At 60.7% G+C, this 115,343-nt stretch carries 94 protein-coding genes and 10 pseudogenes (2 of these 104 running past the window's edge); 73 read left to right on the top strand and 31 right to left on the bottom strand.

The features are described 5' to 3' along the window. A protein-coding gene (gene gspD, locus V1289_RS05130) for a type II secretion system secretin GspD (RefSeq protein WP_442896168.1) crosses the window boundary here: on the bottom strand, positions 1–1,581 show its 5' portion. Its footprint begins 783 nt before the window's first position; 1,581 of the gene's 2,364 nt are visible here — the first part of the coding sequence; the start codon lies at positions 1,579–1,581; the stop codon falls past the left edge of the window. A gap of 187 nt (positions 1,582–1,768) precedes the next feature. On the opposite strand from gspD, the gene V1289_RS05125 reads away from it, so the two are divergent. The 9 genes from V1289_RS05125 to gspM are packed head-to-tail and all read left to right on the top strand — an operon-like array spanning position 1,769 to position 9,259. Continuing rightward, positions 1,769–3,457 carry a GspE/PulE family protein gene (locus V1289_RS05125; protein ID WP_334395921.1) on the top strand — a complete coding sequence of 563 codons (1,689 nt, stop codon included), beginning with the start codon at positions 1,769–1,771 and terminating at the stop codon, positions 3,455–3,457. 4 nt (positions 3,458–3,461) lie between these two features. After that, complete coding sequence (locus tag V1289_RS05120) at positions 3,462–4,676, top strand: type II secretion system F family protein (RefSeq protein WP_334395920.1); 1,215 nt, start codon at positions 3,462–3,464, stop codon at positions 4,674–4,676. Between the two features lie 19 nt (positions 4,677–4,695). Then, positions 4,696–5,148, top strand: coding sequence for a type II secretion system major pseudopilin GspG (gene gspG / locus V1289_RS05115; protein WP_334395919.1), 453 nt, complete (start codon positions 4,696–4,698; stop codon positions 5,146–5,148). Then, on the top strand, positions 5,111–5,605 hold the full coding sequence (locus V1289_RS05110) for a prepilin-type N-terminal cleavage/methylation domain-containing protein (protein WP_334395918.1): 495 nt from the start codon (positions 5,111–5,113) through the stop codon (positions 5,603–5,605). The genes gspG and V1289_RS05110 overlap by 38 nt, the downstream gene beginning before the upstream one ends. Further along, positions 5,583–5,984: a prepilin-type N-terminal cleavage/methylation domain-containing protein gene (locus V1289_RS05105; protein ID WP_334395917.1), complete on the top strand. Its 402-nt coding sequence runs from the start codon at positions 5,583–5,585 to the stop codon at positions 5,982–5,984. Before V1289_RS05110 ends, V1289_RS05105 begins: the two co-directional genes overlap by 23 nt. Further along, complete coding sequence (locus tag V1289_RS05100) at positions 5,981–6,685, top strand: PulJ/GspJ family protein (protein ID WP_334395916.1); 705 nt, start codon at positions 5,981–5,983, stop codon at positions 6,683–6,685. The genes V1289_RS05105 and V1289_RS05100 overlap by 4 nt, the downstream gene beginning before the upstream one ends. Before the next feature lie 29 nt (positions 6,686–6,714). Continuing rightward, positions 6,715–7,620, top strand: coding sequence for a general secretion pathway protein GspK (locus tag V1289_RS05095; protein WP_334395915.1), 906 nt, complete (start codon positions 6,715–6,717; stop codon positions 7,618–7,620). Beyond that, positions 7,617–8,672: a PilN domain-containing protein gene (locus V1289_RS05090; protein WP_334395914.1), complete on the top strand. Its 1,056-nt coding sequence runs from the start codon at positions 7,617–7,619 to the stop codon at positions 8,670–8,672. Before V1289_RS05095 ends, V1289_RS05090 begins: the two co-directional genes overlap by 4 nt. A gap of 11 nt (positions 8,673–8,683) precedes the next feature. Continuing rightward, a complete protein-coding gene (gene gspM / locus V1289_RS05085) occupies positions 8,684–9,259 on the top strand; it encodes a type II secretion system protein GspM (RefSeq protein WP_334395913.1) in 576 nt (191 codons plus the stop codon). A gap of 68 nt (positions 9,260–9,327) precedes the next feature. Here the strand turns inward: gspM and V1289_RS05080 are convergent, their stop codons facing one another. After that, positions 9,328–12,945: an autotransporter domain-containing protein gene (locus V1289_RS05080; RefSeq protein WP_334395912.1), complete on the bottom strand. Its 3,618-nt coding sequence runs from the start codon at positions 12,943–12,945 to the stop codon at positions 9,328–9,330. Between the two features lie 356 nt (positions 12,946–13,301). Here V1289_RS05080 and V1289_RS05075 point away from each other — a divergent pair, with 356 nt between their 5' ends. Then, positions 13,302–13,991 (top strand): hypothetical protein, encoded by a 690-nt coding sequence (locus V1289_RS05075; protein WP_334395910.1) that lies wholly within the window; start codon positions 13,302–13,304, stop codon positions 13,989–13,991. A 32-nt stretch (positions 13,992–14,023) separates the two neighbouring features. Here the strand turns inward: V1289_RS05075 and rffA are convergent, their stop codons facing one another. Continuing rightward, positions 14,024–15,166 (bottom strand): dTDP-4-amino-4,6-dideoxygalactose transaminase, encoded by a 1,143-nt coding sequence (gene rffA, locus V1289_RS05070; RefSeq protein ID WP_334395909.1) that lies wholly within the window; start codon positions 15,164–15,166, stop codon positions 14,024–14,026. A gap of 307 nt (positions 15,167–15,473) precedes the next feature. Between rffA and V1289_RS05065 the strand changes: the two genes are divergently transcribed. Beyond that, the gene (locus V1289_RS05065; protein ID WP_334395908.1) at positions 15,474–16,919 is read left to right on the top strand and encodes a hypothetical protein; all 1,446 of its coding nucleotides are present in this window, start codon (positions 15,474–15,476) and stop codon (positions 16,917–16,919) included. A 13-nt stretch (positions 16,920–16,932) separates the two neighbouring features. On the opposite strand, the gene rfbA is transcribed toward V1289_RS05065, so the two are convergent. Then, positions 16,933–17,808: a glucose-1-phosphate thymidylyltransferase RfbA gene (rfbA, locus tag V1289_RS05060; protein ID WP_334395907.1), complete on the bottom strand. Its 876-nt coding sequence runs from the start codon at positions 17,806–17,808 to the stop codon at positions 16,933–16,935. A gap of 222 nt (positions 17,809–18,030) precedes the next feature. Between rfbA and V1289_RS05055 the strand changes: the two genes are divergently transcribed. The 3 genes from V1289_RS05055 to V1289_RS05045 are packed head-to-tail and all read left to right on the top strand — an operon-like array spanning position 18,031 to position 20,952. Further along, positions 18,031–19,107, top strand: a complete 1,077-nt coding sequence (locus tag V1289_RS05055) for a hypothetical protein (protein WP_334395906.1) — start codon at positions 18,031–18,033, stop codon at positions 19,105–19,107. Positions 19,108–19,150: 43 nt separating this feature from the next. Beyond that, complete coding sequence (locus V1289_RS05050; protein ID WP_334395905.1) at positions 19,151–20,251, top strand: DegT/DnrJ/EryC1/StrS family aminotransferase; 1,101 nt, start codon at positions 19,151–19,153, stop codon at positions 20,249–20,251. Then, the gene (locus tag V1289_RS05045) at positions 20,251–20,952 is read left to right on the top strand and encodes an NDP-hexose 2,3-dehydratase family protein (RefSeq protein WP_334395904.1); all 702 of its coding nucleotides are present in this window, start codon (positions 20,251–20,253) and stop codon (positions 20,950–20,952) included. Before V1289_RS05050 ends, V1289_RS05045 begins: the two co-directional genes overlap by 1 nt. Positions 20,953–20,966: 14 nt before the next feature. Here V1289_RS05045 and V1289_RS05040 read toward each other — a convergent pair whose 3' ends face one another. The 3 genes from V1289_RS05040 to rfbB are packed head-to-tail and all read right to left on the bottom strand — an operon-like array spanning position 20,967 to position 24,058. Next, on the bottom strand, positions 20,967–21,749 hold the full coding sequence (locus V1289_RS05040; RefSeq protein WP_334395902.1) for a class I SAM-dependent methyltransferase: 783 nt from the start codon (positions 21,747–21,749) through the stop codon (positions 20,967–20,969). Further along, positions 21,746–22,939, bottom strand: a complete 1,194-nt coding sequence (locus V1289_RS05035) for a CgeB family protein (protein ID WP_334395901.1) — start codon at positions 22,937–22,939, stop codon at positions 21,746–21,748. The genes V1289_RS05040 and V1289_RS05035 overlap by 4 nt, the downstream gene beginning before the upstream one ends. 6 nt (positions 22,940–22,945) lie before the next feature. Next, positions 22,946–24,058 (bottom strand): dTDP-glucose 4,6-dehydratase, encoded by a 1,113-nt coding sequence (gene rfbB, locus V1289_RS05030; RefSeq protein WP_334395900.1) that lies wholly within the window; start codon positions 24,056–24,058, stop codon positions 22,946–22,948. 362 nt (positions 24,059–24,420) lie between these two features. On the opposite strand from rfbB, the gene V1289_RS49500 reads away from it, so the two are divergent. Further along, positions 24,421–24,615, top strand: a complete 195-nt coding sequence (locus tag V1289_RS49500) for a sugar phosphate nucleotidyltransferase (protein ID WP_442896167.1) — start codon at positions 24,421–24,423, stop codon at positions 24,613–24,615. Between the two features lie 206 nt (positions 24,616–24,821). Here the strand turns inward: V1289_RS49500 and V1289_RS05025 are convergent, their stop codons facing one another. Both V1289_RS05025 and V1289_RS05020 read right to left on the bottom strand, forming a co-directional pair. Continuing rightward, positions 24,822–26,711: a hypothetical protein gene (locus tag V1289_RS05025; RefSeq protein ID WP_334395899.1), complete on the bottom strand. Its 1,890-nt coding sequence runs from the start codon at positions 26,709–26,711 to the stop codon at positions 24,822–24,824. Positions 26,712–27,028: 317 nt separating this feature from the next. After that, positions 27,029–28,090, bottom strand: a complete 1,062-nt coding sequence (locus tag V1289_RS05020; RefSeq protein ID WP_334395898.1) for a hypothetical protein — start codon at positions 28,088–28,090, stop codon at positions 27,029–27,031. A gap of 427 nt (positions 28,091–28,517) precedes the next feature. Here V1289_RS05020 and V1289_RS05015 point away from each other — a divergent pair, with 427 nt between their 5' ends. The 18 genes and pseudogenes from V1289_RS05015 to V1289_RS04930 all read left to right on the top strand — a co-directional run. Continuing rightward, positions 28,518–29,156 carry a winged helix-turn-helix transcriptional regulator gene (locus V1289_RS05015; protein ID WP_334395897.1) on the top strand — a complete coding sequence of 213 codons (639 nt, stop codon included), beginning with the start codon at positions 28,518–28,520 and terminating at the stop codon, positions 29,154–29,156. Further along, entirely contained in the window at positions 29,153–29,662 is a 510-nt protein-coding gene (nusG, locus tag V1289_RS05010; RefSeq protein ID WP_334395896.1) for a transcription termination/antitermination protein NusG, read from the top strand. The genes V1289_RS05015 and nusG overlap by 4 nt, the downstream gene beginning before the upstream one ends. A 210-nt stretch (positions 29,663–29,872) precedes the next feature. Next, positions 29,873–31,150 (top strand): glycosyltransferase family 4 protein, encoded by a 1,278-nt coding sequence (locus V1289_RS05005; protein WP_334395895.1) that lies wholly within the window; start codon positions 29,873–29,875, stop codon positions 31,148–31,150. Positions 31,151–31,268: 118 nt separating this feature from the next. Next, positions 31,269–32,141, top strand: a complete 873-nt coding sequence (locus V1289_RS05000; protein WP_334395894.1) for a dTDP-4-dehydrorhamnose reductase family protein — start codon at positions 31,269–31,271, stop codon at positions 32,139–32,141. Positions 32,142–32,175: 34 nt separating this feature from the next. After that, positions 32,176–33,186, top strand: a complete 1,011-nt coding sequence (locus V1289_RS04995; RefSeq protein WP_334395893.1) for a polysaccharide biosynthesis protein — start codon at positions 32,176–32,178, stop codon at positions 33,184–33,186. Positions 33,187–33,190: 4 nt separating this feature from the next. Beyond that, complete coding sequence (wecB, locus tag V1289_RS04990) at positions 33,191–34,306, top strand: non-hydrolyzing UDP-N-acetylglucosamine 2-epimerase (protein ID WP_334395892.1); 1,116 nt, start codon at positions 33,191–33,193, stop codon at positions 34,304–34,306. 15 nt (positions 34,307–34,321) lie between these two features. Continuing rightward, complete coding sequence (locus V1289_RS04985) at positions 34,322–34,708, top strand: hypothetical protein (protein ID WP_334395891.1); 387 nt, start codon at positions 34,322–34,324, stop codon at positions 34,706–34,708. 131 nt (positions 34,709–34,839) lie between these two features. Continuing rightward, positions 34,840–36,090 carry a lipopolysaccharide biosynthesis protein gene (locus V1289_RS04980; RefSeq protein ID WP_334395889.1) on the top strand — a complete coding sequence of 417 codons (1,251 nt, stop codon included), beginning with the start codon at positions 34,840–34,842 and terminating at the stop codon, positions 36,088–36,090. Between the two features lies 1 nt (position 36,091). Further along, positions 36,092–38,113, top strand: coding sequence for an asparagine synthase (glutamine-hydrolyzing) (gene asnB / locus V1289_RS04975; protein ID WP_334395888.1), 2,022 nt, complete (start codon positions 36,092–36,094; stop codon positions 38,111–38,113). A gap of 9 nt (positions 38,114–38,122) precedes the next feature. Beyond that, positions 38,123–39,217, top strand: coding sequence for a non-hydrolyzing UDP-N-acetylglucosamine 2-epimerase (gene wecB, locus V1289_RS04970; RefSeq protein ID WP_334395887.1), 1,095 nt, complete (start codon positions 38,123–38,125; stop codon positions 39,215–39,217). Positions 39,218–39,219: 2 nt separating this feature from the next. Then, positions 39,220–40,527 carry a glycosyltransferase gene (locus V1289_RS04965; protein WP_334395886.1) on the top strand — a complete coding sequence of 436 codons (1,308 nt, stop codon included), beginning with the start codon at positions 39,220–39,222 and terminating at the stop codon, positions 40,525–40,527. 4 nt (positions 40,528–40,531) lie between these two features. Beyond that, complete coding sequence (locus tag V1289_RS04960; RefSeq protein ID WP_334395885.1) at positions 40,532–41,707, top strand: hypothetical protein; 1,176 nt, start codon at positions 40,532–40,534, stop codon at positions 41,705–41,707. Between the two features lie 59 nt (positions 41,708–41,766). Beyond that, positions 41,767–41,979: pseudogene (locus tag V1289_RS49495) on the top strand (integrase core domain-containing protein); the annotation flags it as partial. Positions 41,980–43,052: 1,073 nt separating this feature from the next. Next, the gene (locus V1289_RS04950) at positions 43,053–44,357 is read left to right on the top strand and encodes a nucleotide sugar dehydrogenase (RefSeq protein ID WP_334395884.1); all 1,305 of its coding nucleotides are present in this window, start codon (positions 43,053–43,055) and stop codon (positions 44,355–44,357) included. Between the two features lie 206 nt (positions 44,358–44,563). Further along, the gene (locus V1289_RS04945; RefSeq protein WP_334395883.1) at positions 44,564–45,502 is read left to right on the top strand and encodes a Gfo/Idh/MocA family oxidoreductase; all 939 of its coding nucleotides are present in this window, start codon (positions 44,564–44,566) and stop codon (positions 45,500–45,502) included. 71 nt (positions 45,503–45,573) lie between these two features. Then, positions 45,574–46,086: an acyltransferase gene (locus V1289_RS04940; RefSeq protein WP_334395882.1), complete on the top strand. Its 513-nt coding sequence runs from the start codon at positions 45,574–45,576 to the stop codon at positions 46,084–46,086. A gap of 299 nt (positions 46,087–46,385) precedes the next feature. Next, positions 46,386–47,534, top strand: coding sequence for a DegT/DnrJ/EryC1/StrS family aminotransferase (locus V1289_RS04935; RefSeq protein WP_334395881.1), 1,149 nt, complete (start codon positions 46,386–46,388; stop codon positions 47,532–47,534). Between the two features lie 48 nt (positions 47,535–47,582). Then, positions 47,583–47,890 (top strand): annotated as a pseudogene (locus V1289_RS04930) (transposase); the annotation flags it as partial. 239 nt (positions 47,891–48,129) lie between these two features. On the opposite strand, the pseudogene V1289_RS04925 reads toward V1289_RS04930, so the two are convergent. Further along, a pseudogene (locus V1289_RS04925) lies at positions 48,130–48,470 on the bottom strand (hypothetical protein). A gap of 162 nt (positions 48,471–48,632) precedes the next feature. On the opposite strand from V1289_RS04925, the gene V1289_RS04920 reads away from it, so the two are divergent. Further along, positions 48,633–49,691: a D-glucuronyl C5-epimerase family protein gene (locus V1289_RS04920; protein ID WP_334395880.1), complete on the top strand. Its 1,059-nt coding sequence runs from the start codon at positions 48,633–48,635 to the stop codon at positions 49,689–49,691. A gap of 417 nt (positions 49,692–50,108) precedes the next feature. Here V1289_RS04920 and V1289_RS04915 read toward each other — a convergent pair whose 3' ends face one another. Continuing rightward, positions 50,109–51,548: a hypothetical protein gene (locus tag V1289_RS04915; RefSeq protein ID WP_334395879.1), complete on the bottom strand. Its 1,440-nt coding sequence runs from the start codon at positions 51,546–51,548 to the stop codon at positions 50,109–50,111. Between the two features lie 22 nt (positions 51,549–51,570). Next, positions 51,571–52,452 (bottom strand): NAD-dependent epimerase/dehydratase family protein, encoded by an 882-nt coding sequence (locus V1289_RS04910; protein ID WP_334395878.1) that lies wholly within the window; start codon positions 52,450–52,452, stop codon positions 51,571–51,573. Between the two features lie 233 nt (positions 52,453–52,685). Here V1289_RS04910 and V1289_RS04905 point away from each other — a divergent pair, with 233 nt between their 5' ends. The 4 genes from V1289_RS04905 (at position 52,686) to V1289_RS04890 (ending at position 56,194) form a co-directional block, all read left to right on the top strand. Next, positions 52,686–53,747 (top strand): Gfo/Idh/MocA family protein, encoded by a 1,062-nt coding sequence (locus V1289_RS04905; RefSeq protein WP_334395877.1) that lies wholly within the window; start codon positions 52,686–52,688, stop codon positions 53,745–53,747. Continuing rightward, positions 53,744–54,211 (top strand): acyltransferase, encoded by a 468-nt coding sequence (locus V1289_RS04900; RefSeq protein ID WP_334395876.1) that lies wholly within the window; start codon positions 53,744–53,746, stop codon positions 54,209–54,211. Before V1289_RS04905 ends, V1289_RS04900 begins: the two co-directional genes overlap by 4 nt. Before the next feature lie 13 nt (positions 54,212–54,224). Continuing rightward, on the top strand, positions 54,225–55,322 hold the full coding sequence (locus tag V1289_RS04895; protein ID WP_334395874.1) for a DegT/DnrJ/EryC1/StrS family aminotransferase: 1,098 nt from the start codon (positions 54,225–54,227) through the stop codon (positions 55,320–55,322). 590 nt (positions 55,323–55,912) lie between these two features. Beyond that, positions 55,913–56,194 carry a hypothetical protein gene (locus V1289_RS04890; protein ID WP_334395872.1) on the top strand — a complete coding sequence of 94 codons (282 nt, stop codon included), beginning with the start codon at positions 55,913–55,915 and terminating at the stop codon, positions 56,192–56,194. A 911-nt stretch (positions 56,195–57,105) separates the two neighbouring features. Here V1289_RS04890 and V1289_RS04885 read toward each other — a convergent pair. Together V1289_RS04885 and V1289_RS04880 are read right to left on the bottom strand one after the other, a co-directional pair. Then, a pseudogene (locus V1289_RS04885) lies at positions 57,106–58,579 on the bottom strand (IS1380 family transposase). A gap of 94 nt (positions 58,580–58,673) precedes the next feature. Next, complete coding sequence (locus V1289_RS04880; protein WP_334395871.1) at positions 58,674–59,900, bottom strand: phenylacetate--CoA ligase family protein; 1,227 nt, start codon at positions 59,898–59,900, stop codon at positions 58,674–58,676. Positions 59,901–59,992: 92 nt separating this feature from the next. Here V1289_RS04880 and V1289_RS04875 point away from each other — a divergent pair, with 92 nt between their 5' ends. Next, complete coding sequence (locus tag V1289_RS04875; RefSeq protein WP_334395870.1) at positions 59,993–61,144, top strand: AGE family epimerase/isomerase; 1,152 nt, start codon at positions 59,993–59,995, stop codon at positions 61,142–61,144. Between the two features lie 14 nt (positions 61,145–61,158). Here the strand turns inward: V1289_RS04875 and V1289_RS04870 are convergent, their stop codons facing one another. The 6 genes from V1289_RS04870 to V1289_RS04845 form a co-directional block, all read right to left on the bottom strand. Beyond that, positions 61,159–61,998 (bottom strand): ABC transporter ATP-binding protein, encoded by an 840-nt coding sequence (locus V1289_RS04870; RefSeq protein ID WP_334395869.1) that lies wholly within the window; start codon positions 61,996–61,998, stop codon positions 61,159–61,161. Positions 61,999–62,176: 178 nt separating this feature from the next. After that, a complete protein-coding gene (locus tag V1289_RS04865; protein WP_334395868.1) occupies positions 62,177–63,460 on the bottom strand; it encodes an ABC transporter substrate-binding protein in 1,284 nt (427 codons plus the stop codon). Positions 63,461–63,515: 55 nt separating this feature from the next. Next, on the bottom strand, positions 63,516–64,589 hold the full coding sequence (locus V1289_RS04860) for a branched-chain amino acid ABC transporter permease (RefSeq protein WP_334395867.1): 1,074 nt from the start codon (positions 64,587–64,589) through the stop codon (positions 63,516–63,518). A gap of 3 nt (positions 64,590–64,592) precedes the next feature. Then, positions 64,593–65,486 carry a branched-chain amino acid ABC transporter permease gene (locus V1289_RS04855; RefSeq protein WP_334395866.1) on the bottom strand — a complete coding sequence of 298 codons (894 nt, stop codon included), beginning with the start codon at positions 65,484–65,486 and terminating at the stop codon, positions 64,593–64,595. A gap of 214 nt (positions 65,487–65,700) precedes the next feature. Beyond that, a complete protein-coding gene (locus V1289_RS04850) occupies positions 65,701–67,632 on the bottom strand; it encodes a long-chain fatty acid--CoA ligase (RefSeq protein ID WP_334395865.1) in 1,932 nt (643 codons plus the stop codon). Beyond that, a complete protein-coding gene (locus V1289_RS04845; protein WP_334395864.1) occupies positions 67,629–68,450 on the bottom strand; it encodes an ABC transporter ATP-binding protein in 822 nt (273 codons plus the stop codon). The genes V1289_RS04850 and V1289_RS04845 overlap by 4 nt, the downstream gene beginning before the upstream one ends. Positions 68,451–68,833: 383 nt before the next feature. On the opposite strand from V1289_RS04845, the gene V1289_RS04840 reads away from it, so the two are divergent. From V1289_RS04840 to fcl, 3 genes are all read left to right on the top strand, one after another. Next, positions 68,834–69,508: a Crp/Fnr family transcriptional regulator gene (locus V1289_RS04840; protein WP_334395863.1), complete on the top strand. Its 675-nt coding sequence runs from the start codon at positions 68,834–68,836 to the stop codon at positions 69,506–69,508. Positions 69,509–69,756: 248 nt separating this feature from the next. After that, entirely contained in the window at positions 69,757–70,842 is a 1,086-nt protein-coding gene (gmd, locus tag V1289_RS04835) for a GDP-mannose 4,6-dehydratase (protein ID WP_309178278.1), read from the top strand. Beyond that, positions 70,823–71,779 (top strand): GDP-L-fucose synthase, encoded by a 957-nt coding sequence (fcl, locus tag V1289_RS04830; protein ID WP_334395862.1) that lies wholly within the window; start codon positions 70,823–70,825, stop codon positions 71,777–71,779. The genes gmd and fcl overlap by 20 nt, the downstream gene beginning before the upstream one ends. Here fcl and V1289_RS04825 read toward each other — a convergent pair whose 3' ends face one another. Then, positions 71,780–72,622: a uroporphyrinogen-III synthase gene (locus V1289_RS04825; RefSeq protein ID WP_334395861.1), complete on the bottom strand. Its 843-nt coding sequence runs from the start codon at positions 72,620–72,622 to the stop codon at positions 71,780–71,782. 139 nt (positions 72,623–72,761) lie between these two features. Between V1289_RS04825 and purU the strand changes: the two genes are divergently transcribed. Then, the gene (gene purU / locus V1289_RS04820) at positions 72,762–73,625 is read left to right on the top strand and encodes a formyltetrahydrofolate deformylase (protein WP_334395860.1); all 864 of its coding nucleotides are present in this window, start codon (positions 72,762–72,764) and stop codon (positions 73,623–73,625) included. Between the two features lie 59 nt (positions 73,626–73,684). Here purU and V1289_RS04815 read toward each other — a convergent pair whose 3' ends face one another. Further along, on the bottom strand, positions 73,685–73,963 hold the full coding sequence (locus tag V1289_RS04815) for a hypothetical protein (protein ID WP_334395859.1): 279 nt from the start codon (positions 73,961–73,963) through the stop codon (positions 73,685–73,687). 423 nt (positions 73,964–74,386) lie between these two features. Here V1289_RS04815 and V1289_RS04810 point away from each other — a divergent pair. The 6 genes and pseudogenes from V1289_RS04810 (at position 74,387) to V1289_RS04785 (ending at position 80,294) form a co-directional block, all read left to right on the top strand. Beyond that, a pseudogene (locus V1289_RS04810) lies at positions 74,387–75,561 on the top strand (ABC transporter substrate-binding protein). A 124-nt stretch (positions 75,562–75,685) separates the two neighbouring features. After that, positions 75,686–76,555, top strand: a complete 870-nt coding sequence (locus tag V1289_RS04805) for a branched-chain amino acid ABC transporter permease (protein ID WP_334395858.1) — start codon at positions 75,686–75,688, stop codon at positions 76,553–76,555. Positions 76,556–76,562: 7 nt separating this feature from the next. Then, entirely contained in the window at positions 76,563–77,594 is a 1,032-nt protein-coding gene (locus V1289_RS04800; protein WP_334395857.1) for a branched-chain amino acid ABC transporter permease, read from the top strand. Continuing rightward, the gene (locus V1289_RS04795; protein WP_309178269.1) at positions 77,591–78,343 is read left to right on the top strand and encodes an ABC transporter ATP-binding protein; all 753 of its coding nucleotides are present in this window, start codon (positions 77,591–77,593) and stop codon (positions 78,341–78,343) included. Before V1289_RS04800 ends, V1289_RS04795 begins: the two co-directional genes overlap by 4 nt. After that, positions 78,336–79,052 (top strand): ABC transporter ATP-binding protein, encoded by a 717-nt coding sequence (locus V1289_RS04790; RefSeq protein ID WP_334395855.1) that lies wholly within the window; start codon positions 78,336–78,338, stop codon positions 79,050–79,052. The genes V1289_RS04795 and V1289_RS04790 overlap by 8 nt, the downstream gene beginning before the upstream one ends. 123 nt (positions 79,053–79,175) lie before the next feature. After that, on the top strand, positions 79,176–80,294 hold the full coding sequence (locus tag V1289_RS04785; RefSeq protein WP_334395854.1) for a cobalamin-independent methionine synthase II family protein: 1,119 nt from the start codon (positions 79,176–79,178) through the stop codon (positions 80,292–80,294). A gap of 181 nt (positions 80,295–80,475) precedes the next feature. Here V1289_RS04785 and V1289_RS04780 read toward each other — a convergent pair whose 3' ends face one another. Next, positions 80,476–81,771 carry a serine hydrolase domain-containing protein gene (locus V1289_RS04780; RefSeq protein ID WP_334395853.1) on the bottom strand — a complete coding sequence of 432 codons (1,296 nt, stop codon included), beginning with the start codon at positions 81,769–81,771 and terminating at the stop codon, positions 80,476–80,478. A 4-nt stretch (positions 81,772–81,775) separates the two neighbouring features. Further along, positions 81,776–81,913 (bottom strand): annotated as a pseudogene (locus V1289_RS04775) (serine hydrolase); the annotation flags it as partial. 324 nt (positions 81,914–82,237) lie between these two features. Between V1289_RS04775 and V1289_RS04770 the strand changes: the two are divergent. Then, positions 82,238–82,689, top strand: a pseudogene (locus V1289_RS04770) (SOS response-associated peptidase family protein); the annotation flags it as partial. Here V1289_RS04770 and V1289_RS04765 read toward each other — a convergent pair. Beyond that, positions 82,654–83,664: a hypothetical protein gene (locus tag V1289_RS04765; RefSeq protein ID WP_334395852.1), complete on the bottom strand. Its 1,011-nt coding sequence runs from the start codon at positions 83,662–83,664 to the stop codon at positions 82,654–82,656. The pseudogene V1289_RS04770 and the gene V1289_RS04765 sit on opposite strands and share 36 nt — an antisense overlap. Before the next feature lie 729 nt (positions 83,665–84,393). Here V1289_RS04765 and V1289_RS04760 point away from each other — a divergent pair. Beyond that, entirely contained in the window at positions 84,394–84,735 is a 342-nt protein-coding gene (locus V1289_RS04760; RefSeq protein ID WP_334407279.1) for an ABC transporter substrate binding protein, read from the top strand. A gap of 303 nt (positions 84,736–85,038) precedes the next feature. Then, on the top strand, positions 85,039–86,163 hold the full coding sequence (locus V1289_RS04755) for an amidinotransferase (RefSeq protein WP_334395851.1): 1,125 nt from the start codon (positions 85,039–85,041) through the stop codon (positions 86,161–86,163). Positions 86,164–86,202: 39 nt separating this feature from the next. Here the strand turns inward: V1289_RS04755 and sugE are convergent, their stop codons facing one another. After that, complete coding sequence (gene sugE / locus V1289_RS04750) at positions 86,203–86,517, bottom strand: quaternary ammonium compound efflux SMR transporter SugE (protein ID WP_334395850.1); 315 nt, start codon at positions 86,515–86,517, stop codon at positions 86,203–86,205. A 193-nt stretch (positions 86,518–86,710) separates the two neighbouring features. On the opposite strand from sugE, the gene V1289_RS04745 reads away from it, so the two are divergent. Then, positions 86,711–86,995, top strand: a complete 285-nt coding sequence (locus V1289_RS04745) for a hypothetical protein (protein WP_334395849.1) — start codon at positions 86,711–86,713, stop codon at positions 86,993–86,995. A 7-nt stretch (positions 86,996–87,002) separates the two neighbouring features. Here V1289_RS04745 and V1289_RS04740 read toward each other — a convergent pair. Continuing rightward, positions 87,003–88,688: pseudogene (locus V1289_RS04740) on the bottom strand (caspase family protein). Positions 88,689–88,963: 275 nt separating this feature from the next. Here V1289_RS04740 and V1289_RS04735 point away from each other — a divergent pair. The 4 genes and pseudogenes from V1289_RS04735 to V1289_RS04720 all read left to right on the top strand — a co-directional run bounded on the left by V1289_RS04735 (position 88,964) and on the right by V1289_RS04720 (position 94,771). Further along, positions 88,964–90,319 (top strand): hypothetical protein, encoded by a 1,356-nt coding sequence (locus V1289_RS04735; protein WP_334395848.1) that lies wholly within the window; start codon positions 88,964–88,966, stop codon positions 90,317–90,319. A gap of 61 nt (positions 90,320–90,380) precedes the next feature. Continuing rightward, positions 90,381–91,577 carry a methionine adenosyltransferase gene (gene metK / locus V1289_RS04730; protein ID WP_334395847.1) on the top strand — a complete coding sequence of 399 codons (1,197 nt, stop codon included), beginning with the start codon at positions 90,381–90,383 and terminating at the stop codon, positions 91,575–91,577. 77 nt (positions 91,578–91,654) lie between these two features. Next, positions 91,655–93,085 (top strand): adenosylhomocysteinase, encoded by a 1,431-nt coding sequence (ahcY, locus tag V1289_RS04725; protein ID WP_334395846.1) that lies wholly within the window; start codon positions 91,655–91,657, stop codon positions 93,083–93,085. 224 nt (positions 93,086–93,309) lie between these two features. Next, a pseudogene (locus V1289_RS04720) lies at positions 93,310–94,771 on the top strand (flavin-containing monooxygenase). 410 nt (positions 94,772–95,181) lie between these two features. Here the strand turns inward: V1289_RS04720 and V1289_RS04715 are convergent. Next, positions 95,182–95,475, bottom strand: coding sequence for a hypothetical protein (locus V1289_RS04715; protein WP_334395845.1), 294 nt, complete (start codon positions 95,473–95,475; stop codon positions 95,182–95,184). Here V1289_RS04715 and V1289_RS04710 point away from each other — a divergent pair. The 4 genes from V1289_RS04710 to V1289_RS04695 all read left to right on the top strand — a co-directional run bounded on the left by V1289_RS04710 (position 95,401) and on the right by V1289_RS04695 (position 98,310). Next, a complete protein-coding gene (locus tag V1289_RS04710) occupies positions 95,401–95,877 on the top strand; it encodes an alpha/beta fold hydrolase (RefSeq protein ID WP_334407278.1) in 477 nt (158 codons plus the stop codon). The genes V1289_RS04715 and V1289_RS04710 overlap by 75 nt on opposite strands. A gap of 151 nt (positions 95,878–96,028) precedes the next feature. Then, positions 96,029–96,211 (top strand): alpha/beta hydrolase, encoded by a 183-nt coding sequence (locus V1289_RS04705; RefSeq protein WP_334395844.1) that lies wholly within the window; start codon positions 96,029–96,031, stop codon positions 96,209–96,211. Between the two features lie 205 nt (positions 96,212–96,416). Next, positions 96,417–96,572 (top strand): hypothetical protein, encoded by a 156-nt coding sequence (locus tag V1289_RS04700; RefSeq protein ID WP_171985732.1) that lies wholly within the window; start codon positions 96,417–96,419, stop codon positions 96,570–96,572. Between the two features lie 427 nt (positions 96,573–96,999). Then, positions 97,000–98,310, top strand: a complete 1,311-nt coding sequence (locus tag V1289_RS04695; RefSeq protein ID WP_334395843.1) for a PQQ-dependent sugar dehydrogenase — start codon at positions 97,000–97,002, stop codon at positions 98,308–98,310. 60 nt (positions 98,311–98,370) lie between these two features. Here the strand turns inward: V1289_RS04695 and V1289_RS04690 are convergent, their stop codons facing one another. Then, the gene (locus V1289_RS04690; protein WP_334395842.1) at positions 98,371–99,303 is read right to left on the bottom strand and encodes an MBL fold metallo-hydrolase; all 933 of its coding nucleotides are present in this window, start codon (positions 99,301–99,303) and stop codon (positions 98,371–98,373) included. A gap of 293 nt (positions 99,304–99,596) precedes the next feature. Here V1289_RS04690 and V1289_RS04685 point away from each other — a divergent pair, with 293 nt between their 5' ends. Further along, a complete protein-coding gene (locus tag V1289_RS04685; protein ID WP_334395841.1) occupies positions 99,597–100,562 on the top strand; it encodes an ABC transporter substrate-binding protein in 966 nt (321 codons plus the stop codon). A 263-nt stretch (positions 100,563–100,825) separates the two neighbouring features. Further along, a complete protein-coding gene (locus tag V1289_RS04680) occupies positions 100,826–101,365 on the top strand; it encodes a hypothetical protein (RefSeq protein ID WP_334395840.1) in 540 nt (179 codons plus the stop codon). Positions 101,366–101,539: 174 nt separating this feature from the next. Here the strand turns inward: V1289_RS04680 and V1289_RS04675 are convergent, their stop codons facing one another. After that, positions 101,540–102,739 carry an adenylate/guanylate cyclase domain-containing protein gene (locus tag V1289_RS04675; protein WP_334395839.1) on the bottom strand — a complete coding sequence of 400 codons (1,200 nt, stop codon included), beginning with the start codon at positions 102,737–102,739 and terminating at the stop codon, positions 101,540–101,542. A gap of 380 nt (positions 102,740–103,119) precedes the next feature. Between V1289_RS04675 and V1289_RS04670 the strand changes: the two genes are divergently transcribed. The 3 genes from V1289_RS04670 (at position 103,120) to V1289_RS04660 (ending at position 109,979) form a co-directional block, all read left to right on the top strand. Further along, on the top strand, positions 103,120–107,604 hold the full coding sequence (locus V1289_RS04670; protein WP_334395838.1) for an Ig-like domain repeat protein: 4,485 nt from the start codon (positions 103,120–103,122) through the stop codon (positions 107,602–107,604). Between the two features lie 362 nt (positions 107,605–107,966). Further along, complete coding sequence (locus tag V1289_RS04665; RefSeq protein ID WP_334407276.1) at positions 107,967–109,070, top strand: alkene reductase; 1,104 nt, start codon at positions 107,967–107,969, stop codon at positions 109,068–109,070. Positions 109,071–109,088: 18 nt separating this feature from the next. After that, complete coding sequence (locus V1289_RS04660) at positions 109,089–109,979, top strand: SDR family NAD(P)-dependent oxidoreductase (protein ID WP_334395837.1); 891 nt, start codon at positions 109,089–109,091, stop codon at positions 109,977–109,979. On the opposite strand, the gene V1289_RS04655 is transcribed toward V1289_RS04660, so the two are convergent. Next, the gene (locus V1289_RS04655) at positions 109,939–110,853 is read right to left on the bottom strand and encodes a LysR family transcriptional regulator (protein ID WP_334395836.1); all 915 of its coding nucleotides are present in this window, start codon (positions 110,851–110,853) and stop codon (positions 109,939–109,941) included. The two genes, V1289_RS04660 and V1289_RS04655, sit on opposite strands and share 41 nt — an antisense overlap. A gap of 107 nt (positions 110,854–110,960) precedes the next feature. On the opposite strand from V1289_RS04655, the gene V1289_RS04650 reads away from it, so the two are divergent. The 7 genes and pseudogenes from V1289_RS04650 to V1289_RS04620 all read left to right on the top strand — a co-directional run. Further along, positions 110,961–111,452: a polysaccharide deacetylase family protein gene (locus V1289_RS04650; RefSeq protein ID WP_334395835.1), complete on the top strand. Its 492-nt coding sequence runs from the start codon at positions 110,961–110,963 to the stop codon at positions 111,450–111,452. Next, positions 111,394–111,996, top strand: coding sequence for a hypothetical protein (locus V1289_RS04645; RefSeq protein WP_334395834.1), 603 nt, complete (start codon positions 111,394–111,396; stop codon positions 111,994–111,996). Before V1289_RS04650 ends, V1289_RS04645 begins: the two co-directional genes overlap by 59 nt. 13 nt (positions 111,997–112,009) lie before the next feature. Further along, a pseudogene (locus V1289_RS04640) lies at positions 112,010–112,727 on the top strand (SDR family oxidoreductase). After that, positions 112,705–113,139 carry a VOC family protein gene (locus V1289_RS04635; protein WP_334407274.1) on the top strand — a complete coding sequence of 145 codons (435 nt, stop codon included), beginning with the start codon at positions 112,705–112,707 and terminating at the stop codon, positions 113,137–113,139. Before V1289_RS04640 ends, V1289_RS04635 begins: the two are co-directional and overlap by 23 nt. Beyond that, a complete protein-coding gene (locus tag V1289_RS04630) occupies positions 113,129–113,659 on the top strand; it encodes an ester cyclase (RefSeq protein WP_334395832.1) in 531 nt (176 codons plus the stop codon). Before V1289_RS04635 ends, V1289_RS04630 begins: the two co-directional genes overlap by 11 nt. A gap of 387 nt (positions 113,660–114,046) precedes the next feature. Further along, positions 114,047–114,664 (top strand): hypothetical protein, encoded by a 618-nt coding sequence (locus tag V1289_RS04625; protein ID WP_442895946.1) that lies wholly within the window; start codon positions 114,047–114,049, stop codon positions 114,662–114,664. 152 nt (positions 114,665–114,816) lie between these two features. After that, on the top strand, positions 114,817–115,343 hold the 5' portion of the coding sequence (locus V1289_RS04620; protein ID WP_334395831.1) for an alpha/beta fold hydrolase. Its footprint extends 427 nt past the window's final position; only the first 527 of its 954 coding nucleotides appear in the window; it begins with the start codon at positions 114,817–114,819; its stop codon lies beyond the right edge, outside the window.

Genomic DNA, 115,343 nt, shown 5'->3' with positions numbered 1-115,343 from the left:
CGTATAGGAGATCGAACCTTTCTGGCTCGCCAGGAAATACTGCACGCCGTAGTTCAGTTGATCGTTCAACGTGATCTCGGCGATCGTGGCCTCGATCGCGATCTGGCGCTGCGGCCGGTCGATCTGCTGGATCGTCTGTTCCACGATGCGTTGCGATTCACTGTTGGCGTAGACGAGAATCGCATTGTTGGTGACGTCAGCCGTGATCCGGACGTTCTGGAGATAGCCGCCGCTGCCGACCGACTTCGCGCCAGAACCCGACCCGTTGCCGGACTGCGAATCCAGACCCGAAGTTTGAGCTTGAGCGGGAGCCGGACGCGCGCCCAGCGACAACCCCTGACCTCCGGTGATGGGCACGGGAGCGCCGGCACCCGCGGTCGGCAATGCGCTTAAGGAGGCGACTGGATTGTTGCCGGAGGAGGACAACGAAAGGCCGGCGCCGGGCGAAATCTGGCTCGCGGCACTGTCGAGGCTCCCGCCGCCGCCACCGCGGCCGATCAGCATTTCGTTGAGCAGCGCCACCACAGTTTTCGAATTCCCGTAGCGCAGCGGGTAGGACTTCATGTTGGCGGCTTCGGTATCGGATTTGTCGAGCCGCGCGATCCAGGTGCCGGCGCGCTTGAGATATTCGGGCTTCTGGCTCACCACCATGATGGAATTGAGCCGGCCGATCGGCTGGAACTTGACCATGTTCTGGGTGAGGCCGCCGTCGCCCGAATCCATGATCTTCTCGAGTTCGGAAATCAGCGGCTCCGGGGTTGAGTTGCGCACCGGGAAAATGCCGACCGATTGTCCCTTCATCCAGTCGGCGTCGAAGCTCATGATAGTGTCAATCGCCGCCGCCCGGTCGGAGCCGCTACCGCTGATCATCAGGGTATTGCGTCCGCTGTCCGGGCGAACGGTGGAAGCTTTGACACCGAAGGCGTCGAGCAGCTTGAACACCGTCTGCGCCGAAACATAGCGCAGCGGAACCACGCTGATGCCCTGGCCGGCTTCGGCGGAGGCGGTGCGGTCGATGCCGCCGGGTCCGGCTTCCGCCGACGGCAGCAGCCGGTATCCGTTGCGATCGCGCGCCAGCGCCACGCCGGACATCTTGAGTGCGTTTTCCAGCACGTACAGCGCGTCAGCTTTCGCCACCGGGCGAACCGAGGCCAGCGTCACGGTTCCCTGCACGCGCGGGTCGATGCTGTAGCCGACGTTCAACACGTCGCCAAGGATGACCTTCGCCACCGTGGCGACCGGCGCGTTTTCGAAATTGAGATCGTAGCCGTTGCCACTTCCGCCGGCGCCATCGCGCTCCGTCAGGGCCGCGCCTTGCGGTGTCGAGCCGTCGCTAAGGTAGATCGCCGGGCGCGATGCGCTCGGCTGCCGGAGGCCGGTGGCTTCGCTATCCGCGGCCTGGCGCGGCAGCAGATCGATGGACTGGATCCTTTCGCCGACGTCCTGGGCGCGGGGGTCTTTGGGATTACTCTCGATCGACTGATCGGCGGTCACGATGCACGCGGTCAGCGCGAAAGCGGACAAAAATAGAACGAGCGTTCCAGCCAGTCCTGAACGCAGGCGCGAAAGCGGATGGACCACTTTGATCAAGATACGCCTACCAACGCTGTGCTGTACTGAAAAAACACGCCCGATCCCCCATGGTCCGGGCGTTCAATTGTTTGCGCCACGATTATGTTTTTGCTACTAAATAAGTCAAGGGCAAAGGCCGTCCTGCTGCACGCAAGAGCTGTTGTATTCCAGTAACAAGGTTAGCGGTGGGAATTCGATGCGAGACCTGTCCGCAGAGACCTTCCGGCAGCACATCCTGGAAAAATATTCGTTGCCGGCGCGGGCGCGGGCGCGCGTCGAAAATCCTGTGAATTCAACCCTGACGCGCCCGCTGCGCGAGCTGTGGGAAGCGACCGACCTTTCGGCGGCCGAATTTGCCGACGAGGTTTCGGATTATTGGGGCGTGGTGCGGTTGAGCCTGCCGCAACTGCTGGCATCGACGCCCTGCCTCGACGGATTTTCCCGTCGCTTCCTGCGCGAGTCCACGATCTTCCCGGTGCGGGCGCCGAACGGAAGCTATCGTCTGGCGGTCGCCGATCCTTCCGACACCGCGGCGATCCGCGCCGCCGAAATCGTATTCGGCGAGCCGGTCGAGGTCGCGGTGGGCTCGTTCGAGGACATCACCACCGTGCTCGACCAGCGCATCGAGGCCGATGGTGCGGCGGCGGAAGAGGGGGCGAGGGGATCGAGCCAGCAATCCGACGACGACATCGAGAGTCTGCGCGATCTGGCCAGCGGCGCGCCCGTGGTGCGCGCGCTCAACGATCTCCTGGAGCGCGCGGTCGAGCTGCGCGCCAGCGACATCCACATCGAGCCGTTCCGCACCGGGCTCGTGGTGCGGATGCGCGTCGACGGGCTGCTGCGCGCGATGCCGTCACCGTCGGGCATCCCGCCGCAGGCGCTGATCTCGCGCGTCAAGATTCTGGCCGGCCTCAACATTGCCGAGCGCCGCTTGCCGCAGGACGGCGCCGCGCGGGTGCGCGTCAGCCGCGCCGAGCTCGACGTGCGCGTCGCCACCATGCCGACGCAAGCCGGCGAGAGCGCCGTCATTCGTCTCCTGCCGCGCGACCGCGGCCTGCTCGAAATGGGCAAGCTCGGCCTGTTCCCGCGCGACGAGCAGATCATGACACGTCTCCTGGCGCTGCCGCATGGCATGATCGTGGTGACCGGGCCAACCGGCAGCGGCAAGACCACGACGCTGGCGACCATGCTGTCGATCCTGAACGAGCCGACCCGCAAGATCCTCACCATCGAGGACCCCGTCGAATACGAGATCCCCGGCATCAATCAGTCGCAGGTCAAGCCCTCCATTGGCCTCACCTTTGCGTCCGCGATGCGCTCGTTCGTGCGCCAGGACCCGGACGTCATCATGGTTGGCGAAATCCGCGACGCCGAGACCGCCCATATCGCCATCCATGCCGCGCTCACCGGCCATCTCGTGCTGACCACGCTGCATACCGAGACCGCGGCCGCCGCCGTGCCGCGGCTGATCGATCTCGGCATCGAAGGCTTTCTCCTGAAATCGACGCTGCGGGCCGTGGTCGCGCAGCGGCTGGTGCGGGTGCTGTGCGACCGCTGCAAGGTGCCGCACACATTGACCGCCCACGATATCGACAACGACCCGCGCTTCGCCGTGATCGGCTTCGGCGCAGGCGAGGTGGTTCATGAAGCGGGCGGCTGCGAGCGCTGCGGCGGTACCGGTTTCCGCGGCCGCAACGGCGTTTTCGAGATCCTCGAAATGTCGGAAGACGTGCGCAAGCTGGTCGGGCCACAGACCGACTCGCACACCATCGATGCGGCGGCGATGGCGGGCGGCATGACCACGATGCTGGCGGACGCGGTCGCCAAATGCCGCGCCGGGGTGACCACCGTCCCCGAGGTTTTCCGCGTCACGACAGTGCGGTGATCCGATGCCCAATTACCGATACCGCGCGCTCAACGGCAATGGCGAACTGGTCTCCGGTGCGATCGCCGCACCCGCGCCCGGCGACGTCGCGCAGCGGATCGAGCGTCTCGGTCTGGTGCTGGTCGACAACGTCACGCTGGAGGAGGGCGGCTCGGCACGCAACGCCTTCAGCAGCCTGTTCAACAAGCCCAAGGCCGAGGACATCACGATTTTCACGCGCGACATGGCGCTGTTGCTGCGCGCCGGGGCGCGGATCAATGACGGCCTTGAACTGCTCGCCGCCGATCGCGATTTCGGCCGGTTGCGGCCGGTGGTGGCCGATATCAGGTCGCGCGTCGTTGCCGGCGAGAGTTTTGCGGAAGCGCTGTCGCGGCACGAGGGTCTGTTCCCGCCAATGTATGTGGCGCTGATCCGCGTCGGCGAGGCCTCGGGATCGCTGGACCAGGTGCTGGAAGTGCTGGCCGATGAACGGACCCGCACCGAGGCGCTGAAGCGGCGGCTGGTCGAGGCGGTGCGCTACCCGCTGTTCGTGCTGGGCGCCGCCGGATGCGTGCTGTTGTTCTTCCTCACTTTCGTGCTGCCGCAATTTGCCAGCGTGCTGCAGGATTTCGGCGCCAAGGTGGACCCGTTTATTCTCGGTTTCCTGAACCTTTCGACCTTCCTGCGGGCCAATTCCGACGCCGTGCTGGCGATACTTGCCGCAACCGTCGCGACGAGCTGGTTGACGCTGCGTCAGGAGGGCGTTCGCCGCGGTTTCGTGAACACGCTGACCCGGCTGCCCGCCATTCGCGAGGTCATGAAGTATTACCGGAGTTCGCTGTTCTGCCGGAATCTCGGCCTTTTGCTCGGAAGCGGCGTCAATTTGACGACGACGCTGCGCATCCTCGTCGATATGATGTCGACCGCGGGTCCATCCGAGGTCTGGACCGACGCCGCCGATCGGGTCCGTCACGGCGCAAAACTGTCGGATGCGCTGGCCGAGACCCAGGCGCTGCCGTCGATGGCGGTGCGGATGCTGCGGCTCGGCGATGAAACCGGACAATTGCCCGCCCTGGCGGGCCGGGTGGCCGAATTCTACGAGGCCAAGCTGCAACGCACGCTCGATCGCGTGGTCGGGATCGCAGGCCCCGCGGCAATCATCGTCATCAGCATTGTCGTCGGTGGATTGATCGTGTCTGTCATGACGGCGTTAATGTCCGTCAGTCAGATCGTAGGTTAGAGGTTTTGAGGAGATGCCGGTGCGTCGAAATTTGACAGTCAGTGCGGCAAGACGCCGGCGCAGGTCGCAGGCCGGCTTTACGCTGGTCGAAATCCTCGTGGTGATCACCATCATCGGCCTGATCATGGCGCTGGTCGGACCGCGGGTGCTGAATTATCTCAGCGAGTCCAAGGCGAAGGCCGCCAAAATCCAGATCGAAAGCTTCTCCAGCGCGCTCGACCTCTATTATCTGGACCTTGGGCGCTATCCCAACAGCAACGAAGGCCTCGCCGCGTTGACGCGCAGCAACAATGCGCCGGGATGGAACGGACCGTATTTGCGCGGCGGGGTGGTGCCCAACGATCCCTGGGGTCGCAGCTATCTGTACCGTGCGCCGGGTGAGCACGCGCCCTACGAGATTATTTCCCTTGGCTCCGACGGTCAGGAAGGCGGCAGTGGAACGGCAGCCGATATTGCCAGCGGCACGCGCTAGAAGCGGCGGAGGCGACAGAGGGTTCGCATTGATCGAAATCCTTTGCGTACTCGCCATCATCGGCATGCTTGCCGCGATCATCCTGCCCGCAATTCCGCGCGCCACCTCGCGTGCGAAGCTGGAGAGCTATGCGGTCCAAACCGCCGCACTATTGAAGACGGATCGCAATGCCGCGTTGCGCCGGCAAATCCAGGTCGCGACCCTGGTCGATGCGGAGACGCGGTCGATCCGCTCCGGCGTCACCGGCCGCGTCATCCGTCTGCCCAATGACGTGTCGGTGAACGCGCTACTGGCATCGCGCTGCGCGGATCGCGTTGCCGGCAGATCGATCGATTTCTTCCCCTCCGGGATGTCGTGCGGCGGCGTGATCGCGCTGGTACGGCCGGGGATGGGATTTGAAGTGCGCGTCAACTGGCTGACCGGAGGCGTCGATATTGTCCCGCAGAAGCTGCTCTGACGGCGAAAAGGGTTTTACGCTGATCGAGGCGCTGGTGGCGCTGGCGATCATCGCGGCCGTGCTGTCGTCGATCGGGGCGGTCATCGGCACCACCGTGAAGGGCACGCGCTCGATCGACCAGCGGCTGGCCCTGACCGGAGCCGCCGAGACGCTGCTGGCCGCGTTGCCGGCGCGCAATCTCCTTAAACCGGGCCGCCAGTCCGGCGAACTGGCGGGCCATCGCTGGCGGATCGATGTCGCGCCGCTGAACATGGCGGTGCCGGACGGTGCGCAAACCAGCCCGTTCGTGCCGCTGGCCGTCAACATGCGGATGCAGGCGCCAGGCGGCCCAGCCATCCAGGTGGTGACGGTGCGGATCGTGCCAAAGCTCGCCGAATGAGCGCGATCCCGCGACGCGCGCCGGCCGGTGAGGCTGGCTTCACGCTGGTCGAAGTGTTGCTGGCGACGCTGCTGATGACTGTGATCCTGGCCGCGCTGGCGACGGTGACGGCGCAGTGGCTGCCGAACTGGAACCGGGGCATGGCGCGCGTGCAGCGCGCCGAACGGCTGGCGATGGGTCTCGATCGCATCGTGGCCGACCTCTCGGTCGCGGAGACGATCCCGGCCAACGGCGATGCCAAGACGCCGCTGTTCGAGGGTTCCGAACTGGCGGTTACCTTCCTGCGAACCGCGGTCGGTCCCAATGCGCGTCCCGGGCTCGAAATCATCAGGCTGATCGAGAAGGCCGACAGTCAGGGCCTTGCCATGGTGCGCGAGCGCGCACCGTTCGCGCCGATGCCGTCGGATGCACAAATCCGCTTTGCCGATCAGGTCGTTCTGATCCGTTCGCCGCTTCGCGTATCATTTTCCTATGCCGGGCCGGATCAGGTCTGGCAGCCGGACTGGCTCGGCAAGAGGCAGCTTCCGGATATGGTCCGTGTCACCGTCCGCGACAGCGCGACCGGGCAGGTGCTTGCAGTCTCCCGCGCCGCTACCGTCCACGTCAATGCACCAGCCGAATGCGTGCGGGCAAAGAATCCAGCGACCTGTCTGACGGCGAAGCAGAAGCCGGATGCGGACAAAAAAGAGGAGCAGCTCTGAGAGCTGAACCGGCCGGGATGCAATTGGGCTTGACGTCGAAAGCGGGCGCGCGCGGCTTCATCGTCGTCGCCGTGCTGTGGATTCTTGCAGCGCTGTCGGCTCTGGTGCTGATTTATCTGGTCTATGTCACCAACACCGCGGTGGTAGTGGCCGGGAGCACCGACCGGATCCAGGCCGAGGCGTTGGTGACTGCCGGGGTCGAGCTTGCCGCTTATCAGCTGATGACCGTCAAGGAAGGCCTCCGTCCGACCAGCGGCACGTTTAACGCCCGGGTCGGTCAAGGCCGCGTGTTTGTGACCTTCCGTTCCGAGGCCGCGCGCGTCGACCTGAACGCCGCGCCGAAGGGCCTGCTCTCCGGACTGATGATCGGGCTTGGCGCCAGTCCGTCGGATGCGCCCGGCTATGCCGATCGTATCCTCGCCTGGCGCGCCCCGACCGAACTCGGCGACGACGACCCCGAAAACTCGTTCTATCGGACCTCGGGAGCGCCCTATATCCCGCGCCACGCGCCGTTCCCGTCGTCCGAGGAACTGTGGCTCGTGCGCGGCATTCCACCCGCCATCATCGAGCGCATGCTTCCGTTCGTGACCGTGTTCAGCAATCTGGCGACGATCAATGTCCTCGATGCCGCGCCGCAGGTGCTGGCGGCGCTCCCGAACATGACGCCGGAGAATCTGCAATCGGTGCTGACGCAGCGCAGCGATCCCACGCTCGACCCGCAATCCCTGATCGGGATGGTCGGCGGCGAGGGCGCGACACTTTCGGGCTCCCGGGCCTATCGGATCGCGGTCGACGTCGAACTGCCGGACGGACGGCGCAGCGGGGCCGAAATCGTGATCCTGCTTCTCGAAGGCGGCGACGAGCCTTATCGTGTATTGTCGTGGCGCAATGCCTCCGACGGCAGCACGACAGCACAAAGGGCCTCATCGAGATGAAACTGTTCCAGCCGATCGGCGCGGCCTTGGGCGCATGGACTGGCAGCGTGGCGGCCGCGCTTATCGCCGGGCTCGACCGCATCGTCTCGCCGCGCGTGGTCCGGCTGGTCGAGGGCGACGACGGCGGATTTGCCGTGGAGGCGGCGGGCAAGGCCGAAAACATTCCCGCGCGGATCGGGTTCAGCGACGGAACCCTGTCCGCCCCCAATCTGGCGCCCCTGTTCAGGGGAAGCCGGGTCGAGATCGTGCTGCAGCCCAAACGATTCCTGTTGCGTCCGCTCGAATTGCCGGCGCGCGCCGCGGATTTCCTCGAAGGCATCGTGCGCGCGCAGATCGACCGCCTGACGCCGTGGAGCGCCAGCGAGGCGGTGTTCGGCTGCAGCGCGCCTGCGGCAAGCGGCGCCGAGAGCATCACCACCATGATCGCCGCCACCACGCGCAAGGTCGCGATGTCCTATGTGCAGGCGGTGTCGGGTTTTCATCCCGCTTCCATCGCGGTCTGCACCGATGTCAGCGAACGCGATGCGGGGCGCGTCAAGGTGTTCGAGCAAAAGGCCCGCGGCCATCTCGACGCGGCGCATCTTAGCCGTGCGCTGCTGATCGGGCTCGGCGCGGTCGCGGCGGCGGCGCTGGTTTCGGTCTCGGTGGCGGCCTATGTGGCCGATAATCTCGGGGCCCAGGAGGATGAGCTGGCGCGGCAGATTTCGGCGCGGCGCGCGGCGATTCGCGCCGGCGCCGACGGCGGCGATCGGTCGCCGGTCGCGGCCCTGGAGCGGCGCAAATACGAGACGCCGGCGAGCGTCATCGTGCTCGAGGCGCTGAGTCAGGTTCTGCCCGATCATACCTACGTCACCGAATTGCACCTGGCCGCCAACAAGCTGCAGATATCCGGCATCACCCGCGACGCGCCGTCGCTGATCCCGCTGATCGAGCAATCGCCGCATTTCGCCCGCGCCACCTTCTATGCGCCGACGACGCGCGCGCCGTCCGATCCCGGCGAGCGCTTCCATATCGAGACGCGGGTCGAACCGAAGAATACGGTGGCGCCATGAGTCCAGGCAACATGAGCGCCGCCAACGTGAGTTCGGGTAACATCGTCACGCGCACGCTGACGCATTCGCCGCTGATCGCGGTCGTACTCTATCTGGCGGTCACCTGCGGCCTGCTGGTGACCGCTGGGCTTGCGATTGCGAACATCCTCGATCACCAGCGGGCGCTGGCGCAGACCGCCGATCTGCTCGACCAGCTGCGCGGCCGCAAGGCGCGCGGTGCGTTATCGCCCTCGGCCGAGCATCCCGGCACGCCATTCCTGGAGGGACCGACGGTGACGGTCGCGGGCGCGGCGCTGCTGCAGCGGGTCGCCACCGCCGTCAGCAATGTCGGCGGCACCATCCAGTCCTCGCAGGTCGATGTGCTGGGCACGCAGGCCAAGGACGGTTTCGTCGGCCTCGTCGTCAGTTGCGAGATGGAGCAGCCGGCGCTGCAAAAGCTGCTCTACGACCTCGAGGTCGGCATGCCCTTCCTGTTCGTGGATCAACTCGATGTGCAGGTGCCGCAAACGACGGCGGCCAATGAAGGCGGCGCGGGGCGGATCAGGGTCGTGCTCGGCGTTTCCGGGCAATGGCAGGCAGGCAAATAAGCAACGGTCGAGCTGCCGCAGCGGCTTTCCGAAGCTGCCGGCGATCAGCGCTACCGGCGGGATCAGGCCTACCAGCTATATTTGGCGACGCCCTTGCCGGCATAGCTGGTGACATTGCCGGAGAACTCGCCCTCGAAGGTGGCCGCCAGCGAGAAGCCGTTCAGCCACTTCATTTCGGCGCCGGCGCTGACCAGCGCCGCATCCGGATTGCCGCGCGCGCCGTTGACGACGAAGGTCGCACCCGGCAACGACTGGAACAGTGCCGTGACCGCGCGGTCGGGGTTGTAATCGTGCGCCCAGGCGGCGCGGCCGCGCAGCGTCAGCATCGCATCCTGCATCGCAAACGATTTGTCGGTGCGCAGGCCGAGTTCGGTGCGGGTCGCGGTCGTGGTCTGGGCGGCGTAGTTCAGCGCGAACAGCGGGCTGCCGATCACCGCCTGTTCGGCATAGGCCGGAAGATTGAAGCTGATCACCTGGGCGGCGGCGTAAGGCGTGAGGCCGACCACGGGGGTGGCAAACCGGTAGCCGCCTTCGAACCGACCCGAGAACGTCTCGGCCCGGAAACGGCCCTGCAGCTGGTCGAGGCCGGCCAGCGTCACGGTGCGGTTGGTGGTGACGTCGTGCCAGCCATAGGCCAGCGCCGCCGACAGATAGGCCGGGCCGAAATTCTGCCGGCCGAAGACGCCGGCCTGGAACAGGTCGGCCGAGCCGCTGCCGAGGCTGTTGGCGAGCGAGAAGCCAGTGCCGCCGCCTGCCACCGCAAAGCCGATCAGGCTGTCCGGCGTGACCTTGTAGTCGGCGCCGGCGGCGATGCCCCAGACGCGGGCCGTGGTGTCCTGCGACCCGACGACGGCGTTGCCATTGATGGTCGCGGAGCCGCCATAGCCGGCGCCCCAGACGCTCCAGCGGTTGGCCGCCTGGGGAGCTAGCAGCGGCGCCTTGGTCACCATGGCGTAGGCCGCGCGCTCGCTCGGCGTCGCCAGACGTTTCTCGGCAAAGGCGGAGGCCTCGTCGTCGCCGGCGGCATATTGCGAGGCGCTGCCGGGGGCGCTGAAGCCCGCGCCGCGGCCTGCAATGGTGGGATCGAGCAGCAAATTGAGGAAGAGGTCGTCGGCCTTGATCGAGGACTGGATCACGCCGGTGCCGAGTTCGCCGGAGGCGACCGTCAGCCCTGCGGCGTTGAGCGTCGCAAAGGCCGCGGGAATGCTGCCCGTGGTGTTGAAGAAATTGGTCAGCGCGTTGGCGACGTTCTGCTGATTGATATTGAGCCCGCTCGGCGAAACGAATGAAAGCTTGATGTTCAGGAACGCATCGTGGGCGTCGTAGCTGAGCGTTGCCTGCAGGTTCGGGTTGTTGGAAACGACCGCCGGATTGAAGGTGGTGCCAGCGAGTCCGCCGGTCGCGGTGAGGATGGTGTACTTCTTGTCGACATAGCTGCCCGGCTGGAACACCGCGTTCACCGTGGCGCTGCCGAGGTTTGCGGTGCCCGTCACATTGGTGAGGCCGGCATTGGTCGGCGAAACCTGGATCATGTAGGTCGAGGCCGCCGTGAAGGAGAGGCTGCCCTGTACGGTGAGCGGACCGAACACGCTGCCGCCGGCGCTGCCGGGGGCGAGCGTGCCGCCGGCAATCGCGGTGTTGCCGACCGTGCCGGAGCCGGCAAGCGTGGCGCCGGCATTCACGGTGGTCAGCACCGAGGTCGCGATCGAGCCGTCGACGACCAACGTGCCGCCATTGACATTGGTCGCCCCGCTATAGGTGTTGATGCCCGACAGGGTCAGCGCGCCGCTGCCGACCTTGGTGAGCGAGCCGCCGACGCCCGAAATTACGCCACTGACGGTGGTTGAAAGGTTGTTGCTGCCGACAGCAAGGTTCTCGGCGCCGAGGATGTAGCTGCCGGCGCCGGCGATCGAGCCCGCGGTCATGCCGGCCGCCGTCAGCCCGGACATGTCGAAGGTGCCGCCGGCATTGGTGATGAACTGCGCGCTGCCGCCGGTCGAGGTATCGAAGAAGAAGACGCTGCCGCCGCTGTTGGTGGTGACGATCGCATTGCCCGCGGTGGTTTGGGCATTGAACGAGGTGGTGCCGCTGTTGTTGATCGTCGAATTGGCGGCAGTGGCGGTCGAACTTCCGATTCCGGAATCGCCAAACTGCAGGAAGCTCCCGGCCTTGTTCAGGATCGTCGCATTTCCAGCCGTTGTCGCCGCGGTGAATTCCGTGGTGCCGCCGGCGTTATTGGTGATGTTCGCATTTCCGGCGGTCGCGGTGTCGGTGCCGACGATGGGAACGCCGAATTGGGTCGCGCCGCCGCTGTTGTTGACGATGGTGGCGTTCGCAGCCGTGCTCTGGTCCTGGAAATTGGTGCCGCCGCCGGAGTTGTTGGTAATCGTCGCGCCCGACGCCGAGGTGTGGGCGAGGAAGCTTGTCGTGCCCAGATTGTTGTTGGTGATGTGCGCGGTTCCGGCATTTGCGGTGTCGGTCCCGCCGAGCGTTCCGAAAAACAGCTGCCCGCCGCTGGCGACGCCCGGATTATTGACGATGGTCGCGTTGGCGGCGGTGCTGGCGCCGAGAAATTGCACGGTATTGTTGACGCCGAGACTGCTGACATTGGTGATGTTGGCGGTGCCGGCCGAACTCGTGTCGTTGAACACGATGTTGCCGCCATGCGTCGCATTCGACATCGTGATGGTCGAACTGCCGGCGTTGCTGGAATTGTTGAAGGTCAGGTTGGTGTCGACGAGATCGATATGTGCCGCGCTCGCCGAACTGGTGTCGTTGAAGGTAATCGTCCCGAAGGTGGTCGCGGTGGCGGTGAAGGTCGCGCTGCCGGCGTTGCTGGAATTGTTGAACGTGATGGCGACACCGGTGCCCGTCGTGTTGATATGGGCGCTGCTCGCCGTGCTCGTATCACCGAAAGTGAGTGACGAATTGGTGCCGTTGGTGATGTTGGCGCTTCCGGCGTTGCTGGAGTTCTGGAACGCGACCACTCCATTGTTGACGATGGTCGCGGTGCTGGCGGTCGACGTGCTGTTGAAGGTCAGGGTGCCACTAGCGGCGTTGGTGATATTCGCGCTGCCGGCCGAGGTGGCGTCCTGGAAGTTCGTCACCGCATTGTTGGTGATGACGGCGCTGCCACCCGTGCTGTTGTTATTGAACTCCAGATCGCCGTTGTTGGCGATGATGGCCGTTCCAGCCGTGCTGCTGTTCGTGAAGGCTATTGCACTGTTGTTGTTGTAGGTGACGGCGTGGCTTCCGGCGCTGGCGCTGCTGGAATTCTGGAACACCATGCTGGAATTGACGTTGAAGGTCTGCGTATTGGTCGAATTGTTGAAGACGCCGGTGCCGTTCACCAGGAAGATGTCGTTGGTGTCGATCGTGTAGGCTTGGGCGTTGGGGTTGGGCGCGCCGGTGAACAGGACGGTGCCGATATTGACCAGCCCGTTGCTCTGGACGGCGGCCGGGCCGGTGTTGGTGAACGTCGCCGTGCCATCGGGCACGCTCGGGGTCGAGCTCCAGTTTGTGCCGTCGGTCCATTCGCTGTTCGATGCGCCGGTCCAGGTGCCGTCGACGGCGTGCGCCGACACCACGCCAAGCGCTGATGTCGCGAGCAGGACCGCCAGCGAATGCCGTGTGACCGATTGCAGTGTGCGTCTGGTGTCCGGCAGAGACAATTTCAGATCGACCATGGCGTGTTTCTCAAATTTTTTACGTCAATGCGTCTGAACCGCGTTGGAAATCAAAACGTTTCGACCCCGATTTTCGCCATAGTCTCACGGCGTTGCGCCCGCGGGCAACGCGCCTCGGGCCGGTTTTGCGCCGACGTGGGCCAAGCCCGTTCGTATTTCCGGCGGCGTGGCTGTTTGGCAACATTCAGGGCGCGTGGCACCAGCAAAGTTTCCGGAAAACGCGCCGTCCCGCCGCACCCCGGGGGGAGCCGAGGCGCTAAGACTCAGCTTCGATTCGCATTGCGTTGATGGGCGCCGTGGTTGCGGGTAAGGTCACCGCGGATCTGGCGGCGGCGAGGCTAGCGGCGGGTTAAGAGATGGTCGGGCGGCTCAAAATTCTGGCGCTGGTGCTGCTATCGGGCGGCATGGTTGCGATCGGCCTTTCGCCGGAACTGCGTGCGGCGACCTCTTCCACCGATATTCTGTCCGACGATCGGCCAGGGGGCGGCCCTGACAGCGTCGACGTCGGCGCCGTGAAACCGCTTGCGAAGCCGAGCCGGGAGCCCGCGAGGACGCCGACCGGAAATCCGCTGTGGTCGGTGCCGCTTTCGGCGCTGCCGGCCACCCAGGAGCGTCCGATCTTCTCCGCCTCAAGGCGGCCGCCGCAGCGTGCCGTGGTCGCTCCCGCGGAACAGGCCGTCGCGCCACCACCCCCGCCGCCGGCCGCACCGGACCGTCCGGCGCTGGCGCTGATTGGAGCCGTCGTCGGCGACGGCGACGCGATTGCGGTTTTCCTTGACCGGAGCAATCAGAAAATCGTCCGCTTGCGGCAGGGTGACAGCCATGCCGGGTGGCAGCTCAGCTCGGTCCAGGGCCGCGAGGTCACGCTCAAGAAGGCTGGCCGGAGCGAAGTTCTCGTCCTGCAGCGTCCGGAAGGCCCCGTTGGCGCTCCGGCCGGTATACCCGGCATGCCGGTGCCGCAACCGGTTGCTGGCGCCACAGATGGGTCTTTTGCGCCGTTTACACCACGCTCAACGCCGAAGAATGGTGAGTCCGACGGCCTTTGAACCTGATCTGGGCGGGCTGACGCGGTGGTCCGCTATTTTCCGAGAATCGCGCCCAATACGTCGCAGACCCGCTGCTGCTGGGCTTCCGCCAGGCCCAGCCACATCGGCAGCCTGATCAGGCGTTCCGACAGCGACGTCGTCAGCGACAGCTCGCCATGCGCCCGCCCGAAGCGCTGGCCCGCGGGCGACGAATGCAGCGGGACGTAATGAAATACCGATTGGATCGCATGGCTCTTGAGTTCGCGCAGTACGGCCTGACGATCGATATCGGGCGGCAGAATGACGTAGTAGATGTGGCCATTGTGCTGGCAGTCCGCCGGCACGACCGGACGGCGAAGCCGCCCCCGGTGTTCGAGCGATTCGAGCATGATGTGGTAGCGCTGCCAGATCGCGACCCGTTCCCGCGTGATGCGCTCGGCCTCTTCGAATTGCGCCCACAGGAATGCGGCATTGATGTCGCTTGGCAGAAATGAAGAACCGACATCCTGCCAGGTGTATTTGTCCACCTCGCCGCGGAAAAACCGGTCGCGATCGGTTCCCTTCTCGCGGATGATCTCAGCGCGCGATACCAGCGCGGGATCGTTCACAAGAAGCGCGCCGCCTTCGCCCGAAATGATGTTTTTGGTCTCGTGAAAACTGAAGCTGCCGAGATCGCCGATTGCGCCGAGCGCGCGGCCCTTGTAGCCCGCCATGACGCCCTGCGCCGCATCCTCGATCACCGCAAGGTGGTGGCGTTTTGCGATCGCGACAATGGCGTCCATGTCGCAGGATACGCCGGCGTAATGCACGGGTGCGATGGCGCGGGTGCGGGGCGTGATGGCGGCCTCGATCAATCGCTCATCCAGATTAAGCGTGTCCTCGCGGATGTCGACGAAAACCGGAACCGCGCCCCGCAGCACGAATGCGTTCGCCGTCGACACGAAGGTGTAGGACGGCATGATGATTTCGTCGCCGCTCGTGATGTCAAGCAGCAGCGCCGCCATATCGAGCGCAGAGGTGCATGAATGCGTCAGCAGCGCCTTGGCGCAACCCGTTCGCTGTTCGATCCACTGATGGCAGCGTTTTGAGAACCGGCCGTCGCCAGACAGATGCAAATGACCGTGTGCCTCGGCAATGTAGCCGAGCTCCTTGCCGGTCGCGTAGGGCCGATTGAACGGTATGAACTCGGTGGCCACGTTGTTGTCTTCAGGTTCTGCAACGGCGCCGGCGATCGCAAGCGGCTGACGCCAGATAGGCGGTTTCCGGTGGAGGAATCAACGGCCAATTGCGGCCTCGTGCGCCGCCCCGAGGTCACCATTCACCGACTATCGACATTCACGGCGTTGACTGCTAGCCCGGTTTCGATGCTGAAGGGGTTCGGCCTTGATCGACGAGGCAGATGATGCGCGGAAGGGCGAGGCTCCGACAAATGCTTCGGGCCGGAGCCGGGCGCGCAGGCTGATTGCGGGTTGGTCCGCAAGTTTTTTCCAGATGGCGCTGGGCTTGACCCAGCAGGTCGCGCTGGTTCCGGTTTTTCTGCATTTCTGGACCAGCGAGGTTCTCGCAGCCTGGCTCGTGATCTACGCCGTCGGCAATCTGATGCTGATTGCCGATAGCGGTCTGCAGTTTCGCGTGATCAACCGGTTTCTCGCATTCAAATCCAGCATCGATTGCGACGGGCGAACGGCGCGCTTCTATGCCGCGTTGCTGCGGATCTATCTGGGCCTGGGCGGCTTTCTTGCCATCGTCGTGCTGGCCGCCGCACAGCTGGTCTCGCCCTCCGCCGTTTTCAGATTTCAGTCGATCGCGGATTTCGACGCGGCCTTCGTGGTGATGGCGGCAGGCACCATGCTGACGCTGCCGTCCAGCCTGGTCGGGGGGCTGTATCGTGCGCGAGGTCTCTATGGTCGCGCAGTGTGGCTGCAGGGCTGGGCCACGGCGGCGGGACAGGTGGGGCAACTGGTCGCGATCGTTCTGACCGGAAGCCTGCTTGGCGTTACCGTCGCGTGTGTGGCGGCTCAGGTGCTGGTCACGATCTATCTGCTGGCGATCGATGCGCCGCGGCTGTTTCCGTTTTTGCGCGGGGTAAGGAGCAGAAATTCCCCGCGCTGGATCATCGGTCAGTTCCGCAAGGCGGCGCCATTCGGGCTGGCGGGCGCAACGGAACTGGTGCTGCTCAATCTTCCGGTGATGCTGGTCAGCGCGCTGGTGTCCGACCGCATCGCGGTAGCGCAATGGGGGCTGACCCGCGTGGTGGCGGGGTTGCTGCGGGCGCTCTGCCTGCAGACCACGCTTCCGCTAGCCGCCGAACTCGGCCACGACCACGCGGTCGGCGACACCGACCGGCTGCGCAGCCTCTACGCCCGCGGCTCGGTGTTCGTCGCGGCGCTGGCGAGCTTCGCGGTCTCGGGGCTGTTGCCGTTCTGGCAAGATTTTTTCGCGCTCTGGACGCATGGCGCCATTCCCTACGACCCGTTGCTCACGGTCACGTTGCTGATAGGCACCGCCGCGATCGCCCCGTCGATCCTGGCGCTGGGTTTTGCCAATTACAGCAATCGCGGCGGGCTTCTGGTGCGGACCAAGGGACTTCAGCTTGCTGTATTCCTGATCCTGTCATTGATCCTGATTCCTCCGATGGGACCGCTTGGCGCGGCGGTCGCGGTGGTCGCCAGCGACTTGTCGATTCAATGCGGTGTGCTGGCATTCGTCGTCGTTGGACAGACGTTGCAGCATCCGCTTCGCCATGGCGGCTTTCTGGCGGCGATGATGATCGCCGTGACGCTGGCGGGCTGGGCGTTGGGAGCGGCGATCCGGCTGGCGTTGCCCTGGACGGGCCCGGCACGTTTCTTTGCCGAATGCGCGATATGGCTGCTGGTGGCAGCCGTGGCGGCGAGTCCGTTGGCGGTCGGGCGCATCCGCGAAAGAATGATCGCGGCGATTCCGCGTTAGAGATTTGCGTGGCTCAGGAAATCCGCGCCTGCCGGATCAGATACTGCCCATATGCCGTGTTCTTCATGGGCTCGGCCAGAAGCAGCAATTGTTCGGCGTCGATAAAACCCTCGGCGAATGCAACCTCTTCGGGGCAGGCGATTTTCAGGCCCTGGCGCTTTTCCACGATGTGGATGAATTGCGATGCCTCGAGCAGCGATTCGTGGGTGCCTGCATCGAGCCAGGCGTAGCCGCGGCCGAACCGTTCGGCATGAAGTTCGCCGCGGTCCAGATACCATTGATTGAGGTCGGTGATCTCGAGTTCTCCGCGCGCCGATGGCTTCATCTCGCGGACGATGTCGACGACGCGTTCGTCGTAGAAGTAAAGCCCGGTGACGGCGTAATTGGATTTCGGCGCCTTCGGCTTTTCGACGATCCGCAGCGGGCGGTGGGCGGGATCGAACTCGATCACGCCGTATCGCTCGGGATCGTCGACCCAGCAGGCGAATACGGTAGCGCCGCGGGCCTTCGCTGCCGAGTCGCGGAGCAGCGCCCGCAGATTGTCGCCATAGAAGATGTTGTCGCCGAGAATCAGCGCCGACGGCCCGCCCGCCAGGAAGTCCCGGCCGATCAGGAACGCTTCCGCGATGCCGCCGGGGTGGTCCTGGATAGCAAAGGAGAGCGCGATTCCCCACTGGCTCCCGTCGCCGAGCAGACGCTTGAACTGATCGATCTCTTCCGGCGTGGTGATGATGAGGAGTTCGCGCAAGCCCGCCATCATCAGCGTGGTCATCGAATAGTAGATCAGCGGCTTGTCGTAGATCGGCAATAGCTGCTTCGACGTGGCCAGGGTCAGCGGATAGAGCCGCGTGCCACGGCCACCGGCCAAAATGATGCCTTTGCGATTCATTACATCTTGCTCGCGTTGCGACCCGGAATTCGAGGGTCTCGGTAACACGCGGCTGTGCGCATCTCAAAGGTCTTTCGGAGTGCCTCGGCCAACGAGAGTGGCCGAACGGCGAGATTGCGGGGAGCCGGACGTGCAAGCCTCGTTTCGGCGGTTAATCGCCATATTTTTGCGGTTTGCAGCGACCGCATTGCGCCGTTCTGGTGCCTCCTGTAGACATGATGGGTGGCGTGGGGCAAGCAAGAGCTCGTTAAATCGCCTTCCGCCCTTCTCGCGGCCAGACTGACATATCGCATGTTGAACCGCGTCTACTGCACCTACTTCGATCACAACTATCTGTCGCGCGGGTTGGCGTTGCATCGATCCCTTCAACGCCACGCCCCCAATTCCCGTCTCTGGGTCCTGTGCCTGAGCGCCGAATGCCACACGATCCTGGTCACGCTTGATCTGCCGGGAATCGTGCCGGTGCGGCTCGCGGATTTTGAGGCGGCCGATCCGGAGCTTGCCGCGACGCGTGCCGACCGTAGCATCGTCGAATATTACTTTACGTGCTCAGCGGCCTGGATGCTCTATGTTCTGGCGCGCGAGGCGGACGCGGAGTGGGTAACCTACCTCGACGGAGACCTGTATTTTTTTGCTTCACCGGAGGCCGTTTACGAGGAACTGAAGGGCGCGGCGGTCGCGATTATTCCTCATCGCTATGCCCCCAACCTCGAGAGACGGCGAAGTTTTGGGACCTACAATGTGGGATGGGTGGGGGCGCGCAACGATCCGGACGGCATCGCCGTCATCAAATGGTGGCGAGAGAGATGCATCGAATGGTGCCATGATTATGTCGACGGAGGCCGCTACGCCGACCAGGGATATCTCGATTCTTTTTCGCTTCTGTCGACGCGTGTAAAGGCGGTCGACAATATCGGTGCAAACCTCGCCCCCTGGAATATCGCCAATTACCGAATCGATGTTCGCGATGGCCAGGTCATGGTGGACGCAACCCCGCTGGTTTTTTTCCACTTTCAGGGGCTGCGGAAGGGGCTGCGCTGGTTCATCTTCAACAGCCATCGTATCTTCGGCGCGCCGTTCTCGGCAACGACGCGCAACCATATTTACCGGCCCTATATGGAGGAACTGTTGGCGGTGGAGAAAATCACCGAGCCGATGCTCAATATCGACGAAACCAGGCCACAGGCGCGATCCCATACCATCAAGAGCAGGGCACGAAATGTCGGCATCCTCGTATTTCAGCTACTGGACATCGTTACCGGACGTGCGTTTCTTGTCGTTCGTGATACAGCGTACTAGGCCGCTTCGAGCCGCCTTCTGTCGCGGGGAAATTGACCGAACGATGCTACCGCCATTTTGGGATTATCGACGCGAGTATGACGAACTGCGGGACGAAATTCTCGCCGCGGTCGATCGCGTGTTCACATCCGGCAAGCTCATTCTCGGACCGGAGGGGATCGCGTTCGAACGCGATATGGCGGCCTATGTCGGCGTCAAAGGTGCCGTCGGGGTCAACAGCGGAACCGACGCGATCTACATCGCGCTCGCGGCCGCCGGTGTCGGGGCCGGCGACGAGGTCATTACGGTACCGAACACCGCAGTCCCGACCGTCTCCGCGATCCAGGTTCTCGGCGCCCGTCCGGTTTTCGTCGATATCAGGGATGACGATTTCCTGATGGATGTCGGTCAAATCGAGGCGGCGATCACGCCGCGCACCCGTGCGATCGTTGCCGTCCACCTGTACGGTCAATGCGTCGATCTCGATCCATTGCTGGAAATCGCCCGGCGGCACGGACTTAAGGTGATCGAGGACTGCGCGCAGTCGCAGGGCGCGCGCTACAGGAATCGTCGCTGCGGAAGCATCGGCACCGCGGCGACCTTTTCGTTCTATCCGACCAAGCTGCTCGGCGGCTATGGCGACGGCGGCATGGTGGTGAGCGGCGACGAAGCTGTCGTCGATCTCGCGCGCTCGCTGCGCTTTTACGGTATGGAGCAGACCTACTATGCCGAGCGCCACGGCTATAATTCGCGGCTCGACGAAGTCCAAGCCGCGATACTTTCGCTGAAGCTGCCCAGAATAGACGGCTGGATCAATCGCCGTCGCGACATTGCCGACCGCTACCGGCGGGGATTGGCGGACTCGGGATTGCGGTTGCCCAAGGAAAATGACTACGGGCGGCACGTGTATCATCTATTCGTGGTGGAGACATCGGGCGACCGCGACGCGACGCTGGCGAGAATCGAGGCCCGCGGCCTCAAATGCAGCGTGCAGTACCGGTGGCCGATCCATTTGATGCGCGGCTATCAGGATCTGGGCTACCGGGAAGGCCAGTTTCCGGTCGCCGAGCGCAACGCCAGGCAAATCTTCTCGCTGCCGGTGTATCCGCATTTGAGGGATGATGAGATAGACGAGGTTATCGAAGCCGTGAGAGCTGCGATCTGATGGCCGATCAGGAACACATCCGCTGGCTGCGCGATCGCCTGCAGGCTTCGCGCGCGGTCGAGGCAACGGATCCGGCGGAACTGCTGGGTTGGCTCGAAGTGCGGAGGCGAGATGTCCCGTTTTCCGCAAAACTCATTCCGTTGCGCGAGGTCGCTGACTGGCACGAGGACGACGACGGCAATATCCGCAACGCGACGGGGCAATTCTTTCGTATCGAAGGCGTCAGGGTGCGAAGCGCGCCCGGCGTCAGGGAGATCTCGGGCTGGGACCAGCCTATCCTGACCCAGTCGGAGGGCGGCGTCCTGGCGCTGCTGTGTCGCGAGACCCCGGAGCGAGGGCTCGAGTTCCTGCTCCAGGCCAAGGCCGATCCCGGCAATGTCGGCTATCTGCAGTTTTGCCCGACGATCCAGAGCACCTGGGAGAACATCCGCGGACTGAAAGACGCGCGGCGCGCGCCATTCGCCGAATGTCTCGATGCTTCCGCAAATATCCGCGTGATCTACCGGTCGAAACACAACGAGGAAGGCAGCCGGTTCTGGCAGAAATCGAACGAGAACATGATCCTGTTCGTTGAGGACGCGAGCCAGCTTGCGATCAACGATCGGGTTTATCGATGGGCAAGCCTGTCGCAGATCAAGCAAATGATCCTGCTGGACAACATTGTCGGCCCCTATGTGCGGACCGTGATTGCGCCGCTTTGATCCGCCGGTCTCGCTCAGCGCGTGAACAGATAGGTTATCGCGCCGGAGTGATGCCCTGTCGCCTCATAGACATCATAGGGAATTCCGGACCACTCGCGCGCCAGCCGTAGTCCGGCATCGCCGCACAGCGACATCAGTTCCTGTTTGCCGAAAACCACTTCGACGACCGGGGCGCCGTAGGCGTACTTCCTCAAATATATGGTTCCGTGATCGTCGAAAACCGGTACGCTGTGGAAGATGCAGTAACGCTTGGCGACGCGTGCGGCTTCGCGGATCGCCGCCTGATAATCGACGATGTGCATCAGCGACACGCCATTGAAGACGATGTCGAAGGCATTGTCGGGGAAGGGCAGTCGGGTTGCGTCGGCCGCCTCGAACGCGGCCGATGGATAATTTGCACGCGCCCGCGCGATCATCGCTTCCGAGTAGTCGATGCCGGTATAACGCACGCCGCCGGGAACGAGGGTTGCAAATACCTCGGAATAATAACCGCTGCCGCAGCCGACCTCGATCAGAAGAGGGTTGGCAATGCCGGTGGCGGCGACGGCCTCCGCCGCGATCGTGAAATCAAGCCGCGGTTCGCCGGCTTTCATGGCCGCGATCAGGCCCTGATAAGCGCGCTCCTGGCGCGCCACCGTACGCGCGGCAAGCCAGCCGTCCGAAGCCATCGCGCTGCGGGCCTCGTCGACGCCGCTGAGCACCTGGTAGTCGGTCGACGTCAGAATATGGCGGCGCAGAATGGGCGTTGCCTGCACGACGCGTTTGCCGATCAGCCGGATCGCGCGCGGCAGCTTCATCGCTGCGCTCGCACGGCGTCGACGAAACCGAGAATCTCGGCCACGCGATGGCGATAGGTATGCTCCGCCATCGTCCTCGCCTGACCGGCGCGCGCAATTGCTTCGCGACCCGAACCATCCCCGAGCGCGCGATTGATCTCGGCAAGACAATCGTCGACTGAGCGCCATACCCCGACCTCGCTATCCGGCTCGAACAGGGTATTGAGATTGTCCTTGAAGTCGGTCAGCAGGAAAGCGCCGACGCCGGTGGCTTCGAACAACCGCATGTTTCCGGCTTCCCGGGCGGCCATATCGATGTGCGAATTGAGCGTGATCTTCGAGCGCCGCAGCGCCTGATACATGTCAGCGCCCCAGACCTCGCCCTGAAAGCAGCGGTGCAGCGGCGAGGCGGCAGGCAGCGTCTGCGACGGATTTCCGAACAGTTTGAGATCGTAGCGTTCGGCAATCGCCTCCAGCAGCGCAATCCGCTGCCGGTGATCCGGCGAGACGGTGCCGACGAAGGAAACGTCGATGTCGGTCGCAGGCTGCGCCGGCAGCGCCTCGAGAATCGTTGGCTCGAACGCCAGATGATTGACTTCGGCGCGAACGCCAGCGTCCCGAAAGAAATTCACCGTCGCCGCCAATTGCGACATCATCAGATCGTAGACGGTCCAGTCTTCGCCGCGCGATGGCGCGATCCCGACCTGGCCGATCAGGATCGGCCTGCCGATGCCCTTGATGCGCCGCATCAGCGCGGTATCAACGTGAAAGGTGTCCTGGTTGAGCACCAGGTCGGGTTTGAAATCCTCGATCTGCGCGAGCAGGATGTTTTCGGCCTGAGCATCGAGCTTGGGACTGAGGCCAACCTTTCGGGCCAGTGGCCGCAGCATCGGTTTGAATGGCGTTACGGCGCGCTGCAGCCAAGCGGGAAGCGGCCTGCGCGCGGCTGCAGTGGACGGCTCCGCGGTTTCGACCGCGATCCCGTGCTCGCGCGCCCAGGCCGCCTGAAGCCAGGGATTGTTGACATGGATCTCCGCTGCGGGATGGCCGAGGGCGGTAAAATTCCGCGAATAGAAATCAGCAACGCCAAACAGGCTCTCGCTTCGCGCCGTCATTTGCGCCGCATAGGCGGCGCGTTCGAGCCCCGGCTTGCGGCGATAGAGCCAAGCCAGGAAGCGCGGGTAGTCCGCGTTGAGCACGAGGATGCGCATGGCGTGCTAGATCACGATCCGATAGCCGTAATTCTTGTCGATCCAGGCCTTGTAGGCGCCGCTGGTGACGTCGCGCCACCATTCCTCGTGATCGAGATACCAGCGCACGGTCTGCCCAAGTCCGCTTTCGAAATCCACCCGGCAGCGGCTGCCGAGTTCGGTGGCGAGCTTGGTCGCGTTGATCGCATAGCGGTGATCGTGACCGGGGCGGTCGGTGACATAACCGATGAGCGTGCGCGTGCTGCGGCCTGCGGTTGCCGGGCACGATGGAAAGCGCGCGGAAAGGTTGGGATCGGCAGCGAAGGCGCGGTCGATGGTGTCGCAGATCAGGCCGACCAAATCGCGGTTGTTGCGCTCGTTGCCGCCGCCGACATTATAGGTTTCGCCGCTGCGGCCTTGTTCGATCACGTTGATCAAGGCGTCGCAGTGATCGGAGACGTGCAGCCAGTCGCGGACATTGGAGCCGTCGCCGTAGACCGGCAGCGGCTTTCCCTCCAGTACGTGAATGATCATCAGCGGGATCAGCTTTTCGGGGTGCTGGTATGGCCCGTAATTGTTAGAGCAATTGGTGATCAGGACCGGCAGCCCATAGGTCGGGACGAATGAGCGCACTAGATGGTCGCTCGCCGCCTTGCTCGCGGCGTAGGGCGAATTGGGGCGGTACGGCGAGGATTCCGAAAAGGCCGGATCATTCGGCCCGAGCGAGCCGTAGACTTCGTCGGTCGACACGTGAAGAAAGCGCGCGCGATCGATCGTGCCCCACGAGCGCCATGCGTCCAGCGCCGCCTTGAGCAAGGTGAAAGTGCCGAGCACGTTGGTTTGCAGGAAAGCCTCGGGATCGACGATCGATCGATCGACATGGGATTCGGCGGCGAGGTGAGCGACTCGCGTGAATTTATGCTCGTCGAACAGCCGCCGCATCAGCGCCGCATCCCGGATGTCGCCCCTGACGAACAGGATGCTGCGATCGGCGATCAGCGATTCCAGGCTTCGGATGTTGGCCGCGTAGGTCATCGCATCGACGACGGTCAGCCGATCGTCCGGACGCGCGGCGCACCACGCGTGCACCAGATTCTGGCCGATGAAACCAGCGCCTCCGGTGATTAGAACGCTCTGCATCGGAGCCCCTTGGTTGTCTGCCACCCGAAGATGTTTCCTTGAATGGTATAAACCGCCGCCATTTCTGGAAAACAAGCGATTTCTGTTCGGCTAAAGCGAGCCAGCCGGACGGTCCTGCCGTCCCGGAAGCGAGTTATTTTGCTGGGGCCGAATGATAGTCGATAGGATTTGGATCATCAATAGTGGGACATCCGCCTCAATTTGCTGTTTGTTCCAGGCTTTGCGCGCGTCCTCGTCGATCAATGCGCAAGAGCGTTCGGCTTGTCTGCTTTCTGTTCGAACGTCCCTCGTGGCTATCGCTCGCAAGAATACGCCGGTTGAATCGCCGAATGTTTTCGGATCGTTGCTGACGAAATTGTGGGCTGCAATGTCGCGTTGGCATTGTCTTAGCGTTCTCACGTGAGCTTCGCCCCTCGGCACGTGACGAATTAGAAATTACCGACGTTAACCGGCGATACCTCGAGCTCGGTCTCCTGAGAGTGACGCTGTTTGGTCGAGGCGTTGCCTGGCTCGATGGCGGAGCGCATAAGGATCTTATGAGGCCTCTCAGTTCATAAAGGTTATTGAGGAGCGTACGGGTCTAAAGGTCGCTTGCCCTTAAGAAGTCGCTTGACGAATGAAATTTATCGATGACGACGCTTTCAAGACGCTTATCGATAGGAAGCCCGTGACGGAATATCAACGCCGTCGATCAGCACCTCGCATTTTTTTTCGCAATAGGAGGATACACATCAAACACCTTTCGGCCTTGGAACAGGTTTGATTAATTGGCCGCAGTTCGGGCTATTTCACAAGCGGACAGTGCTTTTTGTAAAACTAGCTTCGGCTTGAGCAGCTGCTGTTTGTAGCTTGTCGGAAACGCTCCAATTGGAGCGTCGAGAGTACCCACGATCTCGAAGTCGTGTTTCAGATCGATGCCGTATCTGCTAAGCAAGTCCAGCGATAGCCGTAGCGGACCGTCGGGTTCGGTCAAGACCCAGGATCGAACGAGCTCCTGACACGGAACGAGATCCAAATTCGCCACCGCCAGCTTATCGCTGCCAGGATACCCTCCGATAAGCCAAGCAGCGCCAACCGGTTTCGCAGCTAGCGCATAGAGCGAACCGGGGTAATGTCCGGTAAGGTCGATCATAGGAGTACCCGTTTGGAAGCCGGCATTGCGTGAAAGCCGCCGAAGTGCTTCCAGGTAGGCTGCAAAATTCGAGTTGAGTAGAAGCATGTCGCCAGCTTGACCCATTTGAACAGGGATGGTGCTTGACGTCAGAGGATTGGGGTCACGATAGGGGTGCTCCATCCCATGCTCGACAATCACGATGGTCATGACCAGAGAAGAGATCGCTAGCGGCAAGAGGTGGCGCCACGATGCTTGACCCCAGTTTCTTGCGCTAAGCAGCGAGAAGCTGGACAATGTCAAGAAGAATGCGGCGCTGGTCGCGACCCGCCAATAATTGTTGGCAGTCCCGACAGCAAAGGCGAGCGGCAAAAGCGTAAAGAACACTGACGAAGCAACCTGCTGCCGCGAGACCGTTGAACTGGCCTTGAAAAATGAATCTGCCGCGAAGCAGATGATGCCTGCTAGAACCACAGCCAGAAACTGGAGGCCCTGGAACATCCTGTCCTGGAATTTAAAGACAAATATTTCTGAGCTCAACGCGAACGCTATCGCAATGAGTACGCAGACCGCGAAGACACCTGTAAACCTAACGGCCAAACGCCTTGAATATGTGCTCAAGGTCAGCGCTACAATCCAAAGCGTCAACGCAGCTAGGATGCAGATTTCGTCGAAAGCAAGATCAAATTCGTCGGATCGGAAGACGTTGCTGATTTTATGTTTCGATTCCAAAATTGATAAGTCGTCGATACTCCGGCGCAAATCCGAAATAAATTGTTCAATTGACCCGCCAACCAGCCAAGCGTATGCGACCAATAGTAAGCAGAATGTTGCAATCGCGATGGCCGTCATCCGTAACTTCAGTTTTTGACCGATCAGGAGGCTAAACAAGGTCACGACGCCGAGAACGAAAGCAGATGGAGGTTTGCCCATAAATGCCAGAAATCCGCCAACGCCGATGAGGAGCCATCCGGCGACGCTGGTGTGCGACGAGCTGGTCTCTGCGAGGCAAAACCCGATCGAAGCCACAAGAAGCGAATGGAAAGTCAAGCTATTATAGCTGGGCGTGGGCAACCAAAGAGAGCTCACGAAAACGAGAATCAGCAATGACGTATTTGCTGCGACGATCGAGAGGCCGATCAACGGGAATGACAGCGTGAAATGCGCGCCCGCGTCTAGAGCACATCGCCGCAACAAACAGAGGCACGCCGCCACTGCCAAAAAAAACGAGATTAAGATATTGCTCTGCCGCAGTAATGCGATGCTGGAACCCGTGAGCTTGTAGAGCGGATGATATATGTATCCAAACTGCCACAATGATATTGGAAAGTTCGATGGGTGCGATATCCAGTTGAGATAAAACCCTTCATCGGTAAAATCGTAGCTTAGATTGGACCGCATCAATAGCTTGCCGATGAAGACAATCGTCGCGAGGGCAGCAATTGCAATCGCAATCGACTCTACCCCGGCAATCGCGCGGGCCTCGTTCGGGGCTGCAGGGATTACGTCGGTAATGGTCGAGCGCGGCTTCAGTGAAGTCATGAGGTTTGCCTGCCAAGCTACGTTAAAATAGCGCATGTCATGCTAAATACGTAATCTGTCGCGCCTTCTGGATCAACAACCTTGCCTGCGAAATGGAGATTCTTCGCGCGTAACTTCACCGGCTCTTGCCAGCACCACCACAACATCGGCGCCGCGGAATGTAAGGCGTGGCGCTGGCGAGAAGCGGGAGAAGGTATCAATAATGGTCAGCACACGGAGCTTGCGACTCGCCTGCGTCCTCGCGAAGCAAACCCGCGTCTGCAAGTCTCCTTGATCCGCCTTTCGAGCGCAGCCTGTCCCGGGCGATGAGACGGACCCTAATTCTCCGAGGAGGAAATACTCGTTGGCAGGTCAGCTTGCGGCTTTGATTTCTGCAATCGCGCATATTCCCAACAGCCGCCCAATGCCGCCCCAATTGCAACGCAAATCAGCATGATCGGAGTCTTCGCTGGAAATATTGGACGGGCTTCATACCCAAGCTGGGTGATGACAATTGGTGTCCCTAGCGTTTGGTCAAGCACGTTAAGTCTTCTGTCTAAATCGGCTATCGAGGATCTAATGAGGCCGAATTCTGGTATGGCAAAATCGTTGCCCATGCGTTGCTCAATGTTCCTCAATTCTGACGTGAGAATTTGCGACCCGAAAAGAAACAAGGGCGGTTGACCGTTGGTTGCAGCAAGGGGTGAGACGGTCCATAAGTTTAAGGCGACCGGCTTTTCAATGTTTGCGCTTTTTGCAGCGTCCAAGGCTTCTCGATACGTTAACATGAGTTGCTTTGCAGCGATGTCTCGGAATTCGCGAAGTCGCTCTAGCTCGTTCTCTTTGCTTTTTTTGGCGGCCGCCAGCGATGACCGGCCATTTGCATATAGACTTTCGGTCGTCTTATCGATCACCGTTTTCACGAAATTGTTCAAGAACTGAGCACCGAATGTCCCATTGCCGTACCGAAAGCGGAATTCCAGAGCATCGTCACTTGCGTCCTTTGAAATGATTACATCATAGCGTTGGTAGACAATTTTCTGCAGCGTTTCGGGATCGTCCAGTTTCGCTTGTGGAAAGAGATCTTGGTGGGACAGGACATAGGTCCCCAGATAGTCTCGATCTCGCGCGAACGTTAGAAACGTTTGCTTCGTGGTGGCAACCATATTCTTTGTTAAGTGCCAGTCACCGGGAGTATGGGACAATATTTCGGAGAACGACCCGAATGCCGCTTCGCTTGCTGGGCGGGCGACAACCTTGGTCTCGTAAACCTTTGGAATAGCGATGGCGACGACAACGCCAACTATCGCCGCAATAAAAGCGCAAGATAAAATCCGGTACTTGCCCTTCCACAGTAGCCGAAAGAATTCGCGGGTACTTGTTTCTTCACCGAAAAGCATCTGCGAGTTTTCCCAAGCGTCGACAACCCGAAACCTCTATCACGGTTCTCCGCCCCGTTATAGAGCAGAGGAACATTTGAGGGATATTTGAGCCAATCTCGGCTCGGTTCGAACCTATTGGGTTTCATAGGCGTGAATCTTTAATTATGATGCGGGCCGCATGAGTTTTTCTCTGCGAGAAAATGCTGCCGTACACGTTTTCTCACTCGCGGTCGACCGTGTTTTCAAGCGGGAGGGTCAACGGCAAATTTGACCGCATTGTTGAGATCTGCGGATAAGTCCGCGAGGCAAAAAGGGCGCCACCAGTGAGCCCCGACTTTGCAGGAACCAGCTCAAGCCTTCCAGGCAAACGAAGTGAAGTTCTGTGTCGCGGGCTTGACGTTCATGCCGTGAACGGCTAGTTGACGGGCATTAGCCGGGGGGGCAGGTGCCAAACGCAGGGACCAACGACGATGGGGACACGCGGGTCGTTCTCGATCTTCTCGAGTCGATTGAGCGTGATGGAGCGCAAACGCAGCGACGTCTTGCCCAGAATGCCGGTGTCGCCGTCGGTCTTGTGAATGCGTACCTTAAACGATGCGTAAACAAGGGCTTCGTAAAGGTTAGGCAGGCTCCTGCGCGGCGTTTCGCTTATTATCTCACGCCGAAGGGCTTCGCCGAGAAATCTCGACTGACTGTGAGCTATCTCTCAGCATCTCTCAGTTTTTTCCGGATTGCCAAGACGGATTGCACCGGTCTGTTTAAGGAAGCTCGCCGTAACGGCTTCACGCGCCTAGCGCTTGTCGGCCAGTCGGATCTCGCGGAGATCTGCATTATCTGTGGTATTGATTGCGGAGTTAAGATCATTGTCGTCGTTGATGTTGCCTCACAAGCCCGCCGCTTTGTGGGCATTCCCGTTGCCAATTCGTTCGACGCCATTGATACCGAAATCGAGGCGGTGGTGATCACGGACCTGATCGAACCAAAGCGAAGCCTGCAAATGGCCTTACGCCGCTTCGGGAGCGATCGTGTGCTTGTGCCACGCGTACTTCGGTTGAGTACCGATGAGATAGCGAACGCGAAATGAATTTCGCGGCAACCAACTGGTATGTGGTTCAGACCCATCCGCATTCGGAATCGAGGGCTGAGCTCCATCTTTCGCGTCAGGGTTTCGAAGTCTACTTGCCAAAGTATCTCAAGCGGCGGCGCCATGCGCGCAAGAGCGATGCAGTCGCCGTGCCGCTGTTTCCAGGATACCTGTTCGTTGCGATCGATCTAATGACCCAGCGCTGGCGTTCCGTCAGCTCGACAATCGGTGTGACGCGCCTAGTCTGCCGGGGCGACGCACCGGCGGAGCTTCCTCCCGATGTTATCGCCGGCTTGCGTCAGCGAGAGGATGGGCAGGGCTTCGTGCAACAACTTCAGTATGTATTGAGCCCCGGCGACCAGATTCGAGTGGTCGATGGTGCTTTCTCTGATTTTCTCGGACTGTTCGAGGGCATGACCGCGGGCGAGCGTGTCGCGGTTCTGCTCGACTTGCTTGGACGTAAGGTCCGAGTGGTAATGGATGCGGAGGTCATCGAGGCGGCTTGAGGCCGCGTCGAGCCGGTGTCTACGGGACGGTAACGGGTGGCTCGAGCGGTGCTCTGAGTCACCCGAATGGCGGTAGCATGGCTGCAACGACAGCGGAGCGCAATGTCAACCTGGCTTATAGTCGGATCCTCGCAAGCAAGCAATGTACGATGCGAACGTGTAGCGACAATGCCAGCAGCTTTCCCTAAGAGCGACAGTGAGTGGCCACGAATGGCGAAACTGAATATCCTCGTAGTTTCTCAATACTTTTCGCCCGAAAACTTTCGGATCAACGATCTCGTAATGGGTTTGCGTGACAGGGGTCACGACGTCACGGTTCTCGCTGGCACACCGAATTATCCCGAGGGCAAATACTTCACGGGCTACGGGCCGTTTCACAACACGCGGTCCGATTTTCATGGAGCAAGAGTATACCGCGTCCCGGTCATAGCGCGTGGTCGCGGCTCGAGTATCCAACTGGCGGCCAACTACTTATCGTACGCGCTTTCTGCTTCTTTGCTCGGACCACTCTTGTGCCGTGAAAAATACGACGTCATCTTCGCTTTCCAGATGTCGCCGGTCTTGATTGGTGTTCCGGCGCTGTTCCTGCGTCGGCTCAAACGCATACCCATGATGTTGTGGGTCCAAGATCTGTGGCCGGATAGCCTTGTTGCAACGTCTGCGATTAGATCAAAGCAGATCATCGATTTTGTTGGGCATATAGTTCGGCGGATCTATTGCGGATCCGATCTCATTCTCGTGCAATCCCGCGCATTTGTCGCCTCGATAAACAAGTATGGGGCCGATCTGACTAAAGTGCGGTATTTTCCCAACACCGCGGAAGCCTTCTACCGTGAACTAAAAGTGGGTCCGGATGAGCCTGAAGAGAAGCTGCTGCCGAAGGGATTTCGTATAATGTTTGCGGGCAATATTGGTGTTGCCCAAGACTTCGGTACCATCCTCGCGGCTGCCCAGCTCCTCACCAAATATCCGGACATCAAGTGGATCATTGTCGGCGACGGCGGGCAGCGGGAATGGGTTGAAAGTAAGATCCGCGAACTCGGTCTGAATGATCATGTTAAGTTAATTGGCCGCCATCCACCGGAAGCGATGCCGAGGCTTTTTGCTCTCGCAGATGGGCTGCTAGTGACGTTAAAAAGCGATCCTATCTTCGAATTGACCATCCCCTCAAAGTTGCAGTCATATCTGGCCTGCGGTCGTCCGGTCGTGGCGGCATTGGACGGCGAGGGCGCGCGTGCAATCGAAGAAGCGGGTGCGGGATTTGTAAGTCCGACAGAATCGCCGGAGTCCCTAGCTCAGGCGGTGCTCAATCTCTATCGACTTTCCCCGGCAATCAGAGCCCGAATGGGGCATTCGGCCCATGAGTACTTTCTCAAGCACTTTGAGCGCGAAAAATTGCTCGATTCGCTGATAGGCTGGATGTACGACCTCGTCGAGCGACGGCCAATCAGAGCAGATGAACCAGCAAACGAAGTGATCGTGCAGTGATAGAAAGTTGCGCGCCAACGAGAACTGATCGGCAGAGTGCTCGATATTGGGCGGACGAACGGCTAGCAATTGCAAGCTTGGCAAGCGACGCATGCCAGCGAATAATTCGATCCGGACAATGACTAACAACAACGACGAGAAAGTCTTGGTTTTGGGCGCGACCGGTATGCTCGGTCATACGACGTTACGCTATTTCGTTAATCGGAATCAGTATCCTGTTGTCGGATCGGTGAGATCGGAGGCCGGGCTGCGCTTGCTGCCGACGGAGTTGCGGCAAAATATCGCTGTCGGAGTCGACGTGAGCGATTCCGATAGTCTCATGCAACTCTTCGTCGATGTTCGTCCGCAAATCGTCATCAACTGCATCGGGCTCGTAAAGCAATTAGCGCAAGCCGATGACCCGCTCGTCGCGCTACCGATCAATTCGTTGCTGCCGCATCGCCTAGCACGGCTTTGTGCGGTGTCGAATGCACGGCTCATCCACATCAGCACCGATTGCATTTTCTCCGGCAGCAAGGGTATGTACCGCGAGGACGATCCTTCGGACGCTAGGGATCTGTACGGCCGAAGCAAATTTCTCGGCGAGGTTGATTATCCTCATGCGGTTACGCTGCGGACGTCAATTGTCGGGCCGGAGCTCAACAGTTCGCACGGTCTTGTCGGGTGGTTTCTATCCCAGCGGACCAGGGTGCTCGGCTACACCAAGGCGATATTTTCTGGCCTGACAACGGTCGAGCTTGCCCATGTCATGCATGATTTCGTCATTCCTCACCCGAATATTCGCGGCGTCTATCATGTCTCGGTTGATGCCATCGATAAATACGCGTTGCTGCGACACGTTGCCGAAACGTACGGAACAACGACCGCAATCACGCCGGACGATAAGCTGGTGATCGATCGCTCACTTGACTCGACGAGATTTAAGTCCGCCACGGGTTACAAGCCTCCGGCTTGGCCCGAACTGATCACCCGAATGCGAGACTTTGGCTAACGTCGAAATCAGCTAACTTGCCGAGAAACGATCCATGTTCAAAGACAAGACACTGCTCATTACAGGAGGGACGGGCTCCTTCGGAAATGCCGTCCTTCGACGCTTTCTGAATTCTGAATTACGCGAGCTTCGCGTTTTCAGCAGAGACGAGAAGAAGCAGGAAGACATGCGCATCGCGCTGAAGAACGACAAGGTCAAGTTCTATATCGGCGACGTTCGGAACTATGATAGCGTTCACGACGCGATGCGCGGGGTCGATTATATCTTTCACGCGGCCGCGCTGAAGCAGGTGCCGTCTTGTGAGTTCTATCCCATGGAGGCGGTCCGCACCAACGTGATCGGCGCGGAAAACGTCATGCGTGCGGCCATCGAGAGCGGGGTACAGCGCTGCGTGGTTCTCAGCACTGACAAGGCTGTCTATCCCATCAACGCTATGGGGATGTCGAAGGCGCTGATGGAAAAGCTTATGATGGCCAAGTCGCGCCTGTCGGATGCATCAGGAACCATTCTCTGCGCGACGCGCTACGGCAACGTCATGGGATCGCGAGGTTCAGTGATTCCGCTGTTTTTGGATCAGCTCATGCTGGGCAAGCCCTTGACGGTGACCGACCCGAACATGACCCGGTTCATGATGTCGCTGGATCAGTCGGTTGATCTCGTTCTTTATGCATTCGAGTATGCGCGTCCCGGCGACATTTTCGTACAAAAGGCGCCAGCAGCGACGGTCGGCGACCTCGCCGAGGCACTTCGTCAATTACTGAAGCGCACCAATGAAATCAAGGTCATCGGTACGCGTCACGGCGAGAAGCTTTGCGAGTCCCTGGTGTCACGCGAGGAAATGGCCCATGCCGAGGATCTCGGCGGATACTATAGAATCCCAGCGGACTCGCGAGACCTGAACTATGACAAGTATTTTGTCCAGGGCGAAACTCGGATCTCCGAGATTGAGGACTACACCTCGCACAACACACATCGGCTGAACGCTGCTGAGGTCAGAGACCTATTGATGACGATCGACATCGTGCGAGAAGCCGCTAATGCTTAAGGTCATGACCGTCATTGGCACGCGGCCTGAAATCATTCGTTTGTCGCTGACGATCAAGAAGCTGGACCGCTATTGCGAACACGTCCTAGTTCATACTGGCCAGAACTACGACTACGAACTGAATGATGTGTTTTTCTCGGATCTCGGCATCCGAAAGCCGGATCATTTTCTCAATGCGGCCCGGGATACCGCGGCTGAAACCATTGGGCAGGTCATCAGCGCGGCCGACCGCATCATCGGCGAAACTCGGCCTGACGCGATTCTGCTGCTGGGAGATACCAACAGCTGTCTTGCTGCAATTGCGGCCAAGCGCCGCAAAGTACCGATCTTTCATATGGAGGCGGGCAACCGCTGCTTCGATTTCCGGGTTCCTGAGGAGATCAACCGGCGTATCGTCGACCACATCTCGGACGTTAATCTGACCTATAGCACGATCGCGCGAGAGTACTTGTTGCGCGAGGGCCTGCCGCCGGATCTCGTAGTCAAGACGGGCAGCCCGATGTTCGAGGTTCTGACCCACTATCAGCCGCAAATCGACGCGTCCGATGTGTTGACACGGCTGGGGCTCATATCCGGCCAGTTTTTTGTCGTTAGCTCGCATCGCGAGGAGAATGTCGATGCGCCGGAGATGTTTTCACGGCTAGTCGCCGTTCTTAATGCAGTTGCCGAAGAGCATCAGCTACCCATCGTTGTGTCCACCCATCCACGAACACAAAAGCGGATCGAGGCGACGGGCGCGAAATTCGATTCACGGATCCGATTGCTCAAGCCGCTTGGTTTTCTCGACTACGTCAGGCTGCAAATATCGGCGCGTGCCGTTCTGTCGGACAGCGGAACGATCACCGAGGAATCCTCGATTCTTAATTTCCCTGCTCTGAATTTGCGCGAGGCACATGAGCGGCCGGAGGGAATGGAGGAGGGCGCCGTGATGATGGTCGGGCTCGACGTCGATCGTGTCCGGCAGGCGCTCGCTATCTTGAGCGACCAGCCTCGAGGTTCAAACAGGCAATTGCGGCAGGTGGGTGACTACGCCATGCCGAACGTATCCGACAAGGTTCTACGCATCATCATGAGCTACACCGACTATGTGAATCGCGTGGTCTGGCGAAAATACAGTTGATGGCGGGCGGACACGGTGGATTCGCTCATACCGTCACTTCATCGGAGCATGGTGCTCTCGCTGGAAAGCACAACCTATCCCGGCACGACTGACGAGGAGCTGAAACCTCGTATTGAAGCGCGAGGGCTGGCGGTCGGTCGAGATCTTTTTCTGGTGCAGGCCCAAGGCGCGCTCATTTCGTACAGCGATTCGCACATCCCATTCTTTCCAAAGATGCGCATCTATCACTTCTCGCCGCCAAGCGCTTCTCTGACACGCGAATGCCTCGCGGGTTTCGACTACGTTGTGCTTGCGATCGATCATGACAAGCTAGACTATAGGTTGATCAACTCGAGTTCGCAATTGCTCATCGATTGCAGTGGCAAATTTCCTCGAGCCTACGCCACATATCATCAAGGGTGAAAGTGCCTTGGCTGCGGGCACTCCATGCGCTATCCACTAGCCAATGTTGAGCGACTATTGCCGCGGGTCATGCGAGCTTCAGTAAAATGGCGTCAATTTCAGGCGGAAGCGGTCGCAACGTTGGTCCTGGCATGACCTTTGATCTGGCGAACGCAAACGAGGAAAGTACTCGCGTTGGGATGAGTCAATTTGGCTTACTGCGGCAAATGGCGACGATCGCGGCAGGATCGGCGCTCGGTCAATGTGTCGTTCTTGCAACGACGCCCTTGCTTGCCCGGATCTATTCGCCCGCGGAGTTCGGTGAGTACGCAGCCTTTTTGGCGATGTGTAACGTATTCGTGACGGCGGCTTGCCTTCGCTACGACGCCGCGCTGAACGCATCGGATGACCGACATACCGGATGGGTCTTCGGCGTTGCTTGTTTCGCCGCGGTTGGGACGGCAATGCTGGTTTTCCTGATTGCGTGGTCTTCCTGGGGGCGCGATTCCATTGACCGGGTGATTGGCCGGCAAGTGGATGCGACCTGGATCGCCGCTGCCGCCGTGAGCTGCGGCGTCTATCAGGCGACTTCGACGATGGCCATTCGCAACGGACAGTTCGGCCGATCCAGCCTGCTGCGCGCTGGACAACCGATGGTGTTCTCGATAGCAGCAATCGTGCTGCCAATCGGCCTGATCAGCAGTTGCCTCCTCGGCTTTTTGACGGCACTCCCGCTCGCTGCGAGATACGTTGCGGACTTGCGGTCGGCAAGCGGCGGCGCGATCGCTCGGGCAGCGTGGCGGTTTCGTGAATTCCCCATGATGTCGCTCCCGACGTCAATTTTGGATGCGCTATCACTTGCACTTCCCATATGGTTCATCACCGCCCAATACTCTTCGATGGATGCAGGCAACTATGCACAGGTGCAGCGGCTCGTCGCTGCGCCGCTGGTGCTATTCGCCATTGCGATGGGACAGGTATTTTTGAAGCGCGCAGGCGATCTCGTCCGAGCCGGCCAATCTGCGCGCGCATTCCAACGACGCGTAGTGATGTACCTCGTCGGGGGCGCATGCGCGCTGGCGGTGGCAATTGAGCTGTTTTTCTCGCCGCTGTTATCATTGTTGCTGGGCCATAACTGGCGCACTGACACCGCGTTCCTGATGCTCGTTTTCGCGCCGGTCGCAGTGCGAAGCTCCGTCTCACCGGTAACCGGAATCTTTCTAGTCCGCAACCGTTTGCGCATCTGTGCAACGTGGCAAATTTTTTATTTCGTAGTCACAGCGAGTATATTTTACTATCTCGCCGGTCAGGTTTCACTAGAATATCTGTTAGCCGCTTACGCCGTGAGTGAAACCGTTTGCTACGGCCTATATCTTTACCTCGCCGATCGGGTGGCAGAATAGAATGTGCGGCATCGTAGGTCTGGTTCAGGCGTATCCCATTGACCTCCGTCAAGTCGCCAGCATGGCCGACCTCCTGAGACACAGAGGACCCGACGACGAGGGCTTTGTGGTGTTTCCCGAGCAAGGGCCAGTGTGCCTTGCAGGCGACGACACTGCCTCATTCGCCGGCATGGAGGCGCTGCAATATCGGCCGGTCGCCCACCGTAACGAATGGGTTTCCGGCGGCCCGCCCGCGTTTCTTGCGATGGGACACCGTCGGTTGTCTATCGTCGATCTGTCCCCGCTCGGCCACCAGCCGATGTCGTACCTTGACCGATATTGGATCGTCTACAATGGAGAGGTCTTCAACTACGTTGAGCTAAGAGAGGAACTGCGGCAGGCCGGTTATCATTTTCAGTCGAATTCCGACACCGAAGTCCTACTGGCGGGTTATGACAAATGGGGTACTGGACTGCTCGATCGCTGCAACGGGATGTGGTCTATGGCGATTTACGACCGCAAAACCAACTCCCTTTTTCTCGCCCGCGATCGTTTTGGCATCAAGCCCTTATATTATTACGTGGGCACCGATGGGAATTCGCTGGCGTTTGCTTCCGAGATCAAGGCATTCTCGGCGCTACCTGACTGGCGGCGCGAAATTGCACCGCAGCCGGTGTTTGATTTCCTTGCTTGGGGAATCCAGGACCACGGCGAGCAGACGATGTTCCGGGGCGTATATCACCTGCCTCCCGGCCATTATGCGGTCATTCCGCTCGGTCCCAATGATCGATTGGTGCAGCCGCTGGCACAGAAGCTCACAACCACACGTTGGTACGATCTCGCCACCAAGCGATGTGAAGTCCCGGCCGACTTCGACCAGGCCGCCGCTGAATTCCGTCGCCTGTTTCTTGATGCGGTCCGGCTGCGCATGCGCGCCGACGTGCCGCTCGGATCGTGCCTGTCCGGCGGCCTCGATTCGTCGTCGATCGTCTGCTCGGTTCGCGCTAAGCTCCAGGCGATTGGCGCAACCCAACCGCAAAAAACGTTCTCATCTTGCTCGGAGTTTCCCAACGTCGACGAACGCGAATTTATTGCTGAGGTAACGCGAAACAACAACATCGATGAAACTCACATTTTTCCAACGGGCGAAGAGCTCTTTGCTCGCCTCGATGAACTCGTATGGATGCAGGACGAACCGTTCGCCTCCTCAAGCGTCTTCGCACAATGGTGTTTGTTTCGAGCGGTGCGTGAGCATGGCGTGGTAGTCGCGCTCGACGGGCAGGGAGCCGACGAACAGCTGGCGGGCTACCACGGCTTTCTGGGTGCCCGGCTCGCTGGACTTGCGCGCAACGGTCGCATCGGGGATTTCCTCGGCGAATTCGGCGCGGTGCGGCGGCTCCACGGATACGGTCCAATGAAGTTCGCGGAGTACCTGATCGCGAACCTAATGCCGTCGTCGATCCGGTCGCTTGGCGCATTACGCGGCATTACGCAGATGCGGCGCGACTGGATCAACGTCGGAGCGCTTGGGGCTGAGGATCGTGATCCCTTTGTGACTCTTGGCGCGCGCGCGTTGTCCGTCCGTGACCTTTCGCTCGCGCAAATGAATGGTTCGAATCTTCAGATGCTGCTGCACTGGGAGGATCGCAACTCAATGGCTCATTCGATCGAGGCACGCGTGCCGTTCCTCGATTATCGGCTCGTAGAATACGTCCTTAGTCTGCCGGACGTGTTTAAGCTCAACGATGGCATCACGAAGCGCGTGCTGCGCCGGGGCATGCAGGGCATGGTTCCGGCAAAAATCCTGGCGCGTACCGACAAGAAAGGCTTCCTGACGGCCGAAGAATACTGGATGAAGGGAGCGCAAGCCGGTCAGTTCGCCGAACGCGTCGATGAGACGATCGCACTGGCCGGAAACATCATCACTCCCGCGATGCGAGATGTGTTGTCACGTGTATCGACAGGAAGGGCCGGGTTTAGCTACCACGTTTGGCGGGTGATATGTTTCGGTGCTTGGCTCAAGAGCTTCAATATAAGGATTTAAGCGCTCTCAATGGAAAAAGTATATTCGATCGTTGGTGCCCGGCCCCAATTTGTCAAGGCGGCGGCTGTCGCGCACGCATTCGCTCGCCAAGCCGACGTCGAGCATCATCTGATCCACACTGGTCAGCACTTCGATGAAAACATGAGCGAAGTTTTCTTCAGCGAACTGGAAATTCCTGCGCCTCGGTATCGATTGTCAGTGAGTAGTCTCTCGCACGGCGCTATGACCGGTCGCATGCTAGAACAGATCGAGGGTATCTTTCTCAAAAATCGGCCTGCCGTGGTGATCGTCTACGGAGATACCAATACTACGCTCGCTGGCGCTTTGGCTGCCGTCAAGCTGCACATCCCGGTCGCTCACGTCGAATCCGGCTTGCGTTCGAAGAATCGGGCGATGCCAGAGGAAATCAATCGCATCGTGACCGATCACGTCAGTGACCTGCTGTTCGCACCTAATGAAACCGCTGTGCGGCAATTGCGGGCAGAAGGTCTGCCGGAGGACAAAATACACAATGTGGGCGACGTCATGTTCGATGCCTGTTTGCGCTATGGCAACGCCGTTGACACAGGCCAGTCAATCCTTGAGACGCTCGGATTGGAGCCGCGTGGCTACGTGCTCGCCACGGTGCATCGTGCCGAAAATACCGATTCGTGCGAGCGCCTTGCTGGCATCCTCGAAGGCTTTCGCTTGTCTGCAACGCTAATCATTTTGCCTCTGCACCCTCGCACGCGAGACAAGATCGCAGCTTTCGGTTTGTCAATCCCCGAAAACGTTCGGGTGCTGGAGCCGGTAGGCTTTCGCGCAATGCTGCAGCTCGAACGCAATGCGCGCTGCCTAGCTACCGACTCTGGGGGCGTACAAAAGGAAGCATTCTTCATGCATCGGCCGTGCATCACGATGCGTGATGAAACCGAATGGACGGAGTTGGTTGATAGCGGCTGGAACGTGCTGGTCGGCGTAAACGCCGAATGCATAAAGGCGGCGATTGCGAATGCCACGGAGCCGAGCGCATGGCCGACGTTCTACGGTGATGGCGATGCCTCGGGCAAGATCGTGGCGCGCATCCTTGGACTGCCGGCGTTGGCGCAACGAATCAATTCATAGTTATGAAATTCGCATTCTTCGTTCATTATTTCCCGCCACTCAATTCAACGGGATCACGTCGCGTCGAGTCGTTTGCCAAATATTTGTCGCGCAGCGGCCATGAGATCGTTGTCGTCTCGACAGGAAAGTCGACGCGCGACGGCCCGCTCACGGAAGCAGTGCCGCCGTACATCCGCTTGTACGAGATTAATTCCTTTGGCCGAGTTGCTAAGTCGAGCGGCGAGACGGACCGCGCTGACACGCAGCGTGCCTCTTCGAAAAAGCGGATCCACTGGACGCGACGCGTCAAGCAGAAGCTGATGCGTCTATTTGGCCAGGTGCTCGACCCTAGAATCGGGTTCCCCTTCGGTATCCGCTCCCGAAATCTCGATACAAGAGTCGTTACGGAACTGGCGAGCGCAGATATATTTGTTAGCTCTTTTCCGCCGTGGCCCGCTCATCTCGCCGCGCTGTTTGCGCAACGTCGCTTCGGCAAGCCGTGGATCGCTGACTATCGCGATCAATTCAGTGGCAATCATATCATGAATGGCGGCTGGCTGTCAGACCGGCTCGAGCTTTGGATTGATCGCGCACTGCTGCGTAGGGCCACGGCGGTCACGGTCATTTCCGGGCCGATGAAGGCCTACTATGACGACATGCATCCATGCGTAGAGTGCATCGAAAACGGTTACGATGGCGAAATCTTCGATAGCGCGCACGCCTCCCTAGTATCGTCGAGGAAGTCAGGGACTACCGTATTGCGGTATTTAGGGACCATTACCCGCGACCGGATACCCGTCAGTCTCTTGGCAGCGCTCGAGCGGCTCGCCGCAGTGGCCCCGCAAGGTGAACCTCCCTTCAGGGTTGAATTTCTCGGTGATACGCGGCTGCTTGAGGATTATGTTCGTCTCCGTCATCCCAATCTCCTCAAAGGGTGGTTGGCGTTTATACCAGCAATACCGTACGCGAAATCGATCGAGGCAATGCTCTCGGCAGACGCGCTGTTTTTCATCGAGACTTCGGATCTTTCGAACTTGAGCGCGCGCGGTGTTCTCACGACGAAGCTCTTTGAATATCTGGCTTCCGGCCGGCAGATCATTGCCGAGATCGACAATGCGACGCTGACCGCTAGCTATATCCGGCAAGCCTCGCCTATTCATGTTGTCTCGCGCGACGTCGATACGCTTGCTGCCGCCTTGCGAAAGCTCTGTCCGGATACGATCAAAATCGAAGACAATCCTTTTGTTGCAAGTCTGTCGCGCGAACGCAAGGCTCAACAATTCGAGCAATTTGCGCTAAAGGTGGTCCGTCGCGAATTGGGTCCACGCTGACGCCATGGAAAGACTCCTCAGAGCAGCCGTGAATCCATCTGCAGGCGCAGTGGTTTTCATTCTTGGTATCATTGCCTTTTACGCTGTGGGAACCTGGTATGTGGGGATCGACATGTCGGCTCGTACGCGTTCCGACATGATCTTGCTTCCTTGGTTGAGTGTAACCGGCGTCGCAATCGGTTCAGTATTCTTCCCCCATCGGTCGCCCACCGTGTTCCTCGATGGACGGGGGCGCATCGTTGTCTACGGATTCACCCTTATTTTTCTGGCGTTTTGCATACTCGTAATTGCGTCGGCGCCATCGTTGCCGGTGCTAGAGGCCTGGAAGGGGGCCTCGCCCGCCGAGATCGCGGTCTCACGCGAGAACTTTCTCAAAGCGCGCGAAGGTTGGGCCGCGATCCTGCCATACGCCAATGGCTTTTTGACAGGGGCGATACTACCATACTGTATGTGTATTGCGATCCTGCGCCGCTATCGCTTTCGCTGGTTGATCGTCGTTCTATTTTTTCTATACTCGATCGTATTCGTTGAAAAAGCGTTCTTCCTGCGGGTGTTTTTGCCGTTGATGGTGGTTGGGGTCGTGAGCCAAAGCCGGCGGATACGATTGACGTGGCTCCTTGCAGCCGCAATCGGTCTGCTGATGGCTAACATTTTGATTTCGGGCTTCGGGAGCGCGTCGGGGATGGGAGTAGGCAAGTTCCTGCTTTTTCGAACTTTATTTGTTCCTATTAGCACCGTGACGGATTCGTTGGACTACTGGTGGCAGGCCTATAAGGGTGTGCCATTTGCGGGAGCTACGAATTTGGTATTATCGAAATTGTTTGATCTGCCGCGCGTGCAGTTCGAGCGTGAGGTGTTTGTTTTTGAATGGGGCCCTTCCGAGACAGGAACGGGTTCTTCCAACGCTGCATTCTTCGTCGAGGCCTACGTAAATTTCGGATGGTTTGGCGTCTTTATCATAAGTGTGCTGCTCGGTGCATTGATCACCTACATTGGACGCTCGCGAGATCAGGCGCTTCGTTGCGTCTTGCCGTTGGTGCTGTATGGACTTTTCCTAGGCGGAGCGTTTGGTCTTCTGTTTGGCAATGGACTAATAGCCTGCCTTCTGCTGTCCTCAATCCTAGATCGGCCTATCCTGCCGGCCACGGCTTCGCCGTCACAAATCTCAACAAGCGAGTAGTCGGTGGTAGCGGCGAGCGCGCTCTAGGCAATGCCGGGCTTCTTTAAAAAGAGATTTAACTCAAACGGCGCGGAAAGCCCGGATGATTGTCTCGGACGACGCTCTGGGTTCACGTCAAATGTCATGCGTGCTGGCACAAGCGACGCGCATCACTTGGCACTTTATTTGCGCTGGGCAAGCCCATGCAAAACGGATTCGGTGAGAGCTTCAATGGCCGGATACGGGATGGGTTGCTCAACGAAAGCCTGCTCTTCGCGCTGCGCCATCGAAAGCATGCTTAGCTGCCTCAAGGACTTAGTAAAGCAAAAGCGGTTTCCAGCAATGAAACATTGGCTGCGAGCGATAGTAATAACCGCCGGACTGTTTGCGGCATGGTTCGCGTTGGGCGTTCTGACATTTGATGATGATCCGCGAATTGATCGGTTAATCGATGTCGGCCGGTGAAAAATCTCCTTATTTCTACGGAGAACAATTCGCGCTCTGTTAACGAAACGCCCCATTCGGCAAACGTTCTTGTTTTCAAATTAAGCCACTGCTTAATTCAACTTGGGCCACTAGGGATGGAGACAGGCCAGTACCGACCAAAGACTCGGAATAAACGGCGATTCGCCCACGCCGGGTTGTGGACCATCCCGGCGTAAACTTAATCGTAATGCAAGGCGGTACTCTAACCTCCAAGCGGTTCGGATCGAGGTAGCGTCAACCGGAGGACAAAAAAATAGACTGTCCGTCGTCGAAGCATTTTGCCTGTAGAGCCGCAGACGGTCGTTGCGTTGGTTCGCGTGCAACCATTGGGAAAGCCGCCTCGCAAGACGGGATCGAGCTGGACGGCGTCTAGGTCATCGCGCCAATTGGCTATCTCGATATGGCGCAGCTCCTGCAGCATGCTACCCGAGTCTAAACGGTCTTCCGGTCGTCTTCAGAAAGCGGCCTATTTTTACCGCGTGCATTGTGTCACGTCGCGCGCTGAAACGGGTAGCCCGAAACGGTTCAACTGCGATCGAACCGGCTATCGAAGGGTGCAGTATGACAGTTGCAGTGCGATTGGCGACTATAGCGACGGAGGCGCCCGTTTCAAGATCGCCGATTTGCACAGAGCTTCGGAATTCGCGGCTTGGAAGACCACGAGAATCTCATTTCGGTTTTCCCTGCCACCTGTTCGCAGTATTTTCCTAAGTCCCGCTCTAGGCTAGAGCGATTTTGGTGTTGTATGGCCACCTTCATAGTTCTATGTAATGGTCGCACAAAGTGCTGGCTACCCCCTCCTTCCACACAAGCAAATCAGAATACGAAATGATATCCAGCAACCCGGATGTCATCTTGCAGAAATCCACGGGCGTTTGAGATGAACTCCGAATTGATCGACAAGCTCAACCGAAAGACGGCAACAATAGGAATCGCCGGATTAGGCTACGTCGGCTTACCACTCATGCTTCGATATTGCGAGGTTGGCTACAAGGTCATCGGCTTTGATATCGATCAAACCAAGGTTGATGCCCTTCGTGCGGGAAAATCCTACATCGAGCACATTCCATCGGCGAGCATCGCGAGTGCCGTTGGGCGTGGCTTTGCCCCAACTACCGATTTCTCCCGAGCAGCCGAAGTCGACGCGCTAATTCTCTGTGTCCCGACCCCGCTCAACAAATATCGCGAGCCTGACCTAAGCTTCGTTCTGAATACCGTCGAATCGCTCTTGCCATACTTGCATGATGGGATGGTGTTGTCGCTCGAAAGCACGACCTATCCAGGCACGACTGAAGAAGAGTTGAAACCGCGTATTGAGAAGTGCGGATTGAAAGTTGGCAACGACGTCTTTTTGGTCTTTTCACCTGAGCGAGAAGACCCCGGCAATCCGGACTTCACAACACGATCGATTCCGAAAGTCTGTGGCGGAAGTACGAAGGCGTGTCTTGAAGCGGGCGTCGCGCTCTATCGGCAGGTTATAGACATGGTCGTTCCGGTCAGTTCTACCCAGGCCGCCGAACTGACGAAGCTTCTTGAGAATATCCATCGCTCAGTGAATATCGGTCTCGTCAATGAGATGAAGATGGTTGCAGACAAGATGGGCATCGACATCCACGAGGTTATCCGTGCCGCAGCAACCAAGCCATTCGGTTTCGTCCCGTACTATCCTGGACCCGGGATTGGCGGGCACTGCATCCCGATCGATCCATTTTACCTTACTTGGAAGGCGCGCGAATATGGGATGCATACGCGCTTCATCGAGCTAGCCGGCGAGATTAATTCTTCGATGCCAGATTATGTGGTTTCCAAAGTCGCAGCTGCTTTGAATCGAAAAAGCAAATCCATAAAAGGAAGCAATATTCTGGTTCTTGGAATTGCTTACAAAAAGAATGTCGACGATGTACGCGAGTCACCGTCTGTTTTTTTGATGGAAAAGCTTCGCGACCTCGGCGCAACGGTTGCTTACAGCGATCCGCATGTTCCGACCTTTCCTAAGATGCGAGAACATCACTTTAATCTAGCAAGCGTCGCGCTTACATCGGAAAGTATCGCAACGTTTGATTGCGTGCTGCTCGCGACCGATCACGACAAATTTGACTACGAACTGGTCCGAACGCAATCGCAGCTTTTGATCGATTGCCGCGGCAGGTTTCTCATGCCCGCCGACAACATCATCCGGGCATGATGCTTGTTGCTTCGCAATCCATTCCAGTGCGTTGGAGCTTGGACTGAAGCTCGGCTCGGGAGTGCCTTTCTGCGGTTTCTTAAATACAGCCCGGAAGTTGGTCGTAACGGGCGTCCTTGACGATTGCAGTGCAGCTGGGCTAGGGAATCCAGCCTGCCACGTTTGATCAGAATGCTGGCGTCGGCTCCAGAAACTGGGGATATCCTGTGACATCGTATGCTCTTATCGGCGCTGCTGGTTACATTGCTCCGCGTCACATGCGTGCGATTGCGGAAACGGGCGGCAAGCTCGTTGTGGCCTACGATCCGAACGACTCGGTCGGCATTCTCGATAGCCATTTTCCCGATGCGCAATTCTTCGTTGAGTTCGAGCAATTTGATCGTTACATCGATAAGCTTCGCCGTCGCGGTGAAAAAATCGATTTCGCTGCGATCTGTTCGCCGAACTACCTTCATGACGCCCATTGCCGGTTTGCCATGCGCGCCGGCGCCGAGGCTATATGTGAAAAGCCGCTGGTCCTCAATCCCCAAGACATCGACGAGCTTGCAGAGATCGAGCGTGACACCGGTCGTCGAATCTCAACCATCTTGCAGCTTCGGCTACATCCGGCAATCATCGCGTTGCGCGACCGGTTCGCGAAAAGCAACAAACGGCACAAAGTCGAACTGACCTACATCGCATCGCGCGGCCGCTGGTATCACGCCTCCTGGAAGGGGGATGACAGCAAGTCCGGAGGGGTGGCGACCAATATTGGCGTCCACTTTTTCGACATGCTGGGGTTTGTGTTCGGAGCCGTCAGCCGCAACGAAGCTCACCTCAGAGAGGCGGAACGGGCCGCCGGGTCCCTAGAATGCGAACGCGCCGATGTAAGTTGGTTTCTCTCCATTGATCGGAACGATCTGCCCGAAAGCGTGAGAAGCAAGAAGACAACTTTTCGTTCGATCACAGTCGATGGGGAAGAAATCGAATTTTCTGATGGCTTTACGGATCTTCATAGCCGCAGCTATGAAGAAATTGTCGCCGGTCGTGGCTTCGGGCTCGACGAAGTGCGCACGTCAATCGACATTGTTTCGACGTTCCGTGATTTGCCGATCAACAAGACCAATGGAGTTCATCCATTTGCGATCAAGGCTAATCGCGCATGAGCGAAATGAGGGAAGACCCGCGGTTTCCTGGTGCATTCATTCACGTATCCAGTTTTGTCGATGATGGCGCGGTGATCGGCCGCGGCACGAAAATATGGCACTTTTGTCACATCCTGTCCCGTACAACGATCGGTGAAAATTGCTCGATCGGGCAGAACGTAATGATCGGGCCCAACGTGCGCGTCGGCAACGGCTGCAAAATTCAGAACAATGTTGCGATTTATGATGGCGTCGAGCTAGATGACGACGTTTTTTGCGGACCGAGCTGCGTGTTCACCAACGTGAACAATCCGCGCGCCAACGTTTCGCGCAAGGATGAATTCCGAACTACACCGATTGGACGCGGTGCGTCGATTGGAGCTAACGCAACGATCGTGTGCGGCCACTCGCTTGGAATGTTTTGCTTCATCGGCGCCGGAGCTGTCGTCACAAGGGATGTTGCAGATTTCGCCTTGATGGTCGGAAATCCTGCACGGCGGATCGGATGGATGAGCCGCGCCGGAGAACGTCTCAAGAGCGACCTGATCTGCCCGCGGACGGAGCAGAGGTATGCGCTTCGAGAGGGGGTCCTGGTCGAAGTTTGATAGGCTGCTTACCGGAAAGGATTGCGCCAGTCGCAAGGTAAGCTGTCCCATAGATATCTCCCGGCTTAAGTTACGTGGAGGCGTGAACCAAGATTGTCCGGGGCTTGCACTGTCGGGTAAAGACATGGCTATTGTAATTGTCTGAATCAAAAAGTGTTTTTTTGTGAGGTAAATCGGTAAATCTATCCCGTGACGTCTCGCCGAGCATGCTAAAAGCTGTGCGACGCGGATGATGGGCTGATGCCCCGGGCCGCCCTTTTTTTCTCGGATTGCAATTTTCCATCATGGTCGGCGGCTGCATGAACAAGCATACTTTTCAGAATATTCCGTTCATCGATGTCGCTTCTCAACGCGCGCGGTTAGGCAGTGCGGTCGATGCAGCAGTGAAGCGAGTGCTGGATCACAGTCTATTTATTAATGGTCCGGAAGTCGCGCAGCTCGAGGAGAGGCTTGCCGCTTACTGCGGTGCCAAGCACGTCATCAGCTGTGCAAGCGGCACTGATGCCTTGCTGATGGTGCTGCTCGCCAAAAGCGTTGGCCCGGGAGATGCGGTGGTCTGCCCGTCATTTACGTTCTGCGCTACGGGTGAGGTTGTGGCGCTGAGAGGCGCCACGCCGATCTTCGTCGATGTCGATGAAGAAACTTTCAATGTCGATGTTGTCTCGCTTAAGAAGGGCATTGCCCTTGCCAGAAAACTTGGGTTGAAGCCCAAAGCCATCATACCCGTGGACCTCTTTGGTCAGCCTGCCGATCACGATGCAATTGGTGAGGTCGCTAACGCAGAGGGACTTTTTGTGCTTGACGACGCGGCTCAAAGCTTTGGAGCAAGTTACCGTGGGCGCAAGCTTGGGACATTTGGTTTGGCTACGGCGACGAGCTTTTTTCCGGCCAAGCCACTCGGCTGCTTTGGCGACGGAGGTGCCATCTTTACGAATGACGCCGAATTTGCTGGGATCCTGCGTAGCATTCGTGTCCATGGTCAGGGTAACGACAAATATGACAATGTAAGATTAGGCATGACTGCACGACTTGATACGATTCAGGCCGCAGTCCTTATCGAAAAGTTAAAAATTTTCGATGAAGAAATCTTGGCGCGCAACGCCGTTGCTAACCGATATTCTGAATCGCTTCGCGATATCGTCGGAGTGCCATGTACCGCGAACGAGAACACCTCTGTTTGGGCACAATATACAATCCGTTTGCCAGCCGATGTCAGTCGAAGCGCCTTCGCGACCTCCCTTAGGTCTCATGGCATTCCAACGATGATTTATTATCCAATACCGATGCATCGCCAGATAGCATATAGCCATCATCCGGTGGTCGGCTGCGGTCTGCCGGTGAGCGAAAGATTGTCGACGCAGGTGATAAGTCTTCCTATGCACGCGTACCTCGACGAGCGCACGCAGGATCTTATTATAGCTAGCGTGCGCAGTGCAGTGAGAGACTAATGATCCCTACCGTGTACTAGGTTCTTGTGAGTCGACCGTGAAGAACTCATAACCGTGGACCATGCGTTGGCGAAGCTGGCGGGCGCGATCGACTGGCAGCTTCTCGAAGATCGGTTTGGCGCGGTTTATGACGACGATCCCGGCCGGCCGCTTTTGCTGCACGGCTGATGGCGGGGCTGGCCATCCTGAAACACATGCGCGATCTTTCGGACCTGTGCGAGCGCTAACCCGTATTACCCGTTGTCTGCGGCGAAGAGTTTTTCCAGCACCCGCTGGTGTTCGATCGGTCATCACTGACGCGCTGGCGGCAGCTCATGGGCGAGGCGAAGTTGGCGGCGCTGGCTCAGGAATCCCTCAGGCCGGATAAACGATAGCGTGCTGACACTGGGAGAGACTGTCGGTCTAACGCTCCTCGTCCGGATTACCCCGGAAGGCCCAAGCGAAGCGGAGGCCGCGCTGATATCATTCGCTCAACGCCGACCCCAAGCGGCGGATTACTGCCCCCAGAAACCCCGTACGGTGATACCCCCATCGGGCGGGGTTTTGCCGGGCCGAGCCGCCACCCTCACCGCTCCTCACCCGGATGCACCCATTTTTAGCGCGTGATCTCCTGCGTCTCGGTCAGCTTGATCATGTGCACAGGTGGCGCGTAGCGGCCCTTCCGGCTTGACCCGCATTTCAGCGCCGCCTCGAGCTTCCAGATCGGCGTATCCCGCGGCCGGCAGTGGCAGGCTCGCGCGCGTCTTGCAGCGGTTGCACTCGACCTCGAGCCGGCTGAGCGGGCCCGCCGTAGCCCTCCATTCGCGCCGACCATTACGCCTCGGCGCGATCCGCCTCACGGGCGGCTTTCCTGGCGGCCTCGCGGGCGTTCTTGACGTTGATATCCGCGCCCATGATCTGGCCGCCCCAGATAAACTCTCGCGATTTGGTGCCCATGACGGGCATTACAGCGGTCCTCCTGCGACCATGCAATGCCACTAGAAATGGGTAGCTCGAATGGATCCGCAGCCCCAAGATTTGGTCAAGAGCCGATTTGCTCGCGGGAATGTTGTGGGTGTAGGCTCTCCGCGCTGCGGAAGGCGACGGAGAAAAATAACTATGCGGCCTTCAGTCATCGGCTTGATATGGGCGCTGGCATCAGTCGCGGTCCTTGAATTTGTTTCCTTAAACTCATCCTGGATGCCAGCAATCGCGGTCCGGATCGCCGATCAGGTTCCTCCGGAACTTCGATCGCGGTTTCCGGCTTGGTTCGAGTCAGTTGGTGGCCCGACCTGGTACGCAAACTACAAAGCGAGGTTCGGAGCGCCGGACAAACCGCCGTTCGCGGATGTTCGTGGTGTTAAATCATCCCAGCTTGGCTCTTATTACTTGCACCAGGCCTCGCCAGACGATGGCATCAATATCTCTTGCGATCCGCTGGAAACCCACAGGGACAACAGAACTCTTCAGGCATTCTGCGCACTCGCAAACTGGAATGCCCTTAAATCAACCGCCGATCAAAAATACCGCGCCGCGTTTATGCGATGGGCGGATGAACTTAACGACAGCGCTGATGATGGGCGCTGGATATGGACGTCGCCGATTCCGGCCCTCGGTATCAATTCGCCGTGGATTTCGGGTCTGACCCAGGGCGTCGGCATTTCCGCGCTTGTGCGCGCCCATCAATTGACCGGCGACGAGAAATATCTGGTCACGGCACGCCGCGCGATGGCATGGCTTTCCGAGCCCGTCGATAGCGGCGGCTGTCTATCTGTCGATGAAAACGGAACGTGGATCGAGGAATATCCGAACGCCGCCGACCCGAACCATGTTTTCAACGGACACATCTGGGCGCTGTTCGGCGTGTGGGACTACTATCGCGCGACCAGAGACGAGAATGCACGCAAGCTTTTTGCCGAAGGCGTCAAGGTCATAAAGGCCGAGATCGACCGCTACGACACAGGATCGTGGGTGGTCTACTCGCAGAAGAACAAGAAGGATAATGTTTTCGGAAACTACATGCAGTTCATCATTGAACAGATGAAGGTCATGGCCAGCATAACCGGCGACGAATTTTTCTCCTCGTATGCCGAGAAGTGGAGTGACTATCAGCGCAGGGATGATCTGTTTGTGAAGATTGCCGTCGAAGAATTCAAGAAGGCTCAGGATAGTCCTTGACCCACCCTCATATGGAACTCATCCACGATGATGATGCCAGCGGCGCCAGGACCACCCTTCATTCGTGAGAAGTTCACCAGGGAAGCGCACGGCCGCCAGGAAGCTGGCCACGGGGTATTTCCGCCGCTTCCCAAAAGACCGATGTCAGAGCGATCCGATCGAGGCTGGCCCCGAGCCATGAAATGCTCACTCTGCGAGGATTGCGGATGGGTGTGTGAAACTCACCCGGGCAGACGGTGGGACCGACCACGCTTGCACCTGTGGTAACTTTTACCTGATAAGGACGGGGCGCCGCGGCTGCCGGATAGCTTCAGGACGGAGTTCGACAAAAAGGGCTGGCGCCACTGAGTGAGCGCCGCGCGCGGAATTCTATTGTCGAGGGATGGTCCGCGAGCTTTATCCAGATGCTGCTGGGGCTTACCCAACAGGTAGCACTCGTTCCGGTGTTCCTGCATTATTGGAGCGGCGAGGTGCTGGCCGCGTGGACGCGGCAGGTCCGAGCGCTTTGGTCTCGAACATTGAACGCGGCGTAACATACCACAGCAAGAAAAGACATGCAGCGCCGTTCGTTAGTAGCATCGTTGAAAGTGGCACGTTCAGAAAGACCTGCGGGAGAATACCACCTGACAGCAAAATAAATTTTGGCGGCAGCCCAGAAGAGAGGCGATTGCCTAGTGCAATCACTAACCCGCAAACTAGTGCTGAAAGCGGTGCAAGTATCGGCCCAACGGAAGCTATGCCCTCTGTGGCGAAAAGCGATGCGTTAAAGTTTCCAAAAGAATAGGCTTCATCCAATATGATCGAGAGCGGCTTGACATAGGGGCAGGCGACGAGCGGCTTCAAAAGCAAAATCTGACAAAAGTGAGTCAAAGGGTGAGTCGAAAAGAATTCGCTGTAAACGTCGAGGGCCATGGATGGTATGGCGATCATCCTGGTATTTATGAAACCGAAAGATTCCGTCATTAATTTATACGGAATTAGGCCGGACTTGGCCAGAATTACCGATAAAATACCCGATAACGCGGGTAGAAGCAGCGACAACACGACCACGACTCTTGTTTCAGCAAACTTCGATAAAAGCATTATAAACATGAGCCAGCATGGCGCAAAGAGCGCCAGTTTGGTCAGGGTGATTGGATATAGTAACAAAAGGAAGAGCAGCGCAGCTCCGGCTCGCCATGGATTTCCGCGTGCGACAAAGCAAGCAAAGGCGAATGGCAACAATGCGTTCGATGTTATGCCGATCGAATACCTGATAAAGCCGGGAAATTCAATTCTGTTGCGTAATTCATAAATCTTAGAAATGCTAACCAGCTCGAAATTATAGAATGCACCGATCGCGACAGTGGCAGCGGCCAAAAGCAGGATGAAGGATAGTAAGTGATCGAGCGCTTGTGTTGATAGAACGAAACGTTGCTTGATTGGCGATACAACAAGCAACGTGGGGATAAGAAACGCCAAAGCTGACATGTAGATCGAAATGTGCGCCAGTGAGTGATCGTAGTTGGATTGAGAAAATGGGAGGATCCAGAGGTATCCGAGAATCATTGTGTAGAAAAAGAATCCGAGGAAATAGCCGAAACTGAACCGGCTGAATAAGAAAAGAAGCGCAACCGGGGTAAAGGATGCGCCGCTCACCACGGCGTCGAGGATACGCGCTCCGTCGACAGCGATGATTTTCTTATATTGATAAGCGTATAGCTCCGAAACGTAGATTAAAGAGACGCAACAGGTGAATATGTGTAAGCATAGTAGCATAGTCAGGCTGAAGCGACCCCGTGACCACATGGAAGCACGTTCGGCGCTCTCGCCACAAATGTCGTTCATGATTGCGAATAACATCTCGATACCGTGCACGACGTAATCGGTGGTAGGTCTTTCAAGACCATTTCCAGCCGAGCGCAAGTAGTTTTCTCGGCCGGGCAACGAGTGGGCAGCCGATCCTTTGCCAAATCGCGCTCTGACCAATTGTCTTGAGAAATAGTTCAATCCATTTTTCGGGTATAGGTATGAGTCCGGGCGGTCTACCCAGGCTGGCGCGGTAACGAGCGATGGCTGCGGAAGCAGAAATGGGCGTCGGATCCGATACTATGAGAGTTTCCCCGCGAGCGCGGGAATTGGTCAAGACCAATTCGACGGCGGAACAGAAATTTTCGACTGAAAGCACGGATCGTGGTGCCGTCAGTCTTCCGAACGGCAGAAGAACTGGCAGGCGCGATATCTTGTGAATGAACGCAAAATTTCCTTTTTCGCCATCGCCGTACATTACAACTGGCCGCAGAATTGTAAAAGAAACGCCTGTCGCGCGAATAGCGTTCTCGGCGGCCAACTTTGATCCGCCATAGGCGTTACTTGGTCGGGGAGGGTCATCCTCGGTTAATTCATGGTCCGAAAATGAGCCAGACTGTGCAGCGATGGACGAGACGAAAACCATATGCGCGCCGCAGCGATGGGCAGCCTGAGCAAGCCTTTCTGTTGCTTTGTGGTTGACACGATCATACAGGTCGTCGTCAGCAAAAGTGTGAGCTATCCCAGCAAGATGGACCACGGCATCGCAATCTTGCAGAAGGGGTTGCCAGTCGAATGGTGTGGACAAATCTGGCAGTCGGGCAGGGACTATATTGGGATTGGGGCCGTCAAAAGCAGGCGCCTCTCTTGAAGCGGCGATTACTCCGTAGCCCTGCGCAGCGAGATAAGGTACGAGGTGCCTTCCAACGAAGCCCTGGCAGCCGGTCACCAATACAGTGATTTTATCGTTCATGTCGTTGTACTGACTCGCTAAATAGTCTGCAAGACCACCAGCTAGATGAGATACCCCATATCTCTAATGGCTTGTAGGCATTCTGTCATCTGGCCTCACTGAAGTTTGGGTTTCCAGGGCGATGACCCGCGCCGCAGAGACCTAAACTCCTTGATTTGCCATCGGTTTTGGCAATATAGGACACTTGGAGATGCCGCCCTCTGGGTCCCGCCATTGGCAACAAAGAGGCTTTTATGATCAGATTCGGTCTGCTCGGATGCGGACGCATTGCAAAGCGCCATTCGGAGCTGTTGGGTGGTGGTCATATCGACCGGGCCAGTCTCGTCGCCGTCTGTGATCCCATCCGGGCGCGCGCCGACGCCATCGCCTCGAGGTTCGGCATCCCAGCCCTCTACGATATCGATGAGTTTCTGGTACGAAGGGATATCGACGCGGTCGCGGTGCTAACGCCAAGCGGAATGCATGCTGAGCATGTGATAGCCTGCGCCAGGGCTGGGAAACATGTCGTTGTCGAAAAGCCGATGGCGCTACGGCTACAGGACGCTGACGACATGATCCGCGCGTGTGACGAAGCCGGCGTCAAGCTCTTTATCGTCAAGCAGAACCGTTTCAACGTTCCGGTCGTCAAGGCGCGCGAGGCTCTTGAGGCGGGACGGTTCGGGCGGCTCATCTTAGGGACGGTGCGGGTGCGCTGGTGTCGGGATCAGGCCTATTACGATCAGGACAAATGGCGGGGCACTTGGGCCTATGACGGCGGCGTGCTTACCAACCAAGCGAGCCATCACATCGATATGCTGGAGTGGTTTTTTGGCGATGTCGTGAGCGTTCATGCGCGCGCGATCACGGCGCTTGCGAAAATCGAAACTGAAGATACCGCGATCGCGACGCTGAAATTCCGCAGCGGCGCACTGGGAATCATTGAAGCGACGACCGCCGCACGTCCAACGGATATCGAAGGATCGCTCTCGATGTTGGGCGAAAAGGGTACGGTTGAAATCGCGGGCTTTGCGGTCAATCAGATCAGGCATTGGCGCTTTGTCGATGAGCTTCCTGCAGACAAGGAAGTGGTTGAGAAATTTTCCGTTAATCCGCCGAACGTCTACGGCTTCGGCCATCAGGCTTACTATCAGCATGTGATCGACTGTCTGGTGCATCAGCGCGCAGCGCTGGTCGATGGCCTTGAGGGCCGCAAGAGCCTGGAATTGATTTCCGCGCTCTATGAATCGATCGAGACCGGCGAGGAAGTTCCGCTGCATTTCACGCCGCGGTTATGTCGCCTTGGTATGGTGTCGTGAACCAGCCGGAACGCCACCATGCCGGCATCGGCGATGTCGAATTCGGCGCGCGGGTCAAACTGATCGAGCCCTGCAACCTCTACGGCTGCAAGATCGGTGACGATTGTTTTGTCGGTCCGTTTACCGAAATTCAAAAGGGTGCCGTGGTCGGCGCGCGCACCCGCGTGCAGTCGCATGCCTTTGTCTGCGAGCTGGTAACGATCGGCGAAGATTGCTTTGTCGGCCATGGCGTCATGTTTATCAATGATACCTTCTCGACCGGTGGCCCCGCCGGTGGCCGCAAGGAGCTCTGGCGCGAGACCGTGATCGGCAATCGGGTTTCGATTGGCTCTAATGCCACGATCATGCCGGTGCGCATTGTCGACGATGCAGTGATCGGGGCTGGTTCGGTCGTAACCAAGGACATTACGACCGCCGGCACCTATGCCGGCAACCCGGCGCGCAGACTGCCGTCGCGGAAATAGGAAAGACAATCCGATGCCGGTACCCTTCGCAGACCTACAGCTTCAGTATCAAATCATCAAGGGTGAGATCGACGGCGCCATTGCCGCCGTGATACGCGATAATGCGTTTATTCGCGGGCCTTATGTCGACGCCTTCGAGCGGGAATTCGCCAGTGCCGTGGATATCAAGCACTGTATATCCTGCGCCAATGGCACCGATGCGCTCTATCTCGCGATGGCAGCGCTGAAGGTCAAGCCCGGCGACGAGGTCATCACCACGGCGCATTCGTGGATTTCTACCTCTGCGATGATCACGCATGCCGGCGCCACGGTAGTGTTCTGCGATACCGACGGCGCGACCTTCACGATCGATCCGGCGGCGATCGAAGCGGCGATCACGCCGCGGACGGTCGGCATCATTCCGGTGCATCTGTACGGCCAGCCTGCCGACATGGGCGCGATCATGGCGATCGCGCGGAAGCACAAGCTCTGGGTGATCGAGGATTGCGCGCAGGCGCATCTGGCGCGCTACAAGGGCCAGCAGGTCGGCACCTTCGGTGTCGCGGCAACCTATTCGTTCTATCCGGGCAAGAATTTGGGCGCGATGGGCGACGCCGGCGCGGTCGTCACCAACGACAGTGCACTGGCCGAGCACATGACCATGCTGGCGCGCCACGGCGGGCTTGTTAAACACCAGCATCGCATCGAGGGCATCAACAGCCGTCTCGACGGCATGCAGGCTGCGATTCTGTCGGCCAAATTGCCTCATCTTCCGAAGTGGACCAAGGCGCGCCGGGACGCCGCGATGGTTTACGACGCGGGCCTCAATCAGATCGAAGATGTCGTTGTGCCTTCGGTTGCACCTGACCGCACCCACGTCTATCACCTCTATACAATCAAGCATCCGCGCCGCGATGCACTGGCGGCGCAATTGAATGCCAACGGCGTTCAGACCGCGATCGACTATCCGACCGCATTACCGTTCCTCGCCGCCTACAACCGTTTTGGCTATCGTCCCGAGCAATTTCCGAACGCATTCGGCGATCAAAGTAGGATTTTGTCGCTGCCGATGTTTGCGGAGATCACGCGGCAGCAGCAGGACGCGGTCATCGATCTCGTTCGCAGATTCTAAACCACAGAGTTAGCGTTCGATCCCTGGCCGATAAGCTTCCACCTGACTTTGCAACCGCTTGATCGACGCCATCGGCGCGTCGCACCCAGTTTTTCAAGCTGGATGACGATTTAGGCTTCGAGCCAAGGCTAAAAGCTATGCGCGGTATTCACAGGGAACGGAGTTCTTCGGCCTAACGGCGGTTCCATTGCTAAGCTGATCGTGACCTAAAATGAGCCAGCGATTCGGTAGAGGGTGGAAATCCAATGCAATCCGAGTTTCCGAGCAAAAGTTTCATCTGGACCGTGTTAGCGCCCCGATTTCAGGCAGAGTTGACCCTTGGAAAATCCAAGATCTGGCGGTTGTCGGGTTTACTGGCAGAGTATGGGGGCGGGCGGACGGTGACCGCTACCGTGAGGCGAACAAAAGGCCCTCATTGAAGCGCTCACCGGCTTGTTGGTGCAAGCAGTCATTCGCGAGGTGGCAAACCGGCAGCTTATCAAAAACGCCAGCCGACGCGTCGGTCGTCCCCGCGACGTTGTGAGCCCTATTTGGCTCCGGAACTGCTTTCGGTATTCCTGCGCTGTCACGACAGGGCCGGCCGACAGTCGATGACCACCTCGATCGATGTCAAGTCCAAACAAAGGGAAGCCGGAAAACTATTCGAGTTCATCGACGCGATAATCCAACCGTTGAACCATTATTTGACGACCGAGCTGCATCGCCGGCCACTGTCTGCTTCGCGGTTGGCTCGCTTTGCGCTTGATGACATTGCCAAAGAGCTGAAGCAGAGTACAGCAAAAGCCTCAGCGAAAAAAGCAGCCGTCGCCATAAAGCCGCAGCTCCCGCCGTTCGAGATCGCTCTCCGGAGAGCTTTCGCGATACCAGAATAAGTATTCGCCATAGCGCGACGTGATTGTTGCCATGAGGGTTCGATTTTCGCCATAACCAATCTCGTATTCGCGATAGAAGATGCAATATTTGCCATAGGACATTTGATTTTCGCCATAACCGATCCAATATCCGCCATAGAAAATGATTATCGCCATAAACAAACGGATGACGCCCAACCTCGTCAGGATCTAACTGTGCGCAAGTGCGAGGACGCGCTTACAATGCCAGCCACTACCAGGATGAGGGCTCTGCCTGTGGGGAACAAGAAACGTAACGCGCTGAAACACGGTGCAAACGCAAGCGAAGTAATGCTCTGGGACGAGAAGTACAAAGACTACGAGGCCCTTTGCGACGGGCTGTACCAGGAATTTTCCCCTCGGGCGGCACAAAGGAACATCTGGTCCAAACACTCTTGGATCTGCGTTGGCGCAGGCGTCGCCTCGAGTGCCATGAGCAGATCACGATCCAAAAGCGATTGAATACAATCCTCGAGGAAACGAGACCGGTCACCACATTGAGAACCTTCGTTCCTTCGCTTCCAAATTCAAAGAAGCCACCAGCAAGGAGAAGGTCGAGGCTTTGCTCGGCATTCTCAGTCCCCTTTACAGGAATACCATTCTCAGGGATTGGCCCTGAAGACGGATGAAGACCCAAATGCTTGCAGAAAATTGGCTTTGTCTCACCCGTAACCCACCCTTTTTTGGCGCAAACTGCGTCGATTCAGAGGTCCACGGAGGTGAGACAGCTAACCCGCATTTCTCACGCAGTTTGATCGAGTTCTGCGTCGAGTTGACTTCAACGGTACCACAACCAAGGGCGGTCATTTGGGCGTGACTTCTCGGCCGCTGCGGCGGGTCGGTCGGATTGGTTCAGGAGATGTGGTGTGGATGTTCTCCGGTGGGCCGAGGGTTCAGAGGGCGGCGCTGTCGAGCGCGGCCCAGGCTGTTCGAAAGACGTCGGTGTAGGGAAATGCCGATGCCATCGAGAATTTGACCCTGCGGACGCTGATGCGAACCTGGGCGCCAATTTTGAACAGCTTCAGGCGAATGGTACCGCATGTGGCGTCGGCGAAGCGGGTCGTAGCCAGGGCGATGCGGCGCAACGCACTGACCAGGACATAGGCCATTGAAGACAGCCAAAGCCGCAACTGGTTGGCGCGCATGGTGTGGGTGGAGGTCCTGTCGGCGAACAGATCGAGCTGACATTCCTTGATGCGGTTCTCCATCTCACCGCGGGCGCAATAGAGCTTCTCGTAGAGCGCGCGGGCCTGATGCTGGTCGGCCTCCAGCGAGGTGACGACGAAGCGCGGATTCGCCCGGCCTTCCAGTGTCGCCAGGTCGATGTCGCCGATCATGACGGATTTCCTGTTCTTGCGCTGCGGCTTCGTCGCACTCTCGCTCTCGGCGACGGAGGGGATCATCCACTCGGCCTTGCCGACCACCCGGCGTTGCCGGCTCCAGCTCTTGCGCGTCCTGTAGCGGAAGTCTTTGAAGCGCCGGGCAGGCTTGCCGCTCTGGCGGTTCTCCTCGGCCGCCTCGGCAAGCTCGGCTGCGATCTCGGCGATCAGCCTGTCGTTCTTGGCCAGTCCGAATAGGTAATCGATGTCGTTTTGTTCGCACCACGTCATCAGTTCGTCGCGGGTAAATCCCGAATCCGCCCGCAGCAGAATCCGCACTTCGGGCCAACGCTCGCGGATCTGCGCAACGATCCGCGCCACCTCTTCAACACAGCCCGCGCTGGCGTCGATGTTGGCCCGGCGCGGCTTGGCGCAAAGCAGGTGCCGCCCGCAAAAAATATACAGCGGCAGGTAACAATAGGATTTGTAGTAACCATGAAAGAAGCGCCCTTCCTGCTGGCCATGCAACGGATCATCGGTGGCATCGAGATCGAGGGTGATCTGGCTCGGCGCTGTCCGATGCGCATCGAGAAACAGATCGACGAATAGCCGGGTCCACCGCCTCCGCTTCGTAGCTGATCTTGTGGTAGCGCGATGGTTCCGGCTTCGACAATTCCAGCCGGTTCAACGTCGACTTGCCGGCCACTGGGGCGCAGTCCGGGCGTCGCGCCTCGAGTTTCCCCGCCAGCACCGCCATCAATGGATCGTGGCGCAGTGTCTCATGGTCATTGAGGTCCTCGTAGCCGAGCGCGATGGCGAATATCCGCTGCCCGACCAACGTCGCGACAGAATGCTCGACCTGCGCCTGCGACCGACGATCGACAAAGCATGATGCCAGCCGATCCACCATCCTGATCGCCCGATCCGTCGCGCCCAGCAGCAGCGCCCCTGCATCCGATGTGATCGCACCACCGTCAAACGCCGCGACCACCTGGCGGCCTTCGACGGCTTCAAATCCAAAAATATCCGCGATACACTCTGTCGGCATCGGGGCTCTCCTCGAATCATCAAGAAGTCGTTCTCGCAAAACAACTTTCGCTGATTCGGAGCCCCGATGCGCTTATCTCTGTGAGAAATGCGGGCTAACCGCGCTCGTCCGCAATCACCTTGCCATCGTTTTGCAAGGAACCGGGCCTCACAAGCTTGACCAGCCCGCCGAGTTTGGTAACCGCGCGGAGCGATGAGGCTACCTGGTCCTGCAATCCGCTGGAGATCAAAACGCATTCCGCCTTCAGCGTCATGATATCGGTCTCGCCTTCGCGAGTGACGACGAGACGCAGCCGTCCAAGCTCGGGATGGCGCCTGCCGATTTCCGCAATCTGCTCGGGCCGCACGAACATGCCCTTGACCTTGGTGGTCTGGTCGGCGCGGCCCATCCAGCCCTTGATGCGCATATTGGTGCGTCCGCAGGGGCTTGCCCCCGGCAGGGCCACGGTGAGGTCGCCGAGCGCGAGCCGGATCCAGGGATGATGCGGATCGAGCGAGGTGACGACGATTTCGCCGACGTCGCCCGGCGCCACGGGATCGCCGGTACCGGGCTTCACGATTTCCACGATCAGGTCTTCGTTCACGGTCATGCCATCGTGCGCCGGCGTCTCGAAGGCGACCATGCCGAGATCGGCGGTGCCGAACGCCTGATAGGCGTCGATGCCGCGCGACCTGACCTCGTCCTGCAGAGATTTCGGAAAGGCCGCGCCCGAGACCAGCGCGCGCTTGATCGAGGAGACATCGCGACCGGCACTTGCGGCGGCGTCGAGCAGAATTTTGAGGAAATCCGGCGTGCCGCTATAGCCGACCGGCCGGTAGGCCTCGATCAGCTCAAACTGCGCCTCGGTATTGCCGGGACCGGCCGGAATGACCGCGCAGCCCAGCGCGCGCGCCGAAGCATCGAAAATAAAGCCGCCGGGCGTGAGGTGATAGCTGAAGGTGTTCAGCACTACATCGCCGGGCCGGAAGCCTGCCGCGAACAATGCCCGCGCCCCCCGCCAGGGATCGGCATGGGCAGGCTCAGGCTCGAAGATCGGGCCGGGCGAGGTAAAGAGCCGCCCAAACGATCCGAGCGGCTCTGGCACGAACCCGCCGAACGGCGGCACGGCCTTGTGCAAGGCAGGGAGTTCCGACTTGCGCAACACCGGCAGGCGCGCCAGGGCGGCCCGGCTGGCGATGGATGCGGGATCGGTGCCCGTGAGGCGCTCGGCGTAGGCCGGCGCTTCCATGGCCTTGCGCAGCACGTCCGGCAGCCGGGAAAACAGCTCCGCCTCGCGCTGGACGGGTTGGCGCGTTTCAAGGGCGTCATAATGGTCGTTCATGGCTGGTCCTGTGTGTTCAGGCCGATTGCACCCCGCCTTGCACGTGGTATCAGACGGCGGCCACCGGTGTTGGAGAGGCCCCAGGGGACGTAATGGTTGAAGCACGAACCGCCGCGACGGAAGATTCTGTCGACATCGTCGCGAGACTGAAGCTGCGCATGATCGAGCACGCCCTGCCGTTGTGGTCCGGGGAAGGCTGGGATTCGACGTCGGGCGGCTTCGTCGATCGGCTCGATCGCGATGGGCGCGCCGATCGTCTCGCGCCCCGGCGCGTGTTCGTGCAGGCCCGGCAGATCTATTGCTTCGCCAAGGCGGCGCAGATGGGCTGGTATCCGCAGGGGCGCGAAATCGCGCTCAAGGGGCTGGATCATCTGTTGACCAAAGCCAAGGCGCCCGACGGCCGGCCGGGCTTCGTGCATATGTTGACGCCCGATGGTGCGGTCCTGGACCCGCTGCGCGATTCCTATGACCACGCCTTCGTGCTGTTTGCGCTCGCAACCGTTTATACGCTCGACCGTGACGCGCAGGTCCGCGCCGAAATCGACGCGCTGCTCTCGTTCCTGGACGCTCATTTGCGCTCGCCGCATGGCGGCGTTCTGGAAGGATTGCCGGCGTCGCTGCCGCGGCGGCAAAACCCGCAAATGCATCTGTTCGAAGCGATGATCGCGGTGTTCGACGCCACGCATGAGGCCGTCTTCCAGAACCGCGCCGGCGACTTCTTCGCGCTGTTTCTCGCCAATCTCTACGACAAGCAGAAACACGTGCTCGGCGAATATTTCGAGGACGACTGGTCGAAAATCGAGCCGGTCAGCGTCGAGCCGGGACATCAGGCGGAATGGATCTGGCTGCTGAAGGGCTTTGAACGCATCACCGGCTGCCCGACGGGGCGTCCACGCGCCGAACTGCTCGGGTCGGCGCTGCGCTATCGCGACGCCGCCACCGGCTGCCTGGTTGATGAGGGCGACACCGAGGGCAACATCAGACGGCACACGCGGCGCCTGTGGCCGCAGAGCGAAATGGCCAAGGCGTGGATCGCGCAGGCCGAGGCGGGCGAGGCCGGGGCTGCCGATGAGGCGCGTGCCGCCCTGGCGCGCCTGGAACGGCACTACCTTTCGCACCCCGTACCCGGCGGGTGGTACGACCAGTTCGACCGCGACGGCAACTCGCTGGTGGCCACGATTCCTGCGTCGTCGTTTTATCATGTGCTTTGCGCGGTCGCGGAGGCGGAGCAGGTGCTTGGCTGAGTGCCGTATGGCGTTCACAGCCACCGCTTCCGCCGTTTGAAGCTCTTCAGGTTCTTGAAGCTCTTGCGCTGGTCGCCGGCGCCGCCGAGGTAGAATTCCTTGACGTCCTCGTTGTCGCGCAGTTCGTCCGCGCTGCCGTCGAGCACCACCTTGCCCTGTTCCATGATGTAGCCATGGCTGGCGACCGAGAGCGCCGCGCGGGCATTCTGTTCGACCAAGAGAATGGTCACGCCGAGGTCGCGGTTGATCTCCTTGATGATCGCGAACACTTCCTTCACCAGCAGCGGCGACAGGCCCATCGACGGCTCATCCATCAGGATCATCTTCGGACGCGCCATCAGCGCACGCCCGATCGCGAGCATCTGCTGCTCGCCGCCGGACAGATAGCCGGCGAGGCCGGTGCGCTCCTTCAGCCGCGGGAAATATCTGAACACCATGTCGATGTCGGCGCCGACCTCGTTATCGCTGCGGGTGAAGGCCCCGAGCCGCAAATTCTCCAGCGACGTCATGTCGGCGATGATGCGGCGGCCTTCCATCACCTGAAAAATGCCGCGGCGGACGATCTTGTCGGGATCGATGCCGTTGATGCGCTCGCCGTTGAAGACGATTTCGCCGCGCGTAACTTCGCCGTCCTCGGTCTTGAGCAGGCCGGAGATCGCCTTCAGCGTCGTCGACTTGCCGGCGCCGTTGGCGCCCAGCAGTGCCACGATCGCGCCTTGCGGCACTTCGAGGCTCAAGCCGCGCAGCACCAGGATGACGTCGTCGTACACCACCTCGATGTTGTTCACGCTGAGCAGCGGGGCTGCGGCGACGGCGATCGGTGCGGGGCGTGCCGCTTCGACAGTTTGAGTCATGTCCTGACTACCTTCTTGTCGTCACCCGCGAGGTCGGGTGACCCAGTATTCCAGAGGCGCGAGCGCGAAAAGCTGCCGCGTACTGGATTCCTTGCTGGAGCCTGTCACCGGGCTCGCCAAAGGCGAGACCCGGTGGCGGGGGATGACAGTCGAGCGTTGGTGACGTTGGTGTGTTACCTCACCAGCCAAACCATTCCGGCTTGCGCGGCAGTTCGACGGTCTTGACCTTCTCGAGCTTGATCGTGCCCTTGGCCATCAGGTCGTTGATGTCGCCGTCGGTCGGCCCGGAGACCTTCGAGCGATAGAGATCGACCTTCATCGTCGGGCGATGGTCCTTCTCGGTCCAGGTCGAGGGATTGCAGACGCCTTCCATGCCGGCCGGCACCCAATCCTTCTTCTGGTAAAAGCCCTTGGCGACGTTCTCGCCGGTGGCGCCGCCGTTCTTGGCGGCCCAGTCGAGCGCTTCCTTCAGATACAGCGCGCTGCAAACGGCTGCGATGTAATGCACGGGCCGATAGACCTTGCCGGTCGGGTCCGACATTTTGGAGATTTCCATCACGGTCTTCATGCCCGGCGCGTTGCCGCCCCAGGCCACCGCGGTCCGCAGCGGGAAGATCACGCCATCGGCGGCGTCGGCGGCAGTCTTGGCGGCGTTCTCGTCCATGCCCCAGACATTGCCCATGAACTGCACGTCGACGCCGGCGGTCTTGCAGGCCTTCAACACCGAGATGTTGGAGGCGGCGGTGTTGCCCAGATAAGCGTAATTGGCGCCGGCGCTCTTCAGGCTCAGGCACTGCGCGCTGTAGTCGCCCGGCGCCAGCGCGAACACCAGCGGCGGCAGCACTTCGAATCCGAGTTCGGTGGCGAGCGCTTCGCCCGCGGCCTTCGGCGCATTCGGATAGGGATGGTTGGCGCCCATATGGACGAATTTCGGCTTGCCCGGCTTGCCCTTGGCCTTCCAGTCCTCGGCCGCCCAGGTCAGCATCGCCCGCATCGAATCCGAGTAGCTCGGACCGTAGAAGAAATTATACGGCGCGGGCTTTGCCTTGCCGCTGGTGCCTTCCGGATCGGTCAGCGCCGCCGCGTAGGAGCCTGAGATATCCGGAATCTTGTCCTGCGCGAGGAAGCCGGTCAGCGCCTCGGTGTCGGCGGTGCCCCAGCCCATGATGGCCGCGACCTTGCTGTCGGGGGCCGACCATTTCTTGTAGAGCGCGATCGCGCGCGGCACCTGGTAGCCGTAATCGTTGCTGTCGACATTGAGCTGCTTGCCGCCGACGCCGCCGTTCTTGTTGACCCAGGTGAAGGTGTCCGCGACCCCCTGTCCGTACGGCGTGCCGACGTCGGACGTGCCGCCCGACTGATCCTGAAGATGGCCGATGGCAATCTGCGCCCGTGCGGCTGCTGACGCGCCGCCGATCAATAACGCCAGCGAAACCGTGCTCAAAAAGGATTTCATCGTCATGGTGTTTCCTCCCGTTATTTTGTTGATACCGATTGTAGCCAGTCCCGTTCCAACCTCAATGCGAAAACGGGTAGAGTTTCCAGTAGGTCTTGATCTGCCGCCAGCGATGCGCGAGCCCGTCGGGCTCGAACATCAGGAACGCGATGATGATCAGCCCGACCGTGATCTCGCGCAAAAAGGTGATGTTGTTGTTGAGCGACAGCGCCTTGTCGATCGCGCTGCCCTTGAGGCCAGCGCTGATCCATTCCATCGCTTCCGGCAACAGCACCACGAACGCGGTTCCCATCAGCGTACCCATCACCGAGCCGGTGCCGCCGATGATGATCATCGCCAGAAACAGGATCGAGCGTTCGATGCCAAAGCCTTCGTTGGAGACGACGAGCTGGTAGTGTGCGTAGAGCGCGCCGGCGATGCCGGCGAAGAACGCCGCCAGCCCAAACGAGAGCGTGCGGTATTTGGTGAGGTTGATGCCCATGATCTCGGCGGAGAGATAATGATCGCGGATCGCGACCAGCGCGCGGCCGTCCCGCGTGCGCATCAGATTGGTCACCAGGAGATAGCTGGCCACGAGATAGGCCAGCACCACGTAGAAATATTGCTTATCGCCGCGAAAGGTGTAGCCGAAGATCGAGAACGGATTGGCGCTGGCGGGCACCGAGCCGCCGGAAAACCAGTCGGCGCGCGAAAAGAAATCGAGCAGGATGTATTGCGCCGCAAGCGTCGCGATGACGAGATAAAGCCCCTTCAGCCGCGCCGCCGGCACGCCGAAGATCAGTCCGACCAGTGCGGTGACGACGCCAGCGAGCGGAATGGCGAAGAACACCGGGATGGGCAGATTGTTGGAGATGTAGGCCGAGGTGAAGGCGCCGAACAGGAAGAACGCAGCGTGGCCGATCGATATCTGTCCCGTGAAACCGACCAGGATGTTGAGGCCGAGGGCTGCGATCGCGAAGATGCCGACCTGGATCGATATGCTGAGCCAGTAGTTCGAAAACACCAGCGGCGCGAAGCAGACCAGGACGACGCCCAAAATCGCAAAGTTGCGGCTGGTCGTGGTCGGAAAGATCGTGGTGTCCGCCGCATAAGTGGTGCGGAAGTCGCCGGACGGGATCAGGGAGGGACCTGCCATGAATTACACCCGCTCGATGTCTTTGGTGCCGAATAGGCCGTAGGGCTTGATCATCAGGATAATGATCAGCACGTAGAACGGCGCGATTTCATAGAGATTGCCCCAGTGCAGATATTCGCTGTCGACATATTGCGCGATGTTTTCCAGGAGCCCGATGATGATGCCGCCGAGCACCGCGCCGCCGATCGAGTCGAGTCCGCCCAGGATCGCGGCCGGAAATACCTTGATGCCGTAGCCGGAAAGGCCCGAGGATACGCCGTTAACGACGGCGACCACGACGCCGGCGACCGCGGATACCGTCGCCGAAATCGCCCACGCCATCGCGAACACGCTTTTGACGGATATGCCGAGCGACTGCGCGACCTGCTGGTTGAAGGCGGTGGCGCGCATCGCAAGCCCATATTTCGAGGCGCGGAAGAACCAGGCCATGCCGATCATCATCGCGACCGAGACGACGAGGCTCATGACATAGACGGTCTGGATCTGCAGGCCAAACAGGCTCACCGATTGGCTGGTGAACACCCGCGGGAACGGCTGCGGGTTGACGCCAAAGATCCATTTCAGCGCGGCCTGGAACACCGTCGAGAGACCAATCGTGACCATGATGACCGAGATGATCGGCTCGCCGATCATCGGCCGCAGGATCAGGATCTGGATCGCGATGCCGAAGATGAACATGAACACCAGCGTCATCGGCATGCCCAACCAGAACGGCACCTGGTATTTGGCAAGCAGCGCCCAGCACACCCAGGCGCCGATCAAGAGCAACTCGCCTTGCGCGAAGTTCACGACCTGGGTCGCCTTGTAGATCAGCACAAACGACATCGCGACCACGCCGTAGAGCGTGCCGACCACGAGGCCGTTGACGAGGAGCTGGATCAGGAACTGGAGGTTCATGTGATTTGCACGCGTTGAGCTGCGGCGACCTTCCCCTCTCCCCTTGTGGGAGAGGGTGGCTTCGCGAAGCGAAGACGGGTGAGGGGTTCTCTCGGCATCGCGATTGCGGAGAGAGTACCCCTCACCCAACCGCGCTTGCGTTGACCGACGGTGATGCCCCCCACAAGGGGAGAGGGCGTACTAACTGGCATCACGGTGTGCTGTTGCAGGGCGATCATTCCGCGGCCTCCGCTGTCGCCGTCTCCCGCGCGAGATCGACCACCCGGAGCGTGGTGCGGATGCGTTGCGTGGTGCCGTCCTGGAAGCGGATCACGGTGTCGACGGGGATGTCGCGCTTGCCGCCATAGATCGCGTCGATGATCCCGGCGTATTTCTCGTTGATGACGCTGCGGCGGACTTTTCGGGTGCGGGTCAGTTCGCCGTCGTCGGCGTCGAGTTCCTTGTAAAGCAGCAGGAATCTCGAGATGCGTTGCGCCGGCGGCAGCGTGGCGTTGACGGTTTCGACTTCTTTCCTCACCAGTGCGTAGACTTCCGGCCGCGAGGCGAGGTCGGTGTAGGTCGTGAACGAGATGCGGCTCTTCTCCGCCCATTTCGAGATGATCGAGTAGCGGATGCAGATCATTGCCGCCAGCGCGTCGCGGCCGGCGCCGAGTACCACGGTCTCGGCGATGTAGGGCGAGAACTTCAGCTTGTTCTCGAGATATTGCGGCGAGAAGCGTTCGCCGCGCGAGGTCTCGGCGAGATCCTTGATGCGGTCGATCACCACGAGCTGCTTGTTGTCGTTGAAATAGCCGGCATCGCCGGAATGCATCCAGCCATCCTTCATGTCGGCCAACGAGGCTTCCGGGTTCTTGTAGTAGCCGAGGAACATATTGGGGTGGCGCACCACGATTTCGCCGACGCCGTGGATGTCCGGATTCTGGATCTGGATTTCGATGTCGGCGGCCATCGGCACGCCCGTCGTATCGGGGTCGACCTTGGCAAACGGATGCAGCGTATAGGCGCCAAGCAATTCGGTCTGGCCGTAGAGCGTGCGCAGCGGCACGCCCATGGCCTGGAAGAATTTGAAGGTATCCGGCCCGAGCGCCGCACCGCCGGTCGCTGCCGAGCGTAGCCGCGCAAACCCCAGCCGATCGCGCAGCGCACGGAACAACAGTTGGTCGGCCAGCATCGAATGCTTGCCCCGCGCCAGCGCCGCAAGCCCGGTCTTCATGCCGAGGTCGTAGAGTTTTTGCTTGAGCGGCGAGGAGTCCATCACGCCGGCGCGGACGTCGGCGGCGATCGATTCCCAGACCCGTGGCGCGAACAGCACGAAGGTCGGCGCGATCTCGCGGAAATCGTTCATCATGGTGTCGGGCTCTTCAACGAAGTTGACCTTCATCCGGCAGAGCAGCCCTTTGCCGAGCACGTAGACCTGTTCCATGATCCAGGGCAGCGGCAGCACTGAGACATATTCGTCGTCGGGTCCCTTCGGGTCGAACGAGAGATAGGTCGCACAATGTTTCAGCACCCGTCCGGCCGCGAGCATCGCCAGTTTTGGATTGGCCGTGGTACCTGACGTCGTGCAGAGGATCGCGACATCCTCGCCTTTCGTGGCATCCACCAGCTTGTCGTAGAGATCAGGCTCGCGCGCGGCGCGGTCGCGGCCCATGCCAGCAAGCTTGTCGGCTTCCATCAGCCGCGGGTCGTCGTATTTCCGCATGCCGCGCGGATCGGAATAGACGATGTGCTTGAGGTTCGGGACACGGTCGGCCAGTGCCAAAAGCTTGTCGACCTGCTCCTCGTCTTCGGCGAACACCAGTCTGGCGTTACCGTAGCTCAGCAGATAGGCCGCTTCCTCGTCCAGCACGTCGCGATAGAGGCCGAGGCTAAGTGCCCCGATCGCATGGGTGGCGATTTCGGCCGAAACCCAGTCCGGCCGGTTGTCGCCGATGATGCCAATCACATCGCCGCGGCCGAGGCCGAGTTCGACCATGCCGAGCGCGAAATCGTGCACGCGCGCCTGGTAGTCGTTCCAGCTGAAGACGCGCCAGTGCCCAAGGTCCTTTTCGCGCAGCGCGATCTCGCCGCCATGCTCTTTGGCGTTGAGGCGAAGCATCTTCGGATAGGTGTCCGCTTGAGCGACGCGACCGGCGTAATCCATCATGCCGCGCACTCCGGGGCGGCGGGCTTGTCGTCGGGGTCGACCAAGACCTCGTCTTCCTCGCCGAGATAGGCGCGCTTGACATGGGGGTCGGCCAGCACCGCGGCGGGGTCGCCTTCCGCGATCTTGCGGCCGAAATCCAGGACCATGACGCGGTGCGAGATGTCCATCACCACGCCCATGTCGTGCTCGATCATCATGACCGTCATGCCGAACTCTTCGTTGAGATCGACGATGTAGCGCGCCATGTCTTCTTTTTCTTCGAAGTTCATGCCGGCCATCGGTTCGTCGAGCAGGATCAGTTCCGGCTCCAGCGCCATCGCGCGGGCCAGCTCGACGCGCTTGCGCAGGCCATAAGGAAGCGTGCCCGCGGTCGCCTTGCGCACCGACTGCAGGTCGAGGAAGTCGATGATCTCCTCGACCTTGCGGCGATGCTCGAGCTCCTCGCGCCGCGCGCCGGTCAGCCAGTACAGCGATCCCGTGATGAAATTGTTCTTCAGCAGGTGATGCCGCCCGACCATGATATTGTCGAGCACGCTCATATGGTGGAACAGCGCCAGATTCTGGAAGGTGCGCCCGATGCCGAGCGAGGGCCGTGCGTTGGGGGTGAGTGCTGTGATGTCTTTGCCGTGATAGACCAGTTGGCCTTCGGTCGGCTTGTAGCGGCCCGAGATGCAATTGACGATCGAGGTCTTGCCGGCGCCGTTCGGGCCGATGATCGAGAACAGCTCGCCATCGTTGACGCCAAAGCTCACTTCGGTCAGCGCACGGACGCCACCAAAGCGCAGTGACACCCCGCGCACTTCCAAAGTGTAAGCCACTCATTCCCTCCAGATACGGCGCTTGGCGCGCTCTTTATCTTTTCGTTGCAATCACAACGCCAATCTTACCTTGGCCGGTATCGGTAGGCCATCCGACTAATGATGCCTCTTATCGAGGTCTAGGTCATCGGGCTCTTTCCCGTGCATCGAAATCGTGCGCGGTAACGCCGCACCCGCCGACCCCAGCCCTTTCTTCGCGCCGTCTCCCGTTGGGTGACAAGCGGAGTGACGCGAGGTGGTCCTCCATAGGGGAAAGCGATACGGTGAAATGTCTTGCGCCGGACAATTGGTCAGTAAATTTGGAGGCGCCCCGCGCTTTCGGTTCCCTGATCGATTATTGTTGCGGTGCAATATGTTGGGGTGGGGACGCTGTCGACAACATCATGATTGCTCCGGATTATCTGAAGCGCATCGCGTCCTGGTCACGCGAACTGAACGAACGCGAGATCGAGGTCGCGCGCGCCGGCATTGTCGAGAAATCCTACCGCGCCAATGAATTCATCTTCATGCGCGGTGATGATTTCGAGTACTGGACTGGCGTCGTCTCCGGTCTGGCCCGAATGGGCATCGTGTCCCGGGGCGGCAAGGCCGCCAGTTTTGCGGGTCTGACCACGGGTGCATGGTTCGGCGAGGGCACCGTTCTAAAGAACGAGCCGCGGCGCTATGACGTGGTGGCGCTGCGCGATACCCGGCTCGCAATGATGGACCGCAAGACCTTCGTCTGGCTGTTCGAGAACAGCGTGGGATTCAACCGTTTCCTGGTCGGCCAGCTCAATGAGCGGCTTGGCCAGTTCATCGCGCTGCTCGAACACGGCCGCACGCTGGATGCGACCGCGCGGCTGGCGCGCTCGATCGCCTCGTTGTTCAACCCCATTCTCTATCCGGACCTGACGCGGCATCTGGAGATCACGCAGGAAGAGATCGGGGCGTTGTCCGGCATCTCCCGGCAGAATGCCAACCAGTGCCTGAAGCGGCTGGAGAAGCAGGGCTTGCTCAGACTCGAATATGGCGGCGTGACCATCATCGACCTCGAGCGATTGCGGCACTATGGCGAGTAACAGGCGCTTGGGCCCCAAGCTCGGCATCTCAACAATAAATCGCCGACCAACCAGTTTGGGGCTGGTGCCCCAGCTGGTCGGTTAAAGGTCTGATTCCAAATGGTTTTGGCATTAGACTTCGGCGGGGTCGGATGCTATGGCCTCTGCCGCTGGCGGCTCCCCCTTGCGCGCTGGATTTGACTGGGCGAATTGGGGGCGGGGTAAAGGGCCCGTCGGGCTCGCGTGCCCCCCGTGTTGTTGGAGAAGACATGTTGGCTCAGGATTCGAAACAGCGTGTGGCGCTGATAACCGGCGTCACCGGCCAGGACGGCGCCTATCTCGCCGAATATCTGCTCGGCCTCGGTTACACCGTACACGGAATCAAGCGCCGGTCGTCGTCTTTCAACACCGCGCGCATTGACCATCTCTACGAAGATCCCCATACGCGCAATGTACCGTTCATGCTTCACTATGGTGACATGACGGACTCGACCAACCTGATCCGATTGGTGCAGCAGATCAGGCCGACCGAGATATACAATCTCGCCGCTCAGAGCCATGTCGGCGTTAGTTTCGAGAGTCCTGAATATACCGCCAATGCCGATGCGATCGGCGTATTGCGGTTGCTTGAGGCGATCCGCATTCTCGGCATGGAAAAGGAGACGCGGTTCTATCAGGCGTCGACCTCGGAACTATATGGCCTGGTCCAGGAGGTTCCGCAGAAGGAGACGACGCCGTTCTATCCGCGCTCGCCCTATGGCGTCGCCAAGCTTTACGGTTATTGGATCACCGTGAACTACCGCGAGGCCTACGGCATGTATGCCTCGAACGGCATTCTGTTCAATCATGAGAGCCCAATTCGCGGCGAGACTTTCGTGACACGCAAGATCACGCGCGGGATTGCCCGTATCGAGACCGGTCTGGATGAGGCGCTCTATCTCGGCAATCTTGAAGCAAAGCGCGACTGGGGCCATGCTCGAGACTACATCGAGGGCATGCACAAGGTATTGCAGGCGGATAAGCCTGATGATTTTGTGCTGGCGACTGGCGAAACCCGCTCGGTGCGTGAATTTGTCGAACTTGCATTTGCCGAGGTTGGCCGCAGCATTGAATGGCGCGGAAAAGGCGTCGAGGAGACCGGCGTTGACCGGAAGTCAGGCAAGACAGTTGTTCGCATCGATCCGGTTTACTTTCGTCCCACCGAAGTCGATCTCCTGATCGGCGACGCCAGCAAGGCGCGTGAAAAACTCGGTTGGACGCCGAAGACGAGCTTCGCGCAACTCGTCAGGGAAATGGTGGCGAGCGATCTTGCGATCGCGAAACGGGAGATCGTCAATGGCAAGAACCCCGTTTGAGCTCAGCGGTAAAACAGTCTACGTTGCCGGTCATGGTGGCATGGTCGGCGCCGCACTGGTGCGCAGGCTGGCGCAGGAAGACGTCAAGCTGTTGACGGTCAGGCGCAGCGAGGTTGATTTGCGTGATCTGGCCGCTGTCAACAAATGGTTTTCCGCCAAACGACCGCAGGCGGTTTTTCTAGCTGCGGCCAAGGTCGGCGGCATCGTCGCCAACAACACGCTGCGCGCCGAATTCCTCTACGACAATCTGGCGATTGCGGCGAATGTGATCCATGCCGCCCACGTCAACAAAACCGAGAAACTGATGTTCTTCGGCTCATCCTGCATCTATCCCAGGATGGCGCCGCAGCCGTTACGCGAAGATTCCATGCTGACCGGGCCGCTGGAGCCGACCAACGAGCCCTATGCGATTGCGAAAATCGCCGGGATCAAGATGGTCGAGGCCTATCGCCACCAATATGGTTCGGACTTCATTAGCGTGATGCCGACCAATCTGTATGGCCGCGGCGACAATTATCATCCCGAATACAGTCACGTCGTCGCCGCCCTGATCCGCCGCTTCCACGAAGCGAAGATGTCCGGGGTCAAAAACGTGGTGGTCTGGGGCACCGGCACGCCGCGCCGCGAGTTCCTCTACGTCGACGATCTCGCCGACGCCTGCGTCCATCTGATGAAGACGTATTCCAGCGACGAACTGGTCAATATTGGCACCGGCGAAGACATCACGATCGCCGAATTCGCCCGCGTGGTGGCCGCGACCATTGGCTATAGCGGCGAAATCAGCTTCGACGCCTCAGAGCCCGACGGCACGCCGCGAAAACTGCTGGACGTCAGCCGACTCGCGAAACTGGGCTGGCGCGCCAGCACCTCGCTCGAGGACGGGATCAAGCTGGCGTATCGGGCGTATCTGAGTGAGTCCAAACAGGCGGCGGAGTAGCTATCTCGCCGCCAGCCTCGGCGGAGCCTTCGTCAGCGCCGTCGCCATCGCCGAGATCAGCGGTTTCATGAAGTAGGCGTCATTGGCCGGATAAATATCCGTGCGCAGCCCGTGGGACTTGAGTTCGTCCGACACCGCAGGTCCGACCGAGGCAATTGGCGTACGCGCCAGCCCGTCGCGCAACCGTGCTTCATATCCGCGTGCTCGCGCGACTTCCACGAGACGGCGGATCTGGCCCAGGTTGGTCAGCGCAATCGCATCGATGCAGCCCTCCGCCATCTCGTCGATGGCGGTGACGATGTTGGCGTCGGCCGCCTGTGCATCGTAGACGTACGGCAGCACGGTATCGACCTCGGCGCCTTGCGCGGTGATTGCATTGATCAGCACGCTGTGGTCCTTATCCGGATAGAGCTGCAGGCCGAGACGATGGCCTTTCAAGTCGAGACGCGACAGCATCTCGGCGACGCCTTCGGACGTCGGCTTCTCCGTCGTGATCTGCGGCTCCAGCCCGATCTCGCGCAGCGCCCGGCCGGGCTTCGGGCCGCGGGCGAATTTGCGCGCCGTGCCGAGGGCGGCAATAAACTCCGGCTCGACGCCGATGCGCCGCACGACTTTCATCAGGCGGCGGAGGCCTTCGCCGGTCATCAGCACCAGATCGTCGAAAGGCTTGTCGATCGACCGCCTGATCCAGGCCTCGATCGGTGCAGGGTCGGGCGCATCGTGGATGGTGAACATCGGACATTGCAGCACATCGGCGCCCTGTTCGGCGAGCAGGCGGGAAAACTGCGCTTCCTCGCGCGTTTCCAGGATCAGGATGCGGTAGCCGTTCAGTCTGTCAGCCATGATCTCACTCCAACGTCGATCGTGCGTGCTTTGTTCATCCTGACTCCTGTTTCGGGATTGGCGCAAGCAGGTTGGCGGTGATAGAGCAGGGCCGCAAACCCGCTCCACCTGCTGCCTTGGATGTAATCAAGTCCGCGCCATGCCCGATCATCAATTCGTTCTGACCCTGTCCTGTGCCGATCGCCCCGGCATCGTCTCCGCGGTGTCGACGTTTCTCGCCCATAACGGGCAGAACATTCTGGACGCCCAGCAGTTCGACGACGTCGAGACCAAGAAATTCTTCATGCGGGTGGTGTTCACCGCCGCCGATCTTGCGGTCGAATTGACGGCATTGCAGACCGGCTTTACCGTGATCGCCGACCGTTTCGGCATGGACTGGCAGATGCGCGATCGCGCCAACCGCCGCCGGGTGATGCTGCTGGTCTCCAAATCCGATCATTGTCTGGTCGATATCCTCTACCGCTGGCGCACCGGCGAGCTCGAGATGATCCCGACCGCGATCGTCTCCAATCATCCGCGCGAGACCTACGGCAATCTCGATTTCGGCGAGATTCCGTTTCACTACATGCCGGTGACCAGGGAGACCAAGCGCGAGCAGGAGCAGGCGGTCCTGAAGCTGGTCGACGACAGCAATACCGATCTCGTGGTGCTGGCGCGCTACATGCAGATCCTGTCGGACGAGATGACGTCAAATCTGTCCGGGCGCTGCATCAACATCCATCACTCGTTCCTGCCCGGCTTCAAGGGCGCGCGTCCCTACCATCAGGCGCATGAGCGCGGCGTCAAGCTGATCGGCGCCACCGCGCATTACGTCACCCGCGACCTCGACGAGGGCCCGATCATCGACCAGGACGTCGAGCGCATCAGCCACCGCGATACGCCGGAAGATCTCTCGCGCAAGGGGCGCGACATCGAACGCCGGGTGCTGGCGCGCGCGATGCGTCACCACCTCGAGGATCGCGTGATCCTCAACGGCCGCAAGACGGTGGTGTTCATGGATTGAGGGCGTGAGGCGCACTCACTTTTGGCTTTGACGTGTTTTTCTTCGCTCGAAAACGCCTCTCAATGAACGGCATCCTGCGACGACGGTGCCGGCTTTGCTTCCTCGCCGCGCTCTGCGGCGGGCATCAGGCGCTTTCTTTCCCGCTCTTTCATGAACTCGTCGTATTTCACCGTGCCGGGGCGGGGCGGGGCATCCGCCGGCATGCCGCCGGCCCATGCCGGAATGGCGTCGCTGACGCCGGCCGCGAGCTTCTCGTTGATGGTGCCGCATCCGCTCAAGGCAAAGCCCGCGAGCGAGAGCGCGGCGAGTGTGGTGATATGGCGGGCACGGATCAGCATGGCAACAGCTTACAATCTAGACCTTTAAGGATGATGGATTTAGGGCCGTCTGGCGGCCCCGGTTTTGCCAAGCCAACCGCTTCTTTGTTGACATGACCATTTTATTTGTACAATCGTACAAATAACGAGACACCCAGATCTGATGGCGCGCCATTCGAACGCTGCCATCCCAAAGGCTGCCGAGCTGTGGTCGGTCGCGACCAACGATGGTATCATGGCACCTAAGTTCGGCTCTTTGTCACTATCAGCGGGACAGCGTTGCGGACTGGCCTCGGGCCGGCAGCCCATCCTTCGTCCGATTGACAACAAGCCGCCGGAAGACGCCATGTCGCCTCGCTACACGGCCGAAAAATCTGGGCTATGGTGAGGCAACGCCGGGGACTCGGCTCAAGGTACACGACCGATCAGGGGGAGAAAAATTTCATGTCTATCCGCAGTCAAATATTGCTGGCCGCAAGCGCCATCGCGGCCGTCCTTGCCGTGGCGCCCGCCCAGGCCGAGGATTCCGTCAAGATCGGCCTGATCCTGCCGATGACCGGCGGCCAAGCATCGACCGGCAAGCAGATCGACAACGCCATCAAGCTCTATATGCAGCAGCACGGCGACACCGTCGCCGGCAAGAAGATCGAAATCATCCTGAAGGATGACGGTGCGCTTCCGGACAAGACCAAGACCGCCGCGCAAGAATTGATCGTCAACGACAAGGTCAATTTCATCGCGGGCTTCGGCGTGACGCCGGCAGCCCTTGCCGCCGCACCGCTGGCGACGCAGGGCAAGATCCCGGAAGTCGTGATGGCGGCGGGCACCTCGATCATCACCGAGCGCGCTCGCCTTACATCGTGCGCACCTCCTTCACGCTCGCGCAATCGTCGACCATCATCGGCGACTGGGCCGCCAAGAACGGCATCAAGAAGGTCGCAACGCTGACGTCCGACTACGCGCCGGGTAACGACGCGCTGACCTTCTTCAAGCAGAATTTCACCGCCGGCGGCGGCGAGATCGTCGAAGAGGTCAAGGTGCCCCTCGCCAATCCCGATTTCGCGCCGTTCCTGCAGCGGATGAAGGATGCCAAACCCGACGCCGTGTTCGTGTTCGTGCCGGCGGGCCAGGGCGGCAATTTCATGAAGCAATATGCCGAGCGCGGGCTCGACAAGGCCGGCATCAAGGTGATCGGCCCCGGCGACGTCATGGACGACGATCTGCTCAACGGCATGGGCGATGCGGCGCTCGGCACCGTCACCGCGCATCTGTATTCCGCGGCGCATCCGTCGGCGATGAACAAGGAGTTCGTCGCCGCCTACAAGAAGGCCTTCAATTCGCGCCCGGGTTTCATGGCGGTGAGCGGCTATGACGGCATCCACCTGATCTATGAGGCGCTGAGGAAGACCGGCGGCAAGACCGACGGCGACGAACTGATCGCGGCGATGAAGGGCATGAAGTGGGAAAGCCCGCGCGGCCCGATCTCGATCGATCCGGAAACCCGCGACATCGTGCAGAACATCTACATCCGCAAGGTCGAGAAGGTCGATGGCGAACTCTACAACGTCGAGTTCCAGACCTTCGAGGCGGTGAAGGATTCCGGCAAGACGAAGAAGTGACGACGAAGTCGTCATCCCGGGGCGCGCGCGGGCGCGAATTCGAAATTGTCGCGCGAGATTCCGGGTTCAGCGCTTCGCGCTGCCCCGGAATGACGGTTTCCAAAGGCTCTGGGACTTTCCCTAAATGACCACGCTGTTCACGATCCTGTTCGACGGTGTCGCCTACGGCATGCTGCTGTTCGTGCTGGCCTGCGGCCTCGCCGTGACGCTCGGGCTGATGAACTTCGTCAATCTCGCGCATGGCGCCTTCGCCATGACCGGCGGCTATGTCTGCGCCGTGCTGGTCAATAATTCCGGCTGGCCGTTCTTCGCCGGCCTGCCGCTGGCCTTCGTCTCCAGCGCGCTGATCGGCGTGGTGCTGGAACGCGCGCTGTACCGGCATCTCTACACGCGAAGCCATCTCGACCAGGTGCTGTTCTCGGTCGGGCTCGTCTTCATGTCGGTCGCGGCGGTCGATTACATCATGGGATCGTCGCGGATCTTCATCAAATTGCCGGCGGCGCTGGAGGGCCAGTTCGACTTCTTCGGCGTCGGCATCGGCCGCTACCGGCTGATGATCATCGTGATCTGCGGCCTGCTCACGGTGGCATTGCAGCTGATCCTGGCCCGCACGCGGTTTGGCAGCCGCCTGCGCGCCGCGGTGGACGATCCGCGCGCCGCCAGCGGGCTCGGCATCAATGTGCCGCAGGTCTTCGCCTTCACCTTTGCCTTCGGCTGCGGCCTTGCCGGCCTCGGCGGCGCGCTGAGCGCGGAAGTCCTCGGGCTCGATCCGTATTTCCCGCTGAAATTCATGATCTACTTCCTGATCGTGGTGACGGTCGGCGGCTCCTCCAGCATCACCGGGCCGTTTCTGGCCTCGCTGCTGCTCGGCATCGGCGACGTCGCCGGCAAATATTACGTGCCGAAGATGGGCCCCTTCGTGATCTACACCATCATGATCGTGATCCTGATCTGGCGCCCAAACGGCCTGTTCGGCCGCACCGCTACGCGTTGAGCTTGCGATGACCGCGCTTCCCGACCTCTCATCCCATGCGATGGCCAGCGCCCGTTGGCGTCCGGCCGAGATTGTGTTCTGGATTCTCGCAGCTGTCTGCGCGTTCCTGTTTCCCTCCCGCTATCTGATCATGACCGACATCGTGCGGCTGGCGCTGTTTGCGCTCTCGCTCGACCTGATCCTCGGCTATGCCGGCATCGTCTCGCTCGGCCACGCCGCGTTTTTCGGCGTCGGCGCCTATTCGGCCGGGCTGATGGCGCTGCATGGCGTCATCAACGAGCCGGTCATCGCGCTGGTCGCGGCAGGCCTGGTCGCCACCGTGCTTGGCTTTCTCACCAGTTTCCTGGTGATCCGCGGCGTCGACCTGACCCGGCTGATGGTGACGCTCGGGATCGCGCTGCTGCTGGAGGCGCTGGCGGAACGCTATTCCGACATCACCGGCGGCACCGACGGGCTGCAGGGCATAGAGATGCAGCCGATCCTTGGGTACTTCGCCTTCGACATGTTCGGCAAGACCGGCTTCTTCTATTCGCTGATCGTGTTGTTCGTGCTGTTCCTGCTGGCGCGCCGCGTCGTCGACTCGCCGTTCGGCCTCTCGCTGCGCGCGATCCGCAACAATCCGCTGCGCGCCGCGGCAATTGGCGTGCCCGTCAACCGCCGCCTGATCGCGGTCTATACGCTGGCGGCCTTTTATGCCGGCATATCCGGCGCGCTGTTCACCCAGACCACGGCGCTGGCCTCGCTCGACGTGTTTTCGTTCGAACGCTCCGCCGATCTGATGCTGGTGCTGGTGATCGGCGGCACCGGCTATCTCTATGGCGGCCTGATCGGCGCCGTCGTGTTCAAGATGCTGCAGGAGTTCTTCTCGACCATCACGCCGCAATACTGGCAATTCTGGATCGGCCTCGTGCTTGTCGTGATCGTGCTGGTCGGCCGCGCGCGGATTCATCGCTGGGCCTTGTGGTTGCCGAACCTCGTCATCCGGCAATTCGCCGGCCGCAAGGCCGTCGTTGCCGTTCCCGAAAGTGATGCGTCATGACTGTCGCACTGGAAACCAAAGGCCTGGAAAAATCGTTCGGCGGCCTCCGGGTCACGCGCGACCTTTCGCTCAGCGTCGAGCAGGGCGCCCGCCATGCGCTGATCGGGCCGAACGGCGCCGGCAAGACCACCGTCATCAATCTCCTGACCGGCATGCTCAAGCCCAATGCCGGACGCATCCTGCTGGAAGGCAACGACATCACCGATTTGCCGGTTCACAAGCGGGTGCTGCGCGGGCTGTCGCGCACCTTCCAGATCAACCAGCTCTATGCCGATCTGACGCCGCTCGAGACCATCGGGCTCGCGGTCTCCGAACGGCTCGGCCGCGGCGGCGACTGGTGGCGGCGGATGGGCACGCGCAGCGACGTCAATGGCGAGATTGCGGAGACGCTTGGCCGCTTTCACCTGCTCGACGTGATGAACGACCTCACCGCCACTTTGCCCTACGGCAAGCAGCGCCTGCTCGAAATCGCGGTCGCGATTGCGACCAAGCCGCGCGTGTTGCTGCTCGACGAGCCCGCTGCCGGCGTCCCCGAAAGCGAGCGTCACGATATTCTGGCCGCGGTCGCGGCCCTGCCGCGGGATGTCACGGTGCTGCTGATCGAGCACGACATGGATCTGGTGTTCTCGTTCGCCGACCGCATCTCGGTGCTGGTCAACGGCGCCATGCTGGTGGAGGGCCCGCCGGGCGAAGTGGCGCGCGATCCGCAGGTCAAGGCGGTCTATCTCGGCGAGGCCGCCGATGTCTGACCTACTCACCATCGAAGGCCTGCGCGCCGGTTATGGCGAGGCGGTGGTGCTGCCGGGCATGACGCTTTCGCTCGCCGAAGGCCAGGTGCTGGCGCTGCTCGGCCGTAACGGCACCGGTAAGACCACGCTGATCAATTCGATCGTCGGCATCACCCGCCGGTTCGGCGGCACCGTCGGGCTCGGCGGGCTCGATCTGACGCCAATGCGGCCGGACCAGCGGGCGCGGGCCGGGATCGGCTGGGTACCGCAGGAGCGCAATATCTTCCGCTCGCTGACGGTGGAGGAAAACATGACGGCCGTGGCGCAGCCCGGGCCGTGGACGGTGGCCAAAATCTACGAGATGTTCCCGCGCCTGAGGGAGCGCCGCAATAATTTCGGCAACCAGCTCTCCGGCGGCGAGCAGCAGATGCTGGCGATCGGCCGGGCGCTGACGCTGAATCCAAAAGTGCTGCTGCTGGATGAGCCGACCGAGGGTTTGGCGCCGATCATCGTCGAGGAGCTGCTGAGGGCGCTCGGCACCATCACCCGCGCCGGCGGCATCTGTTCGATCATTGTCGAGCAGAATGCGCAAAAGATTCTGGGGCTGGCCGATCGTGTTGTGATATTGGAGCGCGGCGCGATCGTCCACGACGCGGCAAGCACTGCCCTGAAGGCCGATCCCGCCGTGCTCGAGCGCTTCCTTGGCGTCTCGGGCGCCGCCGCACATTGAATGTCTTTTTGTTTGACGCGTTTTCTACCGCAGATAAGTCTACGCAATCTGCGTAAACTTGATTGCTATGCGAACCGGTACCCACTTCGCTTGAAAACGCTATAATCTCGGGAGTTGACGACCATGCAGCGAACCAAAGCCCCTTTCCGCGCCGACGAGGTCGGCAGCCTGTTGCGGCCGCCGCGCATCAAGGAAGCGCGCGCCAAACTGGAGAAGGGCGAGATCACGGCCGAGGACCTGCGCAAGGCGGAGAATCTGGAGATCGAGAAGGTCGTACACAAGCAGGCCTCGATCGGCCTGAAGCTTGCGACCGACGGCGAGTTCCGCCGCTCGTGGTGGCATTTCGATTTTCTCAGCCATCTCACCGGCTGCGAGCTTTTCCATCCCGACACGGGGATTCAGTTCGCGGGCGTTGAGACCCGGCACGACGCCATTCGCGTGATCGGCAAGATCGACTTTCCCCACAATCATCCGATGCTGGATCACTTCCGCTTTCTGAAGAAGCAGTGCGACACGGCGCATGTCACGGCGAAGATGACGATCCCGTCGCCGGCAGTGCTGCATTTCCGCGGCGGCCGCAAGGCGATCTCGAAGGAGGTGTATCCCGATCTCGATGCGTTCTACCAGGATCTCGGCAAGACCTACCGCAAGGCGGTGAAGGCGTTCTACGACGCCGGCTGCCGCTATCTGCAGTTCGACGACACCGTGTGGGCCTATCTGTGCTCGCAGGAAGAACTGCAAAAGGCCCGCGAGCGCGGCGACAATCCCGATGGCCTGCAGGAAATCTACGCCCGCATCATCAACTACGCGATCGCCGAGCGGCCGGCCGACATGGTGATCACGACCCATGTTTGCCGCGGCAATTTCCGTTCTACCTGGATTTCTTCCGGCGGCTACGAGCCGGTGGCGGAGACCATGCTGAGCGGCACCAATTACGACGGCTATTTCCTCGAATATGATTCCGACCGTGCCGGCGGCTTCGAGCCGTTGCGCTATCTGCCGAAGGGCAACAAGATCGTCGTGGTCGGCGTCATCACCTCGAAGTTCGGCGAACTCGAGAAGGAGGACGACATCAAGCGGCGGCTGGAGGAGGCAGCGAAATTCGCGCCGCTCAATCAGCTCGCGTTGTCGCCGCAATGCGGCTTTGCCTCGACCGAGGAGGGCAACATCCTCTCCGAGGAAGAGCAGTGGGCCAAACTGAAGCTCGCGGTCGACGTCGCCAACGAGGTGTGGGGGAAGTAGGCGCTTCTCCGTCGTTGCCGTCCGAAGGACGGCGTCGCTTCCGCTCGCCCATGCCCGGCAATCCATCTTCTTTGAAGATTGATGGATGCCCGGATCAAGTCCGGGCGTGACGAGTGTGTTCGTGGCGGCATCGTACTTCCAAGGGGTTCGAACGAAGGGCGAAACGGGGATCCAGCGATTGTCAATCCTTGCGCAGGCCCTTGCCCAGCGCCTCAAACATGATCGTCTTCAGCGCCAGTTGGATACGACCGCCCTGCGTCGGGGCCTGCACCATGCAGATAACGAGCATGTCGTCCTGGGGATCGACAAAATAGAAGCTGCCGCCCGCGCCGTCCCAGCGGTATTCACCCAACGGCCATGTCGTGTTCGGCGGCGGTGAGGTGCGCACGGCAAAGCCAAGACCGAAGCCGCTGGTCGGGCCCGGAAAATAGAAGGGATCATGAATGATCCCTGTCTCCGGCCCGATCTGATCCGACGTCATCAGTGCGACCGTCTCGGACTTGAGGTACCGCTTGCCGTCCAGCTTGCCTCCGTTCAGCAGCATTTGCAGGAAGCGGGCGTAGTCCCCGATCGTCGAGACTAGCCCCGCTCCGCCGGATTCCCAGCGCCGCGGCAATGTCGGGTCCTTGATTCCCGCCACCCGAAATCGATCGACGGGAAATGGCTGGGCAATGCGCGGCCACTTCGCTTGATCTGCGACATAGTATGCGGTCTCGGACATGCCGAGAGGATCGAACAATCTTTGCTTTTCGAATTGAAACAGCGTCTGCCCCGAGGCCACCTCGACGACACGGCCGAGCACGTCGGTTGAATGGCTGTAATTCCAACGCGTTGCGGGCTGATCGGCGAGCGGCAGTGTCGCGATCCGGTCGGCGAATTCGGCGTTATCGAAATCGCCGGCGTACAGCTGGGGATTGGCATAGAGTTTCTGCACCGCGGTTTCGCCGAAGAAGCCGTAAGTGATACCCGACGTGTGCCGGAGCAGATCCCTGATCGTGATTGGGCGCTTCAACGGCTCGAGCTTGAGCGGATATTGTCCTGCTTCATCGGAAAGATCGACGCCGACTTTTGCATCCGCAAAGGCATGAATGTATTTCGATACGGGTTCATCGAGGGCCAGCTTGCCGTCGTCGACCAGCATCATCGCGGCGACCGAGGTGACGGCCTTCGACATCGAATAGATCTGGAAAATCGTGTCCGGCGTCATCGGCTGCCCGGTCTCGGGGGCCCGCACGCCGAAACATTCGAAATAGACCGGCTTGCCGTGCTGCTGGATCAGCAAGATCGCGCCGGGAATCTCGCCTGTCGCGACTTCGTTGCGAATGTAATCGCCAATACGATCAAGGGCCGCGCGTGAGAAAGTTGGCGCGAGCGCCGCTCGGGACGGCGGCACCTGGGATTCGGCTCGCGCCTCGTGCGGCCAGCCGCCGATAAAAAAAATCGCAAGCGCCGCCGCAACAAGGCGACGCCCCGCCAAAACGTCAGTTCTCCAACGATTCATGGGCGATCTGCTCGAGGGTCCGCTGGACACGCTGGCGTTCCGAAGGCGTCTGCTCAAGCAGCACGAAGAACATGTCCTGCTTGGGGTCGATCACCATCTCGCAGCCGCCGGCGCTGTCCCTGACAAAAAAGCTTCGCTGAACTTCAGGGTAGTGCGCCGGGTAACGACGTCAAATAGTTTATTCACTGGATCCCCGCTGCAATGCCAGTCGGCTTGGGCCCTTGGTAACTTCCGCTTTGACACAGCCAGGGTCAAAACCGGTCCTGACGAGCCTGAAACGGGCCTTCCGAAATAGCCCGCAGAAAGCAGACATTGCCGGCGTCAGCCGGCATGTCTCAAACGTGCCAGGAGCGGAAGTCATTCGCCTTCATTCGATGACCTTGTCAACCCGAGCCAAGACGCTGTCCGGAAAGGTTAGCGCGTGCTGTCGGATACCCGGTTCACCAACATCAGCAACACGTCGTCGCCGCACTAGCGGGCTTGGCTCAAGCCAGAGAACCGCTGTCTGGTCCCGGCGACGAACAGCTTCGCGGAATACGAGCCCGAGACGAACCCCGACACCAAAAAGAAGGACGTCGTGTGGTTCGCCCTGAATGAGGAGAGTCCGCCGTTCGCGTTCGCTGGCATGACCGAATTCAAGGGAGACAGAGGCACCGAGTCGAAACCCATTCCTGCCCCGCATCTGGTCTATGGTTTCCTGACAACTGCACCGAATGCCATCGTCGAACCGACCCACCCAAAGCCATGCCGGTGATCCTGACGGGCGAGGAGGAGCGTGACGTCTGGATGCGCGCGCCATGGGATGAGGCGCGGGTACTACAAAGGCCGCTCTGCCGGATGTTTGCTCTAGGTCTTGCTCTAATTTGCGGCCTCCCGATCGGCCCGTCCTGGTAACGAGGTCAAGAACTGCAGTGCGGCGTTGCGCGCGTCGGGAGAGTTCAGGATCCCGAGATGGGCGGTGAAGAGGACCGTGTCGAATAGACCCTGGCCGACAAGGTCGATCGTCCCGGCGCCGGCGAGGCCGGCGCTGGCGGTGAAATCATGCGGTTTGCCGTCGCGATCCTCGGCGGGAACGCCGGGGAGGGCGCCGTCCTGCAGGCTGTTGTAGACGAAGTCCGGTGTTCCTGGCTTGTTGCGGATTACCAGGTAACGAGTGGGACCCGGCGTCTCGCCCGCGGCGTTCAGTACTGTGAGCAACTGGGTGTGGTCGGAACCGTACTCGTCGCATACCGCGCTGTTCGGCGTGAAGCCGCCGCCGCTCGCCAGCTGGTAGAAGTTGACCGGGCTGGGCGAGCAGTCAATGATGCCATGATTGGGTCCGTCGATGGCGACGAGCGCCCGCACCTTGCGATAGGCATTGTCCTGCAGCATCCATTCCCGGGCCACGGTGACGCCGAGACTGTGGGCGACGATGTCGACGCGCTTGGCGCCAGTGAAGTCGAGGACCGCCTGCACGAATTCGCGCAGGATCGGCACAGCCGCGGCAGTAGTGTGCGAGATGCCTGAGCGATGGGTATTGTCCTGCGCCAGATCGCACTGATCGCCTTGATAACCCAGCCCCCAGAGCTCGCTCGGGCGGTAGCCGTGATCGAGGAAGAATTGCGCGAAGGCGTGGATGCGGCCAAAGGGGTTGCAGGCGGTCGCGAACGGGGTGTCGTTGTTGCCGTGGAGGAAGATCACTGGGACGTGCTCGATGCGGCCGGTATGGGAGCCAAAGCCAATCACCGGCTGGCCGAGATAGAAGTTGCGGATCACCGGGAAGTCGTCGGGAAACTTCGTGCCGATCTCGGCGGCGCTCGCCAATGCTCCGGCGCCGAACTGTAACAGAACCGCGATGATGGCCGCAATGCGAAGGTGTTTGGTGGTCATAGCCCCTCCAGCCTAGGCAAGTATTCGCCGAACGTAGCGAACTCGAAGAATTTTGCGTCACGAGCAGCGGAACGCCAGCTCCGATAAACATCCGCTGACTACTCATGTTTACCTGAAACAAAAACATATTCTATCAATGGTTGTAGTGAAGCAGGATCGGGTCGAATTGTCTAGCTTATTTTGCCGTGGCGAAAGCTCGATCCCGGCAGCGTGTCTTCTCCTACTTTGGATGTGCGTGGTGGATCGGGCCGCGAGTTGCTGCCCGCTCTGTTAGGATTCGGGGATCGCCAAGCCGCGCGCCCGCGATGATCCATCCCGATGTCCGAGTCGGGTCAAACTCAGAAGTCCGGGCTCGCAAGCGCCAAGTCAGCTTTGCCCCCAGGAACCGACATGGTCGACCCGGGCTCAAATCGGTCTTGCAGCGCGTTGACGGCTGCGCCCACGGTGTTCATCATGTTTGGCGGCGCGGTCGCCTGCTACGTAGTGAGCTAACCCCGTGGAGTGGTAGCCATGATGAAGAACCTCGTAGACGGACTTGTTCTGGCGGCTTTGATGATCATGGGCTTGCTTGCCTTCGCCCAGAAACATGAAGGGTGCTTGCACGGGCACTCGATCAATACCCTTAAGCCCTGCGGCTCAGTCAGCTCTTCAATGTAGCGCTGGCCGCGCCGGTATTGCGGCCAAGGATGCGCAAATGGCTCGGACGACCGTGAGCCCTTTCAAGGAGGGCTGGCTGGAGCTTGCCGCGGAGTAGACGAAGCTAACGCGGGAGGGAGAGGCAGAAGCTGCGCTACTAGCCTCACGCGTCCCGGTCGCAACGTAACCGGCATCGCGATTTTTCCTTCACCCGACTGGGTCGCCAATGGCGCCTTTATGTCGTTCGGGCCCGATTTCTCGGACGCCACGCGCCATTTGATCTCACAGCTTGATCGCGTTCTGAAAGGCGCAAAGCCAGGCGACTTGCCCTTCGAGCGCCCTACCAAGTTCGATCTTAGGATCAACCTCCGCATCGCAAAAGGGATCGAGCTGCCTCCGACAGTCCTCGCCCGCGCCGACGAGGTGGTCGAATGAGTTCCGTTGTTAGCACCTTTGAGACATGACAACCGTCAGTAGGTTTGGTTTATCGACGTAGACCGGAAGTAAGCGGCGCAGGGTCAAAGTGAAGCGTTGACCCAAAGCGGGCTTGGACACTTTCACGCTAATGCCTGGTTCGACGTCTCAGTTGAGTCGGCAGGCCGCTCCAGTCTTTCGAATCTAAACATACGAGCCGTCCCCGGTCCTAGATTACGCCAACTCATCGCCCGCCGACCGCGTCCGCCTCCCGTTGGAACCTCCCGGATGCGCGACCGTTGTAGCCCTCAGAGGCCTCATGCGATGGACATGGTCACGCGTACGATCGGCCCGGACGCGGCCCCAGCGGGCCGGGTTTCTCCAGTGAACTCGCACAATGAGTGGGATCCGCTGGAGGAAGTAATCGTCGGAAGGCTCGAGGGCGCGGTCATCCCGTCCGACCATCCGGTCGTCACCTGCAACGTTCCGGGCATGGCTGCGCGGGCCCAGTCGCTGCTCTCAGGCTTCCGTTATCCAAAGATCATGATCGAACCGGCGCAGCGCGAGCTTGATGGCTTTGTTGCGCTGTTACAGTCGCTGGGCATCGTGGTGACGCGGCCGGAACCGGTTGATCACAAGAAACGCTTCAGCACGCCGGAATGGTCTTCGCACGGGTTCTGCAATAGCTGCCCGCGCGACAGCATGCTCGTGATCGGCGACGAGATCATCGAAACGCCGATGGTTTGGCCGTGTCGCTACTTCGAGACGCACTCCTATCGTCCGATCCTGAAGGATTATTTCCGACGCGGCGCGCGCTGGACTGCCGCGCCCAGGCCGCAACTGACGAACGAGCTGTTCGATGCAAAGTTTCGCGTCCCCGAAAAAGGCGAGCCGATCTCGTATATCCTGACTGAATTCGAACCGGTCTTCGACGCCGCCGATTTCTTTCGCTGCGGGCGCGACCTGTTCGTGATCCGCAGCAACGTAACCAATGCGTCCGGTATTGAATGGCTACGTCGCCATCTTGGGGACGGTTATCGCATTCATGAGATCGAGAGCCGTTGTCCTAATCCGATGCACATCGATACCACCATATTGCCGCTTGGGCCCGGCAAGATTCTGATCAATCCCGAATACATAGACGCCGACCGTCTCCCGGCCATCTTGAAAAAATGGGACATCCTTGTGGCCCCGGAGCCCGACCCGATCACTGATCGTATGCTCAAGATCACCTCGCTATGCGGGAAATGGCTCAACATGAACGTGCTGACAGTGGACGAGAAGCGCGTCATCGTTGATCCCCATCACACAGTAACAATGCGCGCGATGGAGAAATGGGGATTCGAACCGATTCCATGCGAGTTCCTGCATTACGCCGCATTTGGCGGCGCCTTCCACTGCGCCACGCTCGACATCCGGCGGCGCGGCACGTTGGAGAGCTATTTTTGAGCGCCGACCCTCCGCGAGATCCACATTGCGCCGCACGGACTATGCGGTGATTTTCAGTCCGATGATGCCCGAGAGAATGAGGCCGATACAGGCAAGCCTAAGCAGCGTCGCGGGTTCATTGAAAAGATAGATACCGAGCATCGTGGTGCCGATAGTGCCAATGCCCGTCCACACCGCATAGGCCGTACCGACCGGCAGCGACTTAAGGGCCACGCCGAGGAATCCAATACTGGCCACCATGGCTGCGACTGTGCCGATCACGGGTAACAGGCGCGAGAATCCTTCCGTGTATTTGAGGCCGATCGCCCAGGCGATTTCGCACAGGCCAGCAACGAGCAGGAAGAGCCAAGCCATGGGAGATTCTCCTTAAAATGTTTGCTCAAAATGTTTGCTCATCTCAGTTCATCTCCCACGTTCCTTGCCGTTTTTGCACATCGCGCTCAGGGGGTCTGTAGCCTACTTCGCAGTGCACTGGGAGACCCACGGAATGGCACTTTTCGGACCAGGCGCGATGTCCAACCTGAGTCCGTAATGCGCACCAAGGCGGATGTCCGCCAACGTCTTTGAATTTACCGCGTTCCGCGCGCGATGGGTCGGCCACTTCAAGCTCGGCGCGATAAGCCAGCGCGTCACGCTGGATAGCGAAGGCTGCCTTGTGCTGAAGTCAGACTACCGGCCGGCCTATCGCCTCGCGCCCGAGCAGGGGAGAAGGTTTCGCATCGTCGAGCTGGAGGGCTTCGTCGTCGAATTTCGCGGCGAGGGGATGACCGTCGATGAACTGATCTTTCATCAGCCGAACGGCACCTTCGCCGCGCAGCGCATGGAGGAGTAGGGCCGCCTCACTTCTCCGCCAGATAAACCTCGCCCAGCAGCGACGAGTTCGACCACGGCACCTGTTTGCTCTTCGTCGTCGCGACGACTTCGGCGCGCACCCGTGTCAGCATTTGCTGCACCTCGAGCCCGGGCGTGCCGATGTGGCGCGAGAGTGCCGCCGAGAACGGACTGTTGGCGCCTTCACCGTCGAGTGCGACTTGTCCGGGCGCGGTCGCGAACGCGATCAGCGTGCCGGCACCGAGCGTCGAACCGGCGCCCAGCGTCGTTGGTGCTGCCAATCCCGATCCGGCTTCGATGCCGCGGTTGGCGCCGGCGGACGCAATTTGCGGCGCCATCGGATTGTTGCGGCAGGCATCGAGGATCAAGATATTGGTGCGGAGCTGATCGTCGAGGCCGGCCATGATCGTATCCATGTCGACCATGGCATCGGTCATGCGGCTACCCGCCTGAAACTGAATGTCGACCGGCACCAGATAGTTGCGGCCGTCGATCTGCACGCCATGGCCGGCGTAATAGACCACAGCGACCTGCGACCGCGCCGCCTCCAGCAGAAAATCGCGGATGGTTTTCTGCATCGCGCTGCGGTCGAGGTCGATGCCTTCCGAGACGGCAAAGCCGATGTCGCGCAGGCTTTTGGCGACCGAATGCGCGTCGTTGGGCGGATTGGGCAGCGCCCTGACATGCGTGTAGGCGCCGTTGCCGATCACCAGCGCGACACGCCGGCCGGTCGCCGCTTACGGTGAAGCCGGGCCTGATGCGCCGGCCGGCGCAGGCGTCGAAATGGGTGTCCGCGGCGGCGGCGCCGCTTCCTGCAGTAGCGAGAGACGGACTTTTGCGGTGGCCTGGTTGGCGTTGCTTCCGGCGTCGGAGGCGATGCCTTCGAGCGTTGCGGCGTAATCCTGCCTGGCGTGGTCGTAGTCGCCCTTGGCCTCATAGGCGAGGCCGCGCTCGCTGGTGGCCGATATCAGCACGCTGCCGGGCGGCGTCATCACGTTGACGGGCGCGCGCGCTTTCGCCAGCCGGATCGCCTCGGTGCTATCAGTGATGGCGTGGTCGAGGTCGCCCTTGGCGCGCCAGATCACCGCGCGGTTGATCAAGGGCGAGGGCAATGCCGGATTGAGACGGATCGCTTCGTTGATATCGGCCAGCGCGCCGTCGAGATCGCCGAGCGCCTGTTTCGACGCGCCGCGGTTTTGCCAGGAATAGGCTTCCTTCGGATCGAATTTGATCGCGGCATCGTAATCGGCGATCGCTTTTGCGTAGTCGCCCCTGGCGCGATAGGCATTGCCGCGGTTGTGATAGACGATGCCGCCAGGCGATCCCATCCGCAGCGCGTCGTTGAAGTCCGCGATCGCGATGTCGTATTCGCCCTTGTCGTAATAGGCGGAGCCGCGCAGATTGTAGAGCGCGACATCGGGCTTGAGGCGGATCGCTTCGGTCGCGTCCGCGATCACCTGCGCGTAATTGCCCTTCTTGTTCCAGCCCACCGCCCGCCAGAAATAGATCGTCGCCAGCTTCTCGCCGGAAAACACCTTCAGCGCGATGATCTTGTTGCAGGCCGCGATCTGCGCATCGGCCGGCGTGCCTTCGCTGGTGCAGAGCGGCCCGAGCTGGGCGTTGGATTGGGCGAAAGCGGGCGCCGCCCACAGCGCGGCGGCGAGCAAGGTCAGCATCAGGATCGGTCGGCGCATCAAACAGACCTCGGTAGGTAGGTTGAGCCGTCATTGCGAGGAGCGTAAGCGACGAAGCAATCCATACTTTCTTTTCGTCGCGCGATGGATTGCTTCGCGGAGTTTATCGTCGGGCGGCGCTTCGCGCCGACCCGGTGGCTCGCAATGACGGAAAGGGGCATCCCCGGTTTTGTTGCGTGTGGACGAGCACGGGTTCATTTCCCCGTTGGGCAGATGATGGTAGGACACGCAGGCGATCCGCCGCTGCCCACCAGCGCTTCCCAAAACCCGGCCCGATGAAAAACGACCAGATCCTGAGCCAGATCTCCGAATTCTGCCGCCAGGCCGACATGGCGGAGACGACGTTTGGCCGCCGCGCCGTCAACGACGGCAAGCTGGTGCATCGCTTGCGCGAGGGCAAGCGCATCACCATCGACACGCTGGACCTGATCCAGGCCTATATCGCGGCGTCCACGCCGGGCGGGCTGCCGCCGCCGCGCGGCCTCCAGGTGCCGCCGGAAAAGCGCGACCCCAGGGGCAATTTCCGCTTTTTCGAGAACCGCCAGAAATACCTGCTGTTCGTCCACACCTGCAGCGAAAAGCGGGTGATCGCCGAACGGGTGGGGCTGGAACTCTCCAGCCTTCACCCCCGGCCGCCGGCGCTGCGGGTGTTCGACGCCGGCGTCGGCGACGGCACGGTGCTGGCGCGCGTCATGCGGACGATGCATGGCCGCTTTCCCCATATGCCGTTCTATATCGCCGGCAAGGAGCTCAGCCTGGAGGACGTCCGGCTCACGCTCGACAAGGTGCCGGACCGGCTGTTCGAGCATCCGGCGACCGTCTTTGTGCTGACCAATATGTACTATGCCGAGGCGCCCTGGCTGACCCCGGCTTCGCCTGCGGCCGCGGCGGGCATGATCTGGCACGAAGTCGGGCTCCGGGGAGCGTCTTCCGGCGATTTCGAGACCCAGATCGCGGAACTCGGCCCATTTCTTGAGCAGAACTGGCGGGCCAATGTCAGCCCGCGCTCGGGCATGCCGATCTATGAACGCCCGGTGGCGCTGGTGCTGTACCGGGAGGATCACCGGTTCCTGCTTGATTCGATCATCCCGCGGGCGGGCCGTTCCGAGGCCAATTTCGATCTTGTGATCGCTTCCCAGCCCTACCGGGCCAAATCCTCTGTGAATTTCCGTGCCAAGCGCATTATTGCGCCGCTCGCGCGGGCGTTGCGGGCCGGGGGCCGTTTGATTGGAATTCACTCCCACGGGCAGGATCCGGGGCTCGAAATCATCCAGGCGGTGTGGCCCGGAGAAAATCCTTTCGCCGTGAGCCGTCATGAGCTATTGCGCGCGGTGAAATACGAGCTCGGATCGGCCGGGCGCGACCTTAACTTTAATGCCTATGCCGATAACCGTTCCATCTTCCGTTATGATATGGAAGCGCTGCCCAACGAGGTCACCGGCTCGATCGGAACCTCGACAGCCTTTGCAGCGTGGAATGCGGCAGTGTATGTCGCCCAGATCGAAGACGACCGGTTGACGGAAATGACAGAAAGCAGCCGGACCCTCGATGCCACCAGAGAGGTTCTGCGCAAGCATAACGGGCTTTGGTTTTACGACGAATCCTACGTCATTTCGCGTCGTCGCGACTGACATTCCGGGATAGTTCACAAAGAGAGCCGCCGACGTCGGGCGGAAACAAGGGGTTTTGTTGATGCGCGCGTCTTATCTGTTCACCTCAGAGTCGGTCTCCGAAGGCCATCCGGACAAGGTCTGCGACCGCATTTCCGACGAGATCGTCGATCTGTTTTTCCGCGAAGGTCCGAAGGCGGGGATTGATCCCTGGGCGATCCGCGCGGCGTGCGAAACGCTTGCCACCACCAACAAGGTGGTGATCGCCGGCGAAACCCGCGGTCCCAAATCCGTCACCAACGACCAGATCGAAAGCGTGGTGCGCGCGGCCATCAAGGACATCGGCTACGAGCAGGAAGGCTTTCACTGGAACACCTGCGATATCGAGATCCTGCTGCATCCCCAATCCGCCGATATCGCGCAAGGCGTCGACGCGCTGCAGCCCGGTACCAACAAGGAAGAAGGCGCAGGCGACCAGGGCATTATGTTCGGTTACGCCACCAACGAGACGCCGGATATGATGCCGGCGCCGATCTTCTATGCCCACAAGATTTTGCGGCTGATCTCGGAAGCCCGTCACTCCGGCATGGAGAAGGTACTGGGCCCGGACTCCAAGAGCCAGGTCACGGTGCAATATGAAAACGGCAAGCCGGTCGGCGTGCGCGAGATCGTGGTCTCGCATCAGCATCTGATCGAAGACATGACCTCGGAGCAGGTCCGCGAACGCGTCGAACCCTATGTGCGCGAGGCGCTGCCCAAGGACTGGATCAACGGCAAGACCATCTGGCACGTCAACCCCACCGGCAAATTCTTCATCGGCGGTCCCGACGGCGACGCAGGCCTTACCGGCCGCAAGATCATCGTCGACACCTATGGCGGCGCGGCTCCCCATGGCGGTGGCGCGTTCTCCGGCAAGGACCCGACCAAGGTCGACCGTTCGGCCGCCTATGCCGCGCGCTATGTCGCCAAGAACGTCGTTGCCGCCGGTCTCGCCGACCGCTGCACGCTGCAGCTTGCCTACGCCATCGGCGTGGCGCGGCCGCTGTCGATCTATATCGATACCCACGGTACCGGAAAGGTATCCGAGGAAAAGCTCGAGAAAGTTGTGGCCGAGGCGATGGACCTCACCCCACGCGGCATCCGCAAGCATCTCGACCTCAACCGGCCGATCTATGCGCGAACCTCGTCCTACGGACATTTCGGCCGCACGCCGGATAATGAGGGCGGCTTCTCGTGGGAAAAGACCGATCTCGCCGAGACGCTGAAGCGCGCCGTCTGACTTTCTCCGTAATTGTCTTGCGTATTCCGGAAAGCACCAGCGCTTTTCGGAATATGCTTTTTTAAGGGATCAACCACATGACCGCCGCCGCCAAGAAGCCCGCCTTCACCGACTACATCGTCAAGGACATGTCGCTCGCCGAGTTCGGCCGCAAGGAAATCTCGCTGGCCGAGACCGAGATGCCTGGCCTGATGGCGACGCGCGAGGAATATGGCCCGAAGCAGCCCCTGAAGGGCGCGCGCATCGCGGGCTCGCTGCACATGACGATCCAGACCGCGGTCCTGATCGAGACGCTCGCAGCCCTCGGCGCCGACATCCGCTGGGTCTCCTGCAACATCTATTCGACGCAGGATCACGCGGCAGCGGCGATCGCCGCCGCCGGCATTCCGGTGTTCGCGGTCAAGGGCGAAACGCTGACTGAATATTGGGACTACACCGCAAAGCTGTTCGACTGGCACGGCGGCGGCACGCCCAACATGATCCTCGACGACGGCGGCGATGCCACCATGCTGGTGCATCACGGCCTGCGCGCCGAGCAGGGCGACGTGAAATTCCTCGACAAGCCGGGCTCGGAAGAAGAGGAAGTCTTCTTCGCGCTGATCAAGAAGCTGCTGAAGGAAAAGCCGAAGGGCTGGTTCGCCGAGATCGCGAAAAACATCAAGGGCGTCTCCGAAGAGACCACGACGGGCGTGCATCGGCTCTATCAGATGGAAAAGGAAGGCAAGCTGTTGTTCCCGGCGATCAACGTCAACGACAGCGTGACCAAATCGAAATTCGACAACCTCTATGGCTGCCGTGAATCGCTGGTCGACGGCATTCGCCGCGGCACCGACGTGATGATGTCGGGCAAGGTGGCGATGGTCGCGGGTTTTGGCGACGTCGGCAAGGGTTCGGCGGCGTCGCTGCGCCAGGCCGGTTGCCGCGTCATGGTCTCCGAAGTCGATCCGATCTGCGCGCTGCAGGCGGCGATGGAAGGCTATGAAGTCGTGACCATGGAAGATGCGGCACCTCGTGCCGACATCTTCGTCACCGCCACCGGCAACAAGGACATCATCACCATCGAGCACATGCGCGCGATGAAGGATCGCGCCATCGTCTGCAACATCGGCCACTTCGACAACGAGATCCAGATCGCAGGGTTACGCAACCTGAAATGGACCAACGTCAAGCCGCAGGTCGACGAGATCGAATTCCCCGACAAGCACCGCATCATCCTGTTGTCGGAGGGCCGCCTCGTGAACCTCGGCAACGCCATGGGCCATCCGTCCTTCGTGATGTCGGCGTCGTTCACCAACCAGACGCTGGCGCAGATCGAACTCTGGGCCAACAACAAGAACGGCCAATACGAGAAGAAGGTCTACGTGCTGCCGAAGTCGCTGGACGAGAAGGTAGCGCGGCTGCATCTCGCCAAGATCGGCGTCAAGCTGACCGAGCTGCGCAAGGACCAGGCCGACTATATCGGCGTCAAGCCGGAAGGCCCGTTCAAGTCGGATCATTACCGCTATTGATTGTTGAAATCGTCATTCCGGGGCGCGCGCGAGCGCGAACCCGGAATCTCGTACGACGACCTCTGGATTCCGGGTTCGCGAGTTTCACTCGCGCCCCGGAATGACGGTGGTAGATATCATAGGCCCCGGAGCGATCCGGGGCCTTTCATTTGTTGCTTTTCGCCGGCTTGCTGCCTAACTGGTCGTGACAGGGCACCCGAGAGGCCCGTCCCGGGGAGACCGCGATGGCAACCGAACATTTCGACGTCCTGATCGTCGGCGCCGGCCTGTCCGGCATTGGCGCGGGCTATCATTTGCAGGAAAAGTGCCCCGGCAAGAGCTACGCCATCCTCGAGGGCCGCGATTGCATCGGCGGGACCTGGGATCTGTTCCGCTATCCCGGCATCCGCTCCGACTCGGACATGTTCACGCTCGGCTATTCGTTCAAGCCGTGGACCGAGGCGAAGGCGATCGCTGACGGGCCGCGGATCCTGAACTATGTTCGCGAGACCGCATCCGACAACGGCATCGACAAGAAGATCCGCTTCAACCACCGCGTCAAACGCGCGTCGTGGTCGTCGCAGGATGCACGCTGGACGGTCGAGGCTGAACGCCGGGTCGGCGAGGGCGGTAGCGAGATCGTGCGCTTCACCTGCCATTTCCTGTTCATGTGCTCGGGCTATTACAAATACGAGGAAGGCTATACGCCGGAGTTCGCCGGCACCGCGGATTTCGCCGGCCGCATCGTGCACCCGCAGAAATGGCCGGAACAACTCGACTATGCCGGCAAGCGCGTGGTCGTGATCGGCTCGGGCGCGACCGCGGTGACGCTGGTGCCGGAGATGGCCAAGACCGCGGCCCATGTCACCATGCTGCAGCGTTCGCCGACCTATGTGGTGGCGCGGCCGGCGGAGGATGCGCTCGCCAACAAACTGCGGCGCAATCTGTCCGCCAAACTCGCCTATCATCTGATCCGCTGGCGCAACGTGCTGTTCGGCATGTATTTCTTCCAGCTCTCCAGGCGCAAGCCCGAGCGCGTCAAGCAGCTGATCCTGGGCGGCGTCAAAATGGCGCTCGGGCCGGACTACGACATCGCCACGCATTTTACGCCGCGTTACAATCCCTGGGATCAGCGGCTGTGCCTGGTGCCCTATGGCGACCTGTTCAGGTCGATCAAGGACAAGCGCGCCTCCGTCGTCACCAACGAGATCGACACCTTCACGAACAAACGGCATCAAGCTGAAGGACGGCGGCGAACTCGAGGCCGACATCATCGTCACCGCCACCGGCCTGAACCTGCAGGTGCTCGGCGGGCTCGAGGTCAGCGTCGACGGCCGCCAGGTCGATTTTGCGAAAACGCTGAACTACAAGGGCATGATGTATTCGGACGTACCGAACATGGCTTCCGCGTTCGGCTACACCAACGCGTCGTGGACGCTGAAATGCGACCTCACCTGCGAGTATGTCTTCCGCCTGATCAACTACATGAACCGGCACGGCTACAGGCAATGCGTGCCGCATAATCTCGATCCCACGATCTCGGAACTGCCGTCGCTGGATTTCTCGTCCGGCTATGTGCAACGTTCGATCGCGAAGTTGCCGAAGCAAGGCTCGAAACGGCCGTGGCGGCTCTACCAGAATTACGCGCTCGACATCGTCACGCTGCGCTACGGCAAGGTCGATGACGGCGTGATGCAGTATTCGTGACGGGCAGGGCGCGTCCGCGCCGCTGACCTCGTTCAGGGCTCGTCGTGCGCGGTCCGGATGAGATTGTCGCGAAGCGTCACGGCGCCCTTTTGCATCTTTGAAAAATCTTCCGCGTCGAGCCGGAGGCCTTGGCGACGGGCAATCACACGATGATGTGAAGTCTCGCACCCATATATATCGCATCCGATTAAATCGGAAGGATTGACATTCGGAGCCGGTCTGGCCGATAACAATCGCATGTGAATAAATCGCATACGATATAAATGACTTCGGCCGGATTGGATTGAACCACTCTGTCCGCCCATCGTTATCGGGCAGGCAATCGCAGCGGGGGCAACATATTTCCAATCCGGTCATCAAACCAGGGAGCTTCAAATGCAGCCGATCACCACGTCCGAACAAATTGATCATCAGCGCCGCCGCTTTTTTGGCATCGCGGCCGGCTCCATCGCCGCGGCCCAGTTCATCAGCACGGGATCCGCGGCCGCGCAATCCAGCACCGGAAAACCGGCTGCCGCGGCCGCGATCAAACCGGGCACCAGCACATCGTTCGCCCGCTGAAGCAGATTGATGCCGGCCTCCTGAATGTCGGTTACGCCGAGGCCGGCCCCGCCGATGGTCCCGCCGTCATCCTTCACGGCTGGCCCTACGACATTTACAGTTTTGTCGACGTCGCGCCGCTGCTGGCGTCGGCGGGTTACCACGTGATCGTCCCCTATCTGCGCGGCTATGGCACCACGCGCTTTCTTTCCGGCGATAGCTTCCGCAATGGCCAGCCATCGGCGATCGCGGTCGATGCCATCGCCTTGATGGACGCGCTCAGGATCGAGAAAGCCATCGTCGCGGGCTTCGATTGGGGAGCGCGCACGGCCGACATCATGGCGGCGCTCTGGCCGGAACGCTGCAAAGCGCTTGTCTCGGTGAGCGGCTATTTGATCGGCAGCCAGGAAACCGGCAAGATGCCGCTGCCGCCAAAAGCTGAGCTGCAGTGGTGGTACCAGTTCTATTTCGCCACCGAAACGCGGCCGCGCCGGCTACGAAAAATACCGGCACGATTTTGCCAAGCTGATCTGGCAGATCGCTTCGCCGAAATGGGGCTTCGATGACGCCACCTTCGATCGCAGCGCGGCTGCCCTCGACAATCCCGATCATGTCGGCATCACGATCCATAATTATCGCTGGCGGCAGGGTCTTGCCGAAGGCGAGACGAAATATGCCGATCTGGAAAAGCGGCTTGCGGCTGCGCCTGTCATCGCGGTGCCAACCATTACCCTTGAAGGCGATGCCAATGGTGCGCCACATCCGGAGCCCGCTTCCTATGCCAAACAATTCACCGGCAAATATGCGCACCGGCTCATCAGCGGCGGTATCGGGCACAATCTGCCGCAGGAAGCCCCGCAGGCTTTTGCGCAGGCCGTGATCGACGTCGCCGGTTATTGACCGCGCCATTGCGGGTGCTTGAACGGCCGGTGTGGCGGCCGTTCGGCGCCTGCGTCCGATGGCCCTATGCGTTGTTTCGCGTATTCGTGGCTCCCTTCGAATCGGCGAAGGTAGTCGGAAGGTTAACGCCGGATTAACCGGCGCCGCCTACGCTGCAGGGCTTGAGGTTGTGAGGCTTGAGGCTGCCGACAGCACGAGGAAGCCCATGGACGCCCAGCGAATTGCCGTCGACGCCGTGGTCGCGTTGACCGATTGCGACCGCGAGGCGGTCGTTGCCTTCATCCGCAGGCTCTATCTTGCCGGCGTCAAGGACCCCAAGCGCCTGACCTTCAAGGGCCTGCAGGCGATGGCGCGGAACTGAGCGGCCGCTCGCTCGCTGCTCGCTGCTCGCCGGATTTCCTGATTCAGTTTTCAAACAGCTACGGTTGTCGTCGCCCGGCTTGCCGCCTTCGCTAAAGGCGGAATCAGCGCCATTCGTCTGTGCGCCGGTCGATCGCCCACGGGCTCCAAGAGGAGTCGCCCCGCCATCACCATGGCGCGCCGACGCCGCCGCGTCCATCGCATCGCGCCCTAGGTTCGTGACGATCGCGAAACGCTGCTCGCTCGGGCGGGAATCGGGCGAGTCCGACGGGTTAAGCGAAATATCTTTTGAAACAGGGCTGGACAGCTTTTTGTGATTTGCCCGTCGGGCCACGTTCGCCCATCTGCCGGCGGGCACGTACTCCACGATAAGGTTTTCAACGCGCGTTGGTGTCGGATAGTGTGCGCGCGATCAAGAGAGGAATGACATGAGCTTTTCCGGAATTTTTGCGCGAATAGTCGCGATCATCGGCGCTGCCGCGCTGCTGTGGCGCCGGCTGCAGGGCGCAGCGCCCGAGCCGGCCTGGGGCAGCGCGCCGGTGGTGCCGGCGGCGAAACCGCAGGGCGCGATCCCGACGCTCAAGATGCCGACGGCGAGGGGGTGGAGCGACGGGCAGAAGCCGGTGGCGGCGCCGGGGCTCAAGGTCAATGCGTTTGCGACTGGCCTGAAACATCCGCGCTGGATCAACGTGCTGCCCAATGGCGACGTCCTCATTGCCGAGTCCAATCAGGTCGCCGGACCGATCCGAAGCGTGTTCAGCTACGCGATGCAGGCGACGATGCGACGCGCCTCCGCGCTCGGCGAAAGCGCGAACCGCATCACCCTGTTGCGCGACCCTGACGGTGACGGCGTTGCCGAGCAGCGCGGGATTTTCATGGAGGGATTGAGCCAGCCGTTCGGCATGGCGCTCGTGGGCGACACCTTCTATGTCGGCAACACCGACGGCGTGGTGGCCTTCCCGTATGCGGCGGGCGCCGACCGCATCACCGCGCCGGGGAAGAAACTCACCACCTTCAAGCCTTCCGGGCACTGGACGAGGAGCCTGCTGCCGAGCCCCGACGGCAAGAAGCTCTATGCCGGGGTCGGCTCGCTCAGCAACATCGCCGAGAGCGGCATGGCGGTCGAGGAAGGCCGGGCCGCGATCTACGAGCTCGATCTCGCCGATGGCAGCAGCCGCATCTTTGCCGGCGGCCTGCGCAACCCGGTGGGACTGGCATGGGAGCCTCAAACCGGCGTGCTCTGGACGGTGGTCAACGAGCGCGACGGCCTCGGCGACGAGACACCGCCGGACTATCTGACGTCGGTCCGATCAGGCGGCTTCTACGGCTGGCCCTATTGCTACTGGGGCCAGACGGTGGACGATCGCGTGCCGCAGGATCCGGCCGCGGTCGCCAAGGCGATCACGCCGGACTACGCGCTCGGCGGGCACACCGCCTCGCTCGGCCTGTGCTGGATGCCGGCCGGCACGCTTCCGGGCTTTCCCGACGGCATGGCGATCGGGCAGCACGGCTCCTGGAACCGCAGCACGCTGAGCGGCTACAAGGTCGTATTCGTGCCGTTCGTGAACGGACGCCCGGCAGGTCCGCCGCGAGATATTCTGTCGGGATTTCTCGCACCGGACGAGCGGGAGTCCTATGGACGACCGGTCGGGGTAACGCTCGGTCCCGACGGCTCCCTCCTGGTCGCGGACGATGTCGGCGACGTGATCTGGCGCGTCACGGGCGAGCGGCAGGGCTGAGCGAGCCCGTGGCGGCTTAGGCCGGAGAAAGCAGGCGTGTCGGCGGTTTCCGCCAACGCATTACGACTCCGCCTTGGCAGCAGTGGCAGAACCCCACAGCGAACCAGGATTGGCACGATCGGGATAAAGCTCCAGCATCTTGTCATAGAGCTCCCGGACAGTCCTCGTCGCGTCATTCAACCGAATGAAGTCGCGGATGTACTGGCGCGTTTGTTCCACAGTTTGCGGACTGTCGTCGTTGCTGGGAATCTTGTGTCCCGCAACAACCGCTGACGGTTTCAGAGCGTCGATTTTGTCGAGCGCGGCAATCCATTGCAGCCGGGTTTGTCGGTTCGATTCGTTAAGGAATGGATGAATGCCGTTATAGACGGCATCGCCGGCGACGACCAATCCGATGGATGGAACGTGAAGACACGTCGTATCGTCGGTGTCCGTATGCCCAACTCTTGCAACGACCAGTTTGCTTCCTTCCAAATCAATCTCATCGCCGTCCAGCGGATCCGCGATGGAAATCACGTCTGAAATTTGATTTGGGAACAGCTTGCGCCATCGGCCATTCAATTGCGCCGGCGTGATCTGAAGCTTCATCCTGGCGACGACCTCAGGCGTCGCCAGTGCTTTCACGTCCGGGAACCGGTCCTGCAAGACCTTTATCCCAAAAAAGTGATCGCCATGCGCATGCGTGACATAAATCGCCTTCAACGTCTTTCCGCTCGCAACGATCGCGTCGGCCAAACCCCTGGACTGGTCCACCGTAAGGAAACTGTCGACGAGAACCGCATCCCGTTCTCCGTAGATCAGCGTCGCCGAATTGGCGACCCACATCAGGGACTCCTTACCGGGCGGCAGATCACGGTTCAGGCCGGGACGAGTGGCAGTAAATACCTTGTACCTCAACGCAGGCGTCTTGAGATCCGAACTTGCCGTTGCTGCGCGCAGCATCATGGGAAGCATGACCAGAGACGCCAGTTTCATCACATCGCGACGCTTCATACCAACCCTCTTTTAAATGATGAATATCATTTAAAAACATCGGGCACGTCTTGCTTGGCGTCAAGACAACGGATTGTGAGGCGGAAGCGTGAGATGCTCGGGCAGATGTGACCGCCGCCCGTTACGGGCGTACCCTGCAGGAGGAACCGAGGCCTTTCAGGTGTGGCAGCAAAAGGCATAACCACCTATTATCGTCGATGAATGGCGGATTGCGCTACGCTGATGCGCCCTGCGCGCTTAAGCTGGATGGACTTGGGGGCGATAGGGCTCGCATGACGGACCGGCGGTCGTTGATGAAAATACTGGCCGGTGCCGCACTCCTCGGCATCGCGCACAGGGCTGGCGCTCAAAAAGGGAAATCATTCACCATCGCTTACCTCGCCTTGCTTCCCGGCGAGGATCGCAACTTCGTGCCAAATTTTTTGCGCCGTCTCGATCAGCTTGGTTATGTCGACGGACAGAACCTGCACTTTGTCTATCGCTCCGCGGAAGGCCGGCCGGAACTCTTGTCAGATCTTGCATCCGACCTCGTTCGGATGAAGCCCGATGTGCTTGTCACCGGATTTGGAACGGTCGCGGCCAAGGCGGGCAAGGCAGCCGGAGACGGCATCCCGGTTGTATTCATGGCGGTCGGCGATCCCGTCGGGGCGGGGGTCGTCGCAAGCCTCGCGCGGCCCGGCGGCAACGTCACCGGATTGTCGGACCTGGCCGCTGGCCTGCAGGGCGGCCGGCTTCAGCTGTTGCGCGAGATCGTCCCTGCCGCCTCGCTGTTTGCCGCGGTCCTAAATCCGGGCACGCCCTACGCGGCCCTCGCTTACAGGGAACTCGAGTCCGCGGCGCATCTAGCGAAGGTCGAGCTCCGGGCCTTCGAGGTGCGCTCGCCCGAGGAGATCACACCACAGCTCGAGGCCAGCATGGTCGCGGGAGCCGGCGGCCTTGTGATCTTCGAGGACCCCCTCACGCTAAGTCAGCGAAGCGAGATTACCGCGGTCGCCTCCCGCCTGCGTTTGCCTGCTGTCTACGGTTATCGCGAATTCGCCGAGGCGGGCGGTCTTATGTCCTACGGCACCGACCATGGCGCGCAATGGCGGCGCGGCGCGGAGATTGTCGACCTCATTCTCAAAGGCGCGAAGCCGGCCGACATCCCGGTCGAGCAGCCGACAAAGTTTGAGCTTGTCGTCAATCTCAAGACGGCCAAGGCCTCGAACTTCACGGTGCCGCCAACGATCATGATCCGCGCCGACGAGGTTATCGAATGAGCGCTGCTAGTTCCGAAATTGGAATCCAGCAGAGTTTCGCACTACTACGCGAATGGAGCCCTCACGAAAAACGGGCTATCCTGCCGTCTTTGGCGATACGACGGCCAGCGGCGCCGCACTGGCGTTTTTGATGTCTGGAGCGTATAGTTTCAGGACACTTGGTGGTGGCGCGGATGTCCATTTTCTCAGGCAGATCAGGTCTCGCATTCGTACTTGTGGCGCTCTGTCTGGGCGGGCGAACCGCTCACGCTCAGGCCGCCCCGGTGACATATTGGCTCCCAGGCTGGCCGATCGGCTTCGGCGGCGACCCGGGTGTCGACCCGGGCGCGAACACTTACGGCAATTTTCCGAGCTTTGACGGCGGCGGCGCCCGAGGCGGCCGCTTTTCCTATATGCGCTACAATTTTCCGAACGGCTGGTTCGTCGGCGGCGAAGGCGGCGGCACCGGCTTGAGCATGAACGGCATCAGCCAGTACGGAACGTTCGGCCGCTCGCTTTATTACGAAGGCGTGCAGTTCGGCTACAACTTCCAAAACGTGGCCGGGTCGCCCCTCACGGTCTATGCCGGTTTCGACACCTTGAAATACAATTCCGGCATCGGTGGCCCTTTTGCCCCCTTCGACTCCACGTCCACCACGCTGCCCGGCTATAGCGCGCATGCGGGCGTCGAATTCCAGCCGGCGTCGAATGTCAGCCTGTCACTCGGGTTCGGCTACTCCCAACAGTCGGGACACCTCGACAGCGACATCAATTCGCTGGCGCTGCCTGGCGCTACTCCGTTTGTCTTTGGCGGTCGCCGCTAACGCGCGCTGAAATTGAATGAACGCCGGTGGTGATTTGCATATCGGCACTGGGTCTTGCACACGGCAATGCCGGATCGAAGGAAACTGATCCGCTTTTCATCTGGAAAATGATCTGGCCCCGGCTTGGTCGGCAGCTCCGCAAAGGGGGGAGCCGTCGTTCCCCAATCCAATGTTTCAGCCGTGATACGCAAACAGCTCGATTGGGTCGTTGAAGCCGCGCACCGGATATTCGCCGACGCGTTCGAGATCGAAATCGCTTTCGACGAAGTCGGCGAACGCGCGGGACAGCAGCACCGTTCTGCCCAATTGTTTGGTGAGGGTTTCGAGACGCGAGGCCATGTTGACCGCCGGACCGATGACGGTGAAGTCGAGCCGGGTGCGCGACCCGATATTGCCGTACATGACGTCTCCGACATGGACGCCGATGCCGTAATTCAGCGGCGCACGACCGGTTTCGCCGTTCTTTTCGTTCAGGGCAACCATGGCCTGACGGGCTTCGGCCACGGCATGCAGCAGGTTTGCGCAGGCCTTTGGCTGGCTGAGCGGAAAAATGGCGAGCAGGCCGTCGCCGATGAATTTCAGTATTTCCCCGCCATGTCGCGCAATCGGCTCCGACATCGCGTCGAAATAGCCGTTCAAGAGATCGATGACGTCATCGCGCGGCCAGTTGTCGGAGATCCGGGTGAAATCACGCAGGTCGCAGATCATGATGGCGGCGCGTACCGTCGTCCCGCTTCCGCGCCTGGTGGCGCCGGCCAGAATGAGTTCGCCGGCGTGCGATCCGACATAGGTTTCGAGCAGCGTTCGCGCCAGCCGGTTCTTGACGCGGATTTCGCTGACCAGCGCCAGAGCCGGCAACAGTTTCAACAGGCCGGCGATATGCGCGTCGTCGAAACCTCCCGGCCGGTCGGTTGCAAAGGTCACGAGATGCCGCTTGCCGAGCGTATGGTACAGCGGCCACGCCACATAGTCGGTCAGGCCCTTCGCCCGCATCTCGTCATAGACGGCGTGCTTGCGGCCCAGCGAGGGATCGCGTTCGAGATTCTCGCGAACCTCGGTGGCGCCGTCATGGATTTCGTTGGCGGGACTGTTTATGTATTCGGATCGCTCCCTGACATCGTAGTCGACTCTGGCAATCTCGGCCTCGCGCATCCCGTCCGCCCACATCATCCGCGCGCCAAGCCATTGCGGGTGGTGGATCAGAATATGCAGCGACGCCCGCTTGATGGGAATGCCCGATCGCTGGAGCCGGACGCACAGTTCAGCGAAAATATTGTCAATGAAGCGCTCATCGCGCGTGCCGTTTGTCAGCCAGTGCACAACGTCTCTGTCAGAATGTGCGGTGACGGGATCGATGTTTCGCGGCGCGTCCATATCGTGCTCCTGGGCAGTGACCTCGATCGACGGTTTGGGATATGTCGTGTCTCCGCCCGGCGGCGTCAACGGAGTCCGCCGCAATCTGCTTGCGCGCATCGGGTGGTCAAAAGGCGGCTTTTGACCCGAAGCGATCCCTCTTCGTGATCTTGTTTCGATGCGGACCAGACTTTTGGTTGAGTCTCCGGAAAGACACACCTGATGGATTTTCTCGGCGGGCGCCTGAGACATAATGCTGCATGATTTACTCGCGGACAAAGTCGCCGTAGGTGTACAGCACAGGTGCGGTTGGGAATTTGGAAGTGGCAAGCGCGGGGAAGGGGCATTTCGTTATCCCGAATTGGGATTCGAGATGGATACGCGGCCTAAGTTCGAAATTTTTGTTCGTCTTTTTGCTTTTGGCGCTCTGGCTCGCGCCGCATGCCGCCTGGGCGCTCAATTGCACGTTTACCGCGACGATAAACGAGAATAGCGGCGCCAACATCTTGTATTTCGGCGGTTCGCCGAGCGGCCTTGCTGCCGACTCCTGTCTCAACTTCGGCCTTATCGCTACGACGAACGGCTCGAGCCCGTTGGGCAGTTGGACGAGTACGCCCAGTGGCACGGACGGCGGCACTCAACCCGGTGATAACCAGATCACATACACGCCGGCTGCGGGCGCCGCCGGGACCGACAGTTTCTCGATCTCGGCGACCGACCTTTCTCCAGGCGATTCTACCGTCGCCGTCACCATCACGATCGCCGCGATTGCGCCGAGCGTGTCTTCGGTCAGCCCGACCAGCGGCTCGACGGCCGGCGGCACGTCGCTGACGATCACCGGGACAGCCCTCACCGGCGCGACGGGCGTCACGGTCGGGGGCGCCGCAGCCACCAACGTTACCGTCGTCAACGATACAACCGTCACCGCGACCGCGCCGGCCAGAAGCGCCGGTACCGTGGATGTCAGGGTGACGACGGCCGGCGGCACCAGCGCCATCAGCGGAAACGACAAGTATACCTATGTCACGCCGGTCGTGGCCGGGGCGGTCAGCGCCACGGTCGCCTACGACAGCTCCAGCAACGGCATCACGCTAAATCTCGGCGGCGGCGCGCCCACCTCGGTGGCGGTCGCCACGGCGGCCGCGCACGGGACGGCGACGGCATCCGGCACCACCATTTCCTATACGCCGGCGACCGGCTTTTTCGGCACGGACAGCTTCACCTACACCGCGACCAACGGCACCGGCACGTCCGCGCCGGCCACCGTCTCGATCACCGTCTCGGCGCCGACGATCGTAGTCTCTCCGGCGACCTTGGCGGCGGGTACGGTCGGGAGCGTCTATAGCCAGTCGCTAAACGCGAGCGGCGGTCAGGCGCCTTATGGTTTCGCGCTCGCGACCGGATCGCTGCCGGGCGGCCTGAGCCTCGCCAGCAGCGGCGCAATCACCGGCACGCCGACCGCCGCCGGCAACTTCACCTTCACGGTGACCGGCACCGACAGCAGCACGGCCACCCACGCCTCCTTCACCAGCGGGACCATCTCGCTCAGCATCAACGCGACCGTGCCAGGTGCGCCGGCGATCGGCACCGCAACAGCCGGCAATGCCCAGGCACAGGTGAGCTTCACCGCGCCGGCGTCCGACGGCGGAGCGGCGATCACCGGTTATACGGTGACGTCGTCGCCCGGCGGCGCGACCGCCGCGGGCAGTTCTTCGCCGATAACGGTGACAGGGCTGAGCAACGGCACGGCCTATACGTTCAGGGTGACGGCAACCAATGGCATTGGGACCGGCAGCGCCTCCGCGGCGTCCAATTCGGTCACGCCCGTTGCGTCGCCGCCGACGGCAACCCAGGCGATCGCTTCGATGATGTTGACGCAGAATCACGCGGCGACAGCCTTCACGCCGGTCACCGGGTCCGGTGGCGCCAGCCCATTGAGCTACAGCGTATCGCCGGGCCTGCCGACGGGTCTGAGCATGGCGTCGGGCACCGGCGCCATCACCGGCACGCCCACCGTGGCGAGCTCGGCGACGACCTACACGGTGACGGTGACGGATGCCAACAGTGCGACGGCGACGGCGACCTTCAGCCTGAAGGTCAACGGTGTCGTCACGGCGACCCAGGCGATCGCCTCGACGATACTGACGGTCAATGTCGCGGCGACACCCTTCACCCCGGTCACCGGCTCCGGCGGCACAGCGCCACTCGCCTACAGCGTCTCGCCGGGCCTGCCGGCGGGTCTGAGCATGGCGGCGGGTACCGGGGCGATCACCGGCACGCCGAACGTGACGAGTTCGGCCACGACCTACACGGTGACGGTGACCGACGCCAACAGCGGGACCGCGACGGCGAGTTTCAGCCTGATTGTCGCGGCGCCGACGCCGGTCCTTGCGGTTGCCGCGTCGGGATCGCCTGCGTCCGTGGTGCCCGGAAACGACATCACCTATTCAATCGCGCTCACCGTCAGCACAGGAACGGCGACCAATGCAGCGCTGTCGGATCCCTTGCCGGCAGGCCTCACCTTTGTAAGCGCCGCCGAGACCGGCCCGGGCGGCGCCTGGACCTGTACGACGCCGGCCGTGGGTGCCGCCGGCACGGTGACCTGCTCGATCGCCTCTGCCGCGCCGGGCACGTATAACTTCACCATCGTCGCGCATGTGGCGGCGAGCACCCCGGCCGGCCCCGTCACGAACACGGCCACTGCCACGGCCGACAATGCGGCGACCCAATCCGCAAGCGCAACGAACACGATCAGTCTGCCGACTCTTTCAGTCGCGGTCTCGGGATCGCCGGCAACTACGGTGGCGGGCGGCAACATCACGTATTCGATCGCGCTTACAGTCGGCACGGGGACCGCGACCAATGCGTCGCTGTCGGATCCCTTGCCGGCAGGCCTCACCTTTGTCAGCGCCAGCGAGACCGGTCCGGGAGGAGCCTGGACCTGTACGACTCCGGCGGTGGGTGGCGCCGGCACGGTAACTTGCTCGATCGCTTCTGCCGCGCCGGGCACCTATAATTTCACCATCGTCGCGCAGGTGGCGGCGGGCACCCCGCCCGGGCCCCTCACCAACACGGCCACTGCCAGCGCCAGCAACGCAGCGACCACATCCGGCAGCGCAACCAGCACCGTCAGCTTGACGACCACGTCGACGACGCTGGTGTCGTCGCTCAACCCTAGTCTGGTGGGACAGTCCGTCACCTTCACGGCGACGGTATCGGGCTCAACTCCTGCCGGCACCGTGACCTTCAAGGACGGCGCGACGGCGCTCGGCACCGGAACACTCAACGGCTCCGGCGTCGCGACGTTCACTACCGCGGCGCTGACGTCCGGATCGCATGCGGTCACCGCTGCCTATGGCGGCGATCCCAACAATGCGTCCAGCACCTCGTCGGTGTTGACCCAAACCGTCGGCCAGGCGGCGACGACGGTGGCAGTCACGTCGTCCGTCAATCCGAGCGTGCCGGGACAGCCGGTCACCTTCACCGCGACGGTGGCGAGCGCAGGCGGCACGCCGACCGGCACCGTGATCTTCAAAGATGCCGGCGCCGTCATCGGTACAGGCGCATTGGCGGGTAGCGTTGCCACCCTCACCACCGCGGCGCTGGCCACCGGGGCCCACAGCATCACTGTGAGCTACAGCGGCGCGACCGGCTTTGCTGCGAGCGCGTCGAGCGCCTTGACGCAGACGGTGGCGATCCCGGCCGACAGCATCAAACTGCGGCAATTGCAGGTCGCGGTCACCAAAGTGGTGGCACAGAACTCCGGACAGGCGATCGCCGGCGCGATCGACACTGCGATCACGGACGGCTTCAGCGACGGCGGCGGGCTGGTGACGCCGAGCGGCACCGGCTTCCGCTTCAACTTCTCGGCCGATCCGGATCAGCCCGGCGCGGCAGATCACGAGCGCGCATTCTCCGATCGCTGGAACGGCATGTTCGACCGCGGTCGCACCGCCGGCGAGGGCGGAGCCAATAGTTATGCCCGCACGCGGCAGAATCCTTCCGCCGTTGACGATGCCTTTGCCGCCGTCAATCGCAACACCATGGCGACGAAGACACCGCCGCTGATCGGGCGTGAGCCCAAGGAATGGTTGTTGTGGGCGGATGTTCGAGGTTCCGGCGTCGACCGCTGGGGCTCGACGATAGGCACCGGCCAGTCGCTGCTCTATGGCTCGCAGGTTAATGCGCTGATCGGTCTGACGCGCAAGGTGACGCCGACGTTTCTGGTCGGGATCGCCGGCGGCTATGAGACCTTCGACTACACCTCGCAGGATCTCAACGGCAAGCTGAAGGGCAATGGCTGGACGGTCGGCTCCTATCTCGGCTGGAAACTGAGCTCGTCAATTCGCTTTGATGCGGCGGTGGCGTATTCCGGCATCGGCTATGACGGTACGGCGGGAACGGCGCAGGGCAATTTCGACGGCCGCCGCTGGCTGGTGTCGAGCGGACTGACCGGTAACTACCAGGCCTACGGCTTCGACATCGAGCCGTCGGCGAAAATCTACGCGCTGTGGGAACATGAGAACGCCTACACCGACTCATTGGGCACCCGTCAGGACGATCGCGACTTCGCCACCGGCCGCGCGTCCGGCGGCGTCAAGCTGGCCTATCCGTTCGCGTGGACCGACACCGTCGCGCTGGCGCCTTATGTCGGGCTCTACGGCGACTATTATTTCACCCATGACGATGCGGCCACGATCGTGGCCGCGGGCGCAGTGCCGCTGGCGTCGACGCCCTTGCTCGATGGCTGGTCGGCGCGGGCGACCGCCGGCCTTGCCGCAAGATTTGCCAGCGGCGCCACCATTGCAGTCGGCGGAGAACTCGGCGGCATCGGATCGGACACCCGCATCTGGACCTACCGCGCCCGCGCCGCCGTGCCGTTCTGAACGCGCGAGTTGGCGTATTCGGGAAGGCCCATGTCCGCATTGGCACTTGGCTGACATCGGTGTCCTGGCGAATGTCCGCTTTGCGTAACGGTCATTCAAAAATTGGCCTCGCCAAATTTCGGCTCTCGGAACCAGGTCAACACACTCGAACACCTCGCTGACACTGAAGGGCGGTGGGTTCAGCGCTGCCCAGTTGGCTTTCTTTGGGTAGTTTGATCTCTCGGTGCACACTTCGTGCACACGCCAACCTCCAGCCGATCGAAAGCATTCTTTCCAAAATGTGGAGGGTGTTTGTCCATTGCGAGGGATTGGCCCTTTTATCGAAGAGATTTAGATCGAGGGGCAACAGAAGGAGCCCTGCGATGACGTCACCTCTTTTCACCTCGGTTCATATCGGCGGCCGCGAAGCATCCCATCGTGTTGTGATGGCGCCGATGACCCGGGCCCGGAGCACCCACCCGGGCGACGTGCCCAATGCAAGGAACGCCCGATACTATGCGCAACGGGCCTCCGCCGCGCTCATCATCACCGAAGCGACCCAGGTTTCGCCCCAAGGCAAGGGCTACTCGTTCACGCCGGGGATCTACAGCCCCGAGCAGGTGGCGGGATGGCGTTTGGTGACCCAAGCCGTCCACGCCAAAGGCGGCCGCATATTCGCGCAGCTGTGGCACGTGGGTCGGATGTCGCATCCCGATTTTCACAACGGCGAACTGCCCGTTGCGCCCTCGGCTGTGGCGTTTGAAGGCAAGATCTGGAAGGTGGACCCAGCGACGGGAAGGGGGGAAATGGTCGACTGTCCAACGCCGCGAGCGCTGGAGAGGGACGAGATCCCTGGCATCATTGCGGACTTCAGGCGCGCCGCGCGTAACGCGATCGACGCAGGCTTCGACGGCGTGGAGATCCACGGCGCCAACGGCTATCTCGTCGATCAATTCCTGCGCACCACGTCGAACGTTCGGACAGACGAATATGGTGGCTCGCGGAAGAACCGCCTGCGTTTTCTCGAAGAGCTGGTTTCCGAAGTGGCGATGGAGGTCGGTGCAAATCGAACGGCCATCCGCTTGGCGCCCTTTCTCACCGCGCGCGGCATGGCTTGCCCGGATATCCTGCCCACAATCCTGGAGGCGGTCGAATTTCTTCAGGCGCTTCAGGTTGCCTACGTGCATCTCGTCGAAGCCGACTGGGACGACGCTCCACAGTTCACCGAGGAATTTCGCAAAGAGGTCCGCGGTCGCTTCAGCGGTTCGATCATCGTGGCCGGCAAATACGATATTGAGCGCGCCAACTGGGTGCTTAAGCGCGGCTACGCGGACCTCGTCGCCTTCGGACGTCCGTTTGTCGCCAATCCCGACCTGCCCGCCCGCCTGGCGCAGCGGCTTCCGATGGCCAATTTCGACCCCGCCACGCTCTTTGGCGGCGAGGATCACGGCTACACCGACTACCAACCCATGCAACAAGCCGCCTGACGGCTCAGGGAGAGCGAGATGTTCAAATATGAAGGTTCGACGGCCCTGATCACCGGCGCATCCAAGGGATTGGGAGTGACATTTGCCGAAGAGCTGGCCAGGCGCGGCGCCGATTTGGTCCTGGTCGCCCGCTCCAAAGATGCGTTGCAGACTCTCGCGGCTCGGCTTACCGCCCAGTACGGCGTGAAGTGCTACGTGATCGCAGCGGATCTCGCCGATCCCACGGGCATCGACGACATCTATGCGGAGTTGGCCGAAAACAGCCTGCCGGTCGACCTTCTGATCAACAACGCGGGCCTGGGCTTGTCGGGCCGTTTCCTTGATCATGACCACGCCAAGCAACAGGCCAGCATTCAGGTCAATGTACAGGCGCTGGTCGGCCTCAGCCATCGGTTCGGCCGGGCCATGGCCGCTCGCGGTCGGGGTGGAATCATCAATATCGCGTCGAACTCTGCCTTCCAGCCGCTGCCATACATGGCGACTTACGCCGCGTCGAAAGCCTTCGTCCTCCATTTTGGCGAAGCGCTGCAACATGAGCTGTCCCCTGCAGGAGTTCGGGTCATGACGGCCTGTCCGGGACCGACGGCGACCAGCTTTTTCGAGGGCACGCCGACGACGATGTCCGACCGATCTTTCGACACGCCCGAAATGGTGGTTCGCGGCATCCTTCGCGCCTTCGACCAGGGAAAGGCCGTGGCCTATCCTGGACGGCCGAGCGTACGGTTCGCAACCTGGCTGCCACGGCTGTTGCCCCGCAGCCTGGTTGTCCGCATCGCGGCGATGGCGACTGAAAAGATGGGGTTGGCGTTACTGAAGGCCGATTTACAGCCCGTTGTAATCAATATCGGTCAGCGACGCTCCACGCCGGTCAAGATCCCACATCGCGATGGCCACCGGAATACCTGCTGAGCCGATCCACCATGGCATCGAGAAATAGTCGCACCCGCGTCGGAAGCTGGCGATTTGAAGGGAAGAGTGCGCAAACAGGCGCAGGGTCGCTGCGCCACGCGGGCAACACACGGACCAGACGGCCCGCGAGCAAGTCAGGCTCCACGTCCACCCAGGATTTTATGATGAGACCGCAACCGGCGAGCGCCCAATCGTGCGCCACCTCGCCACTGTCGCACCGCAGGCGGGAGGCGGCCCGGATCTCGGCCGCCTCGCCGCCAGGCCCCACCAGGCGCCAATGGGTTCCTACGCCGCGATACTGCAGACACTCATGAGCTTCCAGGTCTGAGGGCGCCATCGGCGTCCCGTGCCGGTCCAGATAGTCCGGCGCACCCACGACAATGCGGTGGTTGTCGACCAGCTTCCGCATGACCAGGCCCGAGTCCTTCGGCGCGCCGATCCGAACGACGACATCCATGCCTTCGTCGATCAGCTCCACCAGGCGATCGGTAAGCGTGAGATCGACCGACACCTTTGGATGCGCGCGAACGAGGTCGCGACAGACGGGGCTGACATGAGCGCGGCCAAGCGCAACCGGCGCACTCACCCGCAACACGCCTTGTGGCTCGACGCGGCCATGCGTCAGCACTATCTCGGCTTCGTCGACCTCAGCCAGGATGCGCTGGGCTCTGTCGTAGAGAGCCTGCCCTTCTTCAGTCAGCGCAAGGTGGCGGGTGCTGCGGGCAATGAGACGCATATCAGTCCGGCGTTCGAGCATCGCAAGTCGCTTGCTGACGACGCTGAGCGCAAGACCCATCTCTCGGCCGGCCGCTGACAGGCTCCCCGCTCCGACAATCCGGACAAATGTGCGCAGTTCGGTGATGTCGTCCAGCATGTCTGCTCCCCATACTTTCCCATTAGTGGAGAGTACCTCCAATTGGCGCAGGATAATATCCGAGATCGACAGGGGGTAGATTGCAGGGAACAGAAAGGAGCGACCCAATGATTTATCCTGCTGGCAACGATTTGCATCTTACTCGCCGTGAGACCCTTCGAACCGTTGGCGCGGCCGCGGTGCTTGCGGTTGGATCCGGCCTGACGGGTGCAGCCCAGGCCGCAACGGCAACCGTAGACGCTTCCGCCCGCAATGCAGCCGGCTTCTGGCCGAACGGTGCTCGGCTGGCGGTGAGCTTCTCGCTTATGTTCGAGGGCGGCGGCCAGCCGATCTCGGGGGCCGGCGGCGTGATCCCCGACAAGATCGAGGATGGCGTGCCCGACCTGCCGACCAACGCCTTCTTCGCTTACGGCCACTACGAAGGCATTCCCCGCGTGCTCGACCTGATGGACAAGCACGGGATCAAGCTCTCGTCGTTCATGATCGGCAAAGCGGTCGAGACCTCGCCCGATCTCGCCCGGGAGATCGTGCGCCGCGGTCATGAGGCTGCCGCCCACGGCCGCGTTTGGGACAATTCCTTACCGACTCTCACGCGATGAGGAAAAACGCTTCATCGCCGACAGCGTCGAGACGATCCAGAAGATCACCGGCGAGAAACCGCTCGGCTGGAACGCCTATTGGATGCGCAACTCCATTCACATCCTGGAGACGCTGCAGGATTTCGGTTTCCTCTATCACATCGACGAGCCGAGCCACGACGAACCGTTCATCATCCCGGTGCGCGGACGGGATTTTGTGACCGTTCCTTACACTTTCCACATGAACGACATCGTCTCCTTCCCGTTCGAGGGCTGGAATCCGGCCGCCTACGAGCAAGCGCTGCGCGATGAATTCGACCAGCTTTTCGAGGAAGGCGCACATCGGCGGCGCATGATGGTGATCAGCCTGCACGACCGCATCTCCGGCCACGCCGGCCGGGTTCGCGCCCTCGACCGCTTCCTTACCTACGCGAAGGGCAAGGAGGGCGTCTGGTTCGCTCGGAAGGACGAGATCGCCCGCTGGGCGCTCGATCATCGCGCCGACACGCCCGTCATCGAACGCGGCTCGCCGAACGTAACGGGCTTGCCCGGACCTGCAGCCTGAAAGGAAGATCCTCATGTCAGCTAAACTGAATCACGCGCGCGTCCTGGTGGTCGGCGGTAGCTCCGGAATCGGTCTCGCCATTGCTGCAGCCGCAGCCGAGGCCGGCGCGGCGGTAACGATCGCATCACGCTCGCAAACAAAGCTCGAATCCGCGGTCAACACGCTCGGCAAAACGGCGCGCGCTGTCGCACTCGATACCGGCGATGTGGCGGCGGTCGAACGTTTCTTCGCCGACGAAGCGCCTTGGGACCATATCGTCGTCTCGGCCGCACAGACGCCGAGCGGGCCGGTGCGGGGGCCTGAGCCTCGCCGACGCGAAGATTGCCATGGAGAGCAAATTCTGGGGCGCCTATCGCGTCGCGCGCGCCGCGAAGATTCGCGAGGGTGGATCGCTGACTTTCGTCTCGGGCTTCCTGAGCGTTCGGCCCTCTGCGAATTCGGTGTTGCAGGGCGCAATTAACGCAGCGCTTGAAGCGCTGGCCCGGGGCCTGGCGCTGGAGCTGGCGCCTGTGCGTGTCAACGCCGTGTCGCCGGGCCTGATCGCGACGCCGCTGTGGTCCGCCATGCCCGACGACAAACGCGACGCGATGTTCGCGAGTGCGGCGCAACGCCTGCCGGCGCGCCGGGTCGGCCAGCCGGAGGATATCGCGAATGCGGTGATGTTCCTTGTCACGACGCCCTTCGCCACCGGTTCGACAGTGCGTGTCGATGGTGGCGGCGCCATTGCGTAAGGGTCCCATGCTTGATCACGTAACGCTGCGCTCCAACGATCTTGAAGGCACTCGCGCCTTCCTGGAAGCCGTGCTGGATTTGAGGCCAGGCTATCGGCCGGCCTTCTCCTTTCCCGGCTATTGGCTCTATGCCGATGGCGACCCTGTCGTGCATCTGATTCCGGGCCATGGCGGCCCGACCGATCGCACGGGTGAGACCATCGACCACGTGGGCTTTCGTCTTGCCGATCATGACGGCATGCGCCGCAAGCTGGATGGCCTCGGTATCCTCTATTCACGAATGGAGTTGCCGGAGCTCGGTGAGCGCCGCCTCTTCATTCGGACGCCCACGGGAATCCTTCTGGAACTGGTTTTTCGCGATACAAAAACCGCCTCCCCCTCCACACATCAGGAGCAGACCAATGACCAATAGGCTTTCAAATCTCGGGATTTTCACCGCGCTGGCGCTCTCGCTGTCAACACCCGCCATCGCCGCCGACGGCGTCAAGGTCAACGAACTCGTCATCGCCGCACCGATTCCCGACGCGCAACGCGATGCGACCATCCAGGCTGCCCGCGCGTTCTACGATTTCTGGAACACCGGCGATGAGGCTTTGCTGAAGCAGGCTATCGCGCCGACTTTCACCGACCGCACCTTGCCGCCAGGCCGTCCACAGGGACCCGAGGGGCCTGCCTTCGCTTCGCGCCATTTCCGCGCCGCCGTGCCCGACCTCACGGTGACCGTCGAGAAGATGATTGTCGCCGGCGACTATGTCACCGTGCACATGCACTTTGCCGGACACTTCACCGGCACGTTCGGTCAGGCGCGGGGTCAGGGTCAAGCCATTTCGTTCATCGCCACCGACCTCGTCAAGGTCGAGAACGGCCGCATCACCGACAACTGGCATATCGAAGATAATCTGACACTGCTCCAGCAGATGGGCGCTGCCTAGGTTGCTTCATGAACGGCGAGCCAAGGGGGACATGAAACCGGGTCGTGCTCGTCGTTGGATGCTGTTTGCGTATGAACGGCCACTTTGCGCCGCACCTAGCGATAGCCATTGAGGAATTTCGAAATCTGTGTTGCGGTAGAGACACGTTGTGTCGACAAAATCGCAACTGCTCACCCCACTCTTGTTGCAGTTCCGTGTACGCGGGCGCTACGGTCACCCGGCGCAACACTTCGCAGCCTTCGAGGACAAGCAATGAAGCTAAATCGCGGCGACGCCGGATTTTTCGGTCGGCCCTCCTTTCTCAGCCGGGCATCATGGCGTCGGCTGCAAGCGATAGCGATCGCATTCCTGCTGCTTCTTCCGATCGGTGTGAACCCCGCGCGAGCCGTGACGAAACCCGCCTCGGGAGCCTCGACTGCTCATGTTTATCTGCTCCGCGGCGTGCTAAATATTTTTTCTCTGGGTCTGGATGACATTGCGGCAAAGCTGCAGGCGCAGGGCATCCCGGTCACTGTCGCGAACTTCGCCTCATGGTCGTCGCTCGCCGACGAAGCCGCGGCCGAATACAAAAGTGGCACGCTTAAGACTATCATTCTGGTTGGGCATTCCTCGGGCGCGACCGCGCTACCCGACATGGTTACGAAACTGGATCGGCTTGGTGCTCCCGTTAAGCTGGCAATCGGCCTGGATTCGGTCTTTCGCACCAGCCTTTCGGGACGTGTGGGGCGCTATATAAACTTCTACATCGCCAACGGCGCCGGCACGCCGGTCGAGAAGAACAAGCAATTCGAGGGCACGCTTGAGAATGTCAACGTGCAGGACGTGCCTGGCGTCGGTCACATATCGATCGATAAGAACCAGATCATGCAGCAGAAGGTGATCAGCGCCATCGACGCAGTCGTCTTCGGCCGATCGGTACCTGCTTCAGGGGCACAGAAGCCGCGCCGGCCTGGAGAAGCAAGCGCGGTGAGACCCGGTACGGCAAGCACCGCGGCGGTGAGGTAATAGCTCGGTTCGAGTGCTGTCACCTGCGCGAGGAGCGCGCCGCAAATTCTACCAATTCCTCGACGATAAATCATCCGGGATCGCTGGGTGGCGTGGCCCGCCGGCATTCATGGTCCGGCGTGCCTGTACGTCAAAGTGGCAGGTGGAAGCGCGTGAGCAATCCGACGCAAGTTGCGGCCGTAGTGATCTGGGCGACTCTTTCCGCCTGCATCTTTTCGTCTAGTCGCGATCTGGCGCTCGCCAGTCCGGTTGCGCACTCGACCGATGCACCCGCAACGGCCGCGCCCATGGTACCGTCAGGTGCCACGCAGTCTGCAACCCAGCCGCAGGCGCGCGTGTATTTGTTCCGTGGCGCCTTGGGTCCGATCTTCTCGCGCGGGATGGACCGCCTCACCGAGCGTCTCGAACAGGCCGGTATCCGGGCCGACGTCAACGAGTTCACGATTTGCCGGCTCGTCGCCGCCCAGGCCATTCGCGACTTCCGTGGCGATCCCGCGCCGATCGTCCTGATCGGCCATTCGATGGGCGGACTTTGCGCCTTGACCTTCGCCGACATACTGCAGTCAGAAAACATCCCGGTGAGCCTGGTCGTCACGATTGATCCCGCTCACGCAAGCCCGAACGTGCCGCTTAACGTTGACCGTTACATCAACATTTTCCTGTCCAACAGCGTGCTGGG

This window comes from Bradyrhizobium sp. AZCC 2289 (assembly GCF_036924615.1).
Lineage (GTDB): Bacteria > Pseudomonadota > Alphaproteobacteria > Rhizobiales > Xanthobacteraceae > Bradyrhizobium.
Note: the sequence above shows the minus strand (reverse complement) of the source record. Positions and strands in the feature narration are given on the sequence as shown.

Bases quoted from the DNA above. Each gene is read 5' to 3' on its own strand.
- gmd (WP_309178278.1), top strand. From the start codon at position 69,757: ATGTTGGCTCAGGATTCGAAACAGCGTGTGGCGCTGATAACCGGCGTC.
- V1289_RS04630 (WP_334395832.1), top strand. From the start codon at position 113,129: ATGACCAATAGGCTTTCAAATCTCGGGATTTTCACCGCGCTGGCGCTC.
- sugE (WP_334395850.1), bottom strand. From the start codon at position 86,517: ATGGCTTGGCTCTTCCTGCTCGTTGCTGGCCTGTGCGAAATCGCCTGG.
- V1289_RS04635 (WP_334407274.1), top strand. From the start codon at position 112,705: ATGGTGGCGGCGCCATTGCGTAAGGGTCCCATGCTTGATCACGTAACG.
- V1289_RS04850 (WP_334395865.1), bottom strand. From the start codon at position 67,632: ATGATGGATTACGCCGGTCGCGTCGCTCAAGCGGACACCTATCCGAAG.
- V1289_RS04795 (WP_309178269.1), top strand. From the start codon at position 77,591: ATGACTGTCGCACTGGAAACCAAAGGCCTGGAAAAATCGTTCGGCGGC.
- V1289_RS04860 (WP_334395867.1), bottom strand. From the start codon at position 64,589: ATGGCAGGTCCCTCCCTGATCCCGTCCGGCGACTTCCGCACCACTTAT.
- V1289_RS04735 (WP_334395848.1), top strand. From the start codon at position 88,964: ATGAAAAACGACCAGATCCTGAGCCAGATCTCCGAATTCTGCCGCCAG.
- V1289_RS04690 (WP_334395842.1), bottom strand. From the start codon at position 99,303: ATGAAGCGTCGCGATGTGATGAAACTGGCGTCTCTGGTCATGCTTCCC.
- V1289_RS05040 (WP_334395902.1), bottom strand. From the start codon at position 21,749: ATGAAGCTGCCGCGCGCGATCCGGCTGATCGGCAAACGCGTCGTGCAG.
- nusG (WP_334395896.1), top strand. From the start codon at position 29,153: ATGAATTTCGCGGCAACCAACTGGTATGTGGTTCAGACCCATCCGCAT.
- V1289_RS04765 (WP_334395852.1), bottom strand. From the start codon at position 83,664: ATGACCACCAAACACCTTCGCATTGCGGCCATCATCGCGGTTCTGTTA.
- V1289_RS05125 (WP_334395921.1), top strand. From the start codon at position 1,769: ATGCGAGACCTGTCCGCAGAGACCTTCCGGCAGCACATCCTGGAAAAA.
- V1289_RS04865 (WP_334395868.1), bottom strand. From the start codon at position 63,460: ATGACGATGAAATCCTTTTTGAGCACGGTTTCGCTGGCGTTATTGATC.
- V1289_RS04800 (WP_334395857.1), top strand. From the start codon at position 76,563: ATGACCGCGCTTCCCGACCTCTCATCCCATGCGATGGCCAGCGCCCGT.
- V1289_RS05025 (WP_334395899.1), bottom strand. From the start codon at position 26,711: ATGACTTCACTGAAGCCGCGCTCGACCATTACCGACGTAATCCCTGCA.
- V1289_RS04745 (WP_334395849.1), top strand. From the start codon at position 86,711: ATGTCCGCCAACGTCTTTGAATTTACCGCGTTCCGCGCGCGATGGGTC.
- V1289_RS05005 (WP_334395895.1), top strand. From the start codon at position 29,873: ATGGCGAAACTGAATATCCTCGTAGTTTCTCAATACTTTTCGCCCGAA.
- V1289_RS04995 (WP_334395893.1), top strand. From the start codon at position 32,176: ATGTTCAAAGACAAGACACTGCTCATTACAGGAGGGACGGGCTCCTTC.
- wecB (WP_334395887.1), top strand. From the start codon at position 38,123: ATGGAAAAAGTATATTCGATCGTTGGTGCCCGGCCCCAATTTGTCAAG.
- V1289_RS04965 (WP_334395886.1), top strand. From the start codon at position 39,220: ATGAAATTCGCATTCTTCGTTCATTATTTCCCGCCACTCAATTCAACG.
- V1289_RS04980 (WP_334395889.1), top strand. From the start codon at position 34,840: ATGACCTTTGATCTGGCGAACGCAAACGAGGAAAGTACTCGCGTTGGG.
- V1289_RS04910 (WP_334395878.1), bottom strand. From the start codon at position 52,452: ATGAACGATAAAATCACTGTATTGGTGACCGGCTGCCAGGGCTTCGTT.
- V1289_RS04700 (WP_171985732.1), top strand. From the start codon at position 96,417: ATGGACGCCCAGCGAATTGCCGTCGACGCCGTGGTCGCGTTGACCGAT.
- V1289_RS04665 (WP_334407276.1), top strand. From the start codon at position 107,967: ATGACGTCACCTCTTTTCACCTCGGTTCATATCGGCGGCCGCGAAGCA.
- V1289_RS04920 (WP_334395880.1), top strand. From the start codon at position 48,633: ATGCGGCCTTCAGTCATCGGCTTGATATGGGCGCTGGCATCAGTCGCG.
- V1289_RS04655 (WP_334395836.1), bottom strand. From the start codon at position 110,853: ATGCTGGACGACATCACCGAACTGCGCACATTTGTCCGGATTGTCGGA.
- rfbA (WP_334395907.1), bottom strand. From the start codon at position 17,808: ATGAATCGCAAAGGCATCATTTTGGCCGGTGGCCGTGGCACGCGGCTC.
- V1289_RS05075 (WP_334395910.1), top strand. From the start codon at position 13,302: ATGGTCGGGCGGCTCAAAATTCTGGCGCTGGTGCTGCTATCGGGCGGC.
- V1289_RS05045 (WP_334395904.1), top strand. From the start codon at position 20,251: ATGGCCGATCAGGAACACATCCGCTGGCTGCGCGATCGCCTGCAGGCT.
- metK (WP_334395847.1), top strand. From the start codon at position 90,381: ATGCGCGCGTCTTATCTGTTCACCTCAGAGTCGGTCTCCGAAGGCCAT.
- V1289_RS04895 (WP_334395874.1), top strand. From the start codon at position 54,225: ATGCCGGTACCCTTCGCAGACCTACAGCTTCAGTATCAAATCATCAAG.
- V1289_RS04960 (WP_334395885.1), top strand. From the start codon at position 40,532: ATGGAAAGACTCCTCAGAGCAGCCGTGAATCCATCTGCAGGCGCAGTG.
- asnB (WP_334395888.1), top strand. From the start codon at position 36,092: ATGTGCGGCATCGTAGGTCTGGTTCAGGCGTATCCCATTGACCTCCGT.
- V1289_RS04660 (WP_334395837.1), top strand. From the start codon at position 109,089: ATGTTCAAATATGAAGGTTCGACGGCCCTGATCACCGGCGCATCCAAG.
- V1289_RS05050 (WP_334395905.1), top strand. From the start codon at position 19,151: ATGCTACCGCCATTTTGGGATTATCGACGCGAGTATGACGAACTGCGG.
- gspM (WP_334395913.1), top strand. From the start codon at position 8,684: ATGAGCGCCGCCAACGTGAGTTCGGGTAACATCGTCACGCGCACGCTG.
- V1289_RS04890 (WP_334395872.1), top strand. From the start codon at position 55,913: ATGACCACCTCGATCGATGTCAAGTCCAAACAAAGGGAAGCCGGAAAA.
- V1289_RS04685 (WP_334395841.1), top strand. From the start codon at position 99,597: ATGAAAATACTGGCCGGTGCCGCACTCCTCGGCATCGCGCACAGGGCT.
- wecB (WP_334395892.1), top strand. From the start codon at position 33,191: ATGACCGTCATTGGCACGCGGCCTGAAATCATTCGTTTGTCGCTGACG.
- V1289_RS05100 (WP_334395916.1), top strand. From the start codon at position 5,981: ATGAGCGCGATCCCGCGACGCGCGCCGGCCGGTGAGGCTGGCTTCACG.
- V1289_RS05035 (WP_334395901.1), bottom strand. From the start codon at position 22,939: ATGCGCATCCTCGTGCTCAACGCGGACTACCCGCGCTTCCTGGCTTGG.
- V1289_RS05000 (WP_334395894.1), top strand. From the start codon at position 31,269: ATGACTAACAACAACGACGAGAAAGTCTTGGTTTTGGGCGCGACCGGT.
- V1289_RS04855 (WP_334395866.1), bottom strand. From the start codon at position 65,486: ATGAACCTCCAGTTCCTGATCCAGCTCCTCGTCAACGGCCTCGTGGTC.
- V1289_RS04840 (WP_334395863.1), top strand. From the start codon at position 68,834: ATGATTGCTCCGGATTATCTGAAGCGCATCGCGTCCTGGTCACGCGAA.
- V1289_RS04755 (WP_334395851.1), top strand. From the start codon at position 85,039: ATGGACATGGTCACGCGTACGATCGGCCCGGACGCGGCCCCAGCGGGC.
- V1289_RS04785 (WP_334395854.1), top strand. From the start codon at position 79,176: ATGCAGCGAACCAAAGCCCCTTTCCGCGCCGACGAGGTCGGCAGCCTG.
- ahcY (WP_334395846.1), top strand. From the start codon at position 91,655: ATGACCGCCGCCGCCAAGAAGCCCGCCTTCACCGACTACATCGTCAAG.
- V1289_RS05020 (WP_334395898.1), bottom strand. From the start codon at position 28,090: ATGCTTTTCGGTGAAGAAACAAGTACCCGCGAATTCTTTCGGCTACTG.
- V1289_RS05090 (WP_334395914.1), top strand. From the start codon at position 7,617: ATGAAACTGTTCCAGCCGATCGGCGCGGCCTTGGGCGCATGGACTGGC.
- V1289_RS04950 (WP_334395884.1), top strand. From the start codon at position 43,053: ATGAACTCCGAATTGATCGACAAGCTCAACCGAAAGACGGCAACAATA.
- V1289_RS05120 (WP_334395920.1), top strand. From the start codon at position 3,462: ATGCCCAATTACCGATACCGCGCGCTCAACGGCAATGGCGAACTGGTC.
- V1289_RS04790 (WP_334395855.1), top strand. From the start codon at position 78,336: ATGTCTGACCTACTCACCATCGAAGGCCTGCGCGCCGGTTATGGCGAG.
- V1289_RS04645 (WP_334395834.1), top strand. From the start codon at position 111,394: ATGAGGCTGCCGCCCACGGCCGCGTTTGGGACAATTCCTTACCGACTC.
- V1289_RS04675 (WP_334395839.1), bottom strand. From the start codon at position 102,739: ATGGACGCGCCGCGAAACATCGATCCCGTCACCGCACATTCTGACAGA.
- V1289_RS04695 (WP_334395843.1), top strand. From the start codon at position 97,000: ATGAGCTTTTCCGGAATTTTTGCGCGAATAGTCGCGATCATCGGCGCT.
- V1289_RS04875 (WP_334395870.1), top strand. From the start codon at position 59,993: ATGGTTGAAGCACGAACCGCCGCGACGGAAGATTCTGTCGACATCGTC.
- V1289_RS04870 (WP_334395869.1), bottom strand. From the start codon at position 61,998: ATGACTCAAACTGTCGAAGCGGCACGCCCCGCACCGATCGCCGTCGCC.
- fcl (WP_334395862.1), top strand. From the start codon at position 70,823: ATGGCAAGAACCCCGTTTGAGCTCAGCGGTAAAACAGTCTACGTTGCC.
- V1289_RS04650 (WP_334395835.1), top strand. From the start codon at position 110,961: ATGATTTATCCTGCTGGCAACGATTTGCATCTTACTCGCCGTGAGACC.
- purU (WP_334395860.1), top strand. From the start codon at position 72,762: ATGCCCGATCATCAATTCGTTCTGACCCTGTCCTGTGCCGATCGCCCC.
- V1289_RS04905 (WP_334395877.1), top strand. From the start codon at position 52,686: ATGATCAGATTCGGTCTGCTCGGATGCGGACGCATTGCAAAGCGCCAT.
- V1289_RS05080 (WP_334395912.1), bottom strand. From the start codon at position 12,945: ATGGTCGATCTGAAATTGTCTCTGCCGGACACCAGACGCACACTGCAA.
- V1289_RS04815 (WP_334395859.1), bottom strand. From the start codon at position 73,963: ATGCTGATCCGTGCCCGCCATATCACCACACTCGCCGCGCTCTCGCTC.
- V1289_RS04880 (WP_334395871.1), bottom strand. From the start codon at position 59,900: ATGAACGACCATTATGACGCCCTTGAAACGCGCCAACCCGTCCAGCGC.
- rfbB (WP_334395900.1), bottom strand. From the start codon at position 24,058: ATGCAGAGCGTTCTAATCACCGGAGGCGCTGGTTTCATCGGCCAGAAT.
- V1289_RS04935 (WP_334395881.1), top strand. From the start codon at position 46,386: ATGAACAAGCATACTTTTCAGAATATTCCGTTCATCGATGTCGCTTCT.
- V1289_RS04825 (WP_334395861.1), bottom strand. From the start codon at position 72,622: ATGGCTGACAGACTGAACGGCTACCGCATCCTGATCCTGGAAACGCGC.
- V1289_RS04805 (WP_334395858.1), top strand. From the start codon at position 75,686: ATGACCACGCTGTTCACGATCCTGTTCGACGGTGTCGCCTACGGCATG.